Source organism: Vibrio sp. 1641 (genome assembly GCF_033339995.1).
Lineage (GTDB): Bacteria > Pseudomonadota > Gammaproteobacteria > Enterobacterales > Vibrionaceae > Vibrio > Vibrio alginolyticus.
Genome location: NZ_JAWOVP010000004.1, coordinates 198,328 through 313,670 on the forward strand (window position 1 = coordinate 198,328; position 115,343 = coordinate 313,670).

General features: G+C 44.8%; 104 protein-coding genes and 1 riboswitch (2 of these 105 only partly in view). Of the genes, 66 read left to right on the forward strand and 38 right to left on the reverse strand.

Features of this window, described 5'->3' with window-relative positions; all coding sequences use genetic code 11:
* Nucleotides 1-159: the 3' end of a MarR family winged helix-turn-helix transcriptional regulator gene (locus R7Z47_RS11390; protein WP_005380103.1), read on the forward strand. The gene continues 264 nt to the left of window position 1, outside the view; only the last 159 of its 423 coding nucleotides appear in the window; the start codon falls outside the window, past its left edge; its stop codon occupies nt 157-159.
* Between the two features lie 124 nt (nt 160-283).
* On the forward strand, nt 284-1,630 hold the full coding sequence (locus tag R7Z47_RS11395) for an MATE family efflux transporter (RefSeq protein ID WP_005386425.1): 1,347 nt from the start codon (nt 284-286) through the stop codon (nt 1,628-1,630).
* 51 nt (nt 1,631-1,681) lie between these two features.
* Here R7Z47_RS11395 and R7Z47_RS11400 read toward each other — a convergent pair whose 3' ends face one another.
* The 3 genes from R7Z47_RS11400 to R7Z47_RS11410 form a co-directional block, all read right to left on the reverse strand.
* On the reverse strand, nt 1,682-2,560 hold the full coding sequence (locus R7Z47_RS11400) for a U32 family peptidase (protein ID WP_031781039.1): 879 nt from the start codon (nt 2,558-2,560) through the stop codon (nt 1,682-1,684).
* 20 nt (nt 2,561-2,580) lie between these two features.
* Nucleotides 2,581-3,594 carry a peptidase U32 family protein gene (locus R7Z47_RS11405; RefSeq protein WP_005386427.1) on the reverse strand — a complete coding sequence of 338 codons (1,014 nt, stop codon included), beginning with the start codon at nt 3,592-3,594 and terminating at the stop codon, nt 2,581-2,583.
* 133 nt (nt 3,595-3,727) lie between these two features.
* Nucleotides 3,728-5,767 (reverse strand): bifunctional diguanylate cyclase/phosphodiesterase, encoded by a 2,040-nt coding sequence (locus R7Z47_RS11410; RefSeq protein WP_005380112.1) that lies wholly within the window; start codon nt 5,765-5,767, stop codon nt 3,728-3,730.
* A gap of 363 nt (nt 5,768-6,130) precedes the next feature.
* On the opposite strand from R7Z47_RS11410, the gene R7Z47_RS11415 reads away from it, so the two are divergent.
* Nucleotides 6,131-6,658, forward strand: coding sequence for an SCP2 domain-containing protein (locus tag R7Z47_RS11415; RefSeq protein WP_005394645.1), 528 nt, complete (start codon nt 6,131-6,133; stop codon nt 6,656-6,658).
* Nucleotides 6,642-7,145: a GNAT family N-acetyltransferase gene (locus R7Z47_RS11420; protein ID WP_005380119.1), complete on the forward strand. Its 504-nt coding sequence runs from the start codon at nt 6,642-6,644 to the stop codon at nt 7,143-7,145. The genes R7Z47_RS11415 and R7Z47_RS11420 overlap by 17 nt, the downstream gene beginning before the upstream one ends.
* A 62-nt stretch (nt 7,146-7,207) precedes the next feature.
* Here the strand turns inward: R7Z47_RS11420 and R7Z47_RS11425 are convergent, their stop codons facing one another.
* Nucleotides 7,208-7,654, reverse strand: coding sequence for a hypothetical protein (locus R7Z47_RS11425; RefSeq protein WP_031781040.1), 447 nt, complete (start codon nt 7,652-7,654; stop codon nt 7,208-7,210).
* A gap of 159 nt (nt 7,655-7,813) precedes the next feature.
* Here R7Z47_RS11425 and R7Z47_RS11430 point away from each other — a divergent pair, with 159 nt between their 5' ends.
* From R7Z47_RS11430 to R7Z47_RS11455, 6 genes are all read left to right on the forward strand, one after another.
* Nucleotides 7,814-8,212: a DNA polymerase III subunit psi gene (locus R7Z47_RS11430; RefSeq protein ID WP_005386429.1), complete on the forward strand. Its 399-nt coding sequence runs from the start codon at nt 7,814-7,816 to the stop codon at nt 8,210-8,212.
* Nucleotides 8,213-8,224: 12 nt separating this feature from the next.
* Nucleotides 8,225-8,680, forward strand: a complete 456-nt coding sequence (rimI, locus tag R7Z47_RS11435; RefSeq protein ID WP_005386430.1) for a ribosomal protein S18-alanine N-acetyltransferase — start codon at nt 8,225-8,227, stop codon at nt 8,678-8,680.
* A gap of 285 nt (nt 8,681-8,965) precedes the next feature.
* A complete protein-coding gene (gene prfC / locus R7Z47_RS11440; protein ID WP_005380123.1) occupies nt 8,966-10,555 on the forward strand; it encodes a peptide chain release factor 3 in 1,590 nt (529 codons plus the stop codon).
* Nucleotides 10,556-10,649: 94 nt separating this feature from the next.
* A complete protein-coding gene (locus R7Z47_RS11445; protein ID WP_062730460.1) occupies nt 10,650-10,847 on the forward strand; it encodes a DUF5363 family protein in 198 nt (65 codons plus the stop codon).
* The gene (locus R7Z47_RS11450; RefSeq protein ID WP_062730461.1) at nt 10,834-11,607 is read left to right on the forward strand and encodes a TatD family hydrolase; all 774 of its coding nucleotides are present in this window, start codon (nt 10,834-10,836) and stop codon (nt 11,605-11,607) included. Before R7Z47_RS11445 ends, R7Z47_RS11450 begins: the two co-directional genes overlap by 14 nt.
* A 204-nt stretch (nt 11,608-11,811) precedes the next feature.
* Nucleotides 11,812-13,095 (forward strand): NupC/NupG family nucleoside CNT transporter, encoded by a 1,284-nt coding sequence (locus tag R7Z47_RS11455; protein ID WP_005380131.1) that lies wholly within the window; start codon nt 11,812-11,814, stop codon nt 13,093-13,095.
* Between the two features lie 358 nt (nt 13,096-13,453).
* Here R7Z47_RS11455 and R7Z47_RS11460 read toward each other — a convergent pair whose 3' ends face one another.
* Nucleotides 13,454-13,588, reverse strand: coding sequence for a hypothetical protein (locus R7Z47_RS11460; RefSeq protein WP_005391675.1), 135 nt, complete (start codon nt 13,586-13,588; stop codon nt 13,454-13,456).
* 90 nt (nt 13,589-13,678) lie between these two features.
* On the opposite strand from R7Z47_RS11460, the gene deoC reads away from it, so the two are divergent.
* The 4 genes from deoC (at nt 13,679) to deoD (ending at nt 18,033) form a co-directional block, all read left to right on the forward strand.
* The gene (gene deoC, locus R7Z47_RS11465) at nt 13,679-14,455 is read left to right on the forward strand and encodes a deoxyribose-phosphate aldolase (protein WP_005380133.1); all 777 of its coding nucleotides are present in this window, start codon (nt 13,679-13,681) and stop codon (nt 14,453-14,455) included.
* Between the two features lie 97 nt (nt 14,456-14,552).
* Nucleotides 14,553-15,881 carry a thymidine phosphorylase gene (deoA, locus tag R7Z47_RS11470; protein ID WP_062730462.1) on the forward strand — a complete coding sequence of 443 codons (1,329 nt, stop codon included), beginning with the start codon at nt 14,553-14,555 and terminating at the stop codon, nt 15,879-15,881.
* Nucleotides 15,882-15,949: 68 nt separating this feature from the next.
* The gene (locus R7Z47_RS11475; protein WP_017820430.1) at nt 15,950-17,170 is read left to right on the forward strand and encodes a phosphopentomutase; all 1,221 of its coding nucleotides are present in this window, start codon (nt 15,950-15,952) and stop codon (nt 17,168-17,170) included.
* Between the two features lie 143 nt (nt 17,171-17,313).
* On the forward strand, nt 17,314-18,033 hold the full coding sequence (gene deoD, locus R7Z47_RS11480; protein WP_005380140.1) for a purine-nucleoside phosphorylase: 720 nt from the start codon (nt 17,314-17,316) through the stop codon (nt 18,031-18,033).
* A gap of 96 nt (nt 18,034-18,129) precedes the next feature.
* On the opposite strand, the gene R7Z47_RS11485 is transcribed toward deoD, so the two are convergent.
* Nucleotides 18,130-18,735 carry a YtjB family periplasmic protein gene (locus R7Z47_RS11485; protein WP_005391677.1) on the reverse strand — a complete coding sequence of 202 codons (606 nt, stop codon included), beginning with the start codon at nt 18,733-18,735 and terminating at the stop codon, nt 18,130-18,132.
* Nucleotides 18,736-18,826: 91 nt separating this feature from the next.
* On the opposite strand from R7Z47_RS11485, the gene serB reads away from it, so the two are divergent.
* Nucleotides 18,827-19,807, forward strand: a complete 981-nt coding sequence (serB, locus tag R7Z47_RS11490) for a phosphoserine phosphatase (protein WP_005386439.1) — start codon at nt 18,827-18,829, stop codon at nt 19,805-19,807.
* A 65-nt stretch (nt 19,808-19,872) separates the two neighbouring features.
* Here serB and R7Z47_RS11495 read toward each other — a convergent pair whose 3' ends face one another.
* Nucleotides 19,873-22,221 (reverse strand): PilZ domain-containing protein, encoded by a 2,349-nt coding sequence (locus R7Z47_RS11495; RefSeq protein WP_017820431.1) that lies wholly within the window; start codon nt 22,219-22,221, stop codon nt 19,873-19,875.
* A gap of 136 nt (nt 22,222-22,357) precedes the next feature.
* Here R7Z47_RS11495 and radA point away from each other — a divergent pair, with 136 nt between their 5' ends.
* Both radA and fusA read left to right on the forward strand, forming a co-directional pair.
* Nucleotides 22,358-23,737, forward strand: a complete 1,380-nt coding sequence (radA, locus tag R7Z47_RS11500) for a DNA repair protein RadA (protein ID WP_005386443.1) — start codon at nt 22,358-22,360, stop codon at nt 23,735-23,737.
* A 215-nt stretch (nt 23,738-23,952) separates the two neighbouring features.
* Nucleotides 23,953-26,043 carry an elongation factor G gene (gene fusA / locus R7Z47_RS11505; protein ID WP_005386444.1) on the forward strand — a complete coding sequence of 697 codons (2,091 nt, stop codon included), beginning with the start codon at nt 23,953-23,955 and terminating at the stop codon, nt 26,041-26,043.
* Nucleotides 26,044-26,161: 118 nt separating this feature from the next.
* Here the strand turns inward: fusA and R7Z47_RS11510 are convergent, their stop codons facing one another.
* Nucleotides 26,162-27,109 carry a LysR substrate-binding domain-containing protein gene (locus R7Z47_RS11510; protein WP_130545035.1) on the reverse strand — a complete coding sequence of 316 codons (948 nt, stop codon included), beginning with the start codon at nt 27,107-27,109 and terminating at the stop codon, nt 26,162-26,164.
* Nucleotides 27,110-27,215: 106 nt separating this feature from the next.
* Between R7Z47_RS11510 and R7Z47_RS11515 the strand changes: the two genes are divergently transcribed.
* The gene (locus R7Z47_RS11515) at nt 27,216-27,416 is read left to right on the forward strand and encodes a DUF1127 domain-containing protein (RefSeq protein WP_225496715.1); all 201 of its coding nucleotides are present in this window, start codon (nt 27,216-27,218) and stop codon (nt 27,414-27,416) included.
* Nucleotides 27,417-27,484: 68 nt separating this feature from the next.
* Here the strand turns inward: R7Z47_RS11515 and R7Z47_RS11520 are convergent, their stop codons facing one another.
* Together R7Z47_RS11520 and R7Z47_RS11525 are read right to left on the reverse strand one after the other, a co-directional pair.
* A complete protein-coding gene (locus R7Z47_RS11520; RefSeq protein ID WP_031779037.1) occupies nt 27,485-29,176 on the reverse strand; it encodes an AMP-binding protein in 1,692 nt (563 codons plus the stop codon).
* Nucleotides 29,177-29,324: 148 nt separating this feature from the next.
* Nucleotides 29,325-30,050, reverse strand: coding sequence for a helix-turn-helix domain-containing protein (locus tag R7Z47_RS11525; protein WP_130545037.1), 726 nt, complete (start codon nt 30,048-30,050; stop codon nt 29,325-29,327).
* A gap of 336 nt (nt 30,051-30,386) precedes the next feature.
* Here R7Z47_RS11525 and R7Z47_RS11530 point away from each other — a divergent pair, with 336 nt between their 5' ends.
* From R7Z47_RS11530 to R7Z47_RS11595, 14 genes are all read left to right on the forward strand, one after another.
* Nucleotides 30,387-30,560 (forward strand): Flp family type IVb pilin, encoded by a 174-nt coding sequence (locus R7Z47_RS11530; protein ID WP_031781043.1) that lies wholly within the window; start codon nt 30,387-30,389, stop codon nt 30,558-30,560.
* The gene (locus R7Z47_RS11535; protein WP_031781044.1) at nt 30,560-31,048 is read left to right on the forward strand and encodes a prepilin peptidase; all 489 of its coding nucleotides are present in this window, start codon (nt 30,560-30,562) and stop codon (nt 31,046-31,048) included. The genes R7Z47_RS11530 and R7Z47_RS11535 overlap by 1 nt, the downstream gene beginning before the upstream one ends.
* Before the next feature lie 62 nt (nt 31,049-31,110).
* Nucleotides 31,111-32,424, forward strand: coding sequence for an AAA family ATPase (locus R7Z47_RS11540; RefSeq protein ID WP_165401630.1), 1,314 nt, complete (start codon nt 31,111-31,113; stop codon nt 32,422-32,424).
* A 13-nt stretch (nt 32,425-32,437) separates the two neighbouring features.
* Nucleotides 32,438-33,193 (forward strand): Flp pilus assembly protein CpaB, encoded by a 756-nt coding sequence (cpaB, locus tag R7Z47_RS11545; RefSeq protein WP_005386448.1) that lies wholly within the window; start codon nt 32,438-32,440, stop codon nt 33,191-33,193.
* 7 nt (nt 33,194-33,200) lie between these two features.
* Entirely contained in the window at nt 33,201-34,664 is a 1,464-nt protein-coding gene (locus R7Z47_RS11550; RefSeq protein ID WP_005386449.1) for a type II and III secretion system protein family protein, read from the forward strand.
* Nucleotides 34,665-34,677: 13 nt separating this feature from the next.
* A complete protein-coding gene (locus R7Z47_RS11555; protein ID WP_031781045.1) occupies nt 34,678-34,902 on the forward strand; it encodes a hypothetical protein in 225 nt (74 codons plus the stop codon).
* 25 nt (nt 34,903-34,927) lie between these two features.
* The gene (locus R7Z47_RS11560; RefSeq protein ID WP_318130074.1) at nt 34,928-36,247 is read left to right on the forward strand and encodes a pilus assembly protein TadG-related protein; all 1,320 of its coding nucleotides are present in this window, start codon (nt 34,928-34,930) and stop codon (nt 36,245-36,247) included.
* A 1-nt stretch (nt 36,248) separates the two neighbouring features.
* Nucleotides 36,249-36,713, forward strand: coding sequence for a TadE/TadG family type IV pilus assembly protein (locus R7Z47_RS11565; RefSeq protein WP_031781046.1), 465 nt, complete (start codon nt 36,249-36,251; stop codon nt 36,711-36,713).
* On the forward strand, nt 36,710-37,243 hold the full coding sequence (locus tag R7Z47_RS11570) for a TadE/TadG family type IV pilus assembly protein (protein WP_005386454.1): 534 nt from the start codon (nt 36,710-36,712) through the stop codon (nt 37,241-37,243). Before R7Z47_RS11565 ends, R7Z47_RS11570 begins: the two co-directional genes overlap by 4 nt.
* A 4-nt stretch (nt 37,244-37,247) precedes the next feature.
* On the forward strand, nt 37,248-38,456 hold the full coding sequence (locus R7Z47_RS11575; RefSeq protein WP_005386455.1) for an AAA family ATPase: 1,209 nt from the start codon (nt 37,248-37,250) through the stop codon (nt 38,454-38,456).
* Nucleotides 38,457-38,468: 12 nt separating this feature from the next.
* Nucleotides 38,469-39,914 (forward strand): CpaF family protein, encoded by a 1,446-nt coding sequence (locus R7Z47_RS11580; RefSeq protein ID WP_005386456.1) that lies wholly within the window; start codon nt 38,469-38,471, stop codon nt 39,912-39,914.
* Nucleotides 39,915-39,923: 9 nt separating this feature from the next.
* The gene (locus R7Z47_RS11585) at nt 39,924-40,892 is read left to right on the forward strand and encodes a type II secretion system F family protein (RefSeq protein ID WP_005386459.1); all 969 of its coding nucleotides are present in this window, start codon (nt 39,924-39,926) and stop codon (nt 40,890-40,892) included.
* Nucleotides 40,893-40,894: 2 nt separating this feature from the next.
* The gene (locus R7Z47_RS11590) at nt 40,895-41,836 is read left to right on the forward strand and encodes a type II secretion system F family protein (RefSeq protein ID WP_005386462.1); all 942 of its coding nucleotides are present in this window, start codon (nt 40,895-40,897) and stop codon (nt 41,834-41,836) included.
* A gap of 20 nt (nt 41,837-41,856) precedes the next feature.
* Nucleotides 41,857-42,870, forward strand: a complete 1,014-nt coding sequence (locus R7Z47_RS11595; RefSeq protein WP_005386465.1) for a tetratricopeptide repeat protein — start codon at nt 41,857-41,859, stop codon at nt 42,868-42,870.
* A 100-nt stretch (nt 42,871-42,970) separates the two neighbouring features.
* Here R7Z47_RS11595 and R7Z47_RS11600 read toward each other — a convergent pair whose 3' ends face one another.
* Nucleotides 42,971-44,086, reverse strand: a complete 1,116-nt coding sequence (locus R7Z47_RS11600) for a phosphatase PAP2 family protein (protein ID WP_262606822.1) — start codon at nt 44,084-44,086, stop codon at nt 42,971-42,973.
* 113 nt (nt 44,087-44,199) lie between these two features.
* On the reverse strand, nt 44,200-45,339 hold the full coding sequence (chrA, locus tag R7Z47_RS11605; RefSeq protein ID WP_262606823.1) for a chromate efflux transporter: 1,140 nt from the start codon (nt 45,337-45,339) through the stop codon (nt 44,200-44,202).
* 112 nt (nt 45,340-45,451) lie between these two features.
* On the opposite strand from chrA, the gene R7Z47_RS11610 reads away from it, so the two are divergent.
* Entirely contained in the window at nt 45,452-46,369 is a 918-nt protein-coding gene (locus R7Z47_RS11610) for a LysR family transcriptional regulator (protein ID WP_411913054.1), read from the forward strand.
* Between the two features lie 170 nt (nt 46,370-46,539).
* On the opposite strand, the gene ebgR is transcribed toward R7Z47_RS11610, so the two are convergent.
* A complete protein-coding gene (gene ebgR / locus R7Z47_RS11615; RefSeq protein WP_262606824.1) occupies nt 46,540-47,526 on the reverse strand; it encodes a transcriptional regulator EbgR in 987 nt (328 codons plus the stop codon).
* Nucleotides 47,527-47,946: 420 nt separating this feature from the next.
* Between ebgR and R7Z47_RS11620 the strand changes: the two genes are divergently transcribed.
* The gene (locus R7Z47_RS11620; RefSeq protein ID WP_262597486.1) at nt 47,947-48,534 is read left to right on the forward strand and encodes a porin family protein; all 588 of its coding nucleotides are present in this window, start codon (nt 47,947-47,949) and stop codon (nt 48,532-48,534) included.
* Between the two features lie 38 nt (nt 48,535-48,572).
* On the opposite strand, the gene R7Z47_RS11625 is transcribed toward R7Z47_RS11620, so the two are convergent.
* Nucleotides 48,573-49,124, reverse strand: a complete 552-nt coding sequence (locus R7Z47_RS11625; RefSeq protein ID WP_042521366.1) for a gamma-glutamylcyclotransferase family protein — start codon at nt 49,122-49,124, stop codon at nt 48,573-48,575.
* 182 nt (nt 49,125-49,306) lie between these two features.
* On the opposite strand from R7Z47_RS11625, the gene R7Z47_RS11630 reads away from it, so the two are divergent.
* On the forward strand, nt 49,307-50,491 hold the full coding sequence (locus R7Z47_RS11630; RefSeq protein WP_005391701.1) for an NnrS family protein: 1,185 nt from the start codon (nt 49,307-49,309) through the stop codon (nt 50,489-50,491).
* Between the two features lie 73 nt (nt 50,492-50,564).
* On the opposite strand, the gene R7Z47_RS11635 is transcribed toward R7Z47_RS11630, so the two are convergent.
* From R7Z47_RS11635 to R7Z47_RS11655, 5 genes are all read right to left on the reverse strand, one after another.
* Entirely contained in the window at nt 50,565-51,518 is a 954-nt protein-coding gene (locus tag R7Z47_RS11635) for a CorA family divalent cation transporter (protein WP_262606825.1), read from the reverse strand.
* A 274-nt stretch (nt 51,519-51,792) separates the two neighbouring features.
* Entirely contained in the window at nt 51,793-53,352 is a 1,560-nt protein-coding gene (glpD, locus tag R7Z47_RS11640) for a glycerol-3-phosphate dehydrogenase (RefSeq protein ID WP_262606826.1), read from the reverse strand.
* Between the two features lie 176 nt (nt 53,353-53,528).
* Nucleotides 53,529-54,320 (reverse strand): DeoR/GlpR family transcriptional regulator, encoded by a 792-nt coding sequence (locus R7Z47_RS11645; RefSeq protein WP_005380192.1) that lies wholly within the window; start codon nt 54,318-54,320, stop codon nt 53,529-53,531.
* A gap of 159 nt (nt 54,321-54,479) precedes the next feature.
* Nucleotides 54,480-55,997 carry a glycerol kinase GlpK gene (gene glpK / locus R7Z47_RS11650; RefSeq protein WP_005380193.1) on the reverse strand — a complete coding sequence of 506 codons (1,518 nt, stop codon included), beginning with the start codon at nt 55,995-55,997 and terminating at the stop codon, nt 54,480-54,482.
* A 59-nt stretch (nt 55,998-56,056) separates the two neighbouring features.
* Entirely contained in the window at nt 56,057-56,911 is an 855-nt protein-coding gene (locus R7Z47_RS11655) for an MIP/aquaporin family protein (protein ID WP_005380195.1), read from the reverse strand.
* Nucleotides 56,912-57,807: 896 nt separating this feature from the next.
* Between R7Z47_RS11655 and glpT the strand changes: the two genes are divergently transcribed.
* Nucleotides 57,808-59,172, forward strand: a complete 1,365-nt coding sequence (glpT, locus tag R7Z47_RS11660) for a glycerol-3-phosphate transporter (RefSeq protein ID WP_262606827.1) — start codon at nt 57,808-57,810, stop codon at nt 59,170-59,172.
* A gap of 56 nt (nt 59,173-59,228) precedes the next feature.
* Entirely contained in the window at nt 59,229-60,284 is a 1,056-nt protein-coding gene (gene glpQ, locus R7Z47_RS11665; protein WP_025768218.1) for a glycerophosphodiester phosphodiesterase, read from the forward strand.
* An 81-nt stretch (nt 60,285-60,365) separates the two neighbouring features.
* On the opposite strand, the gene dapD is transcribed toward glpQ, so the two are convergent.
* From dapD to R7Z47_RS11690, 5 genes are all read right to left on the reverse strand, one after another.
* Nucleotides 60,366-61,397 (reverse strand): 2,3,4,5-tetrahydropyridine-2,6-dicarboxylate N-succinyltransferase, encoded by a 1,032-nt coding sequence (dapD, locus tag R7Z47_RS11670; RefSeq protein WP_042521367.1) that lies wholly within the window; start codon nt 61,395-61,397, stop codon nt 60,366-60,368.
* Nucleotides 61,398-61,721: 324 nt separating this feature from the next.
* Complete coding sequence (locus tag R7Z47_RS11675; RefSeq protein WP_009707468.1) at nt 61,722-62,705, reverse strand: GGGtGRT protein; 984 nt, start codon at nt 62,703-62,705, stop codon at nt 61,722-61,724.
* 23 nt (nt 62,706-62,728) lie between these two features.
* Nucleotides 62,729-63,421 (reverse strand): iron-sulfur cluster assembly scaffold protein, encoded by a 693-nt coding sequence (locus tag R7Z47_RS11680; protein ID WP_318130079.1) that lies wholly within the window; start codon nt 63,419-63,421, stop codon nt 62,729-62,731.
* A gap of 131 nt (nt 63,422-63,552) precedes the next feature.
* Nucleotides 63,553-63,628: riboswitch (Fluoride riboswitch) on the reverse strand.
* 156 nt (nt 63,629-63,784) lie between these two features.
* A complete protein-coding gene (locus tag R7Z47_RS11685; RefSeq protein WP_005380208.1) occupies nt 63,785-64,084 on the reverse strand; it encodes a YebG family protein in 300 nt (99 codons plus the stop codon).
* A 128-nt stretch (nt 64,085-64,212) separates the two neighbouring features.
* A complete protein-coding gene (locus R7Z47_RS11690; protein WP_213901505.1) occupies nt 64,213-65,139 on the reverse strand; it encodes a LysR substrate-binding domain-containing protein in 927 nt (308 codons plus the stop codon).
* 109 nt (nt 65,140-65,248) lie between these two features.
* On the opposite strand from R7Z47_RS11690, the gene R7Z47_RS11695 reads away from it, so the two are divergent.
* The gene (locus R7Z47_RS11695; RefSeq protein ID WP_047102632.1) at nt 65,249-66,223 is read left to right on the forward strand and encodes a TDT family transporter; all 975 of its coding nucleotides are present in this window, start codon (nt 65,249-65,251) and stop codon (nt 66,221-66,223) included.
* Nucleotides 66,224-66,298: 75 nt separating this feature from the next.
* On the opposite strand, the gene R7Z47_RS11700 is transcribed toward R7Z47_RS11695, so the two are convergent.
* A complete protein-coding gene (locus tag R7Z47_RS11700; RefSeq protein ID WP_318130081.1) occupies nt 66,299-68,122 on the reverse strand; it encodes a DUF3413 domain-containing protein in 1,824 nt (607 codons plus the stop codon).
* Nucleotides 68,123-68,374: 252 nt separating this feature from the next.
* Here R7Z47_RS11700 and recC point away from each other — a divergent pair, with 252 nt between their 5' ends.
* The 5 genes from recC to R7Z47_RS11725 all read left to right on the forward strand — a co-directional run bounded on the left by recC (nt 68,375) and on the right by R7Z47_RS11725 (nt 78,944).
* The gene (gene recC / locus R7Z47_RS11705) at nt 68,375-71,866 is read left to right on the forward strand and encodes an exodeoxyribonuclease V subunit gamma (protein ID WP_262606828.1); all 3,492 of its coding nucleotides are present in this window, start codon (nt 68,375-68,377) and stop codon (nt 71,864-71,866) included.
* A gap of 327 nt (nt 71,867-72,193) precedes the next feature.
* Nucleotides 72,194-75,868: an exodeoxyribonuclease V subunit beta gene (gene recB, locus R7Z47_RS11710; RefSeq protein WP_262606836.1), complete on the forward strand. Its 3,675-nt coding sequence runs from the start codon at nt 72,194-72,196 to the stop codon at nt 75,866-75,868.
* The gene (gene recD, locus R7Z47_RS11715; protein ID WP_262606829.1) at nt 75,868-78,015 is read left to right on the forward strand and encodes an exodeoxyribonuclease V subunit alpha; all 2,148 of its coding nucleotides are present in this window, start codon (nt 75,868-75,870) and stop codon (nt 78,013-78,015) included. Before recB ends, recD begins: the two co-directional genes overlap by 1 nt.
* 156 nt (nt 78,016-78,171) lie before the next feature.
* A complete protein-coding gene (locus tag R7Z47_RS11720; protein ID WP_262606830.1) occupies nt 78,172-78,546 on the forward strand; it encodes a hypothetical protein in 375 nt (124 codons plus the stop codon).
* Nucleotides 78,547-78,572: 26 nt separating this feature from the next.
* Entirely contained in the window at nt 78,573-78,944 is a 372-nt protein-coding gene (locus R7Z47_RS11725) for a hypothetical protein (protein ID WP_046874995.1), read from the forward strand.
* A 48-nt stretch (nt 78,945-78,992) separates the two neighbouring features.
* On the opposite strand, the gene R7Z47_RS11730 is transcribed toward R7Z47_RS11725, so the two are convergent.
* Nucleotides 78,993-79,181, reverse strand: coding sequence for a hypothetical protein (locus R7Z47_RS11730; RefSeq protein WP_005380230.1), 189 nt, complete (start codon nt 79,179-79,181; stop codon nt 78,993-78,995).
* A 416-nt stretch (nt 79,182-79,597) separates the two neighbouring features.
* Nucleotides 79,598-80,935, reverse strand: a complete 1,338-nt coding sequence (gene argA, locus R7Z47_RS11735; protein WP_213876235.1) for an amino-acid N-acetyltransferase — start codon at nt 80,933-80,935, stop codon at nt 79,598-79,600.
* Between the two features lie 162 nt (nt 80,936-81,097).
* Between argA and R7Z47_RS11740 the strand changes: the two genes are divergently transcribed.
* From R7Z47_RS11740 to R7Z47_RS11760, 5 genes are all read left to right on the forward strand, one after another.
* A complete protein-coding gene (locus R7Z47_RS11740; RefSeq protein WP_253657453.1) occupies nt 81,098-81,553 on the forward strand; it encodes a DUF2850 domain-containing protein in 456 nt (151 codons plus the stop codon).
* A gap of 273 nt (nt 81,554-81,826) precedes the next feature.
* Complete coding sequence (mltA, locus tag R7Z47_RS11745) at nt 81,827-82,930, forward strand: murein transglycosylase A (protein ID WP_012841480.1); 1,104 nt, start codon at nt 81,827-81,829, stop codon at nt 82,928-82,930.
* A gap of 99 nt (nt 82,931-83,029) precedes the next feature.
* Nucleotides 83,030-83,839 carry a tRNA cyclic N6-threonylcarbamoyladenosine(37) synthase TcdA gene (gene tcdA / locus R7Z47_RS11750; RefSeq protein ID WP_005380241.1) on the forward strand — a complete coding sequence of 270 codons (810 nt, stop codon included), beginning with the start codon at nt 83,030-83,032 and terminating at the stop codon, nt 83,837-83,839.
* Nucleotides 83,840-83,858: 19 nt separating this feature from the next.
* Nucleotides 83,859-84,287: a cysteine desulfurase sulfur acceptor subunit CsdE gene (gene csdE / locus R7Z47_RS11755; protein WP_262606831.1), complete on the forward strand. Its 429-nt coding sequence runs from the start codon at nt 83,859-83,861 to the stop codon at nt 84,285-84,287.
* A gap of 309 nt (nt 84,288-84,596) precedes the next feature.
* Nucleotides 84,597-85,517, forward strand: a complete 921-nt coding sequence (locus R7Z47_RS11760) for a GGDEF domain-containing protein (protein WP_054728419.1) — start codon at nt 84,597-84,599, stop codon at nt 85,515-85,517.
* Between the two features lie 33 nt (nt 85,518-85,550).
* Here R7Z47_RS11760 and csdA read toward each other — a convergent pair whose 3' ends face one another.
* The 4 genes from csdA to R7Z47_RS11780 form a co-directional block, all read right to left on the reverse strand.
* A complete protein-coding gene (gene csdA / locus R7Z47_RS11765) occupies nt 85,551-86,762 on the reverse strand; it encodes a cysteine desulfurase CsdA (RefSeq protein WP_262606832.1) in 1,212 nt (403 codons plus the stop codon).
* The gene (locus R7Z47_RS11770) at nt 86,762-87,361 is read right to left on the reverse strand and encodes a DJ-1 family glyoxalase III (protein ID WP_006742560.1); all 600 of its coding nucleotides are present in this window, start codon (nt 87,359-87,361) and stop codon (nt 86,762-86,764) included. The genes csdA and R7Z47_RS11770 overlap by 1 nt, the downstream gene beginning before the upstream one ends.
* Complete coding sequence (panE, locus tag R7Z47_RS11775) at nt 87,358-88,248, reverse strand: 2-dehydropantoate 2-reductase (RefSeq protein ID WP_054700518.1); 891 nt, start codon at nt 88,246-88,248, stop codon at nt 87,358-87,360. Before panE ends, R7Z47_RS11770 begins: the two co-directional genes overlap by 4 nt.
* Before the next feature lie 108 nt (nt 88,249-88,356).
* A complete protein-coding gene (locus R7Z47_RS11780; RefSeq protein WP_005385292.1) occupies nt 88,357-89,154 on the reverse strand; it encodes an outer membrane protein OmpK in 798 nt (265 codons plus the stop codon).
* 323 nt (nt 89,155-89,477) lie between these two features.
* Here R7Z47_RS11780 and R7Z47_RS11785 point away from each other — a divergent pair, with 323 nt between their 5' ends.
* From R7Z47_RS11785 to R7Z47_RS11800, 4 genes are read left to right on the forward strand one after another with little or no spacing between them, the layout of a single operon-like run.
* Complete coding sequence (locus R7Z47_RS11785; RefSeq protein ID WP_017636020.1) at nt 89,478-90,074, forward strand: LON peptidase substrate-binding domain-containing protein; 597 nt, start codon at nt 89,478-89,480, stop codon at nt 90,072-90,074.
* Complete coding sequence (locus R7Z47_RS11790; protein ID WP_262606833.1) at nt 90,071-91,429, forward strand: DUF4397 domain-containing protein; 1,359 nt, start codon at nt 90,071-90,073, stop codon at nt 91,427-91,429. The genes R7Z47_RS11785 and R7Z47_RS11790 overlap by 4 nt, the downstream gene beginning before the upstream one ends.
* A gap of 44 nt (nt 91,430-91,473) precedes the next feature.
* Nucleotides 91,474-92,058: an RNA polymerase sigma factor gene (locus tag R7Z47_RS11795; RefSeq protein WP_017636022.1), complete on the forward strand. Its 585-nt coding sequence runs from the start codon at nt 91,474-91,476 to the stop codon at nt 92,056-92,058.
* The gene (locus tag R7Z47_RS11800; protein WP_005380256.1) at nt 92,055-92,714 is read left to right on the forward strand and encodes a ChrR family anti-sigma-E factor; all 660 of its coding nucleotides are present in this window, start codon (nt 92,055-92,057) and stop codon (nt 92,712-92,714) included. Before R7Z47_RS11795 ends, R7Z47_RS11800 begins: the two co-directional genes overlap by 4 nt.
* Before the next feature lie 63 nt (nt 92,715-92,777).
* Here the strand turns inward: R7Z47_RS11800 and R7Z47_RS11805 are convergent, their stop codons facing one another.
* From R7Z47_RS11805 to R7Z47_RS11820, 4 genes are all read right to left on the reverse strand, one after another.
* The gene (locus R7Z47_RS11805; protein ID WP_169628584.1) at nt 92,778-94,130 is read right to left on the reverse strand and encodes an AmpG family muropeptide MFS transporter; all 1,353 of its coding nucleotides are present in this window, start codon (nt 94,128-94,130) and stop codon (nt 92,778-92,780) included.
* A gap of 71 nt (nt 94,131-94,201) precedes the next feature.
* A complete protein-coding gene (locus R7Z47_RS11810) occupies nt 94,202-94,747 on the reverse strand; it encodes a peptidylprolyl isomerase (RefSeq protein ID WP_042521384.1) in 546 nt (181 codons plus the stop codon).
* Nucleotides 94,747-95,316 (reverse strand): YajG family lipoprotein, encoded by a 570-nt coding sequence (locus R7Z47_RS11815; protein WP_005380259.1) that lies wholly within the window; start codon nt 95,314-95,316, stop codon nt 94,747-94,749. The genes R7Z47_RS11810 and R7Z47_RS11815 overlap by 1 nt, the downstream gene beginning before the upstream one ends.
* 32 nt (nt 95,317-95,348) lie before the next feature.
* Nucleotides 95,349-96,503 (reverse strand): methyltransferase, encoded by a 1,155-nt coding sequence (locus R7Z47_RS11820; RefSeq protein ID WP_054728423.1) that lies wholly within the window; start codon nt 96,501-96,503, stop codon nt 95,349-95,351.
* 243 nt (nt 96,504-96,746) lie between these two features.
* Between R7Z47_RS11820 and bolA the strand changes: the two genes are divergently transcribed.
* From bolA to nqrM, 9 genes are all read left to right on the forward strand, one after another.
* Nucleotides 96,747-97,055: a transcriptional regulator BolA gene (bolA, locus tag R7Z47_RS11825; protein ID WP_005380262.1), complete on the forward strand. Its 309-nt coding sequence runs from the start codon at nt 96,747-96,749 to the stop codon at nt 97,053-97,055.
* 473 nt (nt 97,056-97,528) lie between these two features.
* Complete coding sequence (locus R7Z47_RS11830; RefSeq protein WP_005380264.1) at nt 97,529-98,869, forward strand: Na(+)-translocating NADH-quinone reductase subunit A; 1,341 nt, start codon at nt 97,529-97,531, stop codon at nt 98,867-98,869.
* 5 nt (nt 98,870-98,874) lie between these two features.
* A complete protein-coding gene (locus tag R7Z47_RS11835; RefSeq protein ID WP_262606834.1) occupies nt 98,875-100,119 on the forward strand; it encodes an NADH:ubiquinone reductase (Na(+)-transporting) subunit B in 1,245 nt (414 codons plus the stop codon).
* A complete protein-coding gene (locus R7Z47_RS11840; RefSeq protein ID WP_005380267.1) occupies nt 100,109-100,879 on the forward strand; it encodes a Na(+)-translocating NADH-quinone reductase subunit C in 771 nt (256 codons plus the stop codon). The genes R7Z47_RS11835 and R7Z47_RS11840 overlap by 11 nt, the downstream gene beginning before the upstream one ends.
* Nucleotides 100,879-101,511: an NADH:ubiquinone reductase (Na(+)-transporting) subunit D gene (locus R7Z47_RS11845; RefSeq protein WP_005380269.1), complete on the forward strand. Its 633-nt coding sequence runs from the start codon at nt 100,879-100,881 to the stop codon at nt 101,509-101,511. The genes R7Z47_RS11840 and R7Z47_RS11845 overlap by 1 nt, the downstream gene beginning before the upstream one ends.
* A 7-nt stretch (nt 101,512-101,518) precedes the next feature.
* Nucleotides 101,519-102,115: an NADH:ubiquinone reductase (Na(+)-transporting) subunit E gene (gene nqrE, locus R7Z47_RS11850; RefSeq protein WP_005380270.1), complete on the forward strand. Its 597-nt coding sequence runs from the start codon at nt 101,519-101,521 to the stop codon at nt 102,113-102,115.
* A gap of 33 nt (nt 102,116-102,148) precedes the next feature.
* Entirely contained in the window at nt 102,149-103,372 is a 1,224-nt protein-coding gene (gene nqrF, locus R7Z47_RS11855) for an NADH:ubiquinone reductase (Na(+)-transporting) subunit F (RefSeq protein WP_005380271.1), read from the forward strand.
* Between the two features lie 157 nt (nt 103,373-103,529).
* Nucleotides 103,530-104,534, forward strand: coding sequence for an FAD:protein FMN transferase (locus R7Z47_RS11860; protein WP_005380272.1), 1,005 nt, complete (start codon nt 103,530-103,532; stop codon nt 104,532-104,534).
* A gap of 22 nt (nt 104,535-104,556) precedes the next feature.
* Nucleotides 104,557-104,790 (forward strand): (Na+)-NQR maturation NqrM, encoded by a 234-nt coding sequence (gene nqrM, locus R7Z47_RS11865; protein ID WP_005380273.1) that lies wholly within the window; start codon nt 104,557-104,559, stop codon nt 104,788-104,790.
* 158 nt (nt 104,791-104,948) lie between these two features.
* Here nqrM and R7Z47_RS11870 read toward each other — a convergent pair whose 3' ends face one another.
* The gene (locus R7Z47_RS11870; RefSeq protein WP_005380276.1) at nt 104,949-106,166 is read right to left on the reverse strand and encodes a response regulator; all 1,218 of its coding nucleotides are present in this window, start codon (nt 106,164-106,166) and stop codon (nt 104,949-104,951) included.
* Nucleotides 106,167-106,353: 187 nt separating this feature from the next.
* On the opposite strand from R7Z47_RS11870, the gene R7Z47_RS11875 reads away from it, so the two are divergent.
* Nucleotides 106,354-106,587 carry a DUF2789 domain-containing protein gene (locus R7Z47_RS11875; protein WP_005380277.1) on the forward strand — a complete coding sequence of 78 codons (234 nt, stop codon included), beginning with the start codon at nt 106,354-106,356 and terminating at the stop codon, nt 106,585-106,587.
* Between the two features lie 76 nt (nt 106,588-106,663).
* Nucleotides 106,664-107,728 (forward strand): DNA polymerase IV, encoded by a 1,065-nt coding sequence (gene dinB, locus R7Z47_RS11880; protein WP_025768236.1) that lies wholly within the window; start codon nt 106,664-106,666, stop codon nt 107,726-107,728.
* Here dinB and R7Z47_RS11885 read toward each other — a convergent pair.
* Nucleotides 107,725-109,650 carry an ATP-dependent DNA helicase RecQ gene (locus tag R7Z47_RS11885; RefSeq protein WP_262606835.1) on the reverse strand — a complete coding sequence of 642 codons (1,926 nt, stop codon included), beginning with the start codon at nt 109,648-109,650 and terminating at the stop codon, nt 107,725-107,727. The two genes, dinB and R7Z47_RS11885, sit on opposite strands and share 4 nt — an antisense overlap.
* Nucleotides 109,651-109,726: 76 nt before the next feature.
* Between R7Z47_RS11885 and R7Z47_RS11890 the strand changes: the two genes are divergently transcribed.
* Together R7Z47_RS11890 and R7Z47_RS11895 are read left to right on the forward strand one after the other, a co-directional pair.
* Nucleotides 109,727-110,206, forward strand: coding sequence for a GreA/GreB family elongation factor (locus R7Z47_RS11890; protein ID WP_005391761.1), 480 nt, complete (start codon nt 109,727-109,729; stop codon nt 110,204-110,206).
* 61 nt (nt 110,207-110,267) lie between these two features.
* On the forward strand, nt 110,268-111,011 hold the full coding sequence (locus R7Z47_RS11895) for a YggN family protein (RefSeq protein WP_062730476.1): 744 nt from the start codon (nt 110,268-110,270) through the stop codon (nt 111,009-111,011).
* A gap of 90 nt (nt 111,012-111,101) precedes the next feature.
* On the opposite strand, the gene R7Z47_RS11900 is transcribed toward R7Z47_RS11895, so the two are convergent.
* On the reverse strand, nt 111,102-113,648 hold the full coding sequence (locus tag R7Z47_RS11900) for an Ig-like domain-containing protein (protein ID WP_053304077.1): 2,547 nt from the start codon (nt 113,646-113,648) through the stop codon (nt 111,102-111,104).
* A gap of 378 nt (nt 113,649-114,026) precedes the next feature.
* On the opposite strand from R7Z47_RS11900, the gene R7Z47_RS11905 reads away from it, so the two are divergent.
* Nucleotides 114,027-115,343: the 5' portion of a sodium-dependent transporter gene (locus R7Z47_RS11905; protein WP_005391763.1), read on the forward strand. The gene runs 48 nt beyond the window's last position; 1,317 of the gene's 1,365 nt are visible here — the first part of the coding sequence; the start codon lies at nt 114,027-114,029; its stop codon lies beyond the right edge, outside the window.

Below are 115,343 nucleotides of genomic sequence, written 5' to 3' on the forward strand. Positions count from 1 at the left end.
AAGCGTGTGTTGCTTACGGAAGAAGTCGCAGAAAAAATGTCTTTGGAGCAGGTAGTGTACAAAGATATCTCTGACCAAATGATGCAACAATTAAATCAGCAAGAAGCTGAGCAGTTACAAGCTTTACTGAATAAAGCATTGAGTAATAAGTCATTTTAAACTAAACCAAAGGCCTCCGCTGTACGCATTAGCCTTTGGTGTTTCATTTTTCTTTTATTTAATTTAACCATTTAGTTAGTCTTGCTAATTAAATGGTTAGCTTTGCTAACTACTGGTGACAGTCATGCAAAACTCAATTTATAGACAGTTTTGGAAATATACGATTCCAACCGTCGCAGCAATGCTCGTGAACGGTTTGTATCAAATAGTTGATGGCATTTTTATTGGCCGTTATGTTGGCGCTGACGGATTAGCTGGGATCAATGTTGCGTGGCCTATTATCGGCTCGATCCTAGGTATAGGAATGATGATTGGGGTGGGGACTGGCGCGCTGACTTCGATCAAGCAAGGAGAGAACGATCATGAAGGCGCTAAGCGAATCCTAACGACCGGATTGACGTTGTTAGCGGCATTGATGCCGGTCGTTGCTACAATATTGTTCTTGTTTTCGGATGAATTTATTCGCTGGCAAGGTGCGGAAGGGCGAGTGTTTGAACTTGCGCTGCAATATTTGCATATTCTGATTGTCGCGTGCGTATTCACGTTGGGTTCTATCGCGGTTCCGTTTCTGTTACGCAATGACGACAGCCCGAACTTAGCAACGATTTTGATGGTCATCGGTGCCGTTATTAACATTGCATTAGACTACGTATTTATTGCTTGGTTGGAGTGGGAGTTAACCGGAGCCGCTATTGCCACTGCACTTGCACAATTAGTGGTCACTGTGCTCGGTATTGGTTACTTCTTTACTTCAAAAGCAACATTACGCCTTCGTATCAGCGACTTCAAAGTTCAGGTTGATGCTGCACCAAAGATTATCATGATAGGTACATCAAGTTTCTTTATGTACGCCTACGGCTCTGTGATGGTGGCACTGCACAACGCGTTATTTGCTCAATACGGAAGTGCAATGTTGATCGGAGCGTACGCGATTTTGGGGTACATCGTGACGGTTTACTATCTGATAGCCGAAGGAATTGCGAATGGTATGCAGCCTTTAGTGAGCTTCAACCACGGTGCACGTAATCAGGATAACATTAGAAAGTTATTAAAGGTCGCGATGGGGACATCTGTGCTTGGCGGGGTGGCGTTCGTTGTTTTGATGAACCTTTTCCCGTACGAACTGGTTGCGGTGTTTAATAATGCAGACCAACAGTTGATTGATAGCACGGTGATCGGGATTCGTTTACACATGTTTGCGTTGTTCTTAGATGGTTTTTTAGTTGTGGCGGCCGCGTACTATCAATCAGTAAACAAAGGCAGCAAAGCCATGTTTGTAACACTAGGCAACATGCTGGTCCAGTTGCCATTCTTATTCATTATGCCGAAGCTTTTCGGCGTGACAGGCATTTGGTTAGCTTTCCCATTGTCTAACATTGCATTGAGTTTGGTCGTGATCAGTATGTTGTGGCGAGATGTGAAAAAGCTGCTTAATGAGAGTTCTGTCGAACCAAGGGTGCAAGCCTGCTAACAAAAGCTAACAGATAAAAGCGAGGGTAGACCTCGCTTTTTTCTTTAAGGATTAAATGTTTTTTACTTCTAAGCCCGCTAGTTGATGCCAATAGCCATTGCATTGGCGGCTTTCGAGCTTTTCAGGATTATCGCCGTATTCGTTTGAGCGAAAACGCTCTAACTCTGAAAAAGTATCGATACCAAGAGGGCTTAATCGGATCACATCAACCAGTCCTTTCATACTTGGTAAGTCATTGATGAGGTTGTAGCAATACCCTGATTGTGTCTGAATGCCGTTAAGGTTAAAGACTTCTTGTCCTTCTTGGCTGCTGACCTGGATACCCGTAGGGTATTTGATACAGCAGGTTTCGCAATCGTCTTTCGCTCGGTTTTCAGCTCGGGCTGTGAAACAGCGAGCGGAATACGCTAAAGGCAAATAACCGTGGCTAAATACCTCAACTTCAAACTTGTTACGAATACCAAGCTCGTCACACTGAACCAAAGTATCGTTTAACCATTCGCGAGAGAGCTCGACAGGCATGCACCAACGCATCATACCTTGCTTCAAAAATAAGTTGAGCGTGTGTGCGTTATAAGTATTGATTGCAGGGCCAACGACGAAAGGCACTTTATGCTCTGATGCCAATTGAACAGCAGATACGTCATTTGCTTCAATCGCGAAGTCACCGTTGTCGATGTACTTCCTCATTATGTTTACTTCACTCGGAGCTTCCAGTAGTGCCATTGTTGATAGCACCACTTGCTTGCCAGATGCGGACAGCTCTTTTGCGATTTCAAGCCAATGCGAAGGCTTCATTTCTCGACGTTTTGAACATACGGTTTCCCCAAGATAGATGATGTCCGCGGAGCTTGATTTCGCTTGTTCATAAAACGCTTCGATGTCTTGTTTTGGCCAGAAGTACAACAGCGGGCCAAGCGCGTATTTCATTGAATTATCCATCTTAACCTCTACTGCCATTTGCGGTGATAAGCACCAAGTGTGGTCTGCGTACCTTCAGACACGTTTGCCAATGCGGCATCCCAAGCCGCTTCGACTTGGTAAGCTTCTGGGTTTGCTTGGTAACGGTCAATAGCGGCTCGCCATGTTCGAGTGACTTGTTCTACGTAAGCAGGGCTACGTTGGCGACCTTCAATTTTTACAGACGCCACATTTGCAGCAAATAGTTCTGGTAGCATAGAGAGGGTGTTCAAACTGGTTGGTTCTTCCAGTGCGTGGTAGCGTTTTTTCTCGCCTTCGATTTCAGCTTCGAAACGACCTTTACACAAGGTAGGGTAGCCCGCATTTTCACCGGCGCTGTAGCGATCGATCAAAATGTCGTTAAGGCGGGATTCCAGACCATTTTCTGTTTCTTGCCAGCGAACGTACTTAGCTGGAGAGCATGCTCCCACAGTGTTTGGAGACTCGCCTGTCATATATGACGATAGGTAGCAGCGACCTTCAGACATGATGCAAAGGCTACCAAAAGCAAAGACTTCTAACTCGACATCGCTAGTGATGTTGCGTGAAAGCTGTTTGACCTGATGAATCGATAAAACGCGAGGTAATACTACCCGTTTTACGTTGAAGTTTTGTTTGTAAAAATCAATGGCTGCGACGTTGGTCGCTGATGCTTGCACTGAAAGGTGTAGTTCCAGATCGGGATATTTGCGAGCCGCGTACTCCAGCACTGCAATGTCTGCAACAATCAGCGCGTCTACACCCAGTGCCGCTGCATTGTCTACTGCGTTCGTCCAGCGCTCGAAGCCATTGGGATGAGCGAAGGTATTCAACGCGACATGAATTTTTTTATTGCGGTCATGAACGTATTGCACCGCTTTTTCTAATTTCTTGCCGTTAAAGTTGAGGCCAGCAAAGTGACGGGCGTTGGTATCATCTTTGAAACCAATGTAGACGGCATCGGCACCGCAATCAATCGCAGTTTTTAACGCAGGCAGGTTACCCGCGGGACACAAGAGTTCCATATGCTCACAATCATTGAGAATAAAAAGGTGTCCGCATTTTATGAAGAATTATGAATAGCGAAATTGACCTAAGTTAGGTTTAGCTCAATAAAGTCGATATTTACCCCTTGCGAGTAAGGGGATCGGGTCGGGGTTAGTTCTTGTGACGACGATTCTGTACAAACAGCTCTTCAATTTCATGTTTTGGCTGCGGGCGATAAAAATGGAATCCTTGAATCGCATTACATTGAAGGTTAGAGAGCAAAGTAGCTTGCTGGTGGGTTTCCACCCCCTCGGCAACGACAGTTAAGTCGAGCGACTTACCCAGATTAATGATGTTTTCAATCACAGTGACTTGTTTCGGTAGTGTGTCGATATCATTAATAAAAGCGCGGTCGATTTTTAGCTCGTCAATAGGGAAACGCGCTAAGTAGGAAAGAGAAGAGTAGCCGGTACCAAAGTCATCGATAGAGAGAGCGAAGCCAAGCTTTTTAATCGCATTCAACATTTGCAGTGTATGTTCGCTATCACTCATCACGGCACTTTCGGTTAGCTCGAAGGTAATGCAGCTTGGATCAAGCTCGGTAGTGCGAAGCAGCTTTTCCATAAAGTCGATCAGCTGTGGGTTGCCAAATTGCTCGGGAGAGAGGTTGATGGCGACACGGCCTGGCAGTATGCCTTGTTGCTTCCAACGTTTTACCGTATTGAAAACATCACGCATCACGACACGTCCAAGGTGTTCGATTAACCCAGCGCGCTCGGCGACAGGAATGAATGAGCCAGGACTAATGTACCCTTCGACTGGATGCTTCCAACGAACGAGCGCTTCTGCGCCGTTGATACTGAAGTCTCGCGCGTTAACCTTAGGTTGATACCACACTTCCAAACCGTTCTGCTGCAATGCTTTTTGCAGTTCGATTTCGAGCCACAAACGCATACGCGCTTCTTTGTTCATTTGATCGTTAAATTTGATCAGACGATTTCTACCACGATCTTTGGCTTCATACATCGCAGTATCGGCATTTTGGAGTAGGATTCGCGCATCTTGTCCGTCTTCAGGGTATCGAACGCTACCAATTGAACAGGCAAGGCGTTTACTGAAGTGGTGCAAGTCGAAAGGTTGGTTGATCAACGAGATAATGCGATCGGACAAAATTTCAGCCATGCGGGTATTTTCTGGCTCCGGCAGAATGACGCCAAACTCATCGCCACCCAAATGACCAATAATCGCTTGGTTTGGTAGTAACCGTTTAAGACGGGCCGATACCTCTTGAATCACTTTATCGCCAATATGGTGACCAAGTGAGTCATTAATGTTTTTGAAGTTATCGATATCCAAATAGAACACCAGAAGCGGTGTTTGCTTTTTGATCAGCTGTTCCAAACGTTTGGTGAAGCCAAAGCGGTTGTAGAGTTTGGTGAGCGAGTCAATGTGTATGTCTTCATTCGATGCAGAAGACAGGTTTTTGGGCGCATCATCAGCATCTTGGATTAGGATAATTTGAGATTCGCTACCTAATATCGCCGTGGAATCCGCGTGTAGCTGAACTTTCCGTTCAAAGCCGCATCTTGCGCTGGTTAAGCAGACAAAAGGTTTGTCAGAAATTAATGTACTCAATCGATGACTAAATACCTTTTTACTGTTTTCATCGATGAATAAACGACTTAGCTCTTCGCCCAACAATTCATGAGGAGAGTTAAGTCCGAGAAGGCGCGCTGATGCGGGGTTCGCAGAGATGACAATATCATCTTCGATAAGCAGTAAGCCGTCTGGTAGCAGTTGTGTTAACTTCGCAAACTTACTTTCGGACTCTTCTAAGGAGCGAACGAGTATCTGCTTTTCTGAAGTATCGACAGCGTGAAAAACAACAAAGCGAATGTCGTTACCTTCAAAAACTGGCGAAAGACTAAAGTGAAGACTGGTTTCAAGGTCGGTTTCATCGAGCGTGATTTCGGCTTCGACATGTGCCCCTTTGAACGCGCGCTGATAGTATGGTGCAAGCTTCTTATAAAACTGTTCACCCAGCACTTGGCAATCGTTTAAGCCGACGATTTCCTCATGACTTAAACCTGCGATATCGCAGTAACGGTCACTTACCATTCGATAATTGTGTTTTTTATCAAGAATGGCAAAGAAGAAAGGGCTATTTGAGGTTAGCGTGGCAAACCAATGTTTTAATTGCTGGGAAGGCATTAGGGTATTACCGATCTCCAATGAGCCAGATTATTCGTCCGTGTATAAAAAGCGACACCCTGATAAGCCTGCGGCGATCTACCACCAAGCCAAAGTGTTACTTGCCATTAAAGGGCTCGCGGTTTTAGCTGTGCAGTCGACAATCACATGGATACGCTCAGATAACTATAACTTTGAAAATACGGTTGTAAAAGTGTTTATCCACCTGTTCGCATCAATAATACACGTAAGTTCAAAAAAAGAAGCGTTAGTGAGCAATAAACCACCAATCTAAAATAGGCACTTTATTGATACATAACAGTAATCTCATCGCCACGATTGCTTAATATAAGCAACCTAATGACAAAGTAACGGATAATGAACGTGTTAAACAAGATTCGCAGTCAACTAGTAAAGAACGCAGCTAATATTTTGCGTTCTCCAGTCCAGTTATTACCACAGCCAATTCAGCAAAAAGCGTTGCTGGAAGGGCTAAAAATGGTCTTTAAAGAAGCCTTGGAAGATGGTGACTTTGAGTTCCTTGAAGACAAGTGGTTAAAAGTTGCGATTAAAGACTTGAACTTAGCATGGTACATCAGCTATCAAGACGAAAAATTGGTGGTAGCTGAAAAACCAGTTCAGGAAGATGTGAGTTTTAGTGGTAATCTAAACGACCTAGTACTGATTGCTGGTCGTAAAGAAGACCCTGACACACTGTTCTTCCAACGTCGCCTTTCAATTGAAGGTGATACTGAGCTTGGCTTAGAAGTGAAAAACTTAATGGACAGTGTCGACTTAGAGCAGTTACCGAAAGCAATGCAAGTCGCTTTGAATCAATTGGCTGATTTTGTTCAGAAAGGAGTTCAAGCGCCTGCACAACCAACCGGAGTAGCGAATGCTTATTCGAACTGAAGCCCCAGCGGACATTCTTACCATTGACCGCTTATTGAAACACGCCTTCCCGACGGAAGCTGAAGCTGAGCTTGTGATGCGTTTGCGCGAAAACAGCAAATTCACGCTTTCCTTAGTCGCGTGTACAGATGAGGGAGAGGTGATAGGCCATGCTTTATTTAGCCCTGTGACCTTAAATGGTGAAGATTTGTCATGGCAAGGGCTAGCGCCATTAGCTGTTCATGAAGATTACCGTCGCCAAGGCATCGCTGCAGAGTTGATCAAAGAAGGTTTTGATTCACTGCGTGATTTTGGCTACCCAGTGTGTGTGGTGTTGGGCGATCCTGATTATTACGCGCGCCAGGGTTTTCAATCATGCGACGAGATGGGCTTTGAATGTGCTTGGGATGTCCCTAAAGGTGCATTTCGAGTCGCAGAGTTGGTCGAAGGTCAATGTGCTGGACGCTCCGGACGCATAGACTATGCGCCAGAGTTCTCTGAACTGTAAATGAAAGAAGCCCACGACTAAGTGGGCTTCTTTCTTATTCACTGAAAACTGAGATAGGGAGGTTAGGATGACTGGTTACTTTTCTTTTTGCCCCAGACCTCTATTTTCGCTTTTTTACTTACCCCTAGCAGGCTGAGTTTTGTGCTTCCCCAGCTACTGTAAGTCATTTCAATCTGTTTTAGCTTGGCTTCTTTTGTACCTGGAAGGCTCCAGGCACGAGTCGACAATCCGCTTGTTAGTACGCCCATAGAGGAAAGTTTTTTCTCACTACCATCTGTCATGACGACTTTTAAACCATTAATGTCTACCGTTCCTTGCACACATTTTAGTTTTATTTTACTGAAGCTTCGGTTTCGGAATAGGCTATTTGGTGTCACGGTATCTGTTTCTGTATGAAAGTTAACGGTTTTCGTTGCAATCAGCTCCCACTCATCGCTGTTATTAGCAAAAACACTCATGCTGGTGGCGGCTACCAGTGTGCAAAGTAGTAGCGTATTTAAGAATTTCATAATGTACCTCATATGTCATACCCAATGTGTGGCTGTTGGCAAAACGCTATGTTCAGGAATATCCAAATCATCTCATTGTGTTCAGGTGCTCCTTGAAGTCCTTTAGGTATAATCGCGATAATTTGATAGGATTGCCCTCGTTCAAATAGGTGACGGAAAATGTCAATTAACGAGAAACAGTATTTACGTGAAATGGGGATCAGCACATGGGAGCTGGTGCACCCTGAAAGACTGGAAGGCTATCAATCGCCATTATTGGATTTGCAAAGTTCATGTAAACTCCTATTGGTATCGCCAATATGTCCAGAAAACGAGACGGCATTGATGTTTGAGCGCGTATTAAAAAGCATTAAGCTCACGCTTGATGATGCGCTACACCTAGAGCCTGAGCGCTTATCCATGCTGGGTGAACATCAGCTAGAGTGGGTGTGGTTTGCAGGCTGTGAGGCTGATCAAAGCATCAAGGCAAAGCACCTGACCTCGCCACTATTACAAGATATTGATGGTAATAACGAACAGCGCCGCGCATTGTGGCAACAAATCTGTTCGTACTCTTAACGGAGCTAATGCGTGACAATTGAAATTACGCCGATGCGTGCAGAGCACCTCGACCAAGTTTGGCAAATCGAGCAGCAAGCACATTCTCACCCTTGGGCCGAATCTTTGGTTCGTGACTTATCCAGTCGCGGTGCTTGCCATCATGTGATGCTGGAAGGCTCTCAAGTGGTTGGTTACTTCTATGGACAGAATATTGTTGGAGAAGTGACACTATTAAATATTGCAGTAGCGCCTTCTCAACAGGGCAGAGGGCTAGGGCAAAAATTGCTGGACGCGTTTATTGAACACTGTGAACAAGCCAAAGCAGAGAGTGCTTGGTTAGAAGTGCGTGAAAGTAATCACCCAGCTATCCATATTTATGAGCAAGCAGGTTTTAATGAAGTGGACCGTCGTTACAACTATTACCCAGCTAAATCGGGAAATGGTAAGGAAGACGCCATTATCATGAGTTACTTATTTTTGAGTTAGTTTTAGGCCGTTACTAATTACCTCATCAACACTTATGCTTTAAATGCGTATCCGGATTCGAGGCTTTTGAATATGTAATAATAATTTTTTGAATTTTTACATCTCTTTGTGTGGAGCTGGCTTTCCCTTGTTAGTTGCAGGTAAAGGCTGGTGAGCCGAGTAAATTCAGTTCATGTCTTTCCAGTTTGCTAGCACAGCGATAATAAGCGAGAATACCGCACAATATCGAATAGTAGATATGCTTGCCTATTTTGTGAGCATGAAAGTAATTTAGAAGATTAACTAATGTCAAATCCCCTTTTTTTAGGCGAAGTGTCTAAGCGCAGAACGTTCGCTATTATTTCTCACCCGGATGCGGGTAAAACCACCATTACTGAAAAAGTCCTTTTATTCGGAAACGCGATCCAAAAAGCAGGTACGGTTAAAGGTCGTGGTAACGCACAGCACGCAAAATCAGACTGGATGGAAATGGAAAAAGAACGTGGTATCTCGGTAACCACTTCTGTAATGCAGTTCCCTTACAATGACTGTCTGGTAAACCTACTTGATACGCCTGGACACGAAGACTTCTCGGAAGATACATACCGTACGTTAACGGCAGTAGACTCGTGTTTGATGGTTATCGATGCGGCGAAAGGTGTCGAGGATCGTACACGTAAGCTGATGGAAGTAACGCGTCTGCGTGACACGCCAATCGTAACCTTCATGAACAAACTTGACCGTGACGTTCGTGATCCAATGGAAGTATTGGACGAGGTAGAAAACGAGTTGGGCATGATGTGTGCGCCAATTACATGGCCAATCGGCTGTGGTAAAGAATTTAAAGGTGTGTACCACATTCACCGTGATGAAACGATTTTATACGAATCAGGTCACGGTCATGAGATTCAAGAAGTTCGAATCATCAAAGGTCTCGATAACCCAGAGCTTGATGAAAAAGTTGGTGCAGGCCTTGCGGAAAGTGTTCGAGAAGAGCTTGAGCTTGTTATGGGTGCTTGCCCTGAGTTTGATTTGGAAATGTTCCTAACCGGTGACCTGACGCCAGTTTACTTCGGTACTGCATTAGGTAACTTTGGTGTGGATCATATGCTAGACGGTCTAACTGAATGGGCTCCAGCGCCGAAAACTCGTCAAGCGGTTGAACGTGAAGTTGAAGCGACTGAAGAGAAGTTCTCTGGTTTCGTATTTAAGATCCAAGCGAATATGGACCCAAAACACCGCGACCGTATCGCATTCATGCGTATTGTATCGGGTACTTACACGCAAGGTATGAAGATGAACCACGTTCGTCTTGGCAAGCAAGTGAGTATCTCTGATGCAGTAACCTTTATGGCTGGTGACCGTGCACGTGCAGAACACGCTTACGCCGGAGACATCATTGGTCTACACAACCACGGCACTATTCAGATTGGTGATACCTTTACGCAAGGTGAATCACTGAAGTTCTCTGGTATTCCGAACTTCGCTCCGGAACTATTCCGTCGTATTCGCCTGAAAGATCCACTAAAGCAGAAGCAGCTTCTCAAAGGTTTGGTTCAGCTATCAGAAGAAGGTGCGGTACAGGTATTCCGTCCTCTACAGAACAACGATCTGATCGTTGGTGCCGTTGGTGTACTTCAGTTTGATGTTGTTGTGGCTCGTTTGAAGTCTGAGTATAACGTTGAAGCGATTTATGAAGGCATTAACGTTGCAACTGCGCGTTGGGTTGAGTGTGGTGATGCGAAGAAACTGGATGAGTTCCAACGCAAGAATCAAGCGAACTTAGCATTGGATGGTGGTGATAACCTAACGTATATCGCTCCAACAATGGTTAACTTAAACTTAGCGAAAGAGCGTTTCCCTGACGTTGATTTCCGTGCGACGCGCGAGCACTAATTTGCGCGGTTAGGGTAAGCCTTAGCGCAAACTAGATTTTAAAACGCCCTTGGCTATAAACTTAGCCAAGGGCGTTTTTATATAAGGATAAGATATGAATTGGTTTAAACGTGGGCTAAAGCGTTACGACAACTGGTGTAAAGAGATGGGGTTAACTCCCGATCAGAAACGCAGTTGTGTCCCATATCGAAAAGACCCTGCCCATCAAACTGAAGAGAAGAGTGAAGCCCAACCATCCTCTGATTTTCTGCCCGCAGATACAGATCAAAAGCGTCAAGATGAAGCTCTTTGATACGCACTGCCACTTTGATTTTGATGTGTTTCAAGATGACTTTGCGCATCAACTTGAGCTTGCTCAAACGCAAGGCGTCGCAAGAATTTTGATTCCTTCCGTCGGTCCGCAAAACTGGGCTCGTATTCAAACTTTGGCAGAGCAACATGCCAATTTGTATTATGCGCTCGGCTTTCATCCGTATTTTCTTGAAGATAACGTTGAGCAGCACCTTACAGAGCTAGAAGGCTATCTAAATCAAAAAGGACCACAGTGCGTAGCAATAGGAGAGTGTGGTTTAGATTTTGCCATTGATGTTTATCCACAGTTGCAAGAAAAGATACTTGAAGTTCAATTTGAGCTGGCTAGACGCTTCGAACTCCCAGTTATTTTACATAGCCGAAAAGCGCACAATCGCCTCATTCAAATGGTGAAATCGGCGAATCTCCCTAGAGGTGGTGTGCTACACGCTTTTTCTGGGAGTTATCAGCAAGCCATGGAGTGGGTCAAATTAGGTTTTTTTATCGGTGTAGGAGGAACGATTACCTACCCAAGAGCCAAGAAAACACGCGACGCAATTCAAAAATTACCACTCGAAAACCTAGTAATCGAAACAGACGCACCAGATATGCCTATACTTGGATATCAAGGGGAGTCAAATCACCCAGCCAAACTCATTCACGTCTTTAATGAGCTCGTAGAGTTGCATAACGGCCGAAAGCAATCGATTGCCTCTCAACTGTGGAAAAATAGCAATTTTGCTTTCTCGATATGTGAATAAAATCTAAAGATGTGGTTTGAAATCGAAAACGTTTTCCTGCTTATTGTGAATTAACTCACAAAGCTGGTTGAATCAATCATGAATCTTATAGGAAAGTGTGAGGCTGGCATTACTTTAATTGATTCTGCATGAGTATAATTGCCCCCGCTTTATAGCTCCATTTTGTAACACGCCAATAAATAACTTATAAGGAAGTCATAAACTATGAGCCTGTTTATGAGCCTAATCGGTATGGTAGTGCTTCTTGCGATTGCAGTGGCATTTTCTAACAACCGAAAAGCTATCAACTTTAGAACTGTGGGTGGCGCATTCGCTATCCAATTCGCATTAGGTGCATTTGTTCTGTATGTACCTTGGGGCCGTGATCTACTAAACGGTTTCTCTTCAGGTGTTTCTAACGTTATCAACTACGGTAACGATGGTTCATCATTCCTGTTCGGTGGTCTTGTTTCTGACAAGATGTTCGAAGTATTCGGCGGCGGCGGTTTCATCTTCGCATTCCGTGTTCTTCCTACACTGATCTTCTTCTCTGCACTGATTTCAGTTCTTTACTACATTGGCGTTATGCAATGGGTTATCAAGATTCTTGGTGGCGCACTACAAAAAGCGCTAGGCACTTCTCGTGCGGAATCAATGTCAGCTGCTGCTAACATTTTCGTAGGTCAAACTGAGGCACCTCTAGTTGTTCGCCCATTCGTTCCAAAAATGACTCAATCAGAGCTATTCGCGGTAATGTGTGGTGGTCTAGCTTCTGTTGCTGGTGGTGTACTAGCTGGTTACGCATCTATGGGTGTTCCACTAGAGTACCTAGTTGCGGCATCATTCATGGCAGCACCTGGTGGTCTACTGTTCGCTAAAATCCTTCACCCTGAGACTGACCAGCCTCACGAAAGTATCGAAGAAGCGATGGACGGCGGTGACGACAAACCAGTTAACGTAATCGACGCAGCTGCGGGCGGTGCGGCTTCTGGTCTACAACTTGCGCTTAACGTAGGTGCAATGCTAATCGCATTCGTTGGTCTAATCGCGCTAATCAACGGTATGCTAGGTGGCATCGGTGGTTGGTTCGGCATGCCAGAACTAACACTAGAGCTAATCCTAGGTTACGCGTTCTCTCCACTAGCATTCCTAATCGGTGTTCCATGGGCAGAAGCTGTAACAGCTGGTTCATTCATCGGTCAGAAAATCGTAGTGAACGAATTCGTTGCTTACTTGAACTTCACACCATATCTAGGTGAAAACGCTCAAGTAATCGCGGCAACTGGTGAAGTAATGTCTGAGAAGACAACAGCTATCATCTCATTCGCACTATGTGGTTTCGCGAACCTTTCTTCTATCGCGATTCTACTTGGTGGTCTAGGTAGCCTTGCACCAAACCGTCGTAGTGACATCGCTCGCATGGGTGTTAAAGCAGTTCTTGCAGGTACGTTGTCTAACCTTATGGCAGCGACAATTGCAGGCTTCTGCTTAAGCCTTGCAGCACTTTAATTAGAATCGGTTCTTAATATATAGACGCCGTTTTAAATCATGCCCTGTAGCAAGAGATTGCTGCGGGGCATTTTTCGTTTTTCGGGCCTAAAAAATTAACCGCACGTAGGTCTACGTGAGTAGCTTACGCAGTCGGTGGAATAGGGGCTGGGAAATTTTGAGATACAAACCGTTTGCGCTCTATTTGGTGCTACAGTTTTGCGGTGAAACTCTATAATGTAGTAATCACGAATTCGTGGTTATGATGACCACTTAATCACAGAGTGAATACTACATACTCGATGGGCAAATGAATTGCCCTGCAATATCAAATCTCACAAGCGTTTTATTGTTTGATGTGATATTAAAGACACCGCAATCATAGATTGTTGTGCCATAGGCCAAACTGGTACTGTGCGGTGACAAGGATAGCAATTGGCATATGATAAATTTTCGCTGTATATGCCGAGTCTTCAGGGAACCAAGTCCGTTCATTAATAGACTGTTTAGCCATTTACTCACATTGTCTCGACTTGTTGATTATAGTTAAAGACGTGATGTAAGGCTGAGTAGTGAATTTTTTGAATATTGATCGGAGATAGAAATGAGCGATTTAAAAGCAGCAGCGCTACGTGCACTTAAACTTATGGACCTAACTACGTTGAATGACGATGACACTGATGCAAAAGTGATCTCACTATGTCATGACGCGAAAACAGCAGTAGGCAACACAGCTGCAATTTGTATTTACCCTCGCTTTATTCCTATTGCTAAGAAGACACTTCGTGAGCAAGGTACGCCAGAGGTTCGTATTGCAACAGTAACGAACTTCCCACATGGTAACGACGACATTGAAATCGCAGTTGCTGAAACAAAAGCGGCGGTTGCTTACGGTGCAGACGAAGTTGACGTAGTTTTCCCTTACCGCGCGCTAATGGCGGGTGATGAGAAAGTAGGCTTCGAACTAGTTAAGCAATGTAAAGAGGCTTGTGGTGATATTCTTCTTAAAGTGATCATCGAAACGGGTGAACTAAAAGAAGAAGCACTAATCAAGAAAGCATCTCAAATCTGTATTGAAGCAGGTGCTGACTTCATTAAAACTTCAACTGGTAAAGTGCCAGTAAACGCAACACCAGAATATGCACGCATGATGCTTGAAGTGATTCGCGACATGGGTGTTGCAGAAACTGTTGGTTTCAAGCCAGCAGGTGGTGTGCGCACTGCTGAAGACGCAGCTGCATACCTAGCAATGGCTGACGAAATCCTAGGTGACAACTGGGTTGATGCTCGTCACTACCGTTTTGGTGCGTCTAGCCTGCTAACCAACCTACTAAATACATTAGAAGTATCGGACGACGTCGCTGATCCAACAGCGTACTAATTCCAATAATACGTCTGAACGGTAGCACCTAAACGGGTGCTACCAAACCTCTTCTATCCTACTACAACCATGGCTCAAAAGAGCTTGGGAGGCACTAATGTATTTACCACAAGAAATCATTCGTAAAAAACGTGACGGCGAAGTCCTAACCGCCGACGAAATCAACTTCTTTATTCAAGGCGTAGCGAACAACACGGTATCTGAAGGTCAGATTGCGGCGTTTGCTATGACGATTTTCTTTAATGAAATGACCATGGATGAGCGCATCGCCTTAACGTGTGCAATGCGTGATTCGGGCATGGTTATCGACTGGAGCCACATGAACTTCGGTGGTCCAATTGTCGACAAACATTCAACCGGTGGTGTGGGTGACGTAACTTCTTTAATGCTTGGCCCAATGGTGGCAGCGTGTGGCGGTTTCGTACCTATGATCTCTGGCCGCGGTCTTGGTCATACAGGCGGTACGCTGGATAAACTTGAATCTATCCCTGGTTACAACATTACGCCGAGCAATGATGTTTTTGGTCAGGTAACCAAAGACGCTGGTGTGGCGATCATCGGTCAAACTGGTGACCTTGCTCCTGCGGATAAGCGTGTTTACGCGACTCGTGATATTACCGCAACGGTAGACAATATCTCCCTGATTACGGCGTCGATCCTTTCTAAGAAACTGGCGGCGGGTCTGGAATCGCTAGTGATGGACGTAAAAGTGGGTTCAGGTGCATTTATGCCAACTTACGAAGCGTCTGAAGAGCTAGCAAAATCAATCGTTGCGGTAGCAAACGGTGCTGGCACTAAGACTACGGCAATTCTTACGGACATGAATCAAGTATTGGCGTCTTCAGCGGGTAACGCAGTAGAAGTTCGTGAAGCGGTTCGTTTCTTAACAGGTGAATACCGTAACCCTCGTCTACTTGAAGTGACCATGGCTTCATGTGCTGAAATGTTAGTACTTGGCAAGCTTGCTGAGAACACAGAAGACGCACGCGCAAAACTGATGGAAGTGCTGGATAACGGCAAAGCGGCTGAGTGCTTCGGCAAGATGGTTGCCGGCTTAGGCGGCCCCGCGGACTTCGTAGAAAACTACGACAACTACCTAGAAAAAGCAGAAATCATCAAGCCAGTTTACGCAACAGAAACGGGCATTGTCTCTGCAATGGATACACGTGCTATCGGCATGGCTGTGGTTGCTATGGGTGGTGGTCGTCGTGTTGCTACTGATGAAATCGACTACGCAGTTGGTTTCGACCAGTTCATCCGCCTAGGTGAGGTCGCAGACAGTGATAAACCTCTTGCGGTCATCCACGCTCGCACTGAAGAGCAATGGGAAGAAGCGGCAAAAGCACTGCGCAGTGCAATCAAAGTAGGTGGTGAATACACACCAACTCCAGAGGTTTACCGCCAAATTCGTGCAGAAGATATCTAATAGAACAAGTAATTACACAAGGCCTACTCAACCATAATAAAAAGCCGAGTGGGCCTAAGGAACGAGCAATGAAAAGAGCATTTATTTTAGTACTAGACTCATTCGGTATCGGTGCAACTGCCGACGCTAAAGAATTTGGTGATGTAGGTTCAGACACACTAGGTCACATCGCTGACCAATGTGAAAAAGGCTTAGCAGATAACGACAATCGCCAAGGTGCACTTCGCCTTCCAAATCTATCGAAACTTGGTTTGGCAATGGCGCATAAAGAATCGACAGGTCGCTTCGCACCTGGACTAGACGCAGACGCTGAAATCATTGGTGCATACGGTCATGCAGCAGAGCTTTCTTCAGGTAAAGACACGCCGTCTGGTCACTGGGAAATCGCAGGTGTTCCTGTTCTGTTTGACTGGGGTTACTTCACTGACAAAGCAAACAGCTTCCCGAAAGAATTGACTGACCGCATTCTTGAGCGTGCAGGTCTTGACGGTTTCCTAGGTAACTGTCACGCGTCTGGTACTCAAGTTCTTGACGATCTTGGTGAAGAGCACATGAAGACTGGCAAACCAATCTTCTACACGTCTGCTGACTCTGTATTCCAAATCGCATGTCACGAAGAGACTTTCGGTCTAGACCGTCTACTAGAGCTTTGCCAAATCGCACGTGAAGAGCTAGAAGATTACAACATTGGTCGTGTTATCGCGCGCCCATTCGTTGGTGCTGGTAAAGGTCAATTTGAGCGTACAGGTAACCGTCGTGATCTTTCTGTAGAGCCACCATCAGCAACGGTTCTTCAGAAGCTCGTTGATGAGAAGCAAGGCAACGTGGTTTCTATTGGTAAGATTGCTGATATCTACGCAAACTGCGGCATCACTAAGAAAGTGAAAGCGACAGGTATCCCTGCATTGTTCGAAGCAACGCTAGAGCAAATCAAAGAAGCGGGCGACAACACGATCGTATTCACTAACTTTGTAGACTTCGACTCAGCTTACGGTCACCGTCGTGACGTAGCGGGTTACGCAGCGGCACTTGAGTACTTCGATGGTCGCATCAATGAAGTGCTAGAGATTATGGAAGAAGACGATGTGCTTATCCTAACGGCAGACCACGGCTGTGACCCAACATGGCCAGGTACTGACCATACTCGTGAGCACATCCCAGTATTGGTTTATGGTCAAAAAGTACCAGCTGGTTCTCTTGGCCGCCGCGAAACATTCGCAGATATCGGTCAAACATTGGCAAGTTACTTCGGTACTTCTCCAATGGATTACGGTAAGAACTTCCTATAATTAGTTAGGTTTTTGAAAACTAGGAGCTTGATTGCTCCTAGTTTTATGTTTGCAGTATGTAAATGCTGCTTGTCGGAAATGAGAATACTCTGGCTTATATCGCCTTAAGCGCGGAGCGCTAGAGAAAGGTTAAGGAAAAGAAAATGGCAACTCCACATATCAATGCTGAAATGGGTGCATTTGCAGACGTCGTACTGATGCCTGGCGATCCACTACGTGCAAAATACATCGCAGAGACTTTCCTTGAAGATGTCGTTCAAGTGTGTGACGTTCGTAATATGTTTGGTTACACAGGCACATACAAAGGCCGTAAGATCTCGGTAATGGGCCACGGTATGGGTATCCCATCATGCTCGATTTACGCGACTGAACTAATCAAAGACTTCGGCGTGAAGAAAATCATCCGTGTTGGCAGCTGTGGCGCAGTGAATGAAGACATCAAAGTGCGTGATGTTGTGATCGGCATGGGTGCATGTACTGACTCTAAAGTGAACCGTATCCGCTTTAAAGGTCATGACTTCGCGGCAATCGCAGACTACAACATGGTTCGTGCGGCAGAAGACGCTGCAAAAGCTCGCGGTATTGACGTTAAAGTTGGTAACCTATTCTCAGCAGAGCTTTTCTACACGCCAGATCCAGAAATGTTCGATGTAATGGACAAGTACGGCATTGTTGGTGTTGAAATGGAAGCGGCTGGTATTTACGGTGTTGCGGCAGAATACGGTGCAAAAGCTCTGACAATCTGTACGGTTTCTGATCATATCAAGACTGGCGAACAGACTACATCTGACGAGCGTCAAACGACATTCAACGACATGATGCTAATCGCACTAGATTCAGTATTGCTTGGTGACGAAGAGTAAGCGACGAAGAGTCATTCTATTTTTCGCTCTCAAGAGCTAAAAAAAACAGCCCGCACATTGCGGGCTGTTTTTATATGAGTTATTAGCGCTACCTAGTTACTTGGTTAGCAGCAGGTTTGGCGCTTTTTTACGACGTATCGGTTGTCGACGTAAAATCAAGATGAACAACATACCACAGACAAAGCTCATTAAGACCATCATGTACATATAACGATCGCTCTTGCGATAGTGGTGGTCAGAAATAGCCGTCACCCGGCCCGTCTCAAAGGTCACGCGAACAAAACCGATAAGCGCACCATCTGCAAAAACTGGTTCAACCAACTGCTGGCGACCAATGGAAGCTGTTGCCAAAGGCGTATCCAGGCCAAGAACTTCGCGTACCGATAATGCCTCTTCACTAGACGCTAAACGTACACCCTGTGCATCGTAGATTGTTGCATCAAACACTAAACGGTCTTGTGCTAGCTGGTTTGTTAGCTGAAGTAATCGTTCTTGATCTTTAGTTAAAATCATCTCACTGGCAGAAAGAGACGCCTGTGAAATCAAAACTTTGGTGAGCGTTTCAAGCTGTTGTGCTTGAATTTTCTCATTACCCTTACTGATCACAACACTGTTTTTTATTGTGATAAACAACATCACACACAGTAGGATTAGTGCCAGAATTCTTAGGGCATTCCTTACTGAGAACAAAGATTCACTCATGCTCTTTACTCATCCATTTAAAATAAAACAAAGACTTGCCTTTTTAGTTTGTTGAGGTAACGTTTTAGCAAAGTCATAAGGGATTATATACATGGACGCGTCAAAAAGCTTGCCTATCAGAAAACATACGACACTTTTAAAACGATTACCCGAGACTCGATTTGCCTCCCAATTAGATAAAGCAAAAGCAAACTGGATCGTATTTGCTGAGTACCTTTCGCCAAGTCACTTCGAAGACATTGATTTCTTCACCGGCTTTTACAACCCGATACTAGAAACGTGGAAAGTTGGCCAATATGAAGTAGCCCTGATGGCCGGAGAGTTGACTCCTCAACATGAAACGATCTTACAAAGTCTCAACCTAGATTACGCCTCGCTTAATGAAGTGCCCGATCTATCAACCCAAGGGTTGATTGTATTTGATATGGATTCAACGGCGATCCAGATAGAGTGTATTGATGAAATCGCGAAACTGGCAGGAGTAGGGGATGAGGTCGCTGAAGTCACTGAACGTGCCATGCAAGGTGAGCTGGATTTTGAGCAAAGTTTACGTCAGCGAGTTGGTAAGCTCAAAGGTGCCGATGAATCAATTCTTGAACAAGTTCGTTCCCAGTTACCATTCATGCCGGACTTTGAAGCGCTAATTGCGACGTTGAAAGCCTTGGGCTGGAAAACAGCGATTGCTTCCGGTGGTTTTACTTACTTCTCTGATTACATCAAAGATAAAGTCGACTTAGATTTTGCTCGCTCCAATCAATTAGAAATTATTGACGGCAAACTCACGGGTAACGTACTTGGTGATGTGGTAACGGCGCAGATGAAGTCTGACATTCTAGTGGAACTGGCGGATGAATATGAAATTGAGCAGCACAACACGGTTGCTGTCGGTGATGGCGCTAATGATCTTGTGATGATGTCGGTGGCAGGATTAGGGATTGCGTATCACGCAAAACCAAAAGTGGAAGCTCAAGCGCAATCTGCGATTCGCTTTGCTGGGTTGGGCGGTGTGCTCTGTATTTTATCTGGCGCATTGGTGAAGCAGCAAAAGGTTAGCTGGAAAGCTAAACCTTAACCATCCATTCAAAAACACCGCCAGAAAGGCGGTGTTTTTTTTTTCAATTTGGTATGACTTTGAATTTACTCGGTTAACTCCAATCTAATTACAACCTCTTCAGTAATGTCTTCAAATTCACTGTAACCAACGAGCGCCGTCAACTCTTTTTCTAACTTGCTCGCTTGATGTACACCAAATTGGGTTAAGTCACTTAAATCTTGTTGCAGTAATGATGTCATCGGATCGAAAATTGGTGCAGTAGAAAGGCGAAGCACGTAAAAGTCACCCATCATTCGCGCTTTCTTTATAAATTGAATCCGCTCTTTTACGCTGTTGAACTCTTGATGAAGCTTTGACTCAATGCCTGTAATTTTATTGCCTACTTTTGCGGCGCTTATGTAGATATCCTGATGTCTGGCTTGAGCACCTTCTACACGTTTTATTGGCTCTGCGATTAATGTGCTTGTCCGGCCTTTAAAGATAGGTTCAAGTGACAACAGTTGGTCATGCCCAAGACGGGCAAAAAGCTCAATGTGTTTAGGTAGCGGCAAGTTCACCCCGATAACGGGGGTTTTGATTGAAGATGACGTACTCTTACTGATAAAAATGGGCGTGCTCAGCGTACGCGAGAGCAACATGCAGTGTAGCCTTTCAAGTAGAGCATTACTTGGTAGCGTCTCTTTTTGCGGGATTAGCTTGTCTTGATTGTGCTCGATAATGCTGTTGAAAAAAGCGATTACCTTCATGGTTTGGCTGCTTTCATCAATAACTAGCTGCACGCTACAACCGTCTGGGCTTACACGAATTACTCGGTATGGCACCGACATTAACGGCAATTTTTTATCGTAGAGTTGTAATTCTCGAAAGTTGATTCTTACCTCTTGCCCAGAACGTAACATCGTGGGCTCACTTAGCCTAATTCCGAGTCCTCGTTTGGAAAGGTCAACAGTACTGCCGCCTGTTTTAGTCTGTCCTGAGTACAACTCTAAAGGTGTTTTAAAACGATAACGAGGCTCTTTTCGACGAGACTTTGCATCAAAATAAATGCCCTTTGGATTGCCGATAACTCTTCTCGGATGGCGAAACGCGTTTAATGTATTAGCGGGTAAGCGCGGCTTTTCAGTTAGCAGGTAATCCTGCCCTGACTTTTCGTCAGCAATTTCTTGCAAAATACCAATATGAGTCAGTGATTGAGACGTTTCTGCCAACTCTGGAGAGAATGCTGCTAGGTCTTCCTGTTCTTGCTCTGATAGTTCAAAGATTGAAATTCTAAAGGCGCGCCAACTCTCTCGTTTGCCACCTAAATGCCAAAATAGCTGGCGCTGTTCGCGAGTTGCTTCTGGGCGAAACATCGAATAGAAATAGGTTCGATTCTCGTGCTCGTGAGTAAATGAATAAAGGACATTGGTTGTTCCTTTAACACCAGGCTTAATGAGTGACGCGATGCGTTGCTCGTTGAATAAGGAACCAAACATTTGCTGGTTTCTCTCATCGTGCCAGTATTGCCAAAGCTTTTGATTGTTTGGCGTTAACATTGCTAATTTTAGGTCACTACCATCAAAGAATAGAGGCAAGCTGCTGGTGTGCTTTAGTGCGATGTGCTCATAACCGCGAGTTCGAGCTCGAATAATCTTGTCTTGATTGTCGTGACGAGCCCTTTTAACAGCACTGTTGAGCGCTTCATCTATCACTCTGGTGACGACATTGGTATCAGTTAAGCGTATGGTTCTGAGGTATCGAACTGAGTCATTTTCGTAACAGTCATCAACCGCGAGTATGCGGTATGCAAGCGGTTTCTCTATACCTGCAACGTTAGATTTGCTGGCAAATTCAGTAAACGTGACCTGAATAATTTCCCCAAGGTTATATTTAAATGCGCTAGGGACTTTGAACTTTGCGCCAGAGCTAGATAAATCAATGCTTAATCCATGAAGAAGCTGTCCTTTAGAACGGCAAATTTCAACTTGAGATTGGACTTTCAAGCGTTTTTCTTGGCGCTTTAAATCGTAGCCTAGGTGAACGGGTTCTGCTAAGAACGGGCTTTTAGGATCCGTTAACGATTGCGTTTTTTGCTGAGTAAGGCGCTTGCTCATTACGCGAAAGTTATTTCGCGTGTTGACCAATGCTTCCCACATTCCTTCCGTGTAGCAGCCAAACTTTTTGATGTTTTTATGGTAAGCGTTGAAAGCAACATCATCCAACCAATGTGGAATACCATCCAAAATATACTCGCGACATTCGCCTTGAACGCGACCTCGCAAATCAATGCTTTTTTTGCATGGAGCCATTAAGCGGTTAAGTTCCATTTTAACCAAAATTTTGGCCGAAGGCGGCTCTTCCTCGGTCAGTTGGCCAAGGACAAAGTCAAAGTCATTCGTACCGTAAACGGGAATGAGTCGTTCTGCGAGCGAGAGAATTTCAGATTGCTGCATTATTTCTGTTAGAGTATGTCGTTACTTTAAATTGTATCGGCTAAGCGAAGTAATACTTAAGTATATCAATAGTTCATTTCAGTTCAGGTCTGACTTGGCTGTGCTTAGTCACATTTGTAGAAAAAATTGAGGCATCATGGCGAAAGCAAAACGAGCGTATGTTTGTAATGATTGTGGCGCGGACTTTCCCCGTTGGCAGGGGCAGTGTAACGCATGTGGTGCATGGAATACGATAACAGAAGTACGTATCGCTGCATCGCCAACCGTTGCTCGCAATGAACGCTTAAGCGGCTACGCTGGTTCCGCAACAGAAGCTACGGTTCAAACGCTATCCGAAATTGATCTGCAAGAAGTACCTCGCTTCACCAGTGGGTTTAAAGAGCTTGACCGCGTGTTGGGTGGTGGTGTTGTGCCAGGTGCCGCAATTTTGATTGGTGGTAACCCTGGTGCAGGTAAATCAACCCTTCTGTTGCAAACCATGTGTAGTTTATCTGCGCAAATGCCAACGCTTTACGTAACCGGTGAAGAGTCATTACAGCAGGTGGCAATGCGTGCTTCCCGATTGGGCTTGCCGAAAGATCATTTAAAAATGCTATCGGAAACGAACGTCGACAAAATTTGCCAAATCGCCGAAAAAGAGCAGCCTCGTATAATGGTAATAGACTCGATTCAGGTGATGCACGTTTCTGATGTTCAATCGTCGCCTGGCAGTGTTGCTCAGGTACGTGAATCTGCGACGGCTCTGACACGATACGCAAAACAGAATAATGTTGCGGTATTTATTGTTGGTCACGTAACAAAAGATGGTACCCTTGCGGGCCCCAAAGTTCTTGAACACATTATCGACTGTTCGGTACTACTCGATGGTGGAACGGATAGCCGATTCCGCACTTTGCGTAGTCATAAAAACCGTTTTGGTGCTGTGAATGAGCTTGGTGTATTTGCAATGACAGGCCAAGGATTGAAGGAAGTGAGTAACCCATCAGCGATCTTCCTTTCTCGTGGTGAAGAAGAAACATCAGGCTCTTCAGTCATGGTGGTTTGGGAAGGCACGCGCCCTCTACTAGTAGAGATTCAAGCGCTGGTGGATTACTCGCAGTTAGCCAACCCTCGTCGTGTTGCGGTCGGCTTGGAGCAGAACCGCCTATCACTTTTGCTCGCTGTGTTGCATAAGCATGGTGGCTTACAAATGGCAGACCAAGATGTCTTTGTTAATGTGGTTGGCGGTGTTAAGGTGACGGAGACAAGCGCTGATCTTGCTTTAGTTATGGCGCTTTTATCGAGTTTTCGTGACCGTCCACTCCCTAAAGATGTGGTGATTTTTGGTGAGGTAGGGCTTGCGGGCGAAATCCGTCCAGTGCCAAGTGGGCAAGAGCGTTTGAATGAAGCGTTCAAACATGGTTTCAAGAAAGCCATCGTGCCAGCAGCCAACATGCCGAAAGGTGGCATCCCTGGCATGCAAATTCACGGCGTTAAGAAATTGTCGGAAGCGATAGAGGCTTTTGACGAGCTGTAATGCTCATAAGAATGGTATTTGTGCAATCACAAACTGTTCTATCCGTCCTCAATAAAATGCGAATAAAGTACATAAATTGCTGTGTTTGACTATGCTTTGGGGACGGAAATTTCACGTTAAAATTTTTTTTCTTCCATCCGCACGCAAGGGTATCAGTATTGACAGAATGTGATATACTCTGCGCGCACTTTATACCTTATTAACAGAGTAAGACAATGACTGATTTATCAAAATACAGAAACATTGGTATTTTTGCTCACGTAGACGCGGGTAAAACTACCTCTACAGAGCGTATCCTAAAGCTAACTGGTAAGATCCATAAGATCGGTGACACTCACGACGGTTCAACTACTACTGACTTCATGGAGCAGGAAGCTGAGCGTGGTATCACAATCCAGTCTGCAGCAACAACTTGTTTCTGGAACGATCACCGTCTAAACATCATCGATACTCCTGGACACGTTGACTTCACTATCGAAGTTTACCGTTCTCTAAAAGTACTTGACGGTGGTATCGGTGTATTCTGTGGTTCTGGTGGTGTTGAGCCTCAGTCAGAAACTAACTGGCGTTACGCTGACGAATCACACGTATCACGTCTGATCTTCGTTAACAAACTAGACCGTATGGGCGCAGATTTCTACAAAGTTGTAGATCAAGTACAGAACGTACTAGGTGCTACACCTCTAGTTATGACTCTACCTATCGGTATCGAAGAAGATTTCGTAGGTGTTGTAGACGTACTAAGCCAACAAGCTTACGTATGGGATGAGTCTGGCCAACCAGAGAACTACGAAGTTCAAGATATTCCAGCAGACATGGTAGAAAAAGCTGCTGAATACCGTGAAATGCTAATCGAAACTGCTCTAGAGCAAGACGAAGATCTAATGATGGCTTACCTAGAAGAAGGCGAAGAGCCATCTCTAGAAGACATCAAACGTTGTATCCGTAAAGGTACTCGTGATCTAGCATTCTTCCCAACTTACTGTGGTTCAGCGTACAAGAACAAAGGTATCCAACTTATTCTTGACGCGGTAATTGATTACCTACCATCTCCAACAGAAGTTGATCCACAGCCTCTAACTGATTCAGAGACTGGTGAGCCAACTGGTGAAGTTGCGACTGTATCTGCAGACGAGCCACTACGTGCTCTTGCATTTAAGATTATGGATGACCGCTTCGGTGCTCTAACCTTTATCCGCATCTACTCTGGTAAGATGAAGAAAGGTGACACAATTCTTAACTCTGCAACTGGTAAAACAGAGCGTATCGGCCGTATGGTTGAGATGCACGCGGACGAGCGTAACGAGATCGATTCAGCACAAGCTGGTGACATCATCGCTGTAGTTGGTATGAAGAACGTTCAAACTGGTCACACTCTATGTGATCCTAAGCACGAATGTACTCTTGAGCCAATGATCTTCCCAGATCCAGTAATCTCTATCGCAGTTAAGCCTAAAGATAAAGGCGGTTCTGAGAAGATGGGCATCGCGATCGGTAAAATGGTTGCAGAAGATCCATCATTCCAAGTTGAGACTGATGAAGATTCAGGCGAAACTATCCTGAAAGGTATGGGTGAACTTCACCTAGACATCAAGGTAGATATCCTTAAGCGTACTTACGGCGTTGAGCTAGAAGTTGGTGCTCCACAGGTTGCTTACCGTGAAACTATCACTCAAGCAATCGAAGATAGCTACACGCACAAGAAACAGTCTGGTGGTTCTGGTCAGTTCGGTAAGATCGACTACCGCATCAAACCAGGTGAGCCAAACTCTGGCTTCACGTTCAAATCAACAGTTGTTGGTGGTAACGTACCTAAAGAATTCTGGCCTGCAGTTGAGAAAGGCTTTGCGTCAATGATGGAGCACGGTGTTCTAGCTGGCTTCCCTACTCTAGACGTTGAAGTTGAACTATTCGACGGTGGTTTCCACGCAGTTGACTCTTCAGCTATAGCTTACGAAATCGCAGCGAAAGGTGCATTCCGTCAGTCTATGCCTAAAGCTGGCGCGCAACTTCTTGAGCCAATCATGAAAGTTGACGTGTTCACTCCAGAAGATCACGTTGGTGACGTAATCGGTGACCTTAACCGTCGTCGTGGTATGATCAAAGACCAACAAGCAGCGTCTACTGGCGTACGTATCAAGGGTGATGTACCTCTATCAGAAATGTTTGGTTACATCGGTACTCTACGTACTATGACTTCTGGTCGTGGTCAGTTCTCTATGGAGTTCTCACACTACGCACCATGTCCAACAAACGTTGCAGAGCAAGTAATTGCTGACGTTAAAGAGCGTAACGCTAAGAAGTAATTCTTAAGTTAACTCTATAACTTGAAAGCCCCGCTTAGTGCGGGGCTTTTTGTATTTAGCAGTCTTATACGCAGAGCGTGTTTGTTTTATTCCTATTTAGCGTTTGTTTTGACGATTGTTATGATGCCGTTCTAGTACTGTTGCCTTTTAGGTCAATGGTCCTAAAGTCTGGTACCACTGACTTTTCAAATATTTCTATTTCTTCCTTCAACCATTGCGCAAACAATTGAGCTTTAGGTCTTTTTAAGTAGCCTTTTGGCGCACACAAGTAATACGCAAAGTTGGGCTTGATAGCGATATCTCCAATTCGGACCAATTTGCCAGAACGAAAATATTGATGAGCTAAACTGTGTTTTACTAATGCCACGCCTTGAAGTGATAGTGCAGCCTCAAGCACGAGATGTGATCCACTGTATTTTAAGGTAGGCTTTGCTGCGCAGTGACCCAAGGTTGCTAACCACATATTCCAATCAAGATCAGGCCAAACATCTTCAATCAGCTCAGCTTTGCTTAAATCCTCGATGTTATAGATCCCGTGCTCTTTCTGGTACACCGGATGACAAGCAGGATAAAAAGCTTCGTCCATCAGCCATTGTGATTCTAAATTGGGATATTTTCCTAAACCGTAACGAACACATAAATCTATCTGACTATCTTGAAAAGACACCAAATCATTGGTTGGTTCTAATAGCAAGGCGATATCAGGGTGACGCTGGCGAAAAGCCGTAATTTTCGGGACTAACCAATGATGAGCGAAAGAGGGGAGTGTTGATATCGAAAGGTGGTTCGGGTTTGGATCTTGATTGACTAATCTAACCCCTTGCTGCAAATGAGCAAACCCTCTTTCTGCCTGACTAAACAGTAGCTCTCCCTCTGGTGTGAGCACGATTTTTCTGTGCTGACGAACAAATAGGTCCGTGCCTAAGAACTCTTCTAAATGACGAATTTGCTGACTAATGGCCGCTGGCGTAACAAACAGTTCTTTTGCTGCCGTTTTAAAGCTTCCTTCCTTTGCTGCAACGAAAAAGTAATACAAGCCCTGTAAGGGAGGCATTCGATCTTTCACATTAGTTTTCCTTAACTCTATGGCAGATTCTATCGTTTGAGGATATCAGCGTAGTCGCTGATTATTAAGTGGTCAACATTGTATAGGAATCTTTGAAATGGAAAACATGACACACACTTGTGAGCGTACTATACCTACTGCCCATCAGAGCGGGTTACAGTTAATTTATTCTAAACTGGCGGCTTGGAGAAGGAACTATAAGACACGTCGTCACTTGAGAGAGTTACCAAAGCACCTTTGGGACGATATTGGATTAGGTGAAAGGGAGATTAATTGTGAAGTGAGTAAGCCATTCTGGAGAGAGTAGTTTATGAGTTTGATTCAAGCTCAAAGTTAAGCTGCACTCCCCAATGGCGTTGAGGAGTGCAAGCAAAATTACAAGTCTTCTTCCCACACGACCAATTCATCTTTTGGCCAATTGTGGCCTATCTCATGATACTTTTGTTCGAGCACATGACGTTTAATTTTAAGTGTTGGCGTCAGTACGCCATTTTCTATACTCCAAGGTTCTTTAATCATTAACACGCCTTTGATTTGCTCATGAGAGGCGAGTTCTTGATTCATCCTGGCAATAACTTTACGTGTGGTACGTGCGTATCGCTCTCGATCAAAGTTAGGGAAGTCATGTGGCACAACCAAAAGAATCGGAGCGGGTAGCCCTAAACCGATGAGACACATCATCTCTACACGACTGTACTCGAAAAGCTTTTTCTCGATAGGAACCGGAGAGACAAATTTACCTTTGGCTGTTTTGAAGTTATCTTTTTTACGGCCTTGAATCGTTAGATAACCATCTGAGTCGATAGCGCCGATATCGCCTGTGTGTAGCCAGCCCTCTGAATCAAAAGACTCTTGGGTGGCAATGTCATTTTTGTAGTAGCCAGAAAATAGCCCTTTGCCACGCACCATGATTTCATCATCAGCTGCGATTTTTAACTCAATGCCTGGCCCTGCATTACCGACACTACCGATTTTGTCAGCTCTAAATGGGTAGTTGAGCGTGCTGTAGGCAAATGATTCCGTCATCCCCCAAGCCTCTGTGATATCAAGGCCCACTGAGTGGTACCATTCCAACAGCGCTGGCGAGACAGGTGCAGAGCCACAGCCTAATACTCGAGCCTGATCTAAACCTAGACCATCTGCTAGCTTTTTCTTGATCAAAGAATTGACGAATGGGATTTTCAACAGAATATTGAGCTTCTTCTGTGGAAGTTTGTCTTGAATACGTTGCTGGAATAGCGTCCATAACCGTGGGACGGAGATAAACAGAGTTGGTCGGTGCATCTTCACATCTTCGATAAAAGTGTCCAGTGACTCTGGAAATGCTGTTGGCACGCCACCCATAATCGATGAACCGAAGATATAAACACGCTCTGTAATATGAGCGAGCGGTAAATAAGAGAACAGTCGGTCGTTTTCTTGGATACCAATATGATTGATCAGTTGCTGAACAGACCAACTGAATGCGCCGTAAGTTAGCATCGCGCCTTTCGGTAACCCTGATGTGCCTGAGGTATACACCAACGACATTAGCTTGTCATCGTAATGCTGCGGACGCTCTTCACTTGGCACTGCATCAGCAATGAGCGCTTGGTATTCGTGCTTACACTTAGGTGCCGTGTCATAAGGTAGAGCGATGCTAATGAGTTCAGGCATAGCATCAATGACTTGCTGAGTTGCTTTGGGATCATCGAGTTTTCCGCCAATGATCGCTTTACTTTCACTATGAGTCACACAGTATTCGATGGTGTCTGCACCGGCGGTAGGAAAGATTGGCACACTGACATAGTCACCAAGCATCATAGCAAGATCGCAAATAAACCATTCTGCACAGTTTTTAGATACTAACGCGACTTTGTCGCCAGGCTTTACACCAAGCGAGCGTAGTGCGCTGACAAGTTTTAAGGCTTGATCTGCAACATCAGAGAATGTGTACTCAACAAACTGTCGGTTAATAATTTGTTTTAGGTAGACCTCATTTGGACGCTCTTGAGCCCATTTGAGGATCATTTCATTTGGTGGTGGGAGAGCGCAACCAGCAGCGCTATTTAGATTCGGCTGATTCATTTTAAGTGACTCCATGTCTTCTCATTGTATTTATAATTGTTAACGCATTGTTAACTTTAGCATGTTAAATCGCGACACGGGAATGCATTTTGATGAAATATGTGGGGAAGATAGCGTTAGTTGTTCTGACAGTTGCTACAAATAAAGCCTAAAACTGCTGTCGATAATTTGCTGGAGACAGACCTGTTTTTTTCTTAAAAATTCGAGAAAAGTAAGAAACGTCTCGATACCCGCACTGATAAGCAATGTAAGCAATTTTCATCGATTCATTTTCAATTAGCATTTTCTTAGCTAATGAAATGCGTTTCGCCGTGACATAATCACGAAAGCACATACCCACTTTACGATGGAAAACTTTGGAAAAGTAGTTCGGCGAGTAATGACAAAGAGCGGCTGCTTCCTCTTCTCTTAGGTCCTTATGAACGTTATTGGCGATGTAATGGACTACGTCTGAAAAGTTTGACTTGCCGCTTCGAGAGAAAAGTTTATCTACCGAGATTTGTTCTTCGTCTACTTTACTATGCAAAAAGTATTTCAATTTTATTTGTGAAAGCCAGATAGGAAGAGTGAGCTCGTTCAACTTATAATATTCCGCACAAATATGCTTGGGCGGCAAGTGAGGAGCCGTATCTTTTGGAGATACGACGATTAGTTTTTTGTCGAGGTTTTTACAGAGCGTTATAACACCTTTCAAGTGCTCTTGATGATCACAGGTTATGTAGTAAAAGAAATAGCTATGTTCTTTATCACTGAGGACTGAGATATCTTTACTGCAGTCCATAATGTCAAAGCACCCATCAAACTCACAACGAAATTGTTCCGGCAGCGAGCAAAGGGTCTCTCCTATCCAGTAAGCTTTGGTCTGTTTATCCATATGAATCCTGCTCAGTACGTACTACACCAATGTTAGTATGCATTGAGGTCAGTCGAGCCTCATTCCTTGAGCTTCAGACCTCACCCTTTCGTTTATTAAGCTTAGGCTTATATAGTCATACTGCAAGTGTGAAATGTGTCACATAGCTTACAGTGATGTGTCTTATTTATGATACATTTCGTCTCTGAAGCGCAGACAGGCAAGAAAGTACTAACCTTTGGCAAAAAAGTCCTAACCCCCCTAATTCTTGATGACTAATGTTTAAGCATGATTCGGGTGTATATGATACCTGCGTCATGGACAAGCGAGATTTGGTTAAATAAAGGGGATAATCTTATGGATAACTTTCGTAATCTAATCAAGGACTTCATGGAAGACGAAGAGGGGCTAACACTTTTGGAGTATATCCTAGGTGCGGCACTAATTGTTACTGCATTCTTGACTTCAGGCTTCTGGACAACCTTGTCTAACAAGTTCACTTCAGTAGCTGGTCGTATTAGCTCTTCGTAATGGTTAGCGAGTTAATTATTTGGTCATTACTTATTGCGATTGGAGTTTCAGACGCACAGAAACACAGAATACCGAATAAAGCGGTGCTTATGCTTTTGGTTGCAGTAACTGCAAACGTAATTTACAACCCAGCCACAACTGGTTTGGATCATTTATATGGTGGGTTGGTTGCGTTTGCGGTGTGTTTCGCGCTGTATCTTTTCAAAGTAATGGCTGGAGGAGACGTTAAGTTACTCGCCGTCATAGGGGCATGGTTGGGATTGAGTAACCTTGGGGAAGCGTCTACCGGGATAATACTCGCTGGAGGCATTGTCGGCATTTTTTATCTAATGCTACATGTGTCATCGACTAGTGTTGCTCTATCACATCAGATTAAAGGGTATTGCTTAGAAAAAGTAACACCAGGTTTTAGGTCCAGTAAGCCGTTGGTCATTCCATTCGCGCCGATAATCGTAATTGGATTAGCTTATTTTTCCTATACCCACTAAATAAAAATAATAAATGGCATGCAGCATCAGTTGGCTAAGCAACTTCAAGGAGGGGAAGTGTGATGGGCTCTGTGTATTGGGAAAAACTCGTGCCACAAATAAATCCACCAAAAGTACCTTCATCGGTAGAAGGTCTTGGCATACCGGCTTCAGTCGTTGAAAACTTAGTGTTGAAACACCTGTCAGCTTATCCGAAATGTGATTTGATCGAGTTAACACAGCGGTTATGTGTGGTTTCAAATATTGTTGAACTTGCTTTGGCGCAGTTGAGGAAACGAAGCTGGGTTGAGGTATATCAGCCTACATCTGAGAAGCTAAACCATTCGTACTCGAACATTCGTTATAGTCTAACGGAGTTAGGACTTGCGGAAGCAGACATTGCATATAGAAAAGATCCGTATATCGGTCCTGTTCCAGTTTCTTTGGAAGAGTATTGGACCGTTGTTGAAGGACAAGATCTACGCAAAAACCCTGTTACCCGTATCGATGTAGAGCGTGCATTATCTGATGTTTTTGGCTCGGATCACTTAGTTCCTGTTCTCGGACCTGCTATCAACTCTGGACGAGCTTTGTTGCTTTACGGCCACGCGGGTACTGGTAAAAGTTACGTTGCATCAAGAGTGCTCAATGCAATGAACACTTCGGTGTTTATTCCTTACGCCGTATATGCCGATGGCAACATCATCAAAGTGTTCTCAGAGCATCATCACCGTCGTTTAGACAACTCCCATTCTCAGGTTTTCGTTAAGTTGGAAACCCATTACGACAAACGCTGGGTTCTTTGTGAAAGACCAAACATTCAAGTGGGCGGTGAGCTGACATTGGAGATGCTTGAGGTAAACCACAGCGAGCATAATCGTGTATGGATTGCGCCACTTCAAATGATGGCTAACAACGGAATCTTAGTGATTGATGATCTCGGTCGTCAGTCAATGCCTGTTGATGCCTTGCTAAATAGATGGATCGTTCCGATGGAATACTTATTTGACCATCTGGCGCTGCCAAATGGTCAACAAGTAACGGTGCCATTTATGCTTACTTTGGCATTCTCATCCAATTTTGCACCAAGCAAAATTGCTGACCCTGCTTTTTTACGCCGTCTGGGGTACAAAATTGAGTTTAAGCCACTTGGTGATGATGACTATAAAGCGCTTTGGTTATCGCTGTCCAAAGACTTGCAACTCGCGTTGTCGCCTGAATTCTTTGACACATTAAATCAATTGCACCGTGAAAATAAAATGCCTAATTATCCATGCTTACCTAAAGATCTTTTGGGCATTAGCAGAGACGTTCTCGTTTTTGAAGGAAAACGAAAAGTCGTCTCATCAGACATTTTAACTCGTGCCTGGGGACTGTATTTCACAGTGGATGAATAGGGAGATCTAAATTATGAGTCGGACTCAAGTCATCATGCTATTGCTACTCTCCATTGTTTTCGGCCTTGCTGCCGTGTTGATAGCTAAACAATGGATGGATGGCAGAAACCAACCAACAGTCGAGTTAGAAGAGGTCGAAAGGCATCCCGTTTTAGTTGCCGCCATGGAGCTAGAACCAGGAACTATTCTCTCTGAGAAACATTTGTCTACTAAGCTCATGGAAGTGGACTGGATAGATGATGAAACATTGAAAGTAAAAGAACAGGCATTGGGAAGAATCGTTGCCAATACTATTTACGCGGGTGAACTTGTTAACCCTCATCGCCTTGCCCTACCTGGTGAAGGCGCAACACTTGCTGCGTTAATTCCAGAAAACAAGCGAGCAATCACTATTCGCGTAAATGACGTTATCGGTGTGGCAGGTTTTTTGTTACCAGGCAACAAGGTCGATGTCCTGAATACAGTGAGTTATGGACAAGGTAAAAACGCCACAACAAAAACAGTGCTTAAAAATATCAATGTTCTTGCGGTGGACCAAACAGCCAAAACGAATGATAACAAACCCGTGATTGTACGCGCTGTGACTTTAGAAGTAACACCGAAAGAGGCAGAAAAGCTCTTATCGGCGAACAGCAAAGGCGATATACAGCTTGCTCTGCGCAACCCTCATGAAGTGGATAAACCTGTTGTAGCAAGAAAATACACGCCACGACCTAGTGTGACCATTATTAAGGGATCTCAGGCATCCAGTGTCCGAGTCAGCAATTAGGTGAATTATGAAAACAATAATATTACTTGTTAGCCAGTTACTTTTCGTCAGCTTGTCTGTTAACGCAGCTACGGCGCAGTCAGGAAAAGTCGTAACCGTTGCACATCACCAATCAACTCAATTGATGATATCAGGCCAAGCAAAGAAAGTGACGTTAGGGGATCCAGAAGTCTTGGATATTTTAGTGCTCAGATCGAACGAGCTGTTTCTTATTGGTAAGAAGTTAGGTACCACGAATGTGTCGGTGTGGGATCGCCGAGGCCGGTTAATTGAGCAGTTTAACGTGGAAGTCACGCATGATCTAAATACGCTTAAGTCGAAGCTTTATCAGTTCTTGCCGGATGAAAATATCGAAGTGCACAGTGCGCAAGAAAAAGTGGTACTTAGAGGCTTGGTCAGCAGTCAGCAAAACATGGACACTGCGGTCAAAATTGCTGAAACCTTTGCTTTGGGTGAAGCGGCAGATGAAGAAGATGATAGCTCTAAAGATGATGAAAGTATGGTCATCAATCTACTTTCTATTGGTGGTGCTCAACAGGTAACGCTAGAAGTTACCGTTGCCGAAGTACAGCGCACACTTGTAAGACGCTTCGACTCAAACTTCCACTTTTTCCAAAGAAGTGGGGACTTTACTTGGGGTGGTACGACTGCTGGTGGCGGTATTGATGGCATTGGACCGATTTTGAACGTCCCAACAGTCGAAGATTTCGGTTTTCTCGGATCGTTTATTGACAGTAATACCTTGTTTACCTTTGCGCTTGATGTGGCGAAGCAAAATGGCGTAGCGAAAGTGCTGGCAGAGCCTAGCCTTACCGCATTAAGTGGTACGCAAGCCGAGTTTGTCGCTGGTGGTGAATTCCCAATTCCAGTACCAAATGAAGATGGTATTACCATCGACTACAAAGAGTACGGTGTTCAACTCGACTTTGTTCCGTTTATTTTGAGCGATAAGAGAATCAATCTCAAACTGAACGTCAATGTGAGTGAAATTTCCAATTCTGGTGTGTTGACGTTTAATCCAAACGAAGTGAATGCCACTTTCTTTATTCCACCAATCACAAAACGAAGTGCTGGTACAACGATTGAGCTAGCAGATGGTCAAACCATTGGTATTGCGGGGCTATTGAGTGAAAACGCGCGTAACGTTGCGAATGGTATACCTGGTGCGAGTGATCTACCTGTGTTAGGCCGCTTGTTTAAGAGTGAAGAATTTACCTCTGGGGAAACAGAACTAGTCATTCTGGTTACTCCTCGATTAGCAACCCCAATTGATCGACGTCGAATCACGCTACCAACAGATGGTTTTGTTGCTCCAAACGATGTGGAGTTCTATTTGCTTGGTAAAGGTGCTGAGTTGGATTTCGATAGGTACCAGCTAAACGACATCAGTGAAGAAGATACTAACAACAATTTTATTCAATACGGTTCGTCAGAAGGTGGCTCTGAGGGCAAGTTTGGGCACAGTCTATAAGTGGGAGAACAAGATGAAAAGCATAATGATAATGACCATTTGTTTCACATCATTCGGCTTGTTTGGCTGTGCGAATGACCCCGAGCTTGGTATCTCGGTTAGCCAGCTGCGCGCTGAACAAACTCTGAATCCAGAAGCCTGGTATGAGAATTTGGGCTACTTACCGGAAGGTAGTGGTGAGCGCACACAAGTTAGCTTAGAGGTATATAACAACAATGGGGTAGCCAAAGATGATTAAGTGATATGTTCACTTAGGAGGGGCTATGCGAAGGAATATGCATATAGCGCCAAGGAGAGCTCAGAAAGGGATTACCTTGGTATTAATTAGTTTAGTTTTATTATTTTTACTTGGTGTTGCAGCCTTTGGTATTGATTTGAATCACCAAGTACTCAATAAAACAAGACTACAAAACGCGGTCGACTCCGCTGCATTAGCGGCTGCGGTTGTCGTCGATGAAAGGACCGACGCGGCAGATTTGGCTGAGCGGCTTAGTTTAGCGACGCAGGCGGCGAATGATGCTCTGACTCATTCTGCTGCGTCTGATGGTAACCAAGAATTAGTTTACACGGGGGAAAACATAGATGTAACTTTCTCAAATTCGAACGCTAAAGGCTCATTTGTTGAAGCTGGAGAGTTCTCTTTGGGCAGTGACAGCGACATCTATGTTCGTGTTGCCGTTAGTAATGTTCTGTTGACACAGTATTTAAGTGGCATGTTTGGGCTCGACAAAGGGGTGTCAGCGAGTGCTGTTGCAGGACCAAGTGCGCCAAGCATTACTACATGTAACGTGTCGCCTATTGCTATGTGTGGCGATGTAGGCTCAGCTGATCTGGCGTGGGGATACATTCCTTCTTCAAACCCAAACTACAATGGTGCACAAGATCGAGATGCTGACACTATTCATGTATTGAAACCATCAGGGCACACGGATGGTGGCATTGGTTCGGGTAACTATCACCTTTTAGACTTTGGTTCCGGTAAAAATACAGTAAGAGAAATGCTGGCAGGGGATACTGAGGAGTGCATAACAGTCGGTGATTTAGTCACAACAGAGTCTGGTAAAGGTACGGGACCAGTAGCGCAAGGTCTAAATACGAGATTTGATGGGGGTAAGCCAGATGAAGGCATTACTTCAGATAAGTACATCGAAGAGTCCAACGTAACATACGACAATTACCAACAACAATATCAGGATGCGGAAGATCCGGCCGTTGATAACGATGCGTTTTATTATGCCGATTATGTCGAAGGGTTAGCCGCTTGTACGGGGGGGCCTGGCGCGTGCAAGTCGCAATATTACCGAGCGGATGGGAAAACCGATCGAAGGGTATTACGAGTGCCGATCGTTCGTTGTGATGAAGCTCCAAAAAAAGGCGGCAAGATGGATTTAGAAGTACTGGGCCTAGGATGCTTTTTTGTTACTCAGGAAGTGCAAAACAAGGGGAATGAATCGGAAATATTCGGTCAGTTTCTAGAGGATTGTACGGTAAAAAATGCGTCGTCTGGGGTAGATCCGGATGAAGATGGAGTTGGGCCATACAAAATCGTTCTATACAAAGACCCGTCAAGTGGAGGGTCTTAATATGATGTACTCCAATAGAAAGCATCAGATGAAAAAGATGGCTAACCAGAAAGGACTGGCAATTATAGAGTTTATTCTTGCATTGCCAGTGCTACTGATGCTGACCGTATTAGTTATCGACGTGAGCCGAGCTTTTATTCAATACACAGAGGTCAACAAAGCGTTGCAAAATGGCGCACGGTATGCCGTGGTTGATACTTATGGCACGTTAGATTTTGAAGGTATAGCTGAAGAATCTGATATTAAAAATGTGGTGATCTATGGCACGCCGAGTGGCGTTGGTACGCCGGTAATCGACTATATTGAAGCTGCTGACATTATTGTGACTCAACCAACGGACACCAATAAGGTTGTCACCATATCGGCTACTTATAATTATGAGCCTATTTTCTCAACCTTACCTTTTACCGGAACCTCTTTGGCTTTCAGTATTGGCTCTTCTGCGTCAATGAGGACTAGCCCATGAAACAATGGATAAGGAAACAGAAAGGACTGACCCAAGTTGAGTTTTCGTTAATTGCACTTGCGGTAATGTTAGTACTGTTCATGATTATTGAGTTTGCAATCTACTTTTATTCAGTGCAAATGGTCAACGAAATTACCAGGCGAGCGGCACGACTTGCCACGGTTTGTTTTATTTCTGAACGTGATGAAATACCTAATCATCAAGCTTTGGAGAGTCTATATCCTTCAGGTTTTACCGCTAATAATTTACAAATCGAATATTTAGACGATACAGGTGCAACTGTTGATGTGTCGGATTTTTTGAGTACTCCACCTGCAGCATCTACAGTGTTAGATGCTCAGTTTTCAAAAATAAAATATGTTCAAGCAAGAGCAGTTGATTATGAATTTAAGTTTTTTGTGTTAGCTGCGCTTATTAGTGCAGTAGGAAAAACGCCTGCTTTTGAAACTGTATTGCCGGCAGAAAGCTTAGGTGTATTAAAGCCTGAAGCTGATAACCCAGCTGTTTATTCGGATTGTTCCGCGGAGTAGCTTTATGTTGAAACCAGTCAAAATGGATAATGAAACACATAAAAGTTTAAAAACTAACTTGATTATTTGGATAGTTTATTCTACATCAAATTTTAAAATTCACATTGCTGATGAACTATCAAGGTGTGTAAATCTAAATATTGATTGGATAGAGCTAGATACCTTTAACTTGGACTTTGTGAAAAATAAGCAAGTTCCTGATCTCATTTATATTGAAACCGGTGAAAGCTGGGCTCAGAAAGTGGCTCATGTTTATTCTAGTGACAGCAGTTTACAGCATAATCATACTGCTTTGATTGTATTTGGCGACGAGAACGATACTGCATCCCTTAAAATGGCATTAAGGCTTGGGGCAACAGATTATTTGTCTCGTTCGGTTGATTTTGGCGAGCTATATCCTTTATTAAAATCTACCGCGGATGAAAAGATTGCCAATAAGAAAATGGGCGATCTAACATTGTTTATTAATACAAAAGGTGGCTCTGGAGCAACCACTTTGGCTATTAATACAGCAATAGAATTATCAAGCTATGCTAAGAGTAAAGTGTTGCTCGTTGACTTGGATATGCAGTTTAGTGATGCCGCTGATTATTTAAACTGTAAGCCTAAATACAATATTAATGATGTGATTGATTCTGTTAATGATTTAGATGAATTATCACTAGAAGGATTAGTCTACCAGCATCCTTCAGGTTTGAATTATTTGTGTTTTAACCAAAATGATCCAAAAGGTAATTACAAGCATGCGGTTCAAGTTAGTAAATTATTACCTATTTTGAGGCAGTTTTACTCACATATTATTGTGGATTTATCTCATGGCGTTGAGCACGTTTATCAACAAATTGTTTCTCCGGCAACACATGTTTTTTTGATTCTGCAACAGAATGTTACCTCGGTGAAGCATGCTGTTAGTTATATACGTTCTTTAGAATTAGACTATGGTTTAAGTAGTCATCAGGTTGAACTAATTGTTAATCGTTTTGAAAAGAAATCGACAATATCGTTGAAAGACATTGAAAATGCGGTTAGTGGACATGCAATACACTTAGTACCTAATAACTTTGCTATTGCTATCGAGAGCGCTAATTTGGGCAACCCAATTGTTCAATCTAAGAAAAATAGTGCGCTGAAAGCGTCTTTGGCTGAAATATCGCACTTATTAGAAAGTCCGACCAAAGAGAATCAAAGTTGGATAAAAAAACTATTTTCTTAGTAAGGGGGAGTTATGTTTTTCAAACGGAAAGGCGTCGGGAGTTCTTTCAATTCCGTAGATGAAACAAAAGAATCCAAAGTTGTGAATGTCGAGTTGGCAAAATCTGATGAAGACTCGTCAGATGAGCAAAAGTCTTTGTCGCCGGTAGAAGCCAAGATGAAAGCGATCGAGGAGCAGAAAAAGCAATTAGAACAAGATCTCTCGATAAAACACTACTACCACAAGAAACTACTGGATACCTTGGATCTCGGGCTTCTATCGCACTTGCAAGAAGATCGCGCGAAAGAGGAGTTGCGCGAAGCGGTTGTTCAGCTCATTGCGGAAGATCAAACACACCCATTGAGTTCAGAAGCGCGAAACCGCGTAATACATCAAATTGAAGATGAAGTGTTCGGCCTAGGGCCTCTTGAGCCACTTCTTGAAGATCAAACAATCTCAGATATCTTAGTAAATGGCCCGAAAAATATTTTCGTCGAACGTTTTGGTAAGTTGGAGAAAACACCGCACACCTTTTTAGACGAACGCCATTTGCGCAATATTATCGACCGTATTGTAAGCCAAGTGGGTCGAAGGATCGATGAGGCTTCACCCATGGTGGATGCTCGACTCAAAGATGGCTCACGTTTTAATGCGATTATACCTCCTCTTGCTATTGATGGGCCTTCAGTTTCTATTCGACGTTTTGCTGTTGAACGTTTGAATATGGATAACCTATTAGAACTTGGATCGTTGTCTCCTGAAATGGCGAAGTTTCTTAATGCGGCGGTTGTGGGGGAAATGAATATCCTGATTTCTGGAGGTACAGGTTCTGGTAAAACAACCACGCTAAATATTTTGTCGAGCTTTATTCCTAGCGACCAACGCATTGTAACCATTGAGGACTCAGCAGAGTTACAACTCCAACAGCCACATATTATCCGTTTGGAAACACGTCCTTCCAATATCGAGGGTAAGGGTGAAATTTCTCAGCGTGATTTAGTAAAAAACTCACTACGTATGCGTCCCGATCGGATAGTTGTTGGTGAGGTTCGTGGCTCAGAAGCGGTGGATATGCTATCCGCAATGAACACGGGTCATGATGGGTCTTTGGCTACTATCCACGCGAATACACCAAGAGATGCGTTGAGCCGGATTGAGAATATGTTCTCGATGGCAGGGTGGAATGTGTCGACAAAAAACTTGAGAGCGCAGATCGCGTCGGCCATCAATATTGTTGTGCAAATGGATCGTCAGGAAGACGGTAAACGTCGCATGGTTAGCGTACAAGAAATCAATGGCATGGAAGGTGACGTTATTACCATGTCGGAGATCTTCACCTTCCAAAGAAGAGGGGTCGATCAAGAAGGCAATGTGTTAGGTGATTACATGGCTACAGGGATTGTACCAAGCTGCCATGACCAATTAGTAAAACGAGGCTTAGACGTACCATTTGAAATATTCAATGAAAAAGCCCGTTAGGAGATTGCTATGGATAGTCAATTCCCCCTTTTTCTTGTACTGCTGTTTTTGTCCGTATTCTTTATTAGCCAAGCGTTAATTCTGCCTTCTGCGGGTAAAAAGGTTAAGCATAAGCAATTAATCAAGCGGATACACGAAAGCCATAAACATATTGATCAAGAGAGTATTTCTTTATTAAGGGAAAACTCGCTCAAGAATCTATCGCCATTAGAGCGATGGCTTGTGAGGTTTAGCCTGTTCGATAGCTTTAAGAAGAAGTTGGAACTGGCTGGGATACACATGGGGTTCAGTCGGTTTATTTTCCTCACATTCCTCGGAGGGACTGCGGTTGGTCTATTTCTGTTCTTGTTCGGGCAAGTTTGGTACCTCTGTGCTGGCGTTGCGTTTGCTTGCTGGGTGTCTGTTTACTTCTACATACAGAAAAGGATTGCTGATCGTTTAATGAAATTTGAAGAGCAACTGCCAGAGGCTCTCGATATCATCAAGCGAGTTTTGCAGGCAGGGCAGCCAATTACGCAGGGGTTTGGAGAAGTAGGCAGAGAGGTTAGTGCACCGCTTGGTCCTGAGTTCATGAATACCTTTAACTTACTCAACTATGGTTATGACCTCCGCTTGGCGATTATGCAAATGTCGGAGAGAACTCCTACCGTATCTATGCTTGCTTTCTCCAGTGCTGTGTTACTGCAAAAGGAAACGGGTGGTAACTTAGTCGAAAACATTGAGAAGCTCTCCCATATCCTACGTGCTCGTTTCAAACTCGCTCGAAAAATAAAAACCATTTCGGCGGAATCTCGAATGTCGGCATGGGTATTAGTATTAGCGCCTTTTGGTTTGTACGTCATCATTTCCCTTGTTCGACCTGAGTATATTGAGTTACTCCACACGCATCCAATGGGGATCAAAATGGTCATTGGTGGGATGGTAGCGTTGTTTATCGGCACGCTTTGGATTCGTAAAATCGTCAATATTGAGGTGTAGCCATGGAAAGTATTCAAGGATGGTTAAACGATTTTGCTGTCGGCCAAGAAACACTGCTTATGGGGTTGATCCTCATCACTACAGTGTTGGTTGTGATGACGTTAGGCTCGATAATTATCGGGGTTAACTCGCCAATTAAACGAAAGTTAGCCGAATTGTCTGGTGATAAGAAAGAAGTCTCTCATCACAACAAGAAAATGTCAGACACCTTGGAGTCGTTAGCGCCTTTAACTTCCCCAACCAGTGAAAAAGAGCGTCAAACGACACGCAATAAACTGATGCATGCTGGGTTTCATGAAAGCAATGCATTATCGATGTTTTATGCCATTAAATCGGTCACGACAATCTTAGGTGTGATGGTGGCGGCACTGGTGTATTTCTCGGTTCCGGAATCTAAATACCTGTACACGTATATGGCGTTATCCGTATTTATTGGGCTTTTATTTCCTGATTTTATTTTGCGTCGAATGGTGAACAAGCGTCAGCAAGCGATTCGTGCAGGTGTGCCCGACATGCTTGATTTGCTGGTGGTTTGTACCGAATCAGGGCTTGGCTTTAATGCAGCGTTGCGTCGGGTTGCTGATGAACTGGTTATCTCTCACCCAGAGCTTGCTGATGAAATCGATACGGTGTGCAACAAAATTAAAGCGGGCAAACCAATGCCAGAAGCGCTGAGGGAGCTAGTATTAAGGACAGGGTTAGAAGAATTAATGGGGCTGGTAAGTATGCTTAGCCATGCCTCTCGAATAGGGGGGAGTTTAGTCAACTCCTTGCGTGAATATACCGAAGACTACAGGGATAAGCGTCAACAAGCAGCAGAAGAAATTGCTGCAAAAATCCCAGTCAAAATGATGTTTCCAATGGTGCTATTTATTTGGCCTTGCTTTTTTATAGTGGCTATCGGACCTGCGTTAATTTCATTGGCTGAGGCATTTTCTAATTAAAAAGCAAAATAGGGATCGTTATGTGGATTAAGAAATACGTCATCATCTCGTTGTTGGTGCTTACCGCATGTTCAACAACTGAACAGTCATCAGATTTCGATTCAACGCTGTACTCAGGTAAGCCCGTTGAGTCTCTCACTAATGATGAACCACCCAAAACAGAGGAAGAGGCAATCTCACGAGGGGATATTGCATTAAGCAACAAAAATGTCGACTTAGCCTTGTATGAATATATTCGCTCGCTCTCTTTCCCGAATGCGGTCCATAAAGATAAAACCTTGTACACCGTGGGGCGCATCCATTTAGCTAGGGAGAATTCAGAACTCGCCGATAAATCATTTCGAGCATCTTTGGCTGAGAACCCCGATCATATTGGCTCCCTGACTGAGCTTGGTACTTTATACACGAAGCGTGGAGAAAAGGACGTTGGGAAAAGCTACTACATACGCGCTTTGAATGCTGACCAAATTCGCATGGATGGCGATCCTACCATCACTAAAGACAACATTACTGCAGAGAGCGTTGCAACATATCGCTATGATGATAAATCACCAGTCTCTGCTTACTCCGGTCTAGGTGTGCTTTACGACATTCGTGGCGACCACGATATTGCGCAGGCGTTAATTCGAAAAGCGTTGGATATTGACTCAAGAAACGTAAACGCTTTGGTCAGCCTTGGCTACTCCTACTACATGGAAAAAGCTTACTCAAAAGCGGCGCACTTTACTCAAGCCGCACTAAGTATCAAGCCAGGAGATGAGAGAGGAATCAATAATTTAGGTCTCATTGCTTTAGCTAAAGATCAGCCACGACAAGCTCTGAGTATTTTTAGTCGACACATGACAGAGCCGGAAGCACTCAATAATGTTGGTTACTTCTTGATCCTTCAAGGCAAACCAGGCGAGGCGATTCCTTATCTACAACAGGCTATTGATAAGAACCCTGCCTACTATGAACTGGCAAATAAAAACCTAGAACGAGCATTGGCAATGGTGAGAGAGCGAGGGGATACCTCTACCGCGCTTCTCCAATAAATTTGAAGACCCTTTTAAAAGAAAGCCACTCTGCAAGATAGAGTGGCTTTTTCATTTACCGGGAGTAGTCCGTTGCAAAGGTGTTTGTTCAATTAGCCGTTCATTCTCTTCTTTCAGGGTAAGAAGCATAGCGCCGTAAAGCCCAACCAACTATCTTCCATAACATCACCGTCAAGAGTGTTGCGAGGTAGCCATCAATCGCATAATGCCAAGCTAAATGTACCGAACCGATTTGAATGATGACTGCGAAAGCGTAGGCAAAGTAGCCGATGGTTTTGTTGAGTCTATAAATTGATAGCGCCATCAAAACCGCAATGGAAACGTGCAAACTAGGCATTGCCGAAATGCCAGAGCCAATACCATTGGCATTCGCGATGTACTCATCCCAAAGATATTGCTGTGTAGGCAATGCCCACAATTGCCCAGCGTCCACATTGGTAAGATATTGGCTTTGGGCTTCGAGCGTTTTCATCAGAGGAACAAACTGTTCATCTCCAGTGATAAGCTCCACATAGCAAGGGCCTGCTGAAGAAAGCAGCGTGGCGAAGAAGACACCAAGAATCATCCAAGACAATGCGAACGTGAGTAAAAACTGTTGCCTTACCAACGGGTATTTTTTGTAGATAAGGAAAAAGATGAGTATGCCCCACATACAAAAAAACCATGCGTTGTAGGCTACATTTAGCCCTAATGAGGCCCAAGCATTGGAGAATAATGCATGGGTCAACTCCCACGGAGCAAACCCGAAGTGTAGCAACGAATCAATATTCGCAAAGGTCAGATCCCACTTGAATGGATTGATGATTGGAATCAGCGATTTCAAAAACGTGTGGTTAGAGAAAATCAGGTTGAGTGCCATCATCGAAACAAACACTGATACAGGTCGGTACAGCGGAAAAATAAGATGCTTCAGTTTTCGTATGAAGCGCTTTGCTGGCTGTTTTTCTTTGCGCAGTATGAGATAGAAATAATAGTAGATACACCAGCTTAAACCTGTGACATACAAAGCTTGCATGAGCGTTTCAAGGTAAGTGGTAAAAGAGTAATCGATAGGGAAATCGAGATACAAAGAACAAAGGTAAATAATGGTCGTAGAGATAAAGCAATAGGTGTAGAAAATCTTATCGTTCAATAACTCATTCTTCACTGATGTGAGTAAAGCCGATGCTTTTTGCTGCCAGCTCAGGTTGAGCTCGTAATTGTTGTCTTGTTCCATCGATGATCCGTCATCTCTATCCTTCCAATATCATTAAGCTTAGTTGAGAAAACGGGCACTCGTATTTGAGTGCCCGTGGTTTATCTGGATTCAATAGTTGGCGTATCAGCAGACTAAATCATGCCCGTGACAAGGCCTGCAGCCACAAAAAACACGATCTTCCACAGAACCGATAGGTTGAGCTTTTTGTGTAGATAGAAACCCGCAATCACTAACGCCATGTCGATGGGAGCAACAACTGCGCTGCTAAATACTGGCTGGTAAAGTGCCGCGAGTAGTAACCCTACTACCGAGGCATTTACACCGTTGATGGCGCCGGAGACCAGCGGTTTGCCTGCCAGTGCTTGCCAGTTTTTAAGAACGCCAAGCAGTAAAAGAAACCCTGGGAGGAATACGCCAAGTGTTGCGATCAGAGCGCCTAAAATTGGCGTATCCGAAAGCTCATAACCGATAAAAGTCGCAAAGGTGAACATTGGCCCCGGTACAGCTTGTGCAGCGGCGTAGCCTGTTAAAAATGCATCTTGGCTGAGCTGGTCGCCAACAATGTTTTGCAGAAGCGGCAGAACCACATGACCGCCACCAAACACTAAGCTACCAGCTTGGAAAAAATCACTAAACAGCCCAAGCAAAGGTAACGTATGAGCCACTAACGGTAAGCCGAGTAAAAGCACCGCAAATAGAGCCAATGGCGCGATAGACGGTTTAAACGGCTCGGCTGATGGCGCGGAGTCTTTCTTTAGATATCGCATTCCGACAAAACCTGCTGCGATCAACACGAACATTTGCGTCATGATGCTTGGTGCCACCAGCAACGCAATCGCAGTCGCGACGCACAAACCCGCGGTCAGTTTACTTTGGCAGAAATTTTTGTACATGCCCCAAGTAGCATCCGCCACGACGACGACTGCTAGCAGTTTTAGGCCGTGAACGATGTTTTGGAACATTGCGGTGTCGGTGATTTGGCTACTCACCATCGCCAGCGCCAACATGATGATCACCGAAGGAAGCGTGAATCCGACAAATGCTGCGCATGCGCCACCTAAACCGCCGCGTTTATAGCCTAAAGCAAAGCCAACTTGGCTTGAGCCCGGTCCCGGCAAAAACTGACTGAGCGCGACAATTTGCGCGTACTCGCTGTCATCAAGCCATTTCAGTTTCTCAACAAATGTTTGGCGAAAATAACCAATATGAGCCGCAGGGCCGCCGAAGCTGAACCAACCCAGCCAGAAAAAAGTTTTGAATATGGTGAACATGTCGAGCCTGTTTAACTAAAAAGCATTGTTGCTAATTTATCGAATGCTCTAAAATGACTCAAATTGATGATTTTAATTTCATCTATGAATAAAATGGGATGAGGATGTTGGAGTGAAAGAGGACATTCAGTGGCGCAACATTGACTTGAACTTATTGGTGACGTTTTCCTACTTGTATCGCTATCGAAGCGTTAGCGTCGCGGCAGAGAAAAATTACGTTAGCCAGTCGGCGATGAGTCATAGTTTGTCTCGTTTAAGGTTGTTGTTTGACGACCCGCTTTTTGAGCGAAAAGGGCACAAGATGGAGCCCACCGAGCACGCTCACCACATCGCGCCAACTGTGCATCACTTGTTGGATTCTATCGCCAAAGACTTGCTCACTAAGTCTGCCTTCCAACCTGAAAATTACGCGGGTGTATGTCGCATCGGGTTAACGGATTATGCCGAGTTTATCTTTGCTCCTCGGCTTTATGACGAAATACGCCAGCGCGCCCCAGAGGCGCAGATCAGTTTTATTAACGTCAATCGTAGCAACTACGTGGCACTAACTGAGCATGAAAAGCTCGATGTCATTATTGGCAGCATGCCGGTGTTGGATGACAACTTTGAGAGCTTGTACTTGTACACCGAAAAACACGTGTGCATGTGTGATAAACAGGTGTTGAAAGGGGAAACACAGCTGTCTCTGGAAGCGTTCGCGAACATCGAGCAAGCTCTGGTAAGTCCCGATGGGAGCTTAAAGACACAAGTAGACCAAAAGCTCGCAGAACATGGCTTGAGCCGCAAAGTCACCGTGGCGTCGCGCAACTTTCTCACTATTCGGCATCTATTGAAAAAGCGCGATCTCATTGCCATCGTGCCAGAAAAAATGGCGTTGGCGGAGGGCTTTTCGGACGATCTCGTTACCGTTAAGCCGCCGATCGCCGTTGCGGATTTTGATATTGCTATGCTGTGGCATTCCAGCCGAAACAATGAAGACAAAGGCATTTGGCTACGCGAGTTGGTTTCTTCGACCATCACCTCTAAATGATAAACATTTGGGGCACTCATGGTGCTTAGAGTGATTTGTTGTTGAACTTCTTACTACCCGCTGAGTTATCGGCGTTATACCGAAACAGTACTGATTGAGCAAAATGAATGTCTTTGGTTGGGGGGGGATGTTCCAGATTTAATTCATAAAAGAGATTAATGGAAAAGGTATCATTGAGTTGTACCACGTAGTTTAAGCTCTGTTTGCACGTATACATGAAGAGGTTGTAAGCGTCCATCTCGGTATTTTTCCACCAGTAAGTTCACTCCCTGAGTTCCCATCAACTCAGAGTGAATACGAATTGTAGACAACGGCGGAAAGGTAAAGCGAGCAGTAGGAATATCATTCATACTAATCAACGTAATATCCTCTGGTATCTTTAAGCCAAATTCATGGATTGCACGTACTATGCCAATCGCGATGGAGTCTGAATCAATGAATACTGCTTTCGGGAAGTCACCTTTGGCTAGCATCTCTTTCGCTAAGTTATAACCGGACAAACTAGAGCAGGCACAATAGTGTATATCTTGTTCTGCGATCACGCCTTTTAGATAGCCATAGTCCAAAAACACATTTTCACGAATGTCAGCTGCGTCGTGCTTGTCTTGACCGCCAATATAACCGATGCGGCGGTAGCCTCGTTGTACAAAGAAATCAACTACTTGCCTACTGATTCGAATAAGGTCGACATCAACGCAATCATAAGGGCAGGTTGGATCTGAAAAGTTTATGTAGCAGATGCTATCGGCTAGACGTTTAGGTAATTTATCTACTACCTTTTGGTCGACATTTCCGACTAAAAGGACACCTGTTATCTTTTTCGTTTCAACATCAATTTCACTGTTATAGCAATTGGTTAGCGTAATACCTAATTTGTCGCATTGCGTTTCAATCCCATGACGAATTGATAAGTAGTAAGGGTCATTCACCTCTGTTTCTTGTTTGTAGTTATATAAGGCTAAAAAGTGATGTTTTTGCTTAGCTTCTTTGATGCCTTTCTTCGAGCTACTGGTGCGGTACTCCAGTTTTTCTGCAATTTCCAAAATGCGGTATTTGGTTTCTTCTTTAACGCTCAACGTTGGGTCGTTGTTCAAAACCCGCGATACGGTTGCAAGTGAGACGCCTGCTTCAATGGCGATATCTTTTAGCTTTGCCATGTAAATTTCCCGTTGGCACTGCCCAAGTGTGAGCTCAATAATCTGACTATTTTAAACAGCTACTTAGAGATGCACAAACCTTTAGTAAGACAGTCCTAAACACTTTAAATCAGCATATCAAGCCAACTTGTTTTCATGAAATACACTCTATTGAGTAATAAATAAAGCTGTAAACGTAAGGATTATATTGCTGTAAAAATACTGAAAAACGCGACTGGTTTGGAAACTTGCTACTTGTGGTAACTCTAGTACTTAATAGGACTCGAGCTGTTTAGAGTTTAACCAAGCAAACCTTTTATTGTTCATGTTTATGTTTTGTGTCTCATTTTATAAACAAATCAATAGGAAAGTATTCAACTCTATTTATAATCTCAGCGCTTTTAAAAGCTGTCTAACAGTATGAAAAATTAGGAAATTATAATGAAAAAAGTATTGCCATTATTGGCTTTAGGTGCAGTGGTTGCTTCAGCATCAGTTCAAGCAAAAGGTAACTGGTATGTTGGTGCTGATTTGGTAAATTCAGACCTTAAAGTTAAAAGCTTGTCAAAAGATTTTTCTGCGACAGGTCTTAGCCTTGCTGTAGGTAAAGAGCTTCAATATTCAGAAAACTTCAAACTAGCTTTTGAAGGTGAGTACATATACTTTGGCGACTTTGAAGAAACATTTTCTTACATGGGGTGGCCGGTTAAATTTAGTGTTGATGCTTCTGCGTTCAATTTCAATGCGAAGCCTAAATACCAATTTGCAGGTACAGGCTTCTATGTTGGTGCGATTGCTGGCCTTGGTGTAATGAGTGTTTCTTATGAAGTGAAATCATCTAGCACTGTTACCGATGATGGTCGTGATGTAGGCTTTAACTACGGTGTTGAGGCTGGTTATGAGTTCGCTTCAGGTTTGATTGTATCTGGTGGCTACCGTGCTTCTTCGGTAAGTATTGATGCCGAAAACGGTGGCAGCGAAGATTTTGATTTTGACAGCCTGTACGTTGGTGTTGATTACAAGTTTTAAGCTCGCGTAAGCAAAACATAGATACTAAAAAGGAGCCGTTAGGCTCCTTTTTTGATCAGATTATCAATCAACTCATAATGGTGATCTTGTACGCCTGCAAGGTTGCCATATTTGGGTTGATGGCGGTCATTTTCTTTCGCGTGTTGCCAGCCAATGGTGTGACGCACAAAATGCTCTGCAAACGCGTGGGAAACTTCCAAGCAACCTGCCAGTACGGTATCAACATAACTTTGCATGATTGGGCTCTTTGCGCATGGTGGTAGTGGCTCGTCTTTTACGTAAACCCAAATGTCATGTTCTTGGTTAAAACTCGCATCTGTTTCGATTTGATCTGGCTGCAGTTGAATACGATGATAACCTCGCTCACGGCGATCGAATTCTGCGAGCGCTTCTTTATTCACTTCGAGTAAAACGCCATTAACCTGTCCATCGCCTTGGTTCACCACTAATGGAGAGAGGCTGTAACTGTCGTCAATCTTCCCCCAGTAGCGAACCAACCCATGTGCTATGACGGGAATGGCTTCTCCCGTTTGTCCGGTTAATTTACGTGACGCAGAATTAATCAAACTGCCATAGCCAAATATGTACATTGCCGTTGCATCCCTTAACTGATAGTTGTGCCTCTCATGTTTATACCTAACCCGCATCTGAAGCACAACTTTACCTCTTAAGTATAATCTCAACCATAAACATGTATTTTTTATACATGTTTATGGTAGCATCAATATGTAGTTGAGTTAACCAGCATCGAGAGACGCTTGAGGGCAAGATAATGCTGAATATCACCGATAAAAAAGTAGAAGAAAAAATCCCCGCATGGCTGCGATTAGGCTTTCGGCCGTTTTTTCTGTTTGGGTCGATTTACGCCATTGTTGCGATTGCGTTGTGGGTGTGGATGTTCCAAGGCGGACAGCCAAACGCATTAGCCGTGCCTGCATTGTGGTGGCACGTACATGAAATGTTGTTCGGTTTTTCGATGGCCATTGTAGTTGGCTTTGTACTGACCGCGGTACAAAACTGGACTGGCATTAATGGTACCAAGCATTACATGCTTCTGGCTTTATTTGGCTTGTGGTTAGTGCCCCGCATATTGCTTTGGACACCAGCACCGTTATGGTTAACCAGCAGTATCGAAGCGGTATTTTTACTGTTTGTCGCCTATGAGGTGGGCATTCGTGTGTATCGAGCCAAAGGTTGGCGTAATTTGTTTTTCGTTCCACTGTTTCTTTTAGCCATCTTTGCGAACTTTGCAAGCTACGCAACGATAAAAGGTATGCCGCCCTTTAGCTCTTCAGCGGTGTGGCAAGCAATGCTGTGGTGGTTTACCTTGCTGTTGTCAGTGATGGGCGGACGTGTGATTCCATTTTTTACTGCGCGTCGATTTAATTTCGAAAAAGCGCAACCATTGGCTTGGTTAGAGTGGTTCGCGAACTTGCCATTGGTAATGCTATTTGTGCTGAGCTTTTTCCCTGTGACGTTTGCAGAACTAGGTAGTCCTTTGATGCTATTTGCAGGTGTTGCTCAGTTGGTGCGTTTTGTTCGCTGGAAACCTTGGTTAACCCTGAGCGAGCCTTTAGTGTGGTCGCTGCATGCTGCGTATTTGTGTTTACCACTAAGCTTAATTTTGCGAGGCGTCTGGGGAGATGCATTTGCCAGCCATAACCTCATTCACCTGTTTGCGATAGGTGCGTTAGGCGGTTTGATTTTAGCGATGATTACACGGGTGACGATGGGACATACTGGTCGCATGATCTACAAAGGGCCAAACATGAGCCTTGCGTTTGCAGCAATTACCGCGGCAGCTTTGGTTCGCAGTTTCGCCGTGATCTTTGATCCAGCGAACATGATACTGTGGATTGATATCAGCGGCGGATTATGGATTGTTGCGTTTGGGCTATTTGTGTGGCGCTTTGGTGTGATGCTTGTGACCCCTCGTGTGGATGGTCACCCCGGATAAGATTCTAATGTGAGTAGAGAAAAGAGGAGCCGCGTGCTCCTCTTTTGGTTTTTGTTCTTTATAGGTTTAGTGTTTATTCGTCTTCGTCGTCCGCTTTATTCGTGAGCCCCAAGCGTTTAAATAGCCACCACTCTAGACCAAAAATGACAATTAAGGCGATGCAGAACCAGGTGAATGCCATGGTGGATTCCACGCCTGGCATTCCACCAACATTGATACCGAGTAAACCTGTTAAGAAGCTGGTTGGTAGAAAAATCGTTGCTACCAAAGTAAACAGGTAACTGTTTTTATTGGTTTTCTCATCACGATGATGTTTGATCTCTTCTTGGAAAAGCGCCACTTCTCCAAGATAAAACTCAAGTGTTTCATTTATGCGCGTAATATTATTGTGTGCGAAGCGATATTGATGAGGTCTCAAAGCAATCAATTCTGATTCTGACTCCACAAGATCACGGATAGCGTACTGCTGAGGGCGAATAAAACGCTTGATAGAAATCAGTGCTTTTTGAGTCGCCATATGTTTGTACGTCGACTCATCATTCACGTCGAACTGGTTTAGTGTTTCTTCAATCGTATCAAGGTAAATGTCTATTTTACTGTTTAATCCTTCAATGATCTGATGAAGTAAACTGGCAAGACTTTTTGGGCCTTTGCGTTCAGCTAATGCTTGGCGAATCTCCATGATCGCGCGTGATGGAATTTTACGAGTTGAAATGAGTGCGCCTTGAAAGTAGAGAATTCTAATACTAAGCATATCTTCTGGTGATGCATTGCCGTTCATATTGACGCCTCGTAAAATCAACATGAAGTTCTCGTCATCCAAAGGATGGAAAGATGGTCGGCTTTCGTCGGCTAATAGATGATCAACCGTTGCACGAGGTACTTGGTTCTGCTCCAGCCAACCACGAATATCAGGATGCAGCCGTTCGCAATGGTACCAATGCTTAGCTTGAATTTGCTCTGCCGTGGTGGATTGTTGAGTTGCTTCTGGGGTTGAGAAGTCCCAATGTTCAATCATAAAACCCATTTTCTTTTCCTTGTTTGAGCCGATACCAAAATAACCTCAAGATACTTCTTTCGCGAGAATTGCTTGCCATACAAAGGCAATGCTCTGAGTACGGTACTCTGAAGTCATTGATGCATTATTTTTCAAATGAGTATGATTGTATTTAACGCCAAATGTCTATGAATAGTTGTTCTTATTTGCAATCGAGTGGAGCGCACCAAAATGTTGTGCTTAAACAACAAAACAAAAAGCCTGCAACTAAGCAGGCTTTATTGTGGGGGAGGGAGGGGAGCTGTTAGCCAACTTGAGAAAGATTAACCACTTTCTGTTGTAGCTTTTTCTTTAAATAGTCCGTTAAGGCCTGTTTTTCTTCCTCGTTCATGTAAAGACCAAGCTTAGTACGGCGCCATAAAATGTCTTCATCGCTCATTGCCATTTCATTGTTCATTAAGTAATCGATCTCACGTTGGTAAACACCACCGGCTTGTGTCGAGAACGTTTGTCCTAAGTCAGCTTCACTTGTTGTACCTTCCATTAAGTTCCACGTTTGGGTACCAAACTGTGTGACATAACGAAGAATCAATGCTTCTGGCGCCCAAGTGTATTTAGCGTGAATTTGTTTAGCTAATTGTTCACGACTACAGCTGAAGTTACCACCAGGAAGGGTTTGGTTGGCAGTCCAGTCTTTACCCATTTCAGGTAGGAACGGAGCTAGCTTTTTCATTGCTGCTTCACCTAACTTACGGTAGGTCGTTAACTTACCACCAAAAACAGACAGCAGAGGTGCATGGTCGTATTCCGCATCGAGCTCTAGCGTGTAGTCTCGTGTGATTGCTTGCGGAGAGTCAGATTCATCGTCACATAAAGGACGAACACCACTGTATGTCCAAACTACATCTTCGCGAGTCAACTGGTGGACAAAGTGTTGGTTTACGATATCAATGAGGTAATCGACTTCGTCATCTGAGATCGACACTTCGCGAGGGTCACCTTTGTATTCCACATCTGTTGTACCAATGATTGAGAACTTATCTAAGTAAGGAATCATAAATACGATGCGATTGTCTTTGTTTTGAAGGATGTAGGCTTGCGGTTCGTTGTGGATACGAGGAACAACGATGTGCGAGCCTTTGATTAAGCGAATGTTACGAGGAGAGGCTTGCTCTAATCCATCATCAAAGAACTGTTTTACCCAAGGCCCCGCTGCATTGACTAACGCTTTCGCTTTACGTTCGAAACGTTGGTCTGTCATCACATCGTGAATAGTAACGTGCCAGATACCACCTTCACGGTGTGCTTTTTCCACGCGGCAGTAGTTACGCACTTCAGCATGGTTTTCGCGAGCCGCAAGAACGTTCAGTAATACTAAACGCGCATCATCAACCCAACAGTCAGAGTATTCGAAACCCGTTTTCATTTCTGGTTTTAGCAAGCCAGATTTCGCAAGGTTGACGGTTTTACTGCCTTGCAGCGTCGTACGTTTACCCAAGTTATCGTAAAGGAAAAGGCCACAACGAATCATCCAAGCTGGGCGTAGGAATGGGCGATGCGGTAAACGGAAACGCATTGGTAGTGCGACGTGTGGTGCTTTACGAAGAATAACCTCACGCTCTGCGAGCGCTTCCGAAACTAAACGAAACTCGTAGTGTTCAAGGTAGCGTAAACCGCCGTGTATCAGTTTAGAACTTGCTGAAGAAGTCGCAGATGCGAAGTCATTTGCTTCATATAAGCCAACACTCAAACCTCGGCCTGCTGCGTCTGCCGCAATACCAGCTCCGTTAATGCCGCCACCGATTACGATCAAGTCTAAGGTAGTGGATGAGCTAGTAGTGGAAGCATTATTTTGTATACTCATAAATTTGACCTCTTGGTGAGCGAACGAGCATTTTAGAACATAATGTAATCCTAGCTCAGGTTTCGTTTGTGATCATCTATTATTTTCGTTTGTGAGCGTTTTGTGTGATTTAGACACAAAAAAACCTCTGTCTAATTAAGACAGAGGTCATTTGAGGGGGAATTATACGATTGACGTTACTCGTTTTCGGAGTTTGATTCGTTAGCTTCAACCACTTCAAGTGGGATAGAAGCTTCCTTCAAAATTGACAAGATTTCTTCTGGTGGCTGCTTATTGGTAAAGATCATGTTGAGCTGTGCAATATTGCCTAGTTTCACCATAGCATTGCGCCCGAACTTGGTGTGGTCTACGGCAAGAAATACACTACGGCTATTGTCAATGATCGCTTGTTTTACCCGGACTTCGTGGTAATCAAAGTCTAATAGCGAGCCATCGAAGTCGATACCGCTAATGCCGAGAATACCAAAGTCGAGACGGAACTGTTTAACGAAATCGAGGGTAGCCTCGCCAACAATACCGCCGTCTCTGCTGCGGACTTCTCCACCCGCTAAGATGACTTTGATTTCAGGGTTAGGGAAAAGAATGGTCGCAACATTGATGTTGTTGGTGACAACACGCAACTGTTTATGGTTTTTATTGAGCGCTCGCGCAACTGCTTCTGGTGTGGTGCCAATATCGATGAATAGTGTGGCACCATCTGGAATGTGTTTGACTACCTCGTCTGCAATGACATCTTTTTCATTGAAGTTGAGCGCTTTACGCGTGTTGTAAGATGTGTTTTCAGAACTGAGAGGAATAGTGGCTCCACCGTGATAACGACGAATTTTGTTGTCATCGGCGAGTTCATTGAGATCGCGTCGGATGGTTTGTGGGCTGACATTGAATCTTTCTACCAACTCATCCGTGCTGACATAGCCTTGTTTTTTCACCAGCTCAACAATCTGCTGGTGTCGAGGTATTTGCTTCACTTACCACTCCCTTGTGCATTGGTAACGGCCAATGCTTCAAATTCGAAGCTCTATTGTGCTCGAATTTGCTCGTTGTGAGAAGTAAGCGAGTTCAGGAATCGGGGATAAAGCGCAAAAAGAGCGCACAAATGGCGCTCTTTTTTTCTTATGGAGATGAGATTAATCTTCTTCGTCGTGAAGTTCAGACCAGGTTTGTGCACATTTCACTGCACGTTTCCAGCCCTTGTAACGACGATTGCGTTTTTCTTCATCATCGTGTGGCTCAAAGGTGCGATCAAGTACCGCTTTATTCTGCAACTCATCAATGCTATCCCAGTAACCAACTGCAAGGCCGGCAAGGTAGGCTGCACCAAGAGCGGTAACCTCAGTTACTTGAGGGCGGTGTACTTCTGTGTTCAATACATCGGATTGGAATTGCATTAGGAAGTTGTTCGCTACTGCACCACCATCGACGCGAAGGTTCGCAAGCTTAATGCCTGAGTCAGCTTGCATCGCATCCAGTACGTCACGAGTTTGATAAGCGATGCCTTCCAATGTTGCACGGATGATATGGTTTGAATTCACACCGCGAGTAAGGCCGACAATCGTGCCACGTGCGTAGGCATCCCAGTATGGAGCGCCTAAACCAGTAAATGCTGGCACGACATAAACGCCGTTTGATGTATCCACTTTTGTCGCGAAGTATTCAGAGTCTTCTGCACCGTTTAGGATTTTCAATTCATCGCGTAGCCATTGGATAGAAGCTCCACCCATGAATACGGCGCCTTCAAGTGCATAAGCTGGTTCGCCTGCAGGACCACAAGCCAAAGTAGTTAGAAGGCCATGTGTCGAAGTGACTTTTTCTTGGCCAGTATTCATTAGCAAGAAACAACCCGTACCGTAAGTGTTTTTCGCTTGACCCGCTTCAACACACATTTGGCCGTAAAGCGCTGCTTGTTGGTCACCTGCGATTCCAGAAATAGGAATACGAGTACCGCCTTTACCACCGATGTTGGTTTTACCGTAAATTTCCGATGAGCGCTTCACTTCTGGCATCATAGATGCTGGGATGCCAAGCTCATCTAACATTTTTTGATCCCAACATAGATCGTTGATGTTAAACAGCATGGTACGCGATGCGTTAGTGTAGTCGGTTACGTGAACGCGACCTTGAGTCATCTTCCAAACTAACCAAGTATCGACAGTACCAAACAACAGCTTACCTGCTTCTGCGTCTTCTCGTGCGCCTTCAACATTGTCCAGAATCCATTTAACTTTGGTACCGGAGAAGTAAGGGTCAAGCACCAAACCAGTGTTGTCACGTACATAGTTTTCGAGACCGCGTGCTTTTAAATCTTCACAGATATCAGCAGTACGGCGACATTGCCATACAATCGCATTGTAAACGGGTTTACCTGTTTCTTTGTTCCAGACGATAGTCGTTTCACGCTGGTTAGTAATACCGATAGCCGCTAATTGGTCGCTACGGATGCCAGACTTAGCTAGAGCTTCTACTAAGGTAGAGCTTTGTGTTGCCCAGATCTCCATTGGATCATGTTCAACCCAACCAGCTTCTGGATAAATCTGAGTAAATTCGCGTTGCGCGACGCTTACGATGTTCGCATCATGATCAAGAATCACTGCGCGAGAGCTTGTTGTACCTTGGTCTAGGGCAACAATGTATTTTTGCTCAGTCATGGTAAGAATCCTTTTGTTTCGTTATTTATATTTTAGTAAATGTTCGAGTTACGTCAGTTTTAAGCTCTAGCTTCTTCTGTTTCTTCTTCCGTCTCACATTGGTTTGGAATCGTGCAACCGTGACCTTGTTGTGGAAGGTAAGCGGCAATCGCTTTTGGATACAACCAACCTCCAAAACATGCACCTGCAATCGGAGCAAGTAAAGGCACGATAAAGTAAGGAATGTCTTTAGCACCTGTCAGAGCGTAATCCCAGCCTGCGAAGTAAGCGAACAGCTTCGGTCCAAAGTCACGAGCAGGGTTCATAGCAAAGCCTGTTAGTGGGCCAAGTGAACCACCGATGACGGCAATCAAAATACCGATCAATAGAGGGTTCATTGCGCCACGTGCCGCGCCGTTATTTTCATCGCCCAGAGCCAGAATCGCAAACATCAGCACAGCAGTGATAACGAATTCCACAGCAAAAGCACCAAAGAAAGAGAGGGAGGCATGCGGATAGGTTGAGAAGATACCAGCAGTTGCTAGTGCATCTTGGCTGCTGCGAACGAAGTTATGAGCGATTTCGTAGTCGGTGAAAAGGTTGCTGTATAAGCTGTATACCAATGCAGCAGAACAGAATGCCCCAAGCATTTGAGCGATAATGTATGGCACCACTTTCGCCTTATCAAAACCATGGAACATAGCAAGTGCGATGGTAACGGCAGGGTTGATGTGTGCACCAGAGACGCCAGCCGTACAGTAAATAGCGATGGCGACACCGAAGCCCCATACAATACTGATTTCCCATTGTCCAAATGATGCGCCTGTTAGAACTAAGGCTGCAACACAGCCTACGCCGAAGAAAATAAGTAGTCCTGTACCGATAAACTCGGCCAAACATTCTCCGAGCAGAGAGGGGTGTTTGTTCGTTGTCATGTTAAAAGTCCTTTGATCATTTTTGCCTGTCTAGCACGATACTATTGTGCATACATAAACGTTTGCGAAAACAAACGAGCGTTAAAAATGAGCGTTTGAGCATAAATTTGTTAATCAAAGTCTTCGTTTTTGTTAAATGGCGCATCTTTTAACCGGAAAAGAACACAACGAAAATAATTTATTTGTCACGAGGCCAGTGTTGAGAGCGCTCAAATTACCGATGTGAAAAAGAATGCACAACTGGTAAGAGGAGTTTTGTGAAGCTGCTACGTGCTTGGAGATTTATTGCACAGAACTTGTGTAGCAATTAACCCTAAAGGAGTAGCGGAATGTCAAATGTATCAAGGGATAGCAGTGATATAAAAAATACGCTGTCATGTTTGGACTTTTAGAAACAATCGTCATCCCATTGGTACCAATAGGATGAGTTGATAAGAGAATAAACGCTGTTAATGTCTTGTGTTTGTGAATCATTGCTTCGGCTTGTATTCAAATAAAAATTGTTTTTTTTATTTCGTTTGATGCTAAACGTGATCGTTTTTCAGCTTTTTAGTTATTAGTTGGTTCGGAGCGAGTAGGGCAGGCGTAAATCGCCCTTTTTACGGTTAGTTTATGTTCTAATTCGAGCCTTTGTTTCAAAGGTTTCGAATTGGAATGCTCAAGTGAGAGGTTTGAACATCAGTTTCATATTAACGAATCTTGAGTAAAGTTGAACGATGATCTAATTAATGCTCATATAATTTACTGTATTTACTTATATTTAATCCATGTGCAACATTTGTCACAGAAATAAAATCCTAACTCCATACAATTCATGAACTTTCGAACGAAGATTTATTTTGTTTCGTTCGCTCCTTTTGTGTTTTTACCATCGCATACAAAATAATGAGGTTCCTATGTTTGGAATATTCAAACCTAAGGCGCACATTGATCGTCTGTCCCCTGGCAGCATCGATAGCACCTACTCTCGCCTCCGTTGGCAACTCTTTATCGGTATCTTTGTTGGCTACGCCGGTTACTATCTAGTTCGTAAAAACTTCAGTTTGGCGATGCCTTATCTTATCGAGCAAGGCTTTAGCCGCGGAGACTTAGGTGTCGCCTTGGCAGCTGTTTCCATTGCATATGGTCTCTCTAAGTTTCTAATGGGCAGCGTTTCAGACCGCTCCAACCCTCGCTATTTCCTTAGTGGCGGCCTATTGATGTCTGCATTAGTGATGTTTTGCTTTGGCTTTATGCCATGGGCGACTGGTAGCGTCACTGCGATGTTCATTTTGCTTTTCTTAAACGGTTGGTTCCAAGGGATGGGGTGGCCTGCTTGTGGCCGAACCATGGTGCACTGGTGGTCACGTAAAGAGCGTGGTGAGATCGTTTCGGTTTGGAACGTGGCGCACAACGTGGGTGGCGGCTTGATTGGTCCACTATTTATTCTTGGCCTGTGGGCATTTAATGATGATTGGCGCACTGCATTTTATGTTCCTGCATTTTTCGCCACGTTGGTTGCTGTGTTTGTTTGGATGACGGTTCGCGATACCCCTCAGTCTTGTGGTCTGCCTCCGATTGAAGAGTACAAAGACGATTACCCAGATGACTATGACAAGTCCCATGAACAAGAAATGACAGCGAAGGAAATCTTCTTCAAATACGTCTTCAACAACAAACTTCTTTGGTCGATTGCAATTGCAAACGCATTTGTTTACCTAATTCGTTACGGCGTACTGGACTGGGCACCTGTTTACCTAAAAGAAGCGAAGGATTTCTCGGTAGATAAATCGTCATGGGCTTATTTCTTATACGAATGGGCTGGCATTCCAGGAACACTATTGTGTGGTTGGATCTCTGACAAATTGTTCAAAGGTCGTCGTGCACCTGCTGGTATCTTATTTATGGTGCTAGTGACAGTTGCAGTGATGGTTTATTGGTTTAACCCTGCGGGCAACCCAACAGTAGATATGGTGGCGCTTATTGCAATTGGCTTCCTAATCTATGGTCCGGTTATGCTGATCGGTTTGTACGCACTTGAGCTCGCTCCGAAGAAAGCCGCAGGTACTGCCGCTGGTCTTACTGGTCTGTTTGGATACCTGGGTGGGGCAGTTGCCGCAAACGCGATTTTGGGCTACACCGTAGACCACTTTGGCTGGGATGGTGGCTTTATCATCTTAGTGGGTTCTTGTATTACTTCTATCGTGTGTTTGATGTACGCCTTCTTAGGTGAGCGTGCGCACCACGAGCAAAAAGAGCGCGAGAAGGAAGCGCTAGCGTAATATTTATTTAAAGAGGCAGTGGAATACTGCCTCTTCGCTTTATCAAGGAAATAACAATGAAAACAAAGTCAGTATGTCTTACTTTTTTAGCACTTAGCCTCTCTGCTGGTGCGATTGCGAAGCCGCTTGTCATTGCGCATCGTGGCGCATCGGGCTACTTGCCTGAGCACACGCTAGAAGCCAAAGCACTTGCTTACGCAATGAAACCTGACTACATAGAGCAAGATGTGGTAATGACGAAAGATGACCAGTTGGTCGTGTTGCATGACCATTATCTCGATCGCGTAACGGATGTTGCGGAGCGTTTTCCTGATCGTGCACGTAAAGATGGTCGTTATTACGCGATTGATTTCACTCTGGCGGAAATCAAATCCTTGCGAGTAACTGAAGGCTTTAATATCGATGACAAAGGCAACAAAGTAGCGGGCTATCCAACCCGATTCCCTATGTGGAAATCTGATTTCACCGTGCCGACGTTTGCTGAAGAGATTGAGCTGATCCAAGGCTTAAACAAAACGCTGGGTTATGACATCGGTATTTACCCAGAAATTAAAGCGCCTTGGTTCCATCGTCATGAAGGTAAGGACATTTCTAAAGCAGTACTTAAAGTCTTGAAGCAGTACGGTTACGGCTCTCAAGACGACAAAGTCTACCTTCAGTGTTTTGATGCGAATGAACTTCAACGCATCAACAGTGAACTCATGCCTGCAATGGACATGGACTTAAAGCTCGTTCAGCTTATGGCTTACACGGACTGGAACGAAACTATGGTGTACAAAGGCGACAAGGCAACACCATACAGTTATGACTGGATGTTCGAAGCCGACGGAATGAAGAAAGTAGCGAGTTACGCGGAAGGAATTGGACCTTGGAAGCCGATGCTGGTGGATGATAAGTCAACCAAAGACAATATCATCATCAAGCCGTTGATGAAGGCTGCAAAAGACGCTGGCTTGCAAGTGCATCCATACACGTTCCGCGCCGATCCAGGACGCATTCCAGCGTACACTGACAGCTTTGAAGGCATGATGGATGTGTACTACAACCAAGTAAAAGTGGATGGTTTGTTTACTGATTTCCCAGATAAAGCGGTCAGCTTTTTAAATCAGTAATCACGCATTTTGCTGTAAGCTAAAAAATCCCCCAACAGTTTCCTGCTGGGGGATTTTTCGTAGGGTTAATTCACGAATGAATTAGTTGTTTTTATGCAGTTCGCTGTTCAGTTCAACCGCGCTCTTGTTAGCAAGACACTCGATTTGACCTGTTACAGAGTTACGACGGAACAGTAGGTCAGAAACACCTGCAAGATCGCGTGCTTTCACTACTTCTACTTCTTGGCCAGCAGAATCTAGCATGCGTACTTTAGAACCAGCAGTTACGTACAGACCTGATTCGATAGTACAACGGTCACCCATTGGGAAGCCAAGACCTGCGTTCGCGCCTAGTAGAGAGTTTTCACCGATAGAAACTACAACTTTACCGCCGCCAGATAGTGTGCCCATGATAGATGCGCCGCCGCCGATGTCAGAGCCGTTACCAACCACTACGCCAGCAGAGATACGACCTTCAACCATGCTCACGCCTGTTGTACCCGCGTTGAAGTTGATGAAGCCTTCGTGCATTACTGTTGTGCCTTCGCCAACGTGTGCGCCAAGACGTACGCGAGAAGTATCAGCGATACGAACGCCAGTTGGTACTACGTAGTCCACCATTTTAGGGAACTTGTCTACGCAATCTACGCTTAGTGCACGACCCGCTAGGCGAGCTTCAATTTGACGCTCTGCTAGTTCAGGTAGATCGATTGGACCTTCGTTAGTCCATGCGATGTTGTGCAGTAGACCGAAGATACCGTCTAGTACTGTGCCGTGTGGCTTAACTAGACGGTTAGAGATAAGTTGAAGTTTTAGGAAGCCTTCAGCAACACTTTGTGGCTGCTCGTCAGTGGCAAGGATAACCAGTACAAGTGGTTGTGCTGATTCTGCTGCTTTTGCTGCGAAAGATGCGTTTGCTGCATCGCCGTTTGCTTCAAATGCTGCTGCTAGTTCTGCGCTTTGTGCTGCAGAGATCTCGATAGCTTGGTTGCCTTGCTCATAACCTGCTACTGCTGCTAGTGCGTTAACAAGCGCTTCGCTTGGGTTAAGAACCGGGTTTGGGAAAAACGCTTCGATGATTTTGCCGTCGCGGTTTTTAGTTGCCGTACCAAAGGCTAGAGAGAAGAAAGCCATAGTTGATCTCCATGTGTTGAGTCTTGTGTCTCGTCTGTTCACTGACAAGAAATAATTAAGTTGTCAGTCATCATAAAGAGAGTATTGGGGAGTTTAAAGAGGGGAAATGGAGAAAGTCTGTAGATGGATACCTTTTGTCTTTTTAGAGATATGTTTGTCTGATGAGAAATGTGTCGCAAAAGCCTTATCAGACCGATTTGGGGTAAAGACAAAGTGAAGTTGAAGAAGGGGGCTTAGCAAAAAATAAGGGGAGGGCCGAAGTCACTCCCCCTACACTGGGTTTGTTGGATTTACTGGCTTTGAATAGTAAAGCGATAAATCGACTTAGAGGCTTAGCTCACCGACCTCTACCGCAAGTGCAACCGTTGCACCTACCATTGGATTATTGCCCATACCGATGAAGCCCATCATTGCTACGTGTGCTGGTACTGAAGAGCTACCCGCGAATTGCGCATCGGCGTGCATGCGACCCATAGTGTCTGTCATGCCGTAAGATGCAGGACCAGCCGCCACGTTATCTGGGTGTAGAGTACGACCAGTACCACCACCTGATGCCACAGAGAAGTAAGGCATGCCTTCACGGTTACGCTCTGCTTTGTAGATACCTGCTACTGGGTGTTGGAAGCGAGTCGGGTTAGTTGAGTTACCAGTGATGCTCACATCCACTTGTTCTTTATGCATGATAGCCACGCCTTCACGCACATCGTCTGCACCGTAGCAAAGGATCTCACCACGTGGACCTTGGGAGAAACGGCGACGTTCTACTTCCACTAACTCACCAGTTTGGTAGTTGTACTGAGTGCGTACGTAAGTGAAACCATTGATGCGTGAGATGAGGTAAGCGGCGTCTTTACCCAAACCGTTCAGGATCACTTTCAACGGATTTTTGCGTGATTTGTTGACGTTCAATGCGATTTTGATTGCGCCTTCTGCCGCTGCGAATGACTCATGGCCCGCAAGGAAAGCGAAACAGCCACTTTCTTCATTCAATAGACGAGCCGCCAATGCACCGTGACCGATACCCACTCGGCGTTGTTCTGCTACGCTGCCTGGTTTTGTGCAGGCTTGAAGGCCTTCACCGATGATGTTTGCAGCTTCTTCTGCTGTTTTTGCTCCGCGGAAAATCGCCAAAGCAGTGCCTAGCGTGTAGGCATCGGCAGCGCTTTCAAACGCGATAGGTTGAGTGTCCATCACTAGTGCTTTAGGGTCGATACCACGATCCATACAGTATTGGTAAGCCTCTTCCAGAGAAGAAAGTTGCATTTCGTCTAATGTGCGACGTACAGATTCAGTAATTGGAGTGTTCATAATCTCTTTCCTCTTGGTGGCAATTATTGTTGGCGTGGGTTGATGGTAGTTACGGCTTCGTCAAAACGACCGTAAGTCCCCGTTGCTTTGTCTGCGGCTTCTGCAGCAGATACGCCTTCGTTGATGGCTTTCATCATCTTGCCGAGGTTGAGATATTGGTAACCAATCACTTCTTTGTTTTCGTCTAGCGCGAGTTTTGTTACGTAGCCTTCAGCCAACTCCATGTAACGCACGCCTTTTGCTTTAGTTGAGTAACTAGTACCCACTTGGCTACGTTGAGTTTGACCAAGGTCTTCCAGTGCCGCACCAATTTCCAAGCCGCCTTCAGAGAAAGCAGATTGAGTACGACCGTAAACAAATTGAAGGAAGATTTCGCGCATCGCGACGTTAATAGCATCACATACCAAGTCGGTATTCAGTGCTTCAAGAATGGTTTTGCCAGTTAGGATTTCTGCGGCCATCGCGGCTGATTGAGTCATGCCTGAACAGCCGATCGTTTCGATCAAAGCTTCTTCGATGATGCCGTTTTTGACGTTAAGAGTCAGTTTTGCTGCACCTTGTTGAGGAGCACAAGCACCAACGCCGTGGCTAAGACCAGAAATCGCGATAACGTCTTTTGGATTGATCATTACGCCTTCAACAGGGATCGGTGCAGATGCATGAAGATCGCCGCGTTGAATCGGGCACATTGATTGGATTTCGTGTGAATATTGCATAATGTTTTCCCAGTGTATTTTTATTTTTGAGAAAACAGGAGCGGGGTTGGAGAAGAGTTGAATTGCTCACTACAGAACTCTCGCTTTCACAACATAAGCGAAAGCACTTCCAACAGGGCTGACCTGTTTTCGTTTCTGTAGGAGTCATTAGCTTTAACAGCGGTTCGAATCTTTCGATTCCGGTGGCACCCCATCACCGGACCCATTTAGACTAGATCTAAGTCACACTAATCTGCAACATGAAATTTAGAGCAATTTGGGATATTAAATCGGTTCTTTATATTCTCAGAGATATATGGAGATAAACGGAAGGAATAAAAAAACGCCGCATAATGCGACGTTTTTTCTAAACAAATGAGAGGCTTATGCAGCGTCTTCTTGTTCGCTATCTTCTTCAACAGCTTCAAGCTTCTTTGCTTTTTTTGGTGCAGGTTTACGTTTTGCACCCAGAGCGTAAAGCACTTCTTCTTTGTTTTGCGCAAGGAACATTGCAAGATCTTCTTGCTTACCTTCGTCTTCTAGAAGTTCACTTTTACCCAGCAGTGAGAATAACTCGTCTGCCATATCCAGCATTTTGTCGTATGCGTCAGCTTCCGCTTTAGAGGTAAAAGTCATTTTCTCTTCTCCATTGCGTTCTACCACGTACTTGACGATTACAGCCATGGTTGGTCCCCTAATTTGGTGTATTGATACTGGCTTTTTATACAGTTTTTGACCAATCAAGTCTAGCGACAAGCCTCAGAATGAGAGACACGTACAACTAACTGACTAGCATTTAAACTATCTTGGTTTCACTTTGCGGATTTATTCCCCAAAGGAAGGTTTGTTGGTCGCTCCCAATCTTGGCAAAATTCGATAAACGTTCTGAGCAATGGGCTTTGATATTTCTCTTTATGAACCAGTAACCAGAAGCGGCGCTTCATATCTAAAGGCATGTCGAGCAGTTTTACGCGGCCGTCACGAATAGCAGGTTCTGCAGACAAACGTGACAAGCAGCCCAAGCCTAACCCTGCCGATACTGAGTTGATCAACGCTTCGGTGGTATTGAGCTGAAAAGCTTCATGCCAATGTTCCAAGCGCGGCGCGACAACGCGCATAAAAAATTCGCGTGAACCAGATCCTGCCTCTCGCAATATCCATTCACTGTTTTCTAGCTCGGTTAAGTTTACTGGCCCTTCGTGCGCGGCTGGGGAATCGGGCGCGCAAATCACGCACATTTCATCTTCGCTAAACTGGGTGGACTGCAATTCAGGGTGAAGTGTTTTGCCTTCAATGAGGGCTATGTCTAACTCGTAATCGGTCAGCATGTCGCAGATTTGTGCGGAGTTAGAAATGAACAGGCTTTGAGAACGATGGTTCGTTTGCTGACGAAATTCGCTAAGCAAATAGGGCGCGACTTGGTTGCCAATGGTGTCGCTGGCACCAATGCGAAGTTGGCCCGATAGCGCTTGGTCACCATCGAAAATGCTCTCGATGTCCTTGGCTCGGTTGAGTAATTCGTCCGCCAGTGGCAGCAGTTTTTGACCTTCTTGGTTCAAAATTAGTCGGTTATTAACACGATCAAACAAGTGATGGCCGATCTGCTTTTCTAATTCTGAGAGTGCCATGCTCACAGCGGCTTTTGACAAAAAGAGACTATCAGAAGCTGCTGTGAGCGTTTTGTGCTGCGTGATCGTCGTAAACACTTTCAGTTGTTTAAGAGAAATGTGACTTGCCATACCCCACCGTTAAGTAATTTTGAACGTTTGTTTTAAATAATTAGATATATCGGAACGAAGTGCAAGCGTATTATACGCTCCATCAAGAGTGAGTCTGGTTGAGGTCATCATGATTCAAAGAACAAAAGCAAAAGTAATGGGAGCACCAACTCCGATGGCGGGTTTGGCTCTTGGTATTGCAAGCTTAGGCTGGAGTTGGGAAAACTTCGCCGAATTACATGGCTACGGACAGTGGATTAGTGCGGGTATCGCGAGCGTATTGTTGGCTATATTGGCAACCAAGTTTTTGCTACATAACCATCTATTGAGACAAGATCTTGCTCATCCGGTTGTGGGTAGCGTGGTTCCGACATTTGCGATGGGCACTATGGTGGTATCGAACTCTCTCGGCCATTTTTACCCATTGGCTGGTGATGTGCTTTGGCTGATTGCGGTGGTTCTGCACATCGTGTTCTTGGTGAGCTTTGTTTACCATCGCGCCAAAGATTTTGAATTGCACCACATGGTTCCTAGTTGGTTTGTACCGCCAGTGGGTATCATCGTTGCGGATGTGTCTTTCTCTGGCAACCCGATGTTAGCACCAGTGGCACAAGGTGCATTGATGTTTGGTATGGTGGCGTACGCGATCATGTTGCCGATGATGATTTACCGTTTCATGTTTACCCATGAAATTCCGGATGCAGCGAAACCAACAATGGCAATCATGGCAGCGCCAGCAAGTTTATCATTGGCAGGGTACTTAACGGTCACTGCGACACCATCACCAGTGATCATCGCTATGCTATTTGGTATCGCGGTATTGATGACAGCCATCATTTACCTAGCATTCTTTAAATTGCTTAGACTGCCATTTAGCCCAGGCTATGCGGCGTTCACTTTTCCGATGGTGATCGGTGCGACGGCGCTGTTTAAAATGGCGAATTGGATGGAGTTGCAAGGATTGGCTACGCACTATGTTCAACAAGTGCGAAGCTTAGCTGGTCTTGAGTTGATTGTGGCAACATTTGTTGTCTCTTATGTGGCTTTACAATACATCAACAACTTATTGATTCAGCCACGCTTGATGCACGCTCATCACGCTTAAATAGCAGATAGGAAAAAGCCTCTTGGTCTTACAACCAAGAGGCTTTTTTATTTCAATCGGCGTCGATGTTGGACACTAGCCTTTTTTGTAAAATCGCGACATCTCATCCAGAGAATGACGAATGATATCGACAGGAACTTTCTGTTCTTTCTCGACTTTTAACTGACGATTCAGTTGCTGAGAGTGCCCGCCAGGGTTGACCACAAGCATCAGTTCTTTGCCGACCAATGCATAGTTGTAGTAGCTGCCTGCAATATACCAATCGCGAGAGGCAGAGCTATCAAACAAGTTATGACCAACACTGTATGAACTCGTTGTGCCTTGAACGTCAAACAGCGTATTCATCATGGTTGGCACGACGTCAAAATGGGTCGTGCGGTAATCAACTTGCTCTGGCTGACGATTTGGCATGTACACGTAAAGAGGCACATGTACTTGAACGTCACTGTAGTTACCCGTGTGGCCCCAATAGTTCATCTTATGGTCGTTAAACTCTTCACCATGATCTGATGAAATCACCACAATGGTGTTGTCTAAGTCGACATTTTTCAGCACATCACCAATCAAGCTGTCGATGTAGTACAACGAGTTCTTGTATCGATTGTGGTAAAGCGAAGCGTCAAAATCGTTGTTGAGCAAAATGTGGTCAACGCGTTCCCAGTATGGTTTGAATTTCGCAAATTCAGGTTCGGGAAATACTGTGCCGTGGGCGGCATCGTAGAACAGAAAACCAAAGTACGGCTTGTCGCTATCCTGCTTTTGGAACTCGATGAACTTGTCTGTTATCTGCTGATCGCGCTCGACAGCTGTTTCCCCAGTTTGTTTCAGGATCAAGTCCGACACTTTTTTGAATACCGTGCGAGAAAGTGGCGGGCTGGTGAGCGGTGCCGAGCCAAAAATGCCCATGCGGTAGCCTTCTGCTTGCAGCGTATCCATAAAAACAGGAGAGCGTTGACTTGCGTAAAAGCTTTCCCAGTAGGTCGCTGGCAAGCTGTAAAACAGGCTGAAAATACCCGCTTGAGTTGAGTTGCCGCCGCTCATATGTTGTGTGAAATTCACCGTTTTTTCGGCGAACTTGCTGACATTTGGCATGACTTCCGGCGTCGCATCACTGTAGCGCCACGCGTCAACCAAGATAAACAAGACATTGGGCTGTTTCTCTTTGCTTTGCACTTGAATCGGCGCAAGCGGATAGTTGAGTGAGCTACGTTCAATGTTGGTTAACTCTACGCGGTTCTTCGATGCAATGTTCTCATCCACTAGGTCGTGTTTGTAAATAAATTTACGAGCCGTCAGCGGGTAGTAAAGTGGCCAGTTATTCGAAAACTGACTGACTTCATCGTCGTAAAGTGCGTTTTTGTACGCATGAATCATCTGCGTGCTAAGCAATACAGCAAACCAGACGCTGATCAAAACGAACTTAGCTCGGCTTTGTGCCAGTTGATTACTTACCCAAACGGTACAAGCGAGCCCGATCACCAGAACGGCAATTTCACTGATGAAGATTAGCCAACTCATCCACGAAATATCGAAGACATCACCACCACCTTCGAAAAACATACGGATTAATAGAGCGTTGATGTGAAGTTTGTATTGCTGAAAAACGAGGATATCGACTTTAAACATGATCAATAGACAGATCGCGATAGCGATCACGATACCTTTGAATGCTCGAGTCGGTAGAAAAGAGAGCAATAAACTCAACAACATAAATGGAAGAGCGATCAAGCCCAGCCAGCCATATTGAGTCGAAACCAAATAGTAACCTTGCAACAAGGTTAGCGGTTCATTCTGATTGTTAGACAACACAAAAGGATAACAAGCGATCGACAGGTACACTGCAAAGCAAGCAAAAAAAGCAATCAGCCAAGCGCTGTTGGAAGACAGTTTGCGAAACATACTTTTTGTTTGTTTATAAATTATGGGTAGAGGGAGTATAAAACAGTGTTTTTTATTATGGAATAGTTGCGACGAATGTCACATTTTGTATGGAAGTGTCAGACTTGATTGACATGTGAAAATTCAGAAGATTCATACTCTATTTGAGTGATATATAACCTTTTGTTTTTTCCGAACGCGAGATCACTGCGGGTTTAAATGGGGCTGTGCTAAGCTAGCTAACAGTTTCAATCGGCGCTCGGTATTCCCAATTTGTTTACTGTTTATCACTCCAACCAAGTTGACGTTCTTAAATCACTCCTTGTCGAACTGATTCGAATCAGTCCGCTGGAAAACCCGTTCGAAAAAGAACAAATTCTGGTTCAAAGTCCGGGCATGTCCCAGTGGCTAAAAATGGAATTGGCCAAAGAGTTTGGTGTTGCCGCGAACATTGATTTTCCGCTCCCTGCTACTTTCATTTGGGAAATGTTTACGCAGGTGTTGCCAGACGTGCCAAAACGCAGTGCGTTTAACAAAGAAGCGATGACGTGGAAGTTGATGCATCTGCTGCCGGGGCTTCTCAACCAAGAGGTGTTTTCGCCGTTAGCGCAGTACCTCAAAGATGACATTGACCACTCTAAGCTGTATCAGCTGGCTGAGAAAATTGCCGATATTTTCGATGGTTACTTGGTGTATCGTCCGGAATGGATCGCAAGTTGGGAAGCTGGGCAGAGTGTGCCAGAGCTGGAAGATGAGCATCCGTGGCAGCCGATCTTATGGCAAGCGTTGTATGATCACACTGTGTCATTAGGGCAGTCTCCTTATCACCGTGCCAACCTTTATGAGCACTTTATCGACACGTTAGAGAGTTTTAACTGCAATTTTGACCATTTACCCAAGCGTTTGTTTGTTTTTGGCATTTCTTCGTTGCCGCCTCGCTATATGGATGCGCTAAAAGCAATTGGTGAACACATCGACGTGCATCTGATGTTCACTAACCCTTGTCGTTATTATTGGGGTGAAGTTCGAGATCGCAAATATCTGGCTCGTTTGGCGGCGAAACATCGTCAGCACGTTGTGTGGCAGGACGATCACTCGGAAGTGCAAGGTGAAACTGAGCAACTGAAAGGTTCATTGGAAGATAATGTGATCGATGAGCTGCACACCGATGTGGTCGGAAACAGTCTGTTGGCATCCATGGGTAAACTCGGGCGCGACAATATGTATCTGTTGTCTCAGCTGGAATCTCATGAAATCGAAGCCTTTGTTGATGTTGAGCGCGACAGTCTGCTCCATCAATTGCAAGCGGATATTCTCAATCTTGAAGAACATCAAGATGACCAACAGATTGAAAACAGTCATCACAAACAAGTGGTGAGTTTGGGTGATAAATCTCTGAGCTTGCACTCTTGCCACAGCCCAATGCGAGAAGTGGAAGTGCTACACGATCAGCTTTTGGCAATGTTCGATGCCGATCCGACACTGAAACCGCGCGATATTATTGTCATGGTGGCAGACATCAATGCCTACAGCCCTGCGATTCAGGCGGTGTTCGGCAATGCGCCGGGTGAGCGATTTATTCCTTACTCGATTTCAGACCGAACGGCCGATCAAGAAAGCCCAATTTTGGCGGCTTTCATGCAACTTGTTAATTTACCGAATACACGTTGCTTGGCTTCTGAATTACTTGAGCTGTTAGAAACGCCGGCGATATTAAAGCGATTCGACTTAAGCGAAGATGATTTCCTTCAAGCCAAACAATGGGTGGAAGAATCCGGCATTCGCTGGGGGCTAGATAGCCATACCGGCAGCGAATTTGAACTGCCAGAAACACGCCAAAACACATGGCAATTTGGTATTCAGCGTATGTTATTAGGTTACGCGATGCCAGAATCTGCCGGTTTGTTTGAAGCGCAAGAAGGTAGCCTCTCACCATACAATGAAGTGCAAGGCATGGGCGCAGAACTTGCTGGTAAGTTAGCCCATTTTATTCAACAAATTAGCCAATATCGCCGCAAACTTTCTCATGTTCAGTCGATTGATGCATGGTGTGAAACCTTGGTGGCGATGTTGGATGACTTCTTCTCTGTTGAGCTAGAAGGGGAAATGGCGCTTAAGTCGATTCGAGATACCCTGAGCCAACTGAAAGAACAGCTAGCTGATGCGGCATTTGATGATGCGTTATCGCCGTCGATCATCAGCCAATACCTTCAAAATAAATTATCTGGAACACGAGTTAGCCAGCGCTTCCTGGCTGGTCAAGTGAACTTTTGTACCCTGATGCCGATGCGATCTATTCCGTTTAGAACCGTATGTCTGCTGGGGATGAATGACGGCGTGTACCCGCGTTCTATGCCGCCAGAAGGCTTTGACTTGATGACGGGAAGAACCAAGCCGGGCGACCGTTCGCGCCGAGATGATGACCGTTACCTATTCCTCGAAGCAATGCTATCGGCACAGCAAACGCTCTACATCAGTTATGTTGGCCGTTCAATCCAAGACAACACCGAGCGAGTGCCTTCGGTTCTGGTTTCTGAGCTGATGGAATACTGCCACCAAAACTATTGTTTAAGTGGTGATGAAGCGTTGCCCGTTGATGAGTCTGGCGACAACTTATTAAATGCGTTGGTGAATACCCACGCCATGGTGCCGTTTAGCCCAAGTGCGTTCCAAGGCACGCACGCCAGCTACGCGAAAGAGTGGATTCCAGCGGCATTGACTCAAAGTAGTCAATCGCAAGGCTATGTTCGTCGTGATTTTAATCGTGCATTAGACGACTATCTGTTAGGAGCGACGTTCCCACTTGAGCTCGACTTAGTCGAGTTGCAACGTTTCTGGCGCTTACCGGTGCAGTATTTTTTCAATCGTCGCTTAAAAGTAATCTTTGAGCCGCCACTGCCGGTGATGGAAGACGACGAACCCTTTGTTTTAGGTGGTTTGGAAAGTTATCAAATGCGTGATGAGCTGTTAGAAACCTTGCTTGAAACGACATTGATGCAGCCTGAGAAAAAAACAGAGGTGCTTAAACACTTTATGAGTCAACAGCGCGCGCAAGGCAAACTGCCGGTGGGGGCGTTTGGTGATATCGAGTTTGAAACCAACCGAGTTCAGGCGGAAGAGCTGGTGGACAAACTGGCGTTTTTATCTGGTGCGCCTCAAGACGATTTGGAAATCGACCTGACGTTTGACTCCTTATTTGAGCGAAATGAAGGCGAAGAGAAAAACGTTCGCCTGACTGGTTGGCTAACTCAATGCTACCAATCCGGTTTGATTCGCTATCGAAGCGGTAAGATTCGCTCGCAGGATTACCTTGCAGCGTGGATCGATCACCTTGCCATGTCGGCGTCGGGTCATGCTAAGAAAACCCACATCATTGGTTACGATCGTAAAGAAGGCGCGCTGCATTTGATCTACCCAGAAATTGCCGATGTGCATTATGCCAAACATCTACTGACTGAATTAGTTCGCTTATTCTTCGAAGGCATGACTAAGCCTTTGCCTTATTTCCCGAAAACGGCGTTGGCTTGTGTTGAAGCGGGCTTTAGCCGTGGTCAGTGGGTCGATGACGAAGAGAAATCTTTGAAGAAAATGGCTGACGCATTCAATGATGGTTTCATGAGCCCGGGCGAAGGCAATAATGCGTACATCTCTCGAATTTGGCCTGCTTGGAATGATGAGTTGGCCTCAGAAGTTCGTGTGCTGACAGCATTAGTACTGCAAGGTGCGCGCTTAGCGGTTCAAGACGCTGATGATGTAAAAGCGTGATAAAGAAAGTTGGATAAAGAGAAGGAAGAGTAGGGTGGCCGCCAGAAAATCATTATTTTTTGTAGGGCGTTCGCTGTACGGCCACAAGGTCAGAGGGACCATGATACTTTTGTTTAATTCATTTGAGTTGTGCCGCCAAAAAGGTTTGGCTTATCTCATGGGGCGCATACTAACGGTACGTCTTATGGATAACCGTGAGAAAGATCTCACAAAGCTCTAAATTATCCAACTTGTTAAACATATTAATAGAATTTTTAACTATAGATCACATTTATTAGGTGATACGTCCTAGTAAATAATCCGGAGAGATTCAGCGTTATGGATCAAATGTCAGGTGCAGAGTGTCCTCTACATACGTTAGACCGCACAGAGCAACCTCAACCAACGCCACTAGAACCGATGACGTTTCCTCTGCATGGCGCGAGGTTAATCGAGGCATCAGCAGGTACAGGTAAAACCTTCACTATTGCAGGTTTATATCTGCGCCTTTTGCTTGGTCACGGCTGCGAGGAAACTCGACATCGCGTACCGCTTACAGTCGACCAAATTCTGGTCGTAACCTTTACCGAAGCGGCAACTGCGGAATTACGCGATCGTATCAGGGCAAGGATCCATGACGCGCGAATCGCGTTTGCGCGTGGACAGAGTTCCGATCCGGTGATCCAACCTTTGCTTAATGAGTTTGACGATCACAAGCAAGCCGCAGAAATTTTATTGCAGGCAGAGCGTCAGATGGACGAGGCGGCGGTCTACACCATTCACGGTTTTTGCCAACGTATGCTAACGCAAAATGCGTTTGAATCTGGCAGCCGATTTAATAACGAGTTTGTGACCGATGAAAGTCACCTAAAAGCGCAAGTTGTAGCCGATTACTGGCGCCGCAATTTCTACCCGTTGCCATTTACCTTGGCTGGAGAAATTCGCCAGCTATGGGGCTCTCCATCTGCGTTATTGTCTGACATCAGCAATTACTTAACTGGTGCGCCGTTAAGCCTTTCTGTTCCGGCAATGAAAGGCAGTTTGGCTGATCTTCATACTGAAAATCTGAAAAAAATTGATGAATTAAAAGCACAGTGGCGAGAAAGCCAAGATGACTTCTTAACGCTAATTTCAGATTCAGATATTAACAAACGTAGCTATACCAAAAAGTCTCTGCCGACGTGGTTGGAGGTGGTAAACACTTGGGCGGCAACGGAAACTACAGGTTACGATTATCCAGACAAGCTGGAGAAATTCGCGCAAAACGTCTTGTTGGAAAAAACACCGAAAGGCAGTGCGCCGCAGCATGCGGTATTTGAAGCCATTGAAACATTTCTTGCCAATCCAATCAGCTTAAAAGCGCCACTGCTTGCGCATGCGATTGAGCATTGTCGAGTGATGCTGGCCAACGCGAAAAATCAAAAACAGTGGCTCTCTTTCGATGATTTGCTGACGCAACTTTCTGCTTCTATCGATACGGACGAAAGCGAGCTTTTAGCGGCGCGTATTCGTACTTTGTATCCTGTCGCAATGATTGACGAGTTTCAAGATACCGACCCGCTTCAATACAGTATTTTCAGCCGTATTTATCTGAACAACCCGGAATGTGGTTTGTTTATGATCGGTGACCCCAAGCAGGCGATTTATGGCTTTCGTGGCGCAGACATTTTCACCTATATCAAAGCGCGTAACCAAGTAAGTGCCCACTACACGTTAGGAACCAACTGGCGTTCTAGCGCAGATATGGTGCAGGCGGTGAACCAAGTGTTTGCCTTGCCCGATAGTCCATTTATCTATGATTCGGATATTCCGTTCTTACCCGTTAAGTACAGTCCCAATGCCGAAAAACGCATTTGGACTATGGGTGGCCAAAAGCAACCGGCGCTGACTTATTGGTTGCAAGAAGCGGACGATAAACCGCTACCAAAAGGCGAGTATTTGACTCGAATGGCAGAGGCGACCGCAAGCCAAATCCAAACCATTTTGACGCAGGCTCAACAGGGGCAAGCGTGTCTGGTGAATGGCGAAAAACAGAAAACGGTTCAAGCGGGCGATATCGCGGTGTTGGTTCGAACAGGTAGTGAAGGTCGAATGGTCAAACAAGCCCTGGCAGACCAAGGCATTGCCAGCGTGTACCTGTCTAACCGAGACAGTGTGTTTACCAGTTCAGTGGCGCAGGATTTACAGCGTTTGCTGCAAGCGGTGCTGACTCCAGAAAATGATCGTGCGCTGCGTGCAAGTCTTGCCTCTGAGCTGTTTGCCCTCGATGCAGCAAGTTTGGATGCGCTTAATAACGATGAAGTCGTGTGGGAAAACGCTGTTAACGAATTCAAAGAATATCGCAAACTTTGGGTTCAACGTGGTGTGCTGCCGATGTTGCGCGCGGTGATCAGCAAACGCCATATTGCTGAGCGATTACTAGAAGAGGGTGCAAGCTCACAGGGTGAAAATGGTGAGCGAGTACTTACCGATTTAATGCACATCGGTGAACTGCTTCAACAAGCCAGTAATGAATTGGATAGCGACCACGGTCTGCTGCGTTGGCTCGCTCAGTCTATCAGTGATGCGGAAAACGGTTTGGGTGGCAGTGATGACCAAATCCAACGTTTAGAATCGGAACGTAACTTAGTGCAGATCGTAACTATTCACAAATCAAAAGGCTTGGAGTATGACCTCGTATTTCTGCCGTTTGTGTTCAGCTATCGAGAAGCCAGTGAAGCCAAATATTACGATGCAGCCAATGACTGCACGGTACTGGATATCACTGGCAACGATGCGTCCATGAAGCAAGCGGACAAAGAGCGTTTGGCGGAAGACTTACGCTTGATATACGTGGCACTAACGCGTGCTGTTTATGCGTGTTTTATCGGTGCCTCACCGTTGCGCAATGGCCGTTCGACCAAAGAGCCAACTGGTGTACACCGCAGTGCGATTGGCTATTTGATTCAAAATGGTCAAGAAGGTGGCATTAACGATTTGCACCAAGGTTTAACAAAGCAACAAGACGAGCTTGATTGTGTCGTTGTGGCCGATCCGCCGCAGCAACTCGAAGAGAAGTACGTAGCGCCACAAGAAGAAATATACGATCTTAGCGCGAAAGAACTGCAAAACCCTATCGACAGAAACTGGCGCATCACCAGTTATTCTGGCTTGGTCAAGCAAGGCTCTCATCACGCCGAGCATGATGCCACGATTGAGATTACAGGTTTTGATATCGACTCATCTGAAGAACAAGACGAAGCGGATTTGGTGGAGCCAGAGCGTTCTATTTTTACCTTCCCTCGCGGTGCGCGTCCGGGGACGTTCCTGCACAGCCTGTTTGAGGAAATTGAATTTACTCAGCCAGCCGCGACGGAAGAGAATACACAAATCATCCTTGGCTTGATGGAAAGCGAACAGCTCGATGAAGAGTGGTTGCCCATTTTACAGCAATTGATTGATACCGTACTCGCAACGCCGTTGGATGGTAAGTCTTTGCTGCTGAATCAAAAAGCACCGTCGCAACGTTTGGTGGAGATGGAATTTTTGCTGCCGATTGAAGTTTTGTCTGCACCGGCGTTAAACCGAGTCATTCAACGTCACGATCCGTTGTCGGCGAAAGCGGGGGATTTAGGTTTCCAAACCGTGCAAGGTATGCTCAAAGGTTTTATCGACTTGGTGTTTGAACATCAAGGTAAATACTACGTGCTTGACTGGAAATCGAATCATCTTGGCGACGATGTGACGAGCTACCATGGTGAGGCTCTGAAATCGGCGATGGCGGATCACCGCTACGATTTGCAGTATCAGATTTATGCGTTAGCACTGCATCGTTTCCTAAGCAGCCGATTGGCGAATTATCAATATGATCATCACTTCGGTGGCGTGTATTACTTGTTCTTGCGCGGCATGGATGGGCAGAGTGACCACGGCATTTTTGCCGCGAAACCAACCTTAGACTTCTTACAAGAGATGGATCGTTTGATTGATGGTCAAGCACTTGAAACGCGCTCAACTCAAGCCGGGCAGATGGAGCTACTTTAATGACGACAAATCACAATCTTCATTCTGACCAAGATAGTCTATTGGTAGTGCTGGAACGCTTGGCGCACAAAGGTGCTATTCGTCAGCTCGACTACCAATTCGCCTGTTTTATTGACTCTCAAACGCATGATGAACAGTCGGATAGCCAAGCACTGGCGTTTATCGCGGGTGTTGTCAGTAGTGAGCTCGGCAAAGGACATATCTGTCTGTCTCTGTTCGATGCACAAGGGCAATCTACGGATTTAGCCAGTAAGCTAGGGCTGTTTGGTGAGTCGGCATTGGCGCTCAATACACAGTTGCAAGGCATAGACTGGATTCAAGTATTACAAAATTCCAACTTGGTCGGCGCGCAAGGAGAAGCCTTGCCGCTGATGTTCGATGGCGAGCGTCTGTATCTGCACCGCTATTGGCATTATGAAGTGACACTGGCGGAAAAGCTCAATCAGTTGGGCGCCGCAGTTAACTTGCAACCACAAGAGTTTGTGCGATTATCGGAGTTGCTCAACCATTTGTTTGCACGCCAATACCATTTTCTGTTTAACGCGTTAGGCAAAGCAGTAGAAGCGGGAAGCAGCAACCAAGTGTTGCGCCAGCAATTGGTATGTGATCACCTTGATGTGGTCGCAAGCGAATCGTTGGATTGGCACGCCATTGATGCAGTGCTTAGCAATGCGCGCAAGGTTCAGGACTTGCAAACACTGAATGAACTTGTGCCACTCTCAGCTTGTGTGAACTGGCAAAAAGTCGCGGCGGCGGTTGCGTTAACTCGTCGATTTGCTGTGATTTCTGGTGGCCCAGGTACGGGTAAAACGACGACGGTAACCAAATTGCTTGCTGCTTTGATTGAACAGGCGACACACGAGAAAAATCTAACCATCAAGTTGGTGGCCCCGACGGGGAAAGCGGCGGCGCGATTAACCGAGTCCATTGGTAAAGCAGTGCAAGAACTGCCAGTTTCTCCAGAGCTAAAAGCCAAAATTCCGACTGAATCGAGCACCTTGCATCGATTGCTGGGCGCGATTCCTAATAGCGCAGAATTTCGTCACAACAAACAAAATCCACTGCATTTGGATATTTTGGTTATCGACGAAGCGTCGATGGTCGATTTGCCAATGATGTACAAAGTGGTCGATGCCTTACCGAAACATGCGCGGCTGATTTTGTTAGGTGATAAAGACCAACTTGCCTCAGTTGAAGCAGGGGCTGTGTTGGGTGATATCTGTTCGTTCCATGCATTGGGTTATGGCAAAGAGCAGGCGTCAGCCATCGCAAAACTGACGGGTTTCGATACTTTAGCCCATACGGGGAACAGTGCCTCCAGCATTGCCGATAGTTTATGTATGCTGCAAAAGAGCTACCGATTTGACGCTCGCTCAGGCATTGGTCAGTTGGCAAAAGCGGTTAACTCAGGTTCTGCTGCGAGCGTAGATAACGTCTGGGCGCGTGACTTTTCTGACATCGAACATTTCGCGCTAAGTAGTCAACATTACAACCAAATGATGCAGACGTTGGTGCAGGAATACGGTCGTTACCTCAAACGCATTGGACAACAGGAAACTGATCCTAAAACCGGAAAGCCAGAGTCGCTAACGCACAAAGCCAAAGCGGTGTTAGATACTTTCAACCAATGCCGACTGCTGTGCGCGATCCGTGAAGGTGACTTTGGTGTGGCTGGGCTAAACCAGCGCATCGAGAAAGCGCTCGCGGCGCGCAAGTTCATTCAAGTTCAGGATGAAATTTGGTACCACGGCAGACCCGTCATGGTTACGCGTAATGATCACGGTTTAGGTTTGTATAACGGTGATATTGGTATTTGCATGCGAGATGACAGTGAAGAAGAACCGCGTTTGAAAGTCTTTTTCGAGTTACCTGACGGCAGTGTGAAATCGGTCTTGCCAAGCCGAGTACCTGAACATGAAACGGCTTACGCTATGACCATCCATAAATCGCAAGGCAGTGAATTTGATTACACCCTGATGATTTTGCCACCAGACTTTAGCCCGATATTAACCCGTGAGTTGATTTACACAGGCATTACCCGCGCGAAAAAGCGTTTAGCTCTTTACGCCGAACTTAATGTTCTGAAGCGAGGCATTAAGGTGAAAACCACTCGTGCGAGTGGGTTAGTAAAGCGGCTTACTAATTAATTTTTACTTGTGATTGTGACATTTTCGAAGATGATTCTTTGTGGCGGGTCTTATATTTGCCATTTCGTTTTCATGCAAAATGGATTGTTATTGAGTAAGGCTCTTTCTTAGCGATATATTTCTCCTTTCTCATTCACATATCAAAGGCAGCTGAATATGGGATTGCTCGACTCGTCTTTTCTAACCTTCTTTATCGCCGGAGGAGGCACGTTTTTATGGTTCTTTATTATCGGAGCAATTTTTATATTTTTTATACCACTAAAGGTGAAGCGGTTTGCTTTTAATCCGAAACATTATTCAGAAGTAGAGTTAGCTTTAGTCTCGGGTTGTCACTTTGGTGCTTTAGTACATGGTGTAGGCTTAGTTGCGGCGGTCGCTTTACCAACTTTAGCGAGGAGAAGGGGCTTTGCTGATATTCATCAAGTTTGCTCCGGTCTATTCATCGGAATTTGCCGTATTTATATAAGCGTTTTGTTGCTTCTAGCTATGATCACTTTAGGCTCAATGGTGGTTTGGATGTCTATTACTTGAGAGCTGGAATAGAAGGTCGGTGAAGTTTGCAGTTATTAGAAGTCTCTTTTATTACATTTTTTGTTGCAGGTGCTTTGTTAGTTTTTTGGTACCTGATAGTAGGTATTTTGCTTATTGTTATCACGCCACAAAAAGTAAAGCGCTATGCGTACACTAGTGAGCATTATACAGATATTGAGCTTGCTTTAGTTTCTGGATGTCACTTTGGGGCCTTAATACATGGATTAGCCCTTGTTGCCGCAGTTGCATTTCCTAAGTTGGCCAAAAAAAGAAAGCTAACAGATATTCGTAGAGTTTGCCCAAAGTGGTTCATAAGTATTGGGGTAGTGTACTGGACTATTTTAATCTTTATCGTAGTCACTATTTTTGCATCTTTGTTGGCTATGATTTTGTTTTGAATTGATTACGTACGTAAAAGAAGACCGAGCTTATGGCTCGGTCTTCTTTTATGCATGTTTTGCAAACGCATTGGTAAAAGACACGCTGCGTATTTTGTATTGCTGTTGATAAGCAAGAATAAAATCTCGGATAGCGTCATTTACGGGGAAAACACAGTGGACGTCTAGGCCTTCTAAAAACTGATTGTCAGCCATATCCCAGAAGCTTTGAAGCGAATTACAAATGATTGTTCTCATAACAGTGCTCGTCTCGGCTTATTTAAAGTCAGATTAACAACTGTCCTTGGTGTGCAATACGGAGCTAACTAGTTTTTCAATTGCCCAGTATTTTAGGGTGAAGGCTACATTACATCACCTAGATCCATTCGTATTGGTTAAAAACCAATCACTAGCGAGCAGAGTATAGCCAACCAAATGTATATTTAAAAGATAAAATTGGAACGAAAATCAAGCAATGGTTTGCGTATTTCTAAGTTGGTGTTTATATGATGACTCGCTAGTCCGGAGTAGGGTTTATGTGTGGCCTTACTCCTAAACAAACTCGTTCCTAAACAAGCTCGATGTGCAGGGTTGAGCGTTAATGAGCTGAATCCCGCACCTTGAGGTTTTGGTATAGCGGAGCGTTAAATTTTGCTTCGTGATTTAAGGTTAAGCTACAAATCTAGCGCTAAGATTTTTGACTTACGCTGGAAGTTATATAGCCCTTGTTTGGCTCCGGGCAAATAGTCGACACTGACTTCGTAAAAACCTTGCTCTCTGAACCAATGCAGACTGTGTGTCGTGAGGACAAAAATCTGATCAATGGTTTCGGATTTAGAACGATGTTTCATGTAGTTGAGCAGTAACAAACCTCGGTTCCCATCACGATAGTCAGGGTGAATCGCTACGCAAGCCATCTCAGCTTTGCGCTCTTCTGGGTATGGATAAAGGGCAGCACAGCCAATAATCAAGCCGTCTTTTTCGATGATGGTAAATTTTCCAATCTCTTGCTCTAGCTGTTCTCGAGAGCGCCTAACGAGTACACCTTGTTCTTCTAACGGGCGAATGAGGTCTAAGATACCGCCAATATCGTCAATATTAGCTTGCCTCACTTGTTCAGCACTCGCCATAACAACTTGGGTACCGATACCGTCGAAAGAGAACAACTCCTGAATTAAGGCGCCATCTACTTTATAACTGATCAAGTGGCTACGAGGTACTCCGGCACGGCAAGCGGCAATAGAGCCTTTAAGAAAGCGCAGTGTCCCAGTGTTGTAATCTAGGTCAGGAGACGTATTTTCAGAAAGCGTTTTGATGACATGCTCCGCCTCAATTGGTAGTAACTCGGCGACAGCATTGCCGTTGTCATCAATGACACCTTGTTCGGAGCAAAAACCAATCAGCTTATCCGCACCCAGCTTTATCGCTAGTTGGGTGGCGACTTCTTCCGATAATAAATTGAAGCACTCGCCAGTCACAGAGCTAGCAATGGGACCTAGCAGAACAATTGAACCTTGATCAAGAGTGCGGTTGATAGCATCGGTGTCAATGCGGCGAATGCGTCCACTATGGCAATAGTCCACACCATCATCAACGCCGAGTGGTTGGGCTATGATGTAGTTTCCGCTAACGACATTGAGCTGGGTACCTGCCATCGGAGTATTGTTGAGGCTCATTGATAGGCGCGCAGTAATCGCAAGCTGAAGTAGTCCGGCAGCTTGCATAACAACAGATAAAGCCGATTCATCCGTAATGCGGATATTTTTGTGGTAAGGCGTAGTGAGGTCTTGTTTTTCTAGCAGCTGATTAATTTGAGGACGTGCACCATACACCACCACGACTTTGATTCCGAGGCTGTGCATGAGGGCGATATCATTAATAATGTTGCCAAAATTTTTGTGTGCGACGGCTTCTCCGCCCAGCATGATCACCATGGTTTTTCCGCGGTGAGCATTGACATAAGGGGTTGATTGACGGAATCCTTTTACGAGAGCAGTACTACGAATTTTCACTACAGCCATTCCTTTGTTTAATTATGTTGAAATGATGCCTTTTTATTCACTTGGTGGCAAGGTGAAATTTTGGAATAAAGCACAAACATATTGAGGTAGGTTCTTGGTCCAGTTAAAAGGGAAGGTTACAATGGGTGCGTCTTTCCTCAATACGTGAACCTCATGTCTTCTGCTGTTAATAAGAATGCTGCGATCACTGCTTCCAATCTGTCAAAAACGTCATCTAAATCAATGCTTCGTAAGTGGCTAGAGCGTTCTCTCATGCTTATAGCGATAGTTGGAACCGTTGTCGTGTGCATGCTGTATAGTGATTTGATTACTCGAACCATTAATCCACCCATTCCCAAATCGACAATTTATGGTCGCTGGGTTGAGCAAGATGTTGCGCCTTATGCTCGTGAAGAATTTGTGTTGAGTGAGCGCGGTGTTACCGTAAATGGTTCTACAGTGGCGACCAGTTTTGAATTCGATGGGGATTCGTTTTCGTATCGAGTGGGTTCAAATGAGCGGCACTTCAATATTGTGGGTAAGCAGCATGCAGAAATGAAGCTGGATGCCAATGCACATTATCTACCTGTATTCCGTTTAGAGGGGCGTGCAAGGATTGCGGTAAGATAGTCGTTTTTATCTTTGTCTGTTAAGCAGAGATCTCTTGCGTCTGTGAGTCACATGGATGATCACAATTTCATCTCTCAATCAGTAAATCTTACTTTCAAACATAATCCGGACAATTCCGTAATTCTTCCGCTGCTATCATGTTGCATTAACTGAATGAATTCACAACGAGTAAACGGATTGGCTTAGCGTTGAAACATTTTGTCGTTGCTTTTCAATTGCACCGTATGCATTTGTTTGCCATCCTTTTGCTATTCTCTTTTACGGAAAAGACACGTGTTAAAAAAACTCCTTCCTATTATCTCTTTGAGCCTACTCTTTGGCTGTGCTCAACAAAATGATCGTGCTCAGCAATATCTTGATGGTGAGTTTCCTCAGATCCTCAATCAAGTGGATGTGGTTGAGTCTAACAAACCACGCGATTTTACTGAATTTAACAAGCAAGCTGAGCAAGTGGTGATAAAGTCACCATCCATGGCGAAGATGTACCAACCGCTATATCAACGATTAAGTGAGTGGGCGCAACAGAGCGGAGATACCAGTGCGTTGAGTGCGTTTGGCATTCAAGCCGCGCAATTGGGTGGTGGTGATAAAAAAGGTAATGTGCTGTTTACCGGATACTTTTCTCCCGTGATGGAACTGCGTCATACACCAAACGACATTTTTAAGTACCCAGTTTATGGCAAGCCAAACTGCTCATCAGATTGTCCGACTCGCGCGGAGATCTACAACGGGGCACTAGATGGACAAGGTTTGGTGCTAGGTTACGCGCCTAATCGTATCGACCCATTTATGATGGAAGTGCAAGGCAGTGGCTATGTGCATTTTGAAGATGATGATACGTTGGAGTACTTTGCGTACGCGGGTAAAAACAACAAAGCTTACGTCAGCATTGGCCGAATTTTGATTGAACGTGGTGAAGTGCCGCGTGAAAAAATGTCTCTCAAAGCGATTAAAGAGTGGGTGATGGACAACGACGATGCGACAGTGCGCGAGTTGTTGGAGCAAAACCCTTCTTACGTTTTCTTTGCGCCAAAAGCGGAAGCGCCAGTAACGGGGTCGGCTGGTATTCCTTTGTTGCCAATGGCTGCCGTCGCAGGCGATCGTTCTATCTTACCAATGGGCACACCAATCTTGGCGGAAGTGCCGCTGTTGAATGCCGATGGTACGTGGAGCGGTGCGCATCAACTGCGAATGCTGATCGTTTTAGACACTGGTGGTGCGGTAAAACAGAACCATTTGGATCTGTATCATGGCATTGGTGCGAGAGCAGGAACGGAAGCAGGGCACTATAAGCATTTTGGTCGAGTGTGGAAACTTGGGCTGGAAAACTCACCAACTCAAGCGCCTTGGGCTTTACCGCCAGAAAAGCTACAATAGCGACCCAAGAAAGAGGAACACTCTCTTATCTAGACATTTCATCAAAGAGTGCGTATAAATCGCACTCTTTGTTTTTCTATCGATCATCTGGACTTCAATATGCGTGAACTCGATACCCCAGCATCTGACAGCTACAATCAACGCTTTGGCGGCACTCGTCGTCTTTATGGCAACAGTGAAGTAGACATTCTTCGCGCTGCACACGTTTGTGTTATTGGTATTGGTGGCGTGGGTTCATGGGCGGTCGAAGCGCTGGCCCGTACTGGGATCGGTGAGTTGACTCTGATTGATATGGATGATGTTTGTGTCACGAACATTAACCGCCAAATTCATGCGATGACGGGCACCGTTGGCCAAAGCAAGATTGAAGTGATGGCCGAGCGTGTCAAATTGATCAACCCAGAGTGTAAAGTCAATCTGATTGATGATTTCATCACGCCAGACAATCAACATGAGTACTTAAGCAAAGAGTTTGATTACGTGCTAGATGCGATTGACAGCGTAAAAGCGAAGGCGTCTTTGTTGGCGTATTGCCGCAGCAACAAGATCAAAGTGATCACCACGGGTGGTGCTGGTGGTCAGGTTGACCCAACGCAGATTATGGTCGCTGATTTAACGAAAACGATCCAAGATCCTCTAGCGAAGAAAATCAAAGACACCCTGCGTCGTCATCATAACTTCCCTAAGAATCCGGCTCGTAAGTTTGGTATTGATTGCGTGTTTTCAACCGAGCAGCTGAAGTACCCTCAAGCAGACGGTTCAGTGTGTGGTGTGAAGTCGACAGCGGAAGGCCCAAAACGTATGGATTGTGCTAGCGGTTTTGGTGCGGCGACTGTGGTAACTGCAACGTTTGGCTTTGTCGCGGTATCGCGAATCGTTGAGAAGTTGATTTCAAAATATAAGAAGTAAACTAGAAGAAGAGCGCATCATGACAGATTTTCCCGTTTCTCCATTTGGTACAGATATCACCAGCGAAGACATTGTAGCGACTATGCAGCAATTTAAAGGCTGGGAAGATCGTTACCGTCAGGTTATTCAGTGGGGTAAAAAGCTGCCACAAATGCCAGAAGAGCTGAAATCAGAACAAGTTACCGTTTCGGGTTGTGAAAGCTTGGTGTGGTTAGTGAGCCAAGAGCAAGGTGGCGTTTGGCATTTTTGTGCGGACTCCGATGCGCGCATTGTCCGTGGATTGATTGCCTTGGTGATGGCGGCTTATGACGGAAAAACGGCCGATCAAATTCAAGCATTTGATATTGATGCTTATTTTGAACAACTGGGGCTTGTCTCCCATTTAAGCCCGTCACGTGGTAATGGCTTGAAAGCTATTGTAGAGCAGATTAAGCAAACCGCCATGTAACGAGTCATTTTCCCAATTCTTAAAAAACGCCGAATAGCCTAGCTGTTTGGCGTTTTTTGTATCTGAGTTGAGATATTTTTTGCAAATGGATAAAAAATATGCAAATGGTCGACTATTTTAGCGTTAATTAACCATTCTATTGATCCTGGTTCATTATATTGCCCACTTGGTTTTTATAAACTCAATTGTATTTAAAATTTGTCTATATTAGATAATAGACATATGCCCCACTCGCTCCTATTCCCCAATGTGGAAACACACTTGGAAGCGATTGGGTTACTTAGATACAAATGCTAGGAACCTCCCTATATGCAATTCACCTTGGAACATGCGCAAGACGTGTTATCCGGAATGCCAGACCCCACTTTTATTCTGAGTGAAGATGGTATCTATATTGATGTTTTTGGAGGAACAGATAAAAAAGCCTATCACGATGGAAGCAATTTGATAGGTGAGACGCTGCACAGCGTACTCGAGAAAGATAAAGCTGACTGGTTTATCGAGCAGATCAATCGATCACTGAAACAAGACAGTATTGTGACGGTCGAGTACAAGATGTGCGCCGACAGCATTCAGGGAATAGATGCTAACAGTGGGCCAAGAGGCGACCTATACTACGAAGGCAAGATCTGCCCACTCGCTATAAAATACCGAGGTCGTCGCGTTGTCCTTATTCTTACACGCAACATCTCCAATCGCCACCGAGTTGAAACCCTTCTTCGCCATCAAAGCCAAATTGATGCTCTTACCAACATCTACAATCGACGTGTCTTTTTCGAAAAGCTCACAGAAGAGGTCATTAAAGCTCAAGAGCCGAACTATCACTCCGCGTTGTTATTGTTTGATTTGGACTTTTTTAAAGTCATCAATGATAAACGTGGTCATGATGCGGGGGATTATGTCTTAGAGACCTTAGCTGATTTGGTTTCTCACTTACTCGTCAAAGACGAAATTTTTGCAAGAGTCGGAGGGGAGGAGTTTGCGATTATTTTGCCAGAAACTTCTCTGTCGGCGGCGAAAGAGGTAGGAGAGGAAGTACGTTCCCACATTCAAAATTGTCAGTTCGAATTTGAAAAGATTGAAATTCCGGTCACGGTGAGTGTAGGCGTGGTGGAAATAGGCAGAAATGAAACCACCAAACGTTTGTATGCGCATGCAGATAAAGCGCTTTATGCTGCGAAAAGAAATGGCAGAAATTGCGTGGCGACTCTGGATAGGCAGATGGAGTAACCTTGTTGGTTACTCCAAATCAAACTGTTGGCGTTATAGCATGTCGACGGCTTTTTCTACGGCGGCGATGAGTCTATCCACATCTTCAGCCGTGTTATAAATACCAAAAGAAACGCGTACCGTGCCTTTAACGTTTAGCGCATCCATCAATGGGTGAGCGCAGTGGTGTCCTGCTCGTACCGCAATGCCTTGTTGATCGAGCAGCGTCGCCATGTCTTGGTGATGAACGCCGTCCATGACGAACGTCAGTACAGAGGCATTCAGCTGATAGCCTAGAATATGGATGTCATCCAACGCGCTTAGTGCTTGGTAGGCCTTATCCTGAAGCGCATGGAGATGATCCTCTACTTCGTGATGGTCAAAACCTTGGTACCACTCAATGGCTTTCGCTAGAGCAATTGCGCCCGCAACGTTTGGTGTGCCCGCTTCAAATTTACCAGGAAGTGCAGAAAACGTCGTTTTCTCGAAAGAAACGCGTTCAACCATTTTACCGCCGCCGTGCCATGGAGGCATGGCTTCCAAAAGTTCAAGCTTGCCGTATAAAACCCCAATGCCTGCTGGTGCATAAAGTTTGTGACCTGAGAAAACGTAGAAATCGATATCTGATGCCGATAAATCAAGTTGCTCATGTACGATGCCTTGCGCGCCATCAACTACAATAACCGCGCCAACGTTGTGCGCCAGTTCAGTGATTTTTTCTATAGGTTGGCGTGTGCCTGTTACGTTGGTTATTTGCGCGCAAGCAACAATTTTACAGCGGTCAGACAGAAGCGCCTCAAATGCACTGATGTCGAACTGGCAATCTGATGTCATCGGAACTTTAATGACTTTAGCACCCGTTTGCTCTGCCACGATTTGCCAGGGCACGATGTTGGCGTGGTGCTCCATCTCGCTAATCAAGATCTCATCACCTGGTTGTAACGTGCTACGGGCGTAGGTTTGAGCAATTAAGTTCAGTGCTTCGGTTGCGCCCCGTGTCCAAATGATCTCTTTAGAGCTGTTTGCACCAATAAAGCTTGCCACTCGTTCTCGTGCCGCTTCAAATTGGCTGGTGGCATTAGCCGTTAAACTATGGCTGCCACGGTGAACATTGGCATTTTGCGCACTGTAGTAATGACTGATGACATCAATCACACATTGCGGTTTTTGCGTTGTCGCTGCGCTATCTAGATACACTAAGGGCGTATCGTTGACGGATTGGTTTAGAGCAGGAAATTGCTCGCGTACAGCATTTACGTCAAACATTATTCTTCACCAAGCTTGTGGTAGTGCAGAGTAGGCAGAGGGATCATTGGTTCAGCAACTGACCATGCGTGTTTTTTACCTGAGAGTTGAATGATTACTTCCATCGCGAACTCTAAAGCTGTACCCGGACCTTGACTAGTGATCAGGTTGTGGTTGATATCAAAGGTCACGCGTTTGCTGCGCCACTTCTCTTCCGGGATATGTGACTGAAAGCTCGGGTGACAGGTCATCAGTGATTGTGGGAAAAGATCATGGTGTTGCAATACCAACGCTGGCGCTGCGCAGATAGCAGCGACCAATTTTCCCTCATAGATGTGCTGCTTAAGGATTTCTATCATCACCGTACTATCACGGAAAATTTCTGCACCACCAACACCACCAGACAGTGCTATGGCATCAAACTCATCATCAGCGATATCGACCAGCTTACAATCTGCCGTTAATGTGACTCCGCGAGAAGCTTTCATCGTTAATGAGCCATCAAAAGCAGCACTCGCTACTGTAACGTCATAACCCGCGCGAACCATCATGTCGATGACGGTGACGGCTTCCATTTCTTCGGTGCCTGGAGCGATTGGCACTAAGATTTTCTTACTCATTGTTCTGTCCAGCTTTGTTCTATTTGTTTGATGCGTTGGTAAAGTTTTAAATTCTCAGGCGTATTGATGCGATGTTTCTTGGCAGCCTTTAACAAGTATCCGGTTATAAAATCAATTTCCGTTCGACGCTGATGGAATACGTCTTGTCTCATTGAAGAATAGTTCTCAGCTGTGGCGTTCACCACTTGCATTACCGTATCGAAAAGAGAGCGAAACTCGATAGCAATACCTTCTTTACTCATTACTTCAACCAGTTCTTGAGTGATGCTTTCGAGTTGTATCTTAAACTCGGGCTTCGCAAGTTCACCATTCTTACACTGGAGAATCGCAGTCAGTGGGTTAATCGCGCAGTTGATCGCTAACTTAGTCCATAACGCAGATTGGATGTGTGGATTCCAAATGACCTCTGGAAGAGCATGATGCATAACATCTTGCAGAAAAGTGCACTGCATTCCTTTGTCATTATAACCACCCGCTTGCGTTGTTCCGTGACCGGTATGCAATACGTGTTGGTTATCTGGTTTGTATGCGCCGTGCGTCGTTGTTGCGAGCACTATCGGATTGTTTGGCACAACCTTCTCCACGCCAGAGGCAGTACCCATACCATTGTGCATCAGCATGATAATCGTGTCTGTATTGATATGAGGAAGCAAAAGCTGAATGGCGTCTTCCACTTGCCAAGCTTTTACCGTGATCAAAATGAGATCTGCTTTATTTACGGAGGAAATATCTTGATTACTGAATACGATTGCGGGTGTGTCATCCAACTGAAGTGATTGTTGGCTTTCAGAACTTCTTCCCCACAATGAAACATTGTGCCCGGCAAGCTTAAATTTTGTTGCCCAGAGTGAGCCCACCGCACCTGGACCGAGGATAAGGATATTCACCAAACGCTCTCATTAAAAAGGTTTGCTGCAAGGATAATGAGGGAAAAAAGGAAAGCAAATAAAAATGGCGCCGAAAGGCGCCATTTTTGAGCAAACTTAGTGGTTCAATTAGAACTTGTAAGTTACAGCAAGGTAGTGGCCAAAGCCAGTTGACTTGAACCCATCAGTATCTTTGATACCGTACACGTCTTTGTAACCTTTTAGACCGTAACCCACTGCGAAGCGGTCTGAGTGCCAGTAGATACCGTTGAACATTGCACCACCGTTTGACGCGGTTGAACCAAACTTGTTACCAGCATCATCATCCATACCGAATTGGTAATCGATGTAGCCTTGGTAAGAAATGAATGAACCGTTCTCGAAGAAGTAGAATGGTTTGAACCAGTTAGTCGAGATTTGGAAACCGTTCCAATCCTTTTTGTTGCCGTCGTAAGTGCCGTATAGGTTAACACCAACTTTACCAAACCAAGGAACCATTACGTCAGAACCTAGACCGATTTTTTGAGAGTTAACACCAGAGTTACCACCCCACTCGATTAGAGTTGCAACGTATAGCTCTTGAACTGGACCGAAAGATAGGTCTTTACCAGTTACCGCATCTAGAGACATACGTGGAGCGAATTTCATAAAGATCTTCTCTGCGCCAGCTTTGTCGCTACCTGGATCAGAAGTTAGGTTGAATACATCAACGTAGCCGTAAAGGTCGAAGATACCAGAGCGGCCGCCGAATTCCATTTCTAGGTAGTCGTGTGAAGACTCACCTGGAAGTTCGTCAAATGCACCCATTAGGTTAAATTGCATCCACTTGTAATCGTTTTTGTGAATATCGCCGTCAGAGTAATCTGCCGCCATAACTGGAGCTGAAGTAGCCGCTAGAAGGCTAAGAGCTAAAAGTGATTTACGCATAAGGGGACTCTCTATGTTTGTAATGATTCAGAACACGCAATCTGTGCTGCGCTTTCCAATTGGCGGGAATAATAGCGATAAAAATCCCAAATGAAAGTGATAAAGGGTGCAAAATGAAACGTTTTTGGTGAGTTGCATCACGAAATTATCTTTATTTACGGAACTTTTTGTTTGTTGCATTTTATTGCAATAAATGTGTGATTTGGATCGTTTGCGTGAGCGATTTTATGACTTTTTAAGCCAGTCGATTAACCAACATAAATCGTTAGTGATCGGAGTGATAAGGGATTCGTATGTATCCGTGAATCAAAGAGGACGTTTGAATGAAAGAAGTCATGTTATTCCCACTCACTTCAGTTGTACTCCCTGAAGGTAAAATGAATCTGCGCATTTTTGAGCCACGATATAAGCGAATGGTAAAGGAATGCAGCCTACAAAATGTGGGCTTTGGAGTTTGCCTAGTAGGAAGTGAAGGTGACCCTAAAGACGTGGGTAACGTTTCATCTATCGGAACTTTGGTCAGGATCGTTGATTTTGAAACACTCAGTGATGGCCTTCTTGGTATTACAGTTGCTGGTGAGCAACGCTTTGTTGTCAAACGCGTCCGTGCAGATGCGGATGGCTTACGTCATGCAGAGGTTGAATGGTTAGACAATTGGCAACATCTAGACAACTCACCAGATTTCTTCTTTTTAAGCCAGCAGTTATCCCATGTTTATGAAGAGTTTCCTCAACTTGGAAGCCTCTACCAGCATCGTTTTTACGATGACTCTGCTTGGGTTACTCAGCGTTGGCTTGAGTTACTACCCCTAGACTGCAATCTGTTCGAACAGCTAGTCGGCGCAGAGGACTGTATTCCTGCGTTGCAATTTCTGACAGAAGCCATAGAAGCCCCGACTAACAAAGAGGCAAGGATATGAAAGGATTTAATAAAGCTGCGCTAACTATTGTTGCGACATTAGGACTGGCGGCGTGTGGCTCCGACAGTGACACTATCGAGTATTCCAATTTACAAGCAGTGCACGCGTCTTCTGATGCGCCGCTTGCAAATGTGTGGATCAACGATAAACCATCATTAACGAATGTTGATTATGGTGTGGGATCTGGCTACGTTAAATTGCGAGAGGGGATGAATTCGATTCAGGTCGATGTTCAGCTCCCAGGTAATGAAACCGCGACCGTAATACCTAAAACAGAACTAGATCTTGATTCCGACCTCAATTATAACGTGTTCGTTGTTGGCGATGCCGATGGTTCGCCAAACCCAGTTGAGCCTTTAGTTGTGACTCGCAGCGCCGATTCAATGGCTGATGCCAATAGTCTAGATGTTCAAGTTGTTCATGCAGCTTCAGGCGTTCCTGCTGTTGATCTTTATGTCACTGAGCCAGGTGTTGCTCTTGCTAGCGCGACTCCAATAACTAACCTTGCTTACAAAGCTTCTACCGACGTATTGAACATCCCAGCTGGTGAGTATCAAGTTCGACTTGCCGTAGGAGACAGCGTTGCTTTTGACTCGGGCAAAGTATCTCTTGCGGCTAACTCCAACTTGACGATTGCCGCTATCGGCACAGGAGATTCGAATAGCACGTCACCTGTCAAACTCTTGGTGTTGGACGGTTCGGGCTCTTCTATAATTGAAGATATGGGCAGCCAAGCTGAAGTAAGAGTCGGACACCTTGTCGATGGAGCGCCAGTCGTCGATGTTAACGTTAACGGGGCGGCCTTCGCTCCTCTTGCCGACTTAGCGTTCAAAGAGATTCGTGGTTATTTGGATCTTGCTGCTGGCGCTTACGATATTGACGTTTACGTGGATGGCACAACAACCAATCCGATCATAGATGTTGACGGGTTAATGGTTGCAGGTGGAATGGATTACAGTGTTTATGCAGTCGGTGTTGTTAGCCCAGCGATTGATATCGAAGCTCTGGTTGTTGAAGATATGAGACGCGCTGTGGCGACTAGCGCGACATTGAATGTGACACACGCGGCGGCTAATCCTATAGTGGAAATGGTGGATATTTACCTCACTACGAGTGCAGGAATAGATGGAAGTGATCCAACTATTGCTAATTTTGCGTATAAAAATAGCGTACAAGGATTATATGTCGCTGAAGGTACATATTATGTAACGGTAACAGTGGCTGGTAACCCAAGTATTGTTGCGGTTGACTCAGCACCAGTCAATGTAATGAACGGTGTTGTGTACCAAGTCGTTGCCATTGATGATGGGAACAACGGTGGTTTCAACTTGTTGGTCGATGACGTGACCGATTAGGACGAATGGGAGGAGGAGACTCCTCCCACAAATTAAGGCCGATTATGATGAGTGATAGCCCGAAAAAACTGGGGCGCAGTGATTGGAACGATTACATGGATAAAGTGAAGGATCGAGACAAAGATGCGTTCGCTTTTGTATTCCGTTTTTACGCACCCAAGCTGAAGCAATTCGCTTACAAACATGTTGGTAATGAGCAAGTTGCTATGGAGATGGTGCAAGAGACCATGGCGACAGTTTGGCAGAAAGCGCACCTCTATGATGGTGAAAAGAGCGCGTTATCGACTTGGATATATACCATAATCCGAAACCTTTGTTTTGATCTGCTGAGAAAACAGAAAGGTAAGGAATTACACATTCATTCTGATGACATTTGGCCGTCAGAGTATTATCCACCTGATCTTGTTGATCACTATTCACCAGAACAAGATATGTTGAAAGAACAGGTGGTTAAGTTTTTAGATATATTACCGAAAAACCAGAGAGATGTTTTACAAGCGGTATATCTTGAAGAGTTACCTCATCAACAGGTCGCGGAATTATTTGATATACCCCTCGGTACCGTAAAATCCAGGCTGAGGCTTGCAGTAGAAAAGCTAAGGCATTCAATGCATACGGAGCAACTATGAATAAACACCCAGATAACAGCTTGTTAGAAGCATACGCTTCGGGAAGCATTGATGCAGTTTCTGGTCTTGTGGTCGCAACCCATTTAGAAACATGCACCAAGTGCCGAGCTTATGTGAACCAAGTCGAAGCAAGTCAAGCGAACATCGTAAGTGACATACCTTCTGAGTATGTTTCTGAATTTGACGACATGTTCAATGACATCATCAACGCGGAGCCAGCGACTGATAATATCGTGATCCGCGACTCTGCTGCTGTTAATGTGGCAGGAAAAAGTTTCGCTCTTCCTAAAACTCTAGCGCGTTTCTCTGACCTCGTAGGGTCATGGAGAAGTTACGGAGGCAAGGTTTTCAGTGCTCAGATTGACCTAGGGGAAGACGCTCGTGTCAGCTTAATGTACATCGGGGAAGATGTGCAAATTCCTCAACATACGCACAAAGGCCTGGAGTCTACATTGATCCTACATGGTGGATTTAGTGACGAGGATGGCCAATATGAAGAAGGCGATTTGATGATTAGAGACGCATCAGTGAAGCACAGCCCTTACACTAAGGCCGGAGAAGACTGCTTGTGTTTAACCGTATTGACTGAGCCGATGATCTTTACTCAAGGCGTGGCACGTATATTTAATATGTTTGGTAAAGGGTTATACCCATAGACCTCTTATCTTATATCTCGCAAAACAAAAACCACCGAATTCGGTGGTTTTTTATATGTTTCGTTAATGTTTGTGACGTGCTTTTTCCAATAGAGCATCAAAGTAATGTCGTAGCGAGTACAACATAATCAAGCTTGGCACGACCATGACAGCGGTAAGCACGAAGAATGTGCTCCAATCATTAAGATAATCCACTAGCTCGCCACTGAAAGAAGCAAGAGTCGTCCGTCCGAAGTTTCCTAGAGAGGCAAGCAACGCATACTGAGTTGCCGAAAATGCTTGCCCGGTTAGAATCGTCAAAAATGAAACAAAAGCGACAGTTGAGAAAGCAGTCGTAAAGTTATCGACAATAATCGTGGCTAAGTACAAGTGCTCGTTTGGGCCTACCGAAGCAATCAAAGCAAACATCAAGTTACTGGCAGACATAGCAATACCGCCGATCATTAATCCACGTACAATACCAAACCTAACGTTGAACATGCTTCCGACAAAAGTAAAGAAGATGGTGGCTCCCCAACCGATCAGTTTGGAGTAATAGCCAATTTGTTCATTGCTAAAACCAATATCTTTATAGAACGCGATCGACATCCTGCCCAAAAACGCTTCGCCAATTTTAAATAGGAAAACGAACAGCAACAGAGTAATCGCGACACGGACGCCATTGCGATTAAAGAAATCAAGGAAAGGTTCTACAACAGTCACGGTAAACCAAGCTACGACTTTTGAACCAACCACTTCTTTGTGTCGTTGTTCAGCGGCAGACTGAAGTTGTTCGCGTTGAGTCTTCGGTTCACCGACTAAAATCGTAAAGACCATTAGAATGCCGACTATCACCGCCATCCCGTAATACACACCATTCCAACCGACACTGTCAGCATTAACAAACGCTAAATAACCCGGTAGTGAATAACCTGTCCACCAGCCAATGACCGCCATTGCAGAAGCTTGAGGCAGTTTAGACTCTTCTGACTTTGGGAAAGTATCAATACGAAAAGCATCAATTGCGATGTCTTGTGTCGCTGAAGCCGTTGCAATACACAAGGCGAGTAGTGACGCAAACACCAAGTTTTCCGCTGGATTTACGCCGGCAATAAATAGGGTAGCGACGAGTACGATACTTTGACAAAAGAAAATCCAGCTACGTCTTTGCCCCAGTAGTCTAAAGAGGACTGGCAGCTTCACGCGGTCAACCAGAGGTGCCCACAGGAAGTTGATCGCATAGACCGCAAAAACGCTACCAAAATAGCCAATTGCGGAGAGGGTCAAGCCGGCATCTTTTAGCCAACCTGACATGTTTGAACCGATAAGAACCCACGGAAAGCCGCTAGAGCAGCCCAGCATGAAAACCCACATGAGTCGTTTATCGAGGTAACTTTTTACCGTTTCCAACCAAGTGATGGAAGGTAATGAAGACATAAATCAATCCAATAAAATGAAGCCGTTGAAAGAGAAAGCCCTTCGATTATTCAAAGGGCTTATCGTTTTGGCTATTTAAGTAGTGTAGTTTTGGTGATGACGATTTGCGTCTCTGGTACATCACGCATTCGGCCTACTGTCGTGGTCGGCTGCTGAGCCATTTTCTGGATAACGTCGAACCCCTCAGTAACCTCACCAAATACAGCATAACCTGGTGGTCGAGCGCCATAGTTGAGAAAGTCATTGTCGACTAAGTTGACGAAAAACTGACGAGTTGCAGAGTTTGGTGCATTAGTTCGTGCCATGGCGATGGTAGCACGGTCATTGTTTAGACCATTATTTCCTTCGTTTTTGATTGGCGCGTATGTTTTCACCATCTGCATATCTTGGTTAAAGCCGCCACCTTGCGCCATAAAGCCTGGGATAATACGATGAAAAATAGTACCTTCGTAGCTCCCATCTTCTACATATTTCAGAAAATTAGCGACAGTGATAGGTGCTTTCTCTTCGTTTAACTCAACCGTAAATGAACCAAGGGTCGTTTCAAACGCTACTTTTGGCCCAGCCCAAACGCTGCAGCTGAGTAATGCTAAAGACAGAATCGCTTTGCGTAACATTAGAAACGCTCCTGCATGTATTGACGAAGCTCAGGGTCATTGGCAATCTCTTTAAGCGTCAATGTCACCACATCATTCAATGTCTCTTCAATATCGGCATCAGAAGCACTCAATGTGCCAGAGCGCTTTGCTGTACCTGTATAAGTTTTGACGAGCTTGCCCTCAGGTGTCTCTGCTGTGATTTCCAGCACAACTTTAGCGTCCATCTCATTTTCCATCACCGAATGCTTCACGTTGACCAACGCTTCTTGAACGCTCAATTCAATCGCGTTGTTGCTGTTTAGATCCGCATGGAAACCTTGAGATGAGAATTGCTTCTCTAATGCTTCTTCTAACGCAATACGTAAATTCTGTTTAGCATGAAGAGGAAGAATGTTCGAACGGCCGTTATCCACCAACGCCACGTACTGCGCTGCACGTACATCTTTGCTGGTCAAACTGTAAGTCTTGCCTTGAACAATTGGATTGGTGCTCAATGTGCTTTCTGGCATCAGGTTCAGCTGAGGTTGTTGAGGGGCTGAACACGCAGCAAGCAACGCAACCGAAGCCGCAAGTACCAATTTTCTCATTTTATTATTCCTTTTAACTATTTTGCTAAAGCTTATATTGCGCTTAATTTAGCAGGATTTTTTGTAGCCTGTAAAATCACAAACTTATTGTTGGAAGCGATAAGTTTCACATTTTTATCGCCAAACAGACGTTTGAGTTTTGCGTCGTACCCGAGGTGACGATTTCCGATAACCAGTAAACGGCCATTTTCACTTAATACTTGTTTAGCATCGCAGAACATTTGCCAAGCAATATGATCGGTGATTGCCTGTTGTTGATGAAACGGTGGATTACACATAACCATAGAGCTGCTGCTGTGTTTAAAACCGTCCAAGCAATTGTTCGCTATGCACTGTATGTCTCTATTTTCACCAAGGTTGTCGCGTAGGTTCTGTTTTGCTGATTCAAGCGCCATAAAACTTTCATCAACACATGTTAGCCGAGCATTTGGATTCAACTGACCAAATTTAACAGACAGAACACCATTGCCGCAGCCGAGGTCGATGACATTGTCTATCGAAGGGTCTTGAGGCAGGTGCTGCAGCATAAAGCGTGCACCTAAATCTAAACTTTCTCCTGAATAGACATTTGGCATGTTCTTGAGTTCGATATCTTCGCCATCAACGCGCCAAGTCGTGAAAGGCATCACTTCAATCGGAGGCTCAACTGTTGCTTGAGAAAACACCAATCTGTGCTTTTTCCAGGCCAAAGATGTTTTTGTTTCGCCTAAGTATTTTTCAAACAGTTTTAGCGTCGAAGTATGAATGTCTTTCGCTTTATTGACTGCAATGACGGGGCAGGAAGCCGGTAGCGCCTTTCTTAATTGGCTTAGTATCCACACTAGATGGCGGTTACTTTTGGGCAGTTGCAGCAAGACGAGATCAATATTGGCAGGAACGAGGTCCATCGTGGTGGCAAACGCTACTTTATTGCACTGGTTTTGCTCGAGATTTTGCTGTGCACCTTTATGTGAGATGAATGAATCACTCATTAGCGTTACATGGTGCTTTTCCGAAAACCAGCAGGAGAGGGCACCAAAGCTGTCATTAATCACGAGGATGTTTTGATTGTCTGGCAAAGCAAGCTCTTCAACATGATTAATAAGATACTCATCACCGGCATCCCACGCTTGTAGCGTTTCGTTACTACGTTTTGGGAAACGATGAAGTGTTAAGCTTCGCTCGTGAAGGTTCAGTTCGGTTTTCATAGCTAAATGTAAGTTGATTTAGAAATTAAGTGTTATTGTCGCAAATGATGACGTGTCGAGATACAAAAAGCTGTAAAATTTTACGAGTTCAGTGATGACTGCTCTCTAGGCATGTTCATGGAGTCGAGCGCCTTGAGACAATATGTCTACAAAGTGCGTCAATAATGAGAGTGACGTTTGAGTGATGCATGTCTGCTTTACTTAGGTATATACTTATGGAATTCGCATCAATGAGGAACGAATATGATCCAAGAAATCATAGAGAAGAAACTACACAGTGAGCTGCAACCCAGCTATCTCAAAGTCATTAATGAGAGCTACATGCATAATGTGCCACCAGGCTCAGAGAGTCATTTCAAAGTGATTGTTGTGAGTGATTCGTTCGCGGGACAGCGTTTGATTGGGCGCCATCGTCAAGTTCATCAAATTTTGGCAGATGAACTGGATAACCACATTCATGCATTAGCTATTCATACATACACTGATGAAGAGTGGAAGCGTGAACAAGATGGCGCCCCTGATAGCCCGATGTGTATGGGTGGCGGTCACTAAAAACGCAAGATATAAAGGTGCAGAGAAAGGTGGCTTAAGGCCATCTTTTTTCGTTTTACATTCTTTAGGGACGTTAACGTGGCACAAATTCTGGTTAAAAAATGTGTTAACAGTGTTTCAACAAATGAATGGAAATTGCAGAATATTTCAGGCGATGAATATCACTTTTCCATAAGATATGTATGGAATATGGCATTTGTGCGATGGGTCAAAGTTATGACTATTCTTTGACCTTTTAGACCTGATTCTACCGAAATAACCCCTCTATTCTAATGATTGATCATGGCATCAAGTTCCTAAAAAATGCTAGACTACGGCACCTGATAAATCTCGCGTATTCCTTGTGACGAGATTTTTAATAGGATGTTGCGATTTTGATGTTTAAAACAACATCAAAACCGGACACTGATGTCGTGTCTAAAAGTTACGCAATCAAAAGAATCTTTTTCCCGATAAAAGTAGTGCAAGTGCGTATGATTACAATAAAGAAGGGCTTGGATCTTCCTATCGCAGGAACTCCATCCCAGGTGATTAATGATGGTAAGACCATCAAAAAAGTCGCCTTGCTTGGCGAAGAGTACGTTGGCATGCGACCTACCATGCATGTCCGCGTTGGTGATGAAGTGAAAAAAGCGCAAGTTCTTTTTGAAGATAAAAAGAACCCAGGCGTGAAATTTACTGCACCAGCAGCCGGTAAAGTGATCGAAGTTAACCGTGGCGCTAAACGTGTCCTTCAATCTGTAGTGATTGAAGTGGCAGGTGAAGAGCAGGTGACATTTGATAAGTTCGAAGCCGCTCAACTTTCAGGTCTAGATCGTGAAGTGATCAAGACTCAGTTGGTTGACTCTGGCTTATGGACCGCTTTACGTACTCGTCCGTTTAGCAAGGTTCCTGCAATCGAGTCTTCTACTAAGGCTATTTTCGTAACTGCAATGGATACTAATCCACTAGCAGCTAAGCCTGAGTTGATCATTAATGAGCAACAAGAAGCATTCATTGCTGGTCTAGACATTCTTTCAGCCCTGACAGAAGGCAAGGTTTACGTATGTAAATCTGGCACTAGCTTGCCACGCTCTTCACAGTCTAACGTAGAAGAACACGTCTTCGATGGCCCTCACCCAGCAGGTCTTGCTGGCACCCACATGCATTTCCTATACCCAGTAAATGCAGAGAATGTGGCATGGAGCATCAACTACCAAGACGTTATCGCGTTCGGTAAGCTGTTCCTAACTGGTGAGCTATGCACAGATCGTGTTGTGTCTCTAGCTGGCCCAGTTGTGAATAACCCTCGTCTAGTTCGTACCGTAATGGGTGCAAGCTTAGATGACCTAACAGATAACGAGCTGATGCCTGGCGAAGTTCGTGTGATCTCTGGTTCAGTACTAACAGGTACACATGCAACTGGTCCACACGCATACCTTGGCCGTTACCATCAACAGGTTTCTGTATTACGTGAAGGCCGTGAAAAAGAACTATTTGGCTGGGCAATGCCTGGTAAGAATAAGTTCTCGGTAACTCGCTCTTTCCTTGGTCACGTATTCAAAGGTCAGTTGTTCAATATGACAACGACGACCAATGGTAGTGATCGTTCAATGGTTCCAATTGGCAACTACGAACGCGTAATGCCTCTAGATATGGAGCCTACTTTGCTGCTTCGTGATCTATGTGCCGGCGACACAGACAGTGCTCAAGCACTGGGTGCGCTTGAACTGGATGAAGAAGATCTAGCATTGTGTACCTTTGTATGTCCAGGTAAGTACGAGTACGGTACGTTACTTCGTGAATGCCTAGATACTATCGAGAAGGAAGGGTAATTTTCATGGCTCTTAAAAAGTTTCTTGAAGACATCGAGCATCATTTTGAGCCTGGTGGCAAACACGAAAAATGGTTTGCCCTGTACGAAGCTGTAGCAACAGTTTTTTACACCCCAGGTATCGTAACAAATAAAAGCTCGCACGTTCGTGATAGCGTTGACCTAAAACGTATCATGATCATGGTTTGGTTTGCGGTATTCCCAGCAATGTTCTGGGGTATGTACAACGCAGGTGGCCAAGCTATTGCAGCACTTAACCACATGTACGCTGGTGACCAACTAGCGACAGTTATCGCAAGTAACTGGCACTACTGGCTAACAGAAATGCTTGGCGGCACTATCGGTGCGGAAGCGGGTGTTGGCAGTAAGATGCTACTAGGTGCGACTTACTTCCTGCCAATCTACGCAACAGTATTTATTGTTGGTGGCTTCTGGGAAGTGTTGTTCTGTATGGTGCGTAAACACGAAGTTAACGAAGGTTTCTTTGTAACTTCTATCTTATTCGCACTTATCGTTCCACCAACGCTACCTCTATGGCAAGCGGCACTAGGTATCACATTTGGTGTTGTTGTAGCAAAAGAGATCTTCGGTGGTACAGGTCGTAACTTCCTTAACCCTGCACTTGCAGGTCGTGCATTTCTATTCTTCGCTTACCCAGCACAAATTTCGGGTGACGTAGTATGGACTGCAGCTGACGGCTTCTCTGGTGCAACTGCTCTTAGCCAATGGGCTCAAGGTGGTAACGGTGCTCTAGTTAACACAGTAACTGGCGCTCCTATCACTTGGATGGACGCGTTCATCGGTAACATCCCTGGCTCTATTGGTGAAGTATCGACTCTAGCTCTAATGATCGGTGCAGCGATGATCGTTTACATGCGAATCGCTTCATGGCGCATCATTGCGGGTGTGATGATCGGTATGATCGCAGTATCGACTCTGTTTAACGTGATCGGTTCTGACACTAATCCAATGTTTAATATGCCATGGCACTGGCACCTAGTTCTAGGTGGTTTTGCATTCGGTATGTTCTTCATGGCAACGGACCCAGTATCAGCGTCATTTACTAGCAAAGGTAAATGGTGGTACGGCATCCTGATTGGTGCAATGTGTGTGATGATCCGTGTAGTTAACCCAGCGTACCCAGAAGGTATGATGCTGGCGATTCTATTCGCGAACCTATTCGCACCTCTGTTCGACCATGTAGTGATTGAGAAGAACATCAAGCGGAGACTAGCACGCTATGGCAAGTAATAACGACAGCATTAAAAAGACGCTGGGTGTTGTTATCGGGTTGAGCCTTGTTTGTTCAATCATCGTATCAACAGCAGCAGTAGGTCTGCGTGATAAGCAAAAAGCTAACGCTGTCCTAGATAAGCAATCAAAGATCGTTGAAGTTGCAGGCATTGACGCAAACGGTAAGAAAGTACCAGAGCTATTTGCTGAGTACATCGAACCTCGTCTAGTAGACCTTGAAACAGGTAACTTTACTGAGGGTAATGCATCTACGTACGATCAACGTGAAGCATCAAAAGATGCAGAACGTTCAATCGCATTGACACCAGAAGAAGATGTAGCTGATATCCGTCGTCGCGCGAATACAGCAGTGGTGTACCTTGTAAAAGATCAAGATGAAGTCCAAAAAGTTATCCTGCCTATGCACGGTAAAGGACTATGGTCGATGATGTATGCCTTTGTAGCCGTTGAAACTGATGGTAACACTGTGTCTGCTATTACTTACTACGAGCAAGGTGAAACTCCTGGACTTGGTGGTGAAGTAGAGAACCCTTCATGGCGCGATCAATTCATTGGCAAGAAATTGTACAATGAAGATCACCAGCCAGCGATTAAGGTCGTGAAAGGCGGCGCACCGCAAGGTTCTGAGCACGGTGTTGATGGCCTATCAGGAGCGACGCTCACTAGTAATGGTGTTCAACACACATTTGACTTCTGGTTAGGTGATATGGGCTTTGGTCCTTTCCTAGCAAAAGTTCGTGACGGAGAACTTAACTAATGTCTAGTGCACAAAACGTTAAAAAGAGCATCCTAGCGCCAGTGTTGGATAACAACCCAATCGCGCTACAAGTTCTTGGTGTATGTTCTGCTCTTGCAGTAACAACTAAACTAGAAACAGCTTTTGTAATGACACTAGCGGTAACATTTGTAACTGCGTTGTCTAACTTCTCTGTTTCATTGATCCGTAACCACATTCCTAACAGTGTGCGTATCATCGTTCAGATGGCAATCATCGCATCGTTAGTAATCGTGGTAGACCAAGTGCTAAAAGCTTACCTATACGATATCTCTAAACAGCTATCTGTATTCGTTGGTCTGATTATCACTAACTGTATCGTAATGGGTCGTGCTGAAGCATTCGCAATGAAGTCTGCGCCAGTACCATCTCTTATTGACGGTATTGGTAACGGTCTAGGTTACGGCTTCGTTCTTATCACTGTAGGTTTCTTCCGTGAGCTATTTGGCTCAGGCAAACTATTTGGTCTAGAAGTTCTACCTCTAGTGAGCAACGGTGGTTGGTACCAGCCTAACGGCCTAATGCTACTAGCACCATCAGCATTCTTCCTAATCGGCTTCCTTATCTGGGTAATCCGTATTCTGAAACCAGAACAAGTAGAAGCGAAGGAGTAAGGACGTCATGGAACATTACATTAGTCTGTTAGTTAAATCGATTTTCATCGAAAACATGGCTCTGTCTTTCTTCCTAGGTATGTGTACTTTCCTTGCCGTATCTAAGAAGGTTAAGACCTCTTTCGGCCTAGGTGTTGCAGTTGTGGTAGTTCTGACTATCGCTGTTCCTGTGAACAACCTGGTATACAACCTAGTTCTGAGAGAGAACGCGTTAGTTGAGGGCGTGGACCTTAGCTTCCTAAACTTCATCACCTTTATCGGTGTAATTGCAGCACTTGTACAGATTCTAGAGATGGTCCTAGACCGTTTCTTCCCACCTTTGTACAACGCGCTAGGCATCTTCCTACCGCTGATCACAGTAAACTGTGCAATCTTCGGTGGTGTATCTTTCATGGTACAACGTGACTACAACTTTGCTGAATCGATCGTTTACGGTTTCGGCTCTGGTGTGGGCTGGATGCTAGCAATCGTTGCTCTTGCAGGTATCCGTGAGAAGATGAAGTACTCTGACGTACCTCCAGGTCTACGTGGTCTTGGTATCACATTTATCACTGTAGGTCTTATGGCGTTAGGCTTTATGTCTTTCTCTGGTGTTCAACTGTAAGTCGGGTAAACCGCAACAATTAAGGAATAGTCAATGGACATTATTCTTGGTGTAGTGATGTTTACTCTGATCGTACTAGCACTAGTACTAGTGATTCTTTTCGCTAAGTCTAAGCTTGTACCAACAGGTGACATTACAATTTCTGTGAACGATGACCCTTCTCTGGCGATCGTTACACAACCAGGTGGTAAGCTACTGAGTGCTCTAGCAGGTGCTGGCGTATTCGTATCTTCTGCTTGTGGTGGCGGTGGCTCATGTGGTCAGTGTCGCGTAAAAGTTAAATCAGGTGGTGGCGACATCCTACCAACCGAGCTTGACCATATTACTAAAGGTGAAGCGCGTGAAGGTGAGCGTCTAGCGTGTCAGGTTGCAATGAAAACTGACATGGATATCGAGCTTCCTGAAGAAATCTTCGGCGTTAAGAAGTGGGAATGTACTGTTATCTCTAACGATAACAAAGCGACATTCATCAAAGAGCTTAAGCTACAAATTCCAGATGGCGAATCAGTACCTTTCCGTGCTGGTGGTTACATCCAGATTGAAGCTCCTGCTCACCACGTGAAATACGCAGACTACGATATTCCTGAGGAATACCGTGAAGACTGGGAGAAGTTCAACCTTTTCCGTTACGAGTCTAAAGTTAATGAAGAGACCATTCGTGCATACTCTATGGCTAACTACCCAGAAGAGCACGGTATCATCATGCTTAACGTTCGTATCGCAACTCCGCCGCCGAACAACCCAGACGTACCACCAGGCATCATGTCTTCGTACATCTGGTCTCTAAAAGAAGGCGACAAGTGTACTATTTCTGGTCCATTTGGTGAGTTCTTTGCGAAAGATACAGATGCAGAAATGGTATTCGTTGGTGGTGGTGCTGGTATGGCTCCAATGCGCTCACACATCTTCGACCAACTTAAGCGTCTGCACTCTAAGCGTAAGATGTCTTTCTGGTACGGCGCACGTTCTAAGCGTGAAATGTTCTACGTAGAAGACTTCGATATGCTACAAGCTGAGAATGACAACTTCGTATGGCACTGTGCACTGTCTGATCCACTTCCAGAAGATAACTGGGATGGTTACACTGGCTTTATTCACAACGTTCTTTACGAGAACTACCTACGTGATCACGAAGCGCCAGAAGACTGTGAATACTACATGTGTGGTCCACCTATGATGAACGCTGCTGTAATCGGCATGCTAAAAGATCTAGGTGTAGAGGATGAAAACATCCTACTAGATGACTTCGGTGGTTAATTCCTCCAAGTGATTGAATCTATGGCTAGCTCTCCAAGAGAGCTAGCCATTATTTTTTATAGACATAAAACTGATACTCAACAGTTGATATAGGTAATCGGATTGAAAGGATTGATCCTATTTCCCATATCAATTCAACAACATTGGGAGTTAACAAGTGAAAAAGTGGCTTGTTGCATTTGCTTCTCTATTGATTTTGGCTGGCTGTGAGCAGCCTGCCGATCAAATTCATTTAAGTGGCCCTACCATGGGGACTTCTTACAACATCAAGTATATCGAGCAAGATGGTATTCCAACGCCAAAAGCGATGCAGACAGAAATTGATCGCTTATTGGAAGAGGTTAATGACCAAATGTCGACCTATCGTGACGACTCAGAGTTAAGTCGTTTTAATCAGCATCAAACGAGCGAGCCATTTACAGTTTCGACACAAACTGCAACGGTAGTGAAAGAAGCAATTCGCCTTAACGGTCTTACTTTAGGTGCATTGGATGTGACGGTCGGCCCTCTAGTTAACCTGTGGGGGTTTGGTCCAGAAGCTCGTCCAGATGTAGTTCCAACCGATGAAGAACTCGCTGCTCGCAAAGCAAATACCGGTATTCACCACCTATCTGTTGATGGTAATACACTGTCCAAAGACCTTCCTAACTTGTACGTCGACCTATCGACGATTGCGAAAGGTTGGGGGGTTGACGTGGTTGCTGACTACCTTCAATCTGAAGGGGTACAGAACTTTATGGTCGAAGTTGGCGGTGAAATGCGTCTCAAAGGTGTCAATCGTGAAGGTGTGCCTTGGCGTATCGCAATTGAAAAACCGACCGTTGATGAACGTTCAATTCAAGAAATTATTGAACCAGGCGACATGGCAATTGCAACAAGTGGTGACTATCGTAATTACTTTGAGAGTAATGGTGTGAGATACTCTCATATTATTAATCCACGAACAGGCAAACCAATTCATCATAAAGTGGTGTCTGTAACGGTATTAGATAAATCGTCGATGACTGCTGATGGTCTTGCAACTGGTCTTATGGTGCTAGGTGAAGACAAAGGCATGGCAATTGCGAACGAAAATAATATTCCTGTTTTCATGATTGTGAAAACGGAAGATGGTTTTAAAGAGTTGGCTTCGGAAGCATACAAGCCATTCATGAAGAAATAACAACAGAAGTGAGCATGTTTTTATGAATACATTTCTAATTACCTTTGCTGTGTTTGTCGCGGTAATCACTGCAATGGCTGTCGGATACATTTTCCAAAAGAAAGTCGTGAAAGGTAGCTGTGGTGGCTTAGGGGCAGTTGGCATCGAAAAAGTGTGTAATTGTCCAGAACCCTGCGATGCGCGTAAAAAACGTGAAGCGCGCGAGGCTGCGCGTGCTGAGAAATTGGCGGCGTGGGAAAAAGATAGAATTGCTTAGTATTGGTTAATCGTACTAAGAAAGTGATAAAGCTCAGCGTTCTGCTGAGCTTTATTTTTAGGCAGCTAACCAAAGCTCAGATGTCCGAGAAAGAGCCCAATACCGTGTTTTGTTGTTTCTTTCTCTCATGTTACAGAGCAAGACCACACTGATAGTCATTAGGACGAAGAAATGATTTGGTTACGTCCGTTCTCTTTGGCCATGTAAAGTCGCTCATCCGCCACTTTTATTTGTTGTTCCAGCTCCCCCTCGATGTTGCTTACACCAATACTCGCGGTCACAAGAATGTTTTTGTCCAAATAAGTTATTGGCGTTTTTTCTATGCGCTGTCTCATTTGTTCTAAGCGTGTTAGAAAGCCGTCATAGTCGCCACTGGCTTGAATACAAAACTCCTCGCCACCAAGCCTAGCGACAATATCATTTGGAAAATAGATTTTTAGAATATTCGCTATCATGACTAACACTGCATCGCCGCCCTCATGTCCGTGTGTATCATTTACTTGCTTAAAGAAATCGATATCAAGCATCGCGATGTTTCTTTGAGCGTTTTCTACATGGGGTTGCTCAAACAGAAAGCGGCGGTTCCATAAGCCCGTTAGCGCATCTTGATTTGCCATTTTAAACAGTTCAGATGTTGCGTCTTTGATATCTAACAGTTGGTGAATACGGCAAAAAAATTCTTCTTGATTAAATGGCTTGTATAAAAAGTCATTGGCCCCTGCTTTTAGAAACCTAGCCGTCATGGTCTTAGAGTTACTACCCGACAAGCCGAGAATGGCTAATTGATTTTTATCCCACTTCCGACGTAATTCACGCACCATAGTAATGCCATCTTTAACGGGCATATCATGGTCGGTTAAAACGAGAGTGATATCTGGATTTTGCTCGACAAGCTCTAGGGCTTTTTGCCCATTGTCAGCTTCCAACGTCTGAATATATTGATGCTCCAAAAGTTGGGCAATGTGTCTTCTTACGGTGTGTGAATCATCAACGACTAAACATTTGTGTTGTTGATTGTTGGTTAGTCGCTTGAGGAGTGGTAATAGATAGGAAACGGACGCCATGCTGTCTTTCAAAATATAGTCGAGGACACCTTTTGCAAGCATCTTTTCGCGAGTGTCTTCTTGAAATCGAGCCGTTAAAACAATGACACGATGACCATGTTCCAAAACGAGGTCAATAATCTCGCCATCTTGAGCATCCGGTAAACAATAGTCTAAAACCGCACAGAAGAGGTCCTGTGCTGAAGATAACAAGTTCTTTGCCTCCGCGTAGCTTTCCGCTGCGATGACCTCATAACCAGCTTGGCTTATTGTTTGGCAAAGAAAGTTTTTAAATGCACGACTATCTTCAACAACCAGAATCTTATTACTCAAGCGCAGTCCCCAAAATTAATTGTTTAAAATCAATGATAACTAAAATTAAACTTATCGCCATCAAAAAACACATGTCAACCAAAAGTAGAACAACTACTCAAATGTTTGACACGCATCCGTTAACATCACATCATTATTCCTGTCTTAGTTATATAATTATGTTTAGCTAACGTAGGGAGAAAGTAGTATGGAAATGCATCAACATGGTATGGCTGAGCTATTTCAACAACTGGGCCTCGGTAGCTCTCCTCAAGAAATGAAAGATTTTATTAATCAACATCGACACAAAAGAGATTCTGCGCCTTTACATGAAGCTAGCTTTTGGACGATGTCACAGGCGAACTTTCTAAAACAAGCCATCGAAGAAGATGCAGATTGGGCCGAATTAGTCGATCAATTGGACGTAATGCTTCGAGATTGACGTTCGCTTAAACACGCCCATTTCTCTTCAGGTAGATTTGATTTATACTGTTTTTTTGAACAGTGCTTTGATGGCTATGTCAGATCGAATTAGAAAAATTATTCATGTCGATATGGATTGTTTTTATGCTGCCGTAGAGATGAGAGATAACCCCAGTTACCGTGGCATTGCACTCGCTGTTGGCGGACATGAAAAGCAGCGTGGAGTGATTAGCACCTGTAATTATGATGCGCGTAAATATGGTGTTCGCAGTGCAATGTCAACGGCGCGCGCGCTGCAACTCTGTCCTCATTTGTTGGTTGTGCCCGGTAGAATGCATGTATATAAGCAAGTCTCTCAGCAGATTCGTGCTATTTTTGAGCGTTATACGCCTATCATTGAACCTCTCTCATTGGATGAAGCATACCTCGATGTCACGGACTCGACAGCTTGCCGTGGCTCCGCTACGTTGATCGCAGAGTCAATTCGCCGCGATATCTGGAGTGAACTTGGGTTGACGGCATCGGCGGGCATTGCTCCGATAAAGTTTCTTGCCAAGGTCGCGTCAGACATGAACAAGCCCAACGGTCAGTTTGTGATTCCGCCAGAGAAAGTCCAAGAGGTTATCGATAGTCTTCCGCTAGAGAACATTCCTGGTGTGGGGAAGGTGAGTCTTGAGAAGCTCCACCAAGCCGGTTTTTATCGATGTGAGGACATTAAAAACAGTGACTATCGAGAGTTGTTGAGGCAGTTTGGTCGTCAGGGTGCCTCCTTATGGCAGCGAAGCCATGGAATTGATAATCGAGAAGTCGTTGTTGAGCGCGAGAGAAAGTCCGTCGGTGTGGAAAGGACATTCAGCCAGAACATCGCAACCTATGATGAATGTTGGCAAGTGATTGAGGAGAAACTTTATCCTGAACTCGAGAAACGTTTAGAGCGTGCAAGCCCAGATAAGTCGATTATTAAACAAGGTATTAAAGTCAAATTTGCCGACTTTCAACTGACAACAATTGAGCACATCCATCCGCAATTAGAGCTTGAGGACTTCAAGATCTTGCTAAGAGATATTCTTAAACGCCAAAATGGACGGGAAATTCGCCTTTTAGGCTTGAACGTGATGCTCAAGCCCGAAGACCAAGCGCGTCAATTGAGCTTTTTTTAGGCCCTTACCGTTTCTACCTGCGTTAATACCTGCTCAAAACTTACGTTTGCCATTGCACCATAACCTGCTAGCTTTGAGGCTTTTAGCTGGCTAATCAAAGGAGTGCTGATTCCGCACAAGAAGCGAGCAACGGCATCATTACTGATGGCCGATGGGGAAAGCTGAATAAACTCCTGCGCCCATATCGATACTTGAGATTGTTCAATATCTTCAGGTTCTGGTGCTGTGAATGTGGCGACGTGACCACGACACACGGAGCAGTGACCACATTGCTTTGGTGCATCGTGATCCGCAAAGTAGTTCGCCAATTGTGAGCTCAAACAGTGCTCGGACTGGAACAAGTGCAGCATGGTGTGGATTCTTTCGATATCTTTGCTTTCTTTGGATTGGAACAGTTCATACAGTTGTTGGATTAAAACATCCGAGCTCTGTTTGGTTGGCATAACTGAGTACACGTCCGTCAGTTGTTTGCTCTCTAGTTCTATCCAGCCGTTCTGGTGAAAATAGTCGAGCGCTGCGACAACTCGGCTGCGTTCCGATTGATAGTTCATCCATAGCGCTTCTAGATCAACTTGGCACCACACTTTGGCTTTTTGTGAGCAGGAAAAAATGGCCTCCACAAATTGACGTCGCTCGCCTTGAAATTGATTCACAATAAATTGCTGATCGTGCAAAAACTTAAACCGATATTCCGCAAAGTAACTGTACTTTGCTTCAATGACGTTATGTAGCTCCAAATAAACCAACAAGGTTTTGAGTGGCAATTGGCGGATATTGCTTTCACGCGACAAACGCAGTGGCACTACCTCCCATTGTGGAGCATGTTCTTTCGCTTGCTCGACTACATAGTTAATTGACGTAAATTCTGGTGTGTCACCATAGACAAAATTCTCCAACACCGTTAAGCCGGACGTATTGCCCAGCAGAATGCACTCAGAGCGTTTCCCGTCCCTGCCTGCACGTCCAATCTCTTGTACGTAGTTCTCGATTGATTTGGGTAAGTCGAAGTGAATGACGCGTCGAATATCAGATTTATCGACCCCCATACCAAATGCAATAGTTGCAACAATACAGTCAATTTGGCCATCCATGAACTGCTGTTGGATTTGTTCACGAACGTCGCTTTTCATGCCAGCGTGGTATGCGTGAGCGTTAATGCCAATATGGATTAATGACTTTGCTACTCGTTCTGCTGTTTGCTGCTGCGTCACGTATACGATGGTCGGAAGCTTAGGTGAAGAGGCGATGATCTCACTGAGCTGTTCTTGTTTCTTTGTTTCCTCACACGGGATCACCGAGATATCCAGATTAGAGCGGTAGAAGCCTGTAACGGTAATATGTTCACTGGCAATATCGAACTTTTTTTGCATGTCTTCAATAACTGCAGGCGTTGCCGTTGCGGTGAGAAGTAAAGACTGTGGGATGTTCAGTTCACGTTTATATTGCGGTAGTTTGAGATAATCTGGACGAAAGTTATGCCCCCATTCGGAAATACAGTGCGCTTCATCAATGACCATCAAAGAAATCGGTACTTGGCGAATGAATTCACGAAAACGCTCGTTTTTTAGCCGCTCAACAGAAATCATCAAGATTTTGATTTGTCCATTCTTCACGCCAGCCATGACCTGTTGTGCTTCTTCTCTACTTTGACTGCTATCGATAGAAGCGGCCGCGATTCCTTTACTTTGTAAAAAGCTCAGTTGATCCTTCATTAACGCCAACAACGGAGAGATCACCAGCGTAAGGTTGGGTAATATGGTTGCAGGTAGTTGATAACAGAGTGACTTCCCCGAGCCTGTAGGAAAGATTGCCGCAGCAGAGTAACCATTCATAACGGCTTCAATAACGGGTTGCTGACCTTGGCGTAATGAGTCAAAGCCAAATACAGATTGAAGTGTTTGATGCAGCGAGTCACTTTGCATAATAGGGAAACCTTTCTTTGATGGTAAACTTGGCTACATTAACACACCACGAATACTAAACGCGCGTCCTAAAAGTATGAACAAAGCTGACTTAGTCCAAATTATCATCCAACATCTGGAAGAAAAACTTCAAGTTGCCCATGCATCGGCTCAGCGAGCGATCGATGCCGCGACAGATGAAGAAACTGTTCCCGAGCACAAGTACGATACATTGGCACTTGAAGCCGCGTATCTTGCTCATGGACAAGCCATGCGAATCCAAGATAGTGAAGAGGAATTGCGTCAATATCGTTCTTTAGTGACTCGCGACTTTAAGAATGCGCCTGTTGGTGTTGGCGCTTACGTTGTTCTCGCAGATGAGAATTTGCTTGAAAAGCACTTCTTTGTAGGCCCTTGCTCTGGTGGTTTGACTGTTCAATATCAGGCTCAGGAAGTCTTTGTCTTAACAGCTAAATCTCCTCTGGGTCGAGCGTTGTTCGGAAAAGAAGAAGGTGATGAGGTTGACGTAAAAATAGGAGATAAAACAACTTGTTACGAAGTCGTGACGATTTGCTGACATCTCATGTATCACTCAGTGTTATGTTTAACACGAGTAATGTTAAATAAAAGAGAATGACATGAAAAAGCTTTTTACACTCTCATTGCTGATGGTCAGTGCTACTGGTTATGCAGCGCAGTGTCGTGTGGACATCAATAATGAAGTCCGTATGGATGGGCAAAGCTTGGAAATTCGCCAAACGACAGGTGATAAAGCTGTCGTGGATGAGGATAACAACCTCTTCATCAAAGGTGAGCTAATTGAACTCAATTCTGACCAGAAAGCGGCAATTGAAGACTATCGCGAAAAAATGAACGCGTATATTCCACAAGCAAAGCAATTGGCGAGTGATGGTTTAGCGCTTGCGAATGATATTATTGATGATGTTGCGGAAAGCCTCGATGCACCTGGTGCGTTTGATAATGTAAAAGTCGCAGTAAAGGACTTTTTCGCTGATGTTGAATCACGTTACTACAAAGATGGTGATTTCATCCTGCCTGCGGAGAGTTTTGAGTCTATGACACAAGGGTGGACTGAAGACTTTGCAAAAGCACAAGAGATCTTCAATAAAGAGTTTTTAGCCAGTTCGTTGGATGCTTTATCGAAAAAAATGAAGGAAGAGGGAGGGATAAACCTCACTGCATTATCGGAGAGTATGGCTGAACTCAGCGCGAAAGTAGAAGAGCGTTTAGCCGAGCATTCGAAAGAGGTAGAACAACAAGCAGAAGACTTGTGCGATTCGCTGGATGACATGGCAGGGCAAGAAAACGATCTGTTGAAGAAAATCCCTGAGCTAAAAGATTACCGAGTATTTACGATTTAATTACTCATTAAAAAGTAAAAACTCGATGAGATAAAGAAAGAGAGCACTATTGTGCTCTCTTTGCGTTTTACTCGCTTATTCTTTGATAGCTTATTGCGCATTCATCTCGGTGAGTTTATCGCCGACAGGTTTTGAGAAGTTAAAGCCATCATGCTGATCCCAGTTGATAGACCATGTCATTACCCCTGCATAATTCGGGTAATGGTACGCTGGTTTAACGGTGCCACATGAAGTGCCTTTGGTTAAACAATCTAGTGCGTTGATAATATTCTGTGTTGGAGCCTGCCCTGAATTTGCCGAGCTAGGACCTGAAGGTAAACCGATTGCGACTTGATCATCGCGCAATGGTGCAAATTGAGTGCCGTCGGCCAACTCAAAACCTTCGATAAGCATTTTAGATTGCGCTACCATCATATCCACAGAGCCTTCTGGTGCACTGCCTGGCAGGTATGGGTTTGGCAAACCGCCGTTGTTATATAACTGGACGTGAAGCAAGTCGAGCGTGCTGCGTGTCTCGTTTATCACAGGAATGTAAGCTCCCCAAATACCGCTGTAAGCCACATAGCCGCCTTGAACATAAGGGTGCTCAGGCGCCATGGTTAGGTACATATCTCCACCCATGTTTTGCTCTATTTGAAGCAAAGCACGACCAAGGCGAGCTTGAATTTGCGAGCCATGAACTAAGTTAGAACCACTCTCTAAATCCACATCTAGACCATCAAAGCCCCACTCAGCGATAAGACCTGTTAGGCTAGAGACAAAGTTGGCTTCATCTTGGTCGGTATTCAGCGTAATCGTGCCTTCTGCGCCGCCAAGAGAGAGAACAAACTTCTTACCTTTAGCTTGAAGCGCTGCCATGTCCTGCTTGAATTGTGTTGGATCGAGTGCTGGACAATCGCTGTAAATATCGCCTGAATATAGATTAAAGTGCACAGTGCCATCACTGTTGCGATCATTTTCAGCAAAGGCAATATCAATCACATCCCAAGCATCTGCCATATCTGCTAGACGAATTGGACAGCCCGCACCATTTACAAAATTGTGCCAGTAACCGATGAGTTTATGGCGTTTCTCTACTTGCTCAACCACCGTTATTGCTGCGGCGTCAGACAGTGCATTGCTTCCTGACAAATCCACAGCTTGGGCGCTAACTGTAAAGTTACCAAGTGCAGTTGGTGTCCAGTTGGCTGTGTAAGGTGCTGTGGTATCGGTTGCAACAATAGAGCCGTTGATCATGAAATCAACGTGTTTAATGCCTGAAGTTAAAGACGTTGCATCGGCGCTTAATGCGAGACTTTTGCCTAATCCGACGGTTTGACCGCTGCTTGGTGAAGTCAGAGAGACGACCAAATCTTTATCGCTGACTTCCACACCAACCAGGGACTCTGACGTGTTGTTATCATTATCGGTTGCGACGGCTTTAAGCTGGTTAGCGCCAATAAGTGTGGCGTTCCAAGTAACGGAATATGGCGCTTGAGTGGTGACCCCTAAGCTGGTGTTGTTCGCAAAAAACTCAACTTGCGTGACTGTGCCATCAGCATCGCTTGCGTTTGCCGTGATTTCGTTATTGCTGCCAGCGAGCACGACTTGTCCATCCGTTGGTGCCGTAATGGTAACTTGCGGTGGTGTCGAACAAGCACCTAGGCCACTCCAAGCATCTTGCCAGTATAGCCCTTCACCAGGCTCGTAAGCCCATGTCGCATCCGAGGAGCACCAACCAGCAACATCACAACGATATTTTTGGTTGAAGTGAGAAATCAGGTCGCCAGCTTGATAACTTGTGCCTGCCACATAAGGTACTGCATCTGCACATCCGCCCGTTCCGGTTTCTGAATTACTAATAACCAGCGCTACTTCTTGGCTCATCGTTGCGAGGTTTGTATCATCAGTCGCTTGTGCTTTGAACGAGTATGTACCTGGACTAGCGGTCCATTGATATTCGTAAGGTGCGCTAGTATCAATGGCGACAGATTGATTGTTTACGAAGAACTCAACTTGTGTGACCACACCATCAATATCGTCAGCTTGAGCGGCTACGGTTAGGTTATCGCCTACATTAAGCACTTCTGTGCCTACTGGGCTTGTCAATGAAATGCTTGGTGGCGGTAATTCGACTTGTGGTTGAACTTGGATAGAAATCGTCGTGGTGCTAACAGCTCCCTCATTATCTGTCGCAATTGCGGTCAATTGCGAGATCCCTTCAATAGCTGTCCAAGAAGCTTCGAATGGTGCTTGAGTTACCACAGCAACGGTTTGGTTGCCTGCAACAAACTCAATTTGTGTGATTTGGCCATCTTCGTCAGTTGCGTTGGCTAACAAAGTGATCGCACTGCCTTCGGGAATTTGTGCGTTGTTTATTGGAGAGGAGAACGACACCGTTGGTGATAAATTGTTGCTTCCACCATCGCATTGCCCTAACGCTTTCCATGCTTCCCAAGATCCTGAGTTGGTCACGGGATCATTGCCTTGCGTCCAATATGCAGCCTCATAAGCGGCTCCTTGCGTTTTTACTAAAGCGCCCGATGTATAAGTCGCAGTGCTGTCCCAGTCGGGTAAACTTTGACAGTTATAGGCTTGAGCTTGGTAGCTGGCGCTGAGTGCTACAACCATCGCTCCGTGAAGTAGGGTGACCTTCATTTTCCTCTCCTTGAATCATGGGTATAAATGAGAACAGAGTAATAACTAGCTGATAAATAGACATTAGGGGGAAAAAGCGAAGCACAATATTCTGCTTTTCGACACAGTATCACGAGGAACAGTTCGTCCCTTACACCAGAGCTCATTATTTTTCGGCTCACTTCACGGCAGAAGGATTGGTAAAATTCAGCCACGTGAAACGAGCAACAGTCACGAGGCTTTTGAGCGATGAATATGAGATGTACGTTAAAATTTACAAGCTGAATGACTATAAATTACTTCAACTGTCGAGGATTTAACCGAGGTGCTCTTGTTGAATAGTGAATATTGCTATAGTGTACTAGTTAGCTAGTTCAATGATATTTTTGTGTGAGTAGTATGACACAGCAAACCTCTTCTCAGCCTCGCGAGCATTTTGGCTCTCGTCTCGGGTTCATCTTAGCTGCCGCAGGTGCCGCAGTTGGCCTTGGCAATATTTGGGGCTTCCCAACTCAAGCAGCCAGTAATGGTGGCGGTGCTTTCCTGTTAGTTTATTTGGTGATGATTCTTATCGTCGCATTTCCGATGCTGGTGGTTGAAATGGCGATTGGTCGCCATGGTCAAGCCAACCCTGTAGACAGTATGCGTGCAATCACAGATAACCCTGCCGGTAAAAAGCTCGGCGGCATTGTGGGTTGGATTGGTTTAAGCGTACCAAGCGCTGTCTTAGCGTTTTATTCAATTGTTGGTGGTTGGTTGATCTGCTTTTTACTGGGTGCAATCACAGATCTAATGGGGTTAGAAGCTGCAACTCAATGGCTAAAGGGCTTTAGTGTTGAACGTAACTTGTTCGGAACCATTACTTTTTATGTACTGACGATTCTCATCGTACAAGGTGGCGTAAAACAAGGTATTGAGAAGTGGTCCACACGTTTGATGCCAGCATTGTTTGTTCTGTTTGCTCTGCTATTTGCTTACATCATGACGCAAAACGGTGCGATGGAAGGTCTGAAACATTACCTAGTGCCGGATTTTGAAAAGGTATGGGACCGCAAGTTGATTCTTGCTGCAATGGGACAGGGCTTCTTCTCGCTTACGATCGGTGGCTGCTCAATGTTGATTTACGGATCTTACTTGAGTAAGAAAGAAAACCTACCAAAGATGGCGATGAACGTGACCATGGTAGATACTGCCGTTGCTTTCATTGCAGGATTAGTGGTGATGCCAGCGATGTTTGTGGCAATGCAAAAGGGCGTTCAAATCTATGCAGAAGATGGCTCTCTATTAAGCTCAGATACGTTAGTGTTTACGGTATTGCCACTAATGTTTGATAGTTTAGGTTTGCTTGGTCAATTGTTCTCTATTGTGTTCTTCTTATTACTGACGATTGCGGCGCTAACGTCCTCCATTTCAATGTTAGAGTGTCCAGTGGCTTTAGTGAGTGAGCGCTTCAATACTAAGCGCAGCGCAACGAGCTGGGTTTTAGGTGGTCTCATTGCCTTGTTCAGTGTGGTGATTGTTTATAACTTTGGCGCTCTGTTTGGTATGGTCGCGACGGTTGCTACTCAATATCTACAACCAACCGCTGCGCTCTTATTCTGCTTATTTGGTGGTTGGGTATGGAATCGCAACTCAAAAATCAAAGAACTTGAGCAAGGTTGCCCGGAGTTTACGCAAGGTTGGTTTGGTAAGTTATGGCCTGCGTATGTGAAGTTT

What these genes read in the sequence shown, in the direction of transcription:
- nqrM (WP_005380273.1), top strand. Translation starts at nt 104,557, where the DNA reads ATGAATACATTTCTAATTACCTTTGCTGTGTTTGTCGCGGTAATCACT.
- R7Z47_RS11570 (WP_005386454.1), top strand. Translation starts at nt 36,710, where the DNA reads ATGAAACAATGGATAAGGAAACAGAAAGGACTGACCCAAGTTGAGTTT.
- R7Z47_RS11575 (WP_005386455.1), top strand. Translation starts at nt 37,248, where the DNA reads ATGTTGAAACCAGTCAAAATGGATAATGAAACACATAAAAGTTTAAAA.
- glpK (WP_005380193.1), bottom strand. Translation starts at nt 55,997, where the DNA reads ATGACTGAGCAAAAATACATTGTTGCCCTAGACCAAGGTACAACAAGC.
- R7Z47_RS11620 (WP_262597486.1), top strand. Translation starts at nt 47,947, where the DNA reads ATGAAAAAAGTATTGCCATTATTGGCTTTAGGTGCAGTGGTTGCTTCA.
- R7Z47_RS11740 (WP_253657453.1), top strand. Translation starts at nt 81,098, where the DNA reads ATGTCTTCTGCTGTTAATAAGAATGCTGCGATCACTGCTTCCAATCTG.
- glpQ (WP_025768218.1), top strand. Translation starts at nt 59,229, where the DNA reads ATGAAAACAAAGTCAGTATGTCTTACTTTTTTAGCACTTAGCCTCTCT.
- R7Z47_RS11835 (WP_262606834.1), top strand. Translation starts at nt 98,875, where the DNA reads ATGGCTCTTAAAAAGTTTCTTGAAGACATCGAGCATCATTTTGAGCCT.
- csdA (WP_262606832.1), bottom strand. Translation starts at nt 86,762, where the DNA reads ATGTTTGACGTAAATGCTGTACGCGAGCAATTTCCTGCTCTAAACCAA.
- R7Z47_RS11805 (WP_169628584.1), bottom strand. Translation starts at nt 94,130, where the DNA reads ATGTCTTCATTACCTTCCATCACTTGGTTGGAAACGGTAAAAAGTTAC.
- R7Z47_RS11875 (WP_005380277.1), top strand. Translation starts at nt 106,354, where the DNA reads ATGGAAATGCATCAACATGGTATGGCTGAGCTATTTCAACAACTGGGC.
- R7Z47_RS11820 (WP_054728423.1), bottom strand. Translation starts at nt 96,503, where the DNA reads ATGAAAACCGAACTGAACCTTCACGAGCGAAGCTTAACACTTCATCGT.
- R7Z47_RS11540 (WP_165401630.1), top strand. Translation starts at nt 31,111, where the DNA reads ATGGGCTCTGTGTATTGGGAAAAACTCGTGCCACAAATAAATCCACCA.
- R7Z47_RS11425 (WP_031781040.1), bottom strand. Translation starts at nt 7,654, where the DNA reads ATGAAATTCTTAAATACGCTACTACTTTGCACACTGGTAGCCGCCACC.
- R7Z47_RS11675 (WP_009707468.1), bottom strand. Translation starts at nt 62,705, where the DNA reads ATGAACACTCCAATTACTGAATCTGTACGTCGCACATTAGACGAAATG.
- cpaB (WP_005386448.1), top strand. Translation starts at nt 32,438, where the DNA reads ATGAGTCGGACTCAAGTCATCATGCTATTGCTACTCTCCATTGTTTTC.
- R7Z47_RS11520 (WP_031779037.1), bottom strand. Translation starts at nt 29,176, where the DNA reads ATGAATCAGCCGAATCTAAATAGCGCTGCTGGTTGCGCTCTCCCACCA.
- R7Z47_RS11525 (WP_130545037.1), bottom strand. Translation starts at nt 30,050, where the DNA reads ATGGATAAACAGACCAAAGCTTACTGGATAGGAGAGACCCTTTGCTCG.
- fusA (WP_005386444.1), top strand. Translation starts at nt 23,953, where the DNA reads ATGACTGATTTATCAAAATACAGAAACATTGGTATTTTTGCTCACGTA.
- radA (WP_005386443.1), top strand. Translation starts at nt 22,358, where the DNA reads ATGGCGAAAGCAAAACGAGCGTATGTTTGTAATGATTGTGGCGCGGAC.
- R7Z47_RS11445 (WP_062730460.1), top strand. Translation starts at nt 10,650, where the DNA reads ATGAATTGGTTTAAACGTGGGCTAAAGCGTTACGACAACTGGTGTAAA.
- R7Z47_RS11420 (WP_005380119.1), top strand. Translation starts at nt 6,642, where the DNA reads ATGCTTATTCGAACTGAAGCCCCAGCGGACATTCTTACCATTGACCGC.
- csdE (WP_262606831.1), top strand. Translation starts at nt 83,859, where the DNA reads ATGACAGATTTTCCCGTTTCTCCATTTGGTACAGATATCACCAGCGAA.
- serB (WP_005386439.1), top strand. Translation starts at nt 18,827, where the DNA reads ATGGACGCGTCAAAAAGCTTGCCTATCAGAAAACATACGACACTTTTA.
- deoC (WP_005380133.1), top strand. Translation starts at nt 13,679, where the DNA reads ATGAGCGATTTAAAAGCAGCAGCGCTACGTGCACTTAAACTTATGGAC.
- R7Z47_RS11495 (WP_017820431.1), bottom strand. Translation starts at nt 22,221, where the DNA reads ATGCAGCAATCTGAAATTCTCTCGCTCGCAGAACGACTCATTCCCGTT.
- R7Z47_RS11885 (WP_262606835.1), bottom strand. Translation starts at nt 109,650, where the DNA reads ATGCAAAGTGACTCGCTGCATCAAACACTTCAATCTGTATTTGGCTTT.
- R7Z47_RS11590 (WP_005386462.1), top strand. Translation starts at nt 40,895, where the DNA reads ATGGAAAGTATTCAAGGATGGTTAAACGATTTTGCTGTCGGCCAAGAA.
- nqrF (WP_005380271.1), top strand. Translation starts at nt 102,149, where the DNA reads ATGGACATTATTCTTGGTGTAGTGATGTTTACTCTGATCGTACTAGCA.
- R7Z47_RS11785 (WP_017636020.1), top strand. Translation starts at nt 89,478, where the DNA reads ATGAAAGAAGTCATGTTATTCCCACTCACTTCAGTTGTACTCCCTGAA.
- R7Z47_RS11475 (WP_017820430.1), top strand. Translation starts at nt 15,950, where the DNA reads ATGAAAAGAGCATTTATTTTAGTACTAGACTCATTCGGTATCGGTGCA.
- R7Z47_RS11790 (WP_262606833.1), top strand. Translation starts at nt 90,071, where the DNA reads ATGAAAGGATTTAATAAAGCTGCGCTAACTATTGTTGCGACATTAGGA.
- R7Z47_RS11695 (WP_047102632.1), top strand. Translation starts at nt 65,249, where the DNA reads ATGATTCAAAGAACAAAAGCAAAAGTAATGGGAGCACCAACTCCGATG.
- R7Z47_RS11485 (WP_005391677.1), bottom strand. Translation starts at nt 18,735, where the DNA reads ATGAGTGAATCTTTGTTCTCAGTAAGGAATGCCCTAAGAATTCTGGCA.
- tcdA (WP_005380241.1), top strand. Translation starts at nt 83,030, where the DNA reads ATGCGTGAACTCGATACCCCAGCATCTGACAGCTACAATCAACGCTTT.
- R7Z47_RS11895 (WP_062730476.1), top strand. Translation starts at nt 110,268, where the DNA reads ATGAAAAAGCTTTTTACACTCTCATTGCTGATGGTCAGTGCTACTGGT.
- dinB (WP_025768236.1), top strand. Translation starts at nt 106,664, where the DNA reads ATGTCAGATCGAATTAGAAAAATTATTCATGTCGATATGGATTGTTTT.
- R7Z47_RS11815 (WP_005380259.1), bottom strand. Translation starts at nt 95,316, where the DNA reads ATGAGAAAATTGGTACTTGCGGCTTCGGTTGCGTTGCTTGCTGCGTGT.
- R7Z47_RS11770 (WP_006742560.1), bottom strand. Translation starts at nt 87,361, where the DNA reads ATGAGTAAGAAAATCTTAGTGCCAATCGCTCCAGGCACCGAAGAAATG.
- R7Z47_RS11595 (WP_005386465.1), top strand. Translation starts at nt 41,857, where the DNA reads ATGTGGATTAAGAAATACGTCATCATCTCGTTGTTGGTGCTTACCGCA.
- R7Z47_RS11700 (WP_318130081.1), bottom strand. Translation starts at nt 68,122, where the DNA reads ATGTTTCGCAAACTGTCTTCCAACAGCGCTTGGCTGATTGCTTTTTTT.
- R7Z47_RS11625 (WP_042521366.1), bottom strand. Translation starts at nt 49,124, where the DNA reads ATGTACATATTTGGCTATGGCAGTTTGATTAATTCTGCGTCACGTAAA.
- glpD (WP_262606826.1), bottom strand. Translation starts at nt 53,352, where the DNA reads ATGAGTATACAAAATAATGCTTCCACTACTAGCTCATCCACTACCTTA.
- R7Z47_RS11395 (WP_005386425.1), top strand. Translation starts at nt 284, where the DNA reads ATGCAAAACTCAATTTATAGACAGTTTTGGAAATATACGATTCCAACC.
- deoA (WP_062730462.1), top strand. Translation starts at nt 14,553, where the DNA reads ATGTATTTACCACAAGAAATCATTCGTAAAAAACGTGACGGCGAAGTC.
- R7Z47_RS11720 (WP_262606830.1), top strand. Translation starts at nt 78,172, where the DNA reads ATGGGATTGCTCGACTCGTCTTTTCTAACCTTCTTTATCGCCGGAGGA.
- R7Z47_RS11555 (WP_031781045.1), top strand. Translation starts at nt 34,678, where the DNA reads ATGAAAAGCATAATGATAATGACCATTTGTTTCACATCATTCGGCTTG.
- R7Z47_RS11535 (WP_031781044.1), top strand. Translation starts at nt 30,560, where the DNA reads ATGGTTAGCGAGTTAATTATTTGGTCATTACTTATTGCGATTGGAGTT.
- R7Z47_RS11400 (WP_031781039.1), bottom strand. Translation starts at nt 2,560, where the DNA reads ATGAAATACGCGCTTGGCCCGCTGTTGTACTTCTGGCCAAAACAAGAC.
- R7Z47_RS11630 (WP_005391701.1), top strand. Translation starts at nt 49,307, where the DNA reads ATGCTGAATATCACCGATAAAAAAGTAGAAGAAAAAATCCCCGCATGG.
- R7Z47_RS11845 (WP_005380269.1), top strand. Translation starts at nt 100,879, where the DNA reads ATGTCTAGTGCACAAAACGTTAAAAAGAGCATCCTAGCGCCAGTGTTG.
- dapD (WP_042521367.1), bottom strand. Translation starts at nt 61,397, where the DNA reads ATGGCTTTCTTCTCTCTAGCCTTTGGTACGGCAACTAAAAACCGCGAC.
- R7Z47_RS11455 (WP_005380131.1), top strand. Translation starts at nt 11,812, where the DNA reads ATGAGCCTGTTTATGAGCCTAATCGGTATGGTAGTGCTTCTTGCGATT.
- R7Z47_RS11580 (WP_005386456.1), top strand. Translation starts at nt 38,469, where the DNA reads ATGTTTTTCAAACGGAAAGGCGTCGGGAGTTCTTTCAATTCCGTAGAT.
- R7Z47_RS11600 (WP_262606822.1), bottom strand. Translation starts at nt 44,086, where the DNA reads ATGGAACAAGACAACAATTACGAGCTCAACCTGAGCTGGCAGCAAAAA.
- recD (WP_262606829.1), top strand. Translation starts at nt 75,868, where the DNA reads ATGACGACAAATCACAATCTTCATTCTGACCAAGATAGTCTATTGGTA.
- bolA (WP_005380262.1), top strand. Translation starts at nt 96,747, where the DNA reads ATGATCCAAGAAATCATAGAGAAGAAACTACACAGTGAGCTGCAACCC.
- R7Z47_RS11530 (WP_031781043.1), top strand. Translation starts at nt 30,387, where the DNA reads ATGGATAACTTTCGTAATCTAATCAAGGACTTCATGGAAGACGAAGAG.
- R7Z47_RS11430 (WP_005386429.1), top strand. Translation starts at nt 7,814, where the DNA reads ATGTCAATTAACGAGAAACAGTATTTACGTGAAATGGGGATCAGCACA.
- R7Z47_RS11795 (WP_017636022.1), top strand. Translation starts at nt 91,474, where the DNA reads ATGATGAGTGATAGCCCGAAAAAACTGGGGCGCAGTGATTGGAACGAT.
- R7Z47_RS11690 (WP_213901505.1), bottom strand. Translation starts at nt 65,139, where the DNA reads ATGGCAAGTCACATTTCTCTTAAACAACTGAAAGTGTTTACGACGATC.
- glpT (WP_262606827.1), top strand. Translation starts at nt 57,808, where the DNA reads ATGTTTGGAATATTCAAACCTAAGGCGCACATTGATCGTCTGTCCCCT.
- R7Z47_RS11450 (WP_062730461.1), top strand. Translation starts at nt 10,834, where the DNA reads ATGAAGCTCTTTGATACGCACTGCCACTTTGATTTTGATGTGTTTCAA.
- R7Z47_RS11830 (WP_005380264.1), top strand. Translation starts at nt 97,529, where the DNA reads ATGATTACAATAAAGAAGGGCTTGGATCTTCCTATCGCAGGAACTCCA.
- R7Z47_RS11565 (WP_031781046.1), top strand. Translation starts at nt 36,249, where the DNA reads ATGATGTACTCCAATAGAAAGCATCAGATGAAAAAGATGGCTAACCAG.
- R7Z47_RS11890 (WP_005391761.1), top strand. Translation starts at nt 109,727, where the DNA reads ATGAACAAAGCTGACTTAGTCCAAATTATCATCCAACATCTGGAAGAA.
- R7Z47_RS11410 (WP_005380112.1), bottom strand. Translation starts at nt 5,767, where the DNA reads ATGCCTTCCCAGCAATTAAAACATTGGTTTGCCACGCTAACCTCAAAT.
- R7Z47_RS11405 (WP_005386427.1), bottom strand. Translation starts at nt 3,594, where the DNA reads ATGGAACTCTTGTGTCCCGCGGGTAACCTGCCTGCGTTAAAAACTGCG.
- R7Z47_RS11730 (WP_005380230.1), bottom strand. Translation starts at nt 79,181, where the DNA reads ATGAGAACAATCATTTGTAATTCGCTTCAAAGCTTCTGGGATATGGCT.
- prfC (WP_005380123.1), top strand. Translation starts at nt 8,966, where the DNA reads ATGTCAAATCCCCTTTTTTTAGGCGAAGTGTCTAAGCGCAGAACGTTC.
- R7Z47_RS11655 (WP_005380195.1), bottom strand. Translation starts at nt 56,911, where the DNA reads ATGACAACGAACAAACACCCCTCTCTGCTCGGAGAATGTTTGGCCGAG.
- R7Z47_RS11560 (WP_318130074.1), top strand. Translation starts at nt 34,928, where the DNA reads ATGCGAAGGAATATGCATATAGCGCCAAGGAGAGCTCAGAAAGGGATT.
- R7Z47_RS11680 (WP_318130079.1), bottom strand. Translation starts at nt 63,421, where the DNA reads ATGCAATATTCACACGAAATCCAATCAATGTGCCCGATTCAACGCGGC.
- R7Z47_RS11780 (WP_005385292.1), bottom strand. Translation starts at nt 89,154, where the DNA reads ATGCGTAAATCACTTTTAGCTCTTAGCCTTCTAGCGGCTACTTCAGCT.
- R7Z47_RS11900 (WP_053304077.1), bottom strand. Translation starts at nt 113,648, where the DNA reads ATGAAGGTCACCCTACTTCACGGAGCGATGGTTGTAGCACTCAGCGCC.
- R7Z47_RS11810 (WP_042521384.1), bottom strand. Translation starts at nt 94,747, where the DNA reads ATGTTACGCAAAGCGATTCTGTCTTTAGCATTACTCAGCTGCAGCGTT.
- R7Z47_RS11460 (WP_005391675.1), bottom strand. Translation starts at nt 13,588, where the DNA reads ATGGCTAAACAGTCTATTAATGAACGGACTTGGTTCCCTGAAGACTCG.
- R7Z47_RS11685 (WP_005380208.1), bottom strand. Translation starts at nt 64,084, where the DNA reads ATGGCTGTAATCGTCAAGTACGTGGTAGAACGCAATGGAGAAGAGAAA.
- R7Z47_RS11585 (WP_005386459.1), top strand. Translation starts at nt 39,924, where the DNA reads ATGGATAGTCAATTCCCCCTTTTTCTTGTACTGCTGTTTTTGTCCGTA.
- recB (WP_262606836.1), top strand. Translation starts at nt 72,194, where the DNA reads ATGTCAGGTGCAGAGTGTCCTCTACATACGTTAGACCGCACAGAGCAA.
- R7Z47_RS11550 (WP_005386449.1), top strand. Translation starts at nt 33,201, where the DNA reads ATGAAAACAATAATATTACTTGTTAGCCAGTTACTTTTCGTCAGCTTG.
- R7Z47_RS11800 (WP_005380256.1), top strand. Translation starts at nt 92,055, where the DNA reads ATGAATAAACACCCAGATAACAGCTTGTTAGAAGCATACGCTTCGGGA.
- ebgR (WP_262606824.1), bottom strand. Translation starts at nt 47,526, where the DNA reads ATGGCAAAGCTAAAAGATATCGCCATTGAAGCAGGCGTCTCACTTGCA.
- R7Z47_RS11515 (WP_225496715.1), top strand. Translation starts at nt 27,216, where the DNA reads ATGACACACACTTGTGAGCGTACTATACCTACTGCCCATCAGAGCGGG.
- nqrE (WP_005380270.1), top strand. Translation starts at nt 101,519, where the DNA reads ATGGAACATTACATTAGTCTGTTAGTTAAATCGATTTTCATCGAAAAC.
- R7Z47_RS11760 (WP_054728419.1), top strand. Translation starts at nt 84,597, where the DNA reads ATGCAATTCACCTTGGAACATGCGCAAGACGTGTTATCCGGAATGCCA.
- chrA (WP_262606823.1), bottom strand. Translation starts at nt 45,339, where the DNA reads ATGTTCACCATATTCAAAACTTTTTTCTGGCTGGGTTGGTTCAGCTTC.
- R7Z47_RS11635 (WP_262606825.1), bottom strand. Translation starts at nt 51,518, where the DNA reads ATGGGTTTTATGATTGAACATTGGGACTTCTCAACCCCAGAAGCAACT.
- deoD (WP_005380140.1), top strand. Translation starts at nt 17,314, where the DNA reads ATGGCAACTCCACATATCAATGCTGAAATGGGTGCATTTGCAGACGTC.
- R7Z47_RS11840 (WP_005380267.1), top strand. Translation starts at nt 100,109, where the DNA reads ATGGCAAGTAATAACGACAGCATTAAAAAGACGCTGGGTGTTGTTATC.